Here is a 115,343-nt window from a genome sequence, read left to right on the forward strand (position 1 = left end):
GGCCAACGCGGGCCCGGGTTATTTCGCCGCGGCCAATGCGGGCGCACAGGCGAACGCTGTCCAGGTGACGGCGCAGCGAACCGTGCCGTATTTCTTTCTTGGCCCTGCGCGTCAGATGACGGCGCAAGCGACAGCCAAGGCGACGAACCTCGGTGCGTTTACGGTAGGCACGACGCTCGCGCAACTGCAAAGCGGCCTCGTGAATTCGCTGCTCAACGGGCTGCTTGGTGCCAATCTGACCCTGTCGGTCGCTTCGTACGAGTCATTGGCGAATGCGCGCGTGCGCATGCGCGACCTGATGGCGGCGGCCGGCGTCGGCACCATCGATCAACTGCTGGCGACGCAAATCAATGTGGCGAAGTTGGCGAACCTGATGGTGACGGCGCTATCGACGACGTCGATCGCCAATGCCGATCTGCAAACGGACCTGACCACGCTACAGGCAGTAGCAGGCGGCGTGACCGCCACTACGGCGCAGTTTCCCCTTGGCGATGGAGCCGACGGCCATGGCGTATTCGCCGTCGATGCGGCCACTGGCCAGAGTGTGCTCGATGCGACGGTGAGCCCGTTCGATGCGCTGTTGGTGGCGGCAGAGATTGCGCAAGCGGGGCAGCCGCCGATCCAGCTCGGGACCGGCTTGAACATTGCCGCCCTCGGCGCAACGTTGAAAGTGCAGATCATCGAGCCGCCCGTACTGGCTGTCGGCGAGGCTGGCATCGATCCAACGACTCAACATTGGCGAACGCAGGCGCACAGCGCGCAGGTGCGCCTGTATCTGAACGTCGCACTCGGCACGCCATCGTTGCCAATGATCGGCAGCGTCGGCCTGAACTTACCGCTCTCGCTCGAAGCGGCGCCCGGCACGGCCTGGTTGCAAGCGACCCGTTGCGCGGCGACGAAGGCCGTCAGCGCTTCGACGATCGGCGTCCAGCCGGGCCTCGCGAACGTCTGCGTGGGCGATGCGCCCGACGATCTATCGGCGTCGCAGCCGTTCAGCTGCACGAAACCCGCGACGCTCGTTAACGTGACGAACGTGCTGCGGGTGACAGCGAATGCCGCCGTGCCGGCAGTCGTGCCGGAGACGTCGGCCGCGACGCTGACGTTCGACGGCGTCACGCCGAGCGACGACGACTACGGCAGCGCGGACGCGAACGCCGTCGGCAGCGTGCTGGCGACCGCGCTGTCCGGGCTTGCCGCTTCGCTGTCGCAGCCGAACGGGCTCAACGTGGCGCTGTTCGGCGGCGTGTCGCTGCCGCTCGGTCTGCTCGACGAGACGCTGCTGGCGGCGCTGCTCCCCGACCTCGACGTGTTGCTCTCCGGGATCGACCTGGCCATCGATCCGCTGTTGCAACTGCTTGGCGTGCAAGTTGGCGTGGCGACGATCCATGACCTTTCGCTGACCTGCGGGGCCGCGCAGCTCGTTGATTGACGTACCGTGGTACCGATGCTTAGGACACCTGAAAAAAATGAGAACCGCCCACACAATCGAGGAACTGGACATTTTCGTCTGGGAGGGCAAGGCCGACATCGTCGAGCGCGTGGTGCGCTGCATGTCGAGCTTCGACGTCGATGTGATCCGCGCCGACGACATGACGAACTCGCCCGAGCGCAACGCTGCGCGCGCCGCGCTTGCCGTCATCAGCGTCAGTGTGATCGACAGCAGCGGCGGGGGCGCTCGGCTGCGCGATTGGCAGGCGCATACGGGCATGCCCGTGATCTGGGTCGGTGCGTTGCCGCGCGAGCGCGACCCCGCCATGTACCCGCCCGAATACTCGCACGTGCTCCCGCTGGATTTCACCTGCGCCGAACTGCGCGGCATGGTGACGAAGCTGTTGACCCAACTGCGCGCGCACACGGCGCAGACACTTGAAGCCACGGCGCTCGTCGCGCATTCGGAGTGCATGCAGGCGTTGTTGCACGAGGTCGATACGTTCGCCGATTGCGACACGAGCGTGCTCGTCCGGGGCGAAACGGGCGTGGGCAAGGAGCGTATCGCTGCGCTGCTGCACGACAAGCACAAGCGCTATGGCGCGGGACCATTCGTTCCTGTCAATTGCGGCGCCATCCCCGACGGCTTGTTCGAGTCGCTGTTCTTCGGTCATGCCAAGGGGTCGTTCACGGGAGCCGTCGGCGCACACAAGGGCTACTTCGAACAGGCTGACGGGGGCACGCTGTTTCTCGACGAAATCGGCGATCTGCCGCTCTACCAGCAAGTGAAGCTACTGCGAGTCCTGGAGGACGGGGCGGTGACGCGGATCGGTTCGGCCACGCCGGTCAAGGTCGACTTCCGGCTCGTGGCCGCGACGAATAAGGACCTGCCGCAACTCGTGAAGGATGGCGCGTTTCGCGCCGACCTGTATTACCGGCTCGCGGTGATCGAGCTGCGCATTCCGTCGCTCGAGGAGCGCGGGGCCGTCGACAAGATCGCGATCTTCAAGTCGTTCATCGCGTCGGTGGTCGGTGCGGAGCGGCTGGCCAGCCTGCCTGAAATCCCGTATTGGTTGGCCGATGCGATCGCCGATACCTACTTCCCCGGCAACGTGCGCGAGCTGCGCAACCTGGCGGAGCGCATCGGCGTCACGGTGCGGCAGATCGGAGCCTGGGATGCCGCGAGGCTGCGCCGGCTCATCGCCCATGCGCGCAACGCCCAACCGGCGCCGGCCGAAAGCGCGAACGAGCCCGTCGTCGACCGCAGCAAATGGGACATGGCCGAGCGTACGCGCGTGCTGGAGGCGCTCGCGTCGAATGCCTGGCGGCGGCAGGACACAGCGCAATACCTCGGTATCAGCCGCAAAGTCTTGTGGGAAAAAATGCGGAAGTACCAGATCTTCGACGAGGAGCCCGAAACGCGAGAAAGTGAGGGATAATGGCGCGCTTGAGTCAAAACTGTCTCAAAAAGTAGAACTATTCGCGCAGGAAACGACACATGAACCACTATTCGTGTTTACGGGGAACCGCGCTCGCCGCGCTAATCGCAATCGGGGGATTGGGGACAACAGCTTGTGCCACGGCGCAGTCCAACGCGGACGGCGCCGCAAACGTTGCAACGGTTGCTTCTGCAGCCACCGCGCCCGTCATGACCGCTTCGCCGGCCGCATCGACGCAGTTGTCGTCGCCGGCGGCCGCGCCGGATCAGACCACGACGGCGACGGCGGCGGAAGCGAAGGAGGGGCAGGGCAACGTTGCTGAATTACAACGCTTGATGCAGGGTACGGAGCTGTCCGAACTGCGGACCGCGTACAACGGCACCTACGGCGCGAGCCTTCTGCTGCATGGCAAAGACATGACGTACTACGTCGCCCTGTTTCAGCAGAAGAATTTCTGGCGCGTGATCAAGACATCGAACGAGGACTACGCGGAAGCCGTCTACGCGGATTTCACGCGTCGCAGCGCGCAATTGGCCGATGTCGAGATCAAGCGCACGAAGCTCGCGGCGCAGAAGGCGTACACGGAGGCGCTGATCGCGGCGGCGCAGGCGCGCGCCGATCGGCTGCAAGCCGACCTCGACGTGGCCCGCAAGCAACAGGAACTGGCTGCCAGCCGTCAGAAACAGGCGCGCGAAGAAGCCGCATCGTTGCAGACGCAAAAACTTGCCGCGCAGGAGCAGTTGAACGCAATGCAACAACAGGTCCACATGCTCCAGAGCGAAACCGAACAGGGCTTGCCGCACTCGCGTTCCACGCGTTTCACGCATCGTCGCAACAAGCATTGACCCGCGCACGCTCGAGCGCCGTGAAGCGCCGAGCGTATGCAGCGCCATTGCCGCGGCGCGGCCGCTTTGCCGGCCGTAGCGCGGCATTTTCCTATTTCCGACGGCGAACCGTCCCGGCTTGGATGTCGGTTTCGTTCTGCATCCGCGAGACGACGCCTTCGACAATCCGCTTTGCGCTCGCCAAGTGTGCAACGGTCGTGGCTCGCGCTCCACGCGCGTCGCGCAGCTTGCACGCTTTCAGAATCGCGCCATGCTCGTGCTGAAACGCAGGGGTGTCGGCTAGTAGCGTGTTCTGCAACCGCTCGTAGCGTTCGACCTGGCCGCGCAGCTCGCGAATCGCTTTCAACTGCCGTGCATTGCCGCACGGGGCATATAACAGTTCGTGGAACTCGCGATTGAGTTCGCCTTGTTTCTCAGCCGTCGTCGCTTTACCCAACAAGCGATGCACGAGCTCGGCGCGCACGAGCGTCTCCTCGTTCATGCGCTTCACGGCACGAAAAATCGCGTCGCCTTCCAGCAATACGCGCAGCCCGTAAATCTCGTCGACATCCGCGAGTGTCAACGCACGAACGACGGCGCCACGATTCGGATAGATCTCGACGAGTCCCTCGGCCTCGAGCTTTTGCAGCGCTTCGCGCAGCGGGATGCGGCTGACCGAAAAACGCTCGGCCAGCTCGCGCTCGACAAGCCTCGCGCCGTCGCCCAACTCGCCGGTCGCAATGGACGCCCGCAGCGACAGCGCGATGGCGTCGGCCGTGGAATCGATCTTGGTTTGCATGTTCATTTCCGCAATATTTGGCATAATGGTATACCAAACTACCACCAGCCTGGAGGCTCGGATGTCGTTCGCAAAAACGGGTGCAACGCCGTATTACGCGGTGATCTTCACGTCGGTCCGCACGGATGTCGATGACGGCTACGAGGAAACAGACCGGATCTTGTGCGATGCCGCCGAGAAGCTGCCGGGCTTTCTCGGGTCCGAATCGGCGCGCAATGGAATCGGTATTACGGTTTCCTATTGGCGCGATCTTGAATCGATTGCGGCATGGAAGGCGGACGCAACGCATCTGATCGCCCAGAAGCGCGGACGTGAGAACTGGTATGAGGAATACGTCACGCGCGTCTGCAAGGTCGAGCGCGATTATTCGTTCAAGAAGGCGTAAAGCGCGAGAGGCCGTAGTGTGGTGCGGCAGCGGGCCCCGTGGGTCGCTGCCGCATGTTTTTATTCTTCTTCGTGATTGCCCGAATCCGAATTGCCGTTGCTGCCGCCGCTGGTGCCCGGCAGCGTGCTGAAGGGGCGACGCCGGCGCGTCACGACCACCGGCGCGTCGGACGAACGATTATCGGGAGCGGACGGCGAGCCGTAGTGTTCGCGCGGCTCCCGCGGTTCGCGCGGTTCCCGGGGCTCGCGCCCCTCGCGCCCTTCACGCGGGCCCGAGCCTTCGCGCGAGCCGTGCCGCTCGCCATAGCCGCCCGTGCGTGGGCCGCGCGGGCCAGGCCGCGTGCCCGTATCGATCTGGATCGTCGAAATGGCGCGTTTGTAGATGCCCTGCAGCCCAACGGGCGTACGGAGCATGACGAGGTACTGATCGAACGACTCGATGCATCCCGTCAGGCGGATGCCGTTGACGAGATAGATCTCGACGCGCTTGCGCTCTTTGCGCGCGGCGTTCATGAAGTCGTTCTGCGGATGCGATTCGGAAGGATTCGGCATTGCTAGGACTGCAGCGTGGGCTGCTCCAGGGTTGGTTGGCGGCCGCGCGACGATACGCGCACGATTGGGCGGGATTTTACCGCGTGCGCGCAAAGCGTGTATCGATTTGGCGAAGATCGACGTGTCGTGCGCGTCGCCAAGGCGATTTCCGACGATGTTTTGCACCGTCCCGGGTCAGTGCATGCGCACGCGCCGTGGGCGAACGGCCCCGGGATTGGGCAAAATCCGCTCAATTCGGTAACGTTTTCTTGCGGCTGCGAGCGCGATGCCTATCATCAATGACAAAGCAGAAAATTCCACCGCGTTGCGTGCGGGCCACGGGCACAGGCAAGGCATACCACCGACGAGAAGACCGAAACGATGAACGCCAGTCCGCCGAACCTCTCCGCAGTGGTTTTTGCGCGTGTACTGCGCGAGCTGGCCTCGGTCGTGGGCGCATCGAACGTGCTGACGACGGCCGACCGCCTGCGCGAGTACGCCGATCCCTTCACGCCGCAGCCGAGCGCACGCTCGTTCGAGGCATCGGCGGTGGTGCTGCCGGCCACGGTGGTCGAGATTCGCGAAGTGCTGAAGCTGGCACGCGCCTATCGGTTGGCGCTTTGGCCTGTGTCGGGCGGCCGCAATTTCGCCTACGGCGGGGGCGCGCCGCGCTTGCGCGGTTCCGTCGTACTCGATTTGAAGCGGATGAACCGGATCATCGAAGTGGATGAAACGTTGGCCTACGCGCTGGTCGAGCCCGGCGTCACCTATTTCGACCTCTATGCGCATTTGCGGGAGCGCGGCGTGAAGCTGTGGGTGGATCCGGCCGCCGCGGGCTGGGGCAGCATCGTCGGCAATACGCTCGAGCGCGGGTTCGGCTACACACCCTATGGCGACCACGCCGCGCATCAATGCGGAATGGAAGTCATGCTCGCGAACGGCGAGCTGATTCGCACGGGCATGGGGGCGATCGAAATCGGGCGGACCTGGCAGCTCTATAAAGCCGGATTCGGGCCGTCCTACGACACGATATTCATGCAGTCGAACTTCGGCATCGTGACGAAGCTCGGGATGTGGCTGATGCCGCGGCCCGACGCTTATGTCATTGCGCACGTGAAATTGCCGCGCGAGGCGGATCTCGAAGCCGCCGTGGAAACGCTGCGGCCGCTGAAGCTCGACGAAACGATTCGCAATCATGCCGTGATCGAAGGCGCGATTCGCCATGCCGCCGGTCAATCCGCTCGCCGCGATTGGTACGGCGGAAAGGGTCCGCTGCCCGATTCGGTCGTCGACCAAATCACCGCGCGGCTCGACATCGGGCGTTGGAATGTGCATTTCGCCATCTACGGCGAACGCGGGATCGTGGAGGCGCAGCTCGCGAATGCGCAGCGGGCCTTTTCGCGCCTACCCGGCGCGCGAATCGAGCTGCACCGATATGCATCGGATGCCGAACCCGTGGGCGGCGCCGAGCGCAACATGGCCGGCATTCCAAGCCTGAGCGCGTTTCGCATGCTCGATTGGGTCGGAGGAACGGGGATGCATGTCGATTTCTCGCCGATCTGTCCTTTTACGGGCCGCGACGCAATGCGGCAGTACTCGGTCGCCAAGGCGCGGCTGGCCGAATACGGATTCGACTACTACGGCGGTTTCACGGCCGGCACGCGACACTTGCATCACATCGTCGCGACGATCTTCAACCGCGACGACGCCAAAGAGACGGAGGCGGCTGCCGATTTGCAGCGGGTCTTGATGAGCGATGCGAGGTCCGAAGGATACGGCGTCTATCGAACGCATCTTGCGACCATGGATTTTGCGGCTTCGCAGTACGACTTCAACGACGGGGCGCTGCTGAAGATGTCGGAGACGATCAAAGACGCGCTGGACCCCGATGGCATTCTGGCGCCGGGAAAATCGGGAATCTGGCCTCGCGCGTGGCGCGGTCGGCGCGGCTCGGTGTGAGGTGATAGGTGACGCATGAGGTGATGCATGAAGCAACGCACCGTGCTGCCCTTGATCGAAGGAGTTCGTCAATGGACCGACGCGCATTTATAACCGCCAGCGCCGGCGCGGCGGCGTTCTGTTGGGCGGCGCCGTGGCTCGATTGCTATGGAGTCCTGATTGATCGTATGCAGCCTGAGCATCCGTCGTTGCCTACGTTGATCGTCGTCGACAGTGCGCTCGCCGAGAGTCGTGCATTTGCAGCGAACGCATGCGGGAGTGGGGTGCATCGGATCGACATGGGCATCGACATCGACATCGACGCCGATGTCGGAACGCTATGGCACGCGAAGTTGCGCCATTGGACGGGGGCGATCTGCGGCATGCTGCGCCCGTCGGATTGCTTCGTTCTCCGAACTTTCTCGATGGCGGAGGGCCGTGTTTTTCGGGTTATGCCGGTCCTCGTGCGCCCCGGGCGGCAGATTTCCGAGGCGCGGGCGGCGGCGTTCGCGCTCGACGGTGCGTTTGCTGCGCCGTCGAGCGCGGTGTGCTTCGGCACGTGCGCGAAGCCGCTTGGCTGAGGATCAATGAACGCTGCCGCCAGCGTTGCCATTGCCATTGCGCGGGCGGCCTGTGGCGCTGGTGCGCATCGGGTCATGCTTTGCCATTTCTTCGTCACGCAATGCGCGCCGCAAGATCTTGCCGACATTCGTCTGCGGTAGTTCGCGACGAAACTCGATCAGCTTGGGCACCTTGTAACCGGTCAGGTTCTTGCGGCAGTGTTCGAGGATTTCCTCGCGCGTGAGGCCGGTCTCACGTGGCACGACGAACACTTTGACGCGCTCGCCCTGGGCCTCGTCGGGAACGCCGATGGCCGCGACTTCGCGTACGCCGGGATGCATCGCGATGACATCCTCGATCTCGCTCGGATAAACATTGAAGCCCGACACGAGAATCATGTCCTTCTTGCGATCGATCAGCCTGATGAAGCCGGCAGCGTCCATGACGCCGATATCGCCGGTGGCGAGCCACCCGTCGGCGTCGAGCACCTTTGCCGTTTCGTCGGGCCGCATCCAATATCCCTCCATGACCTGCGGTCCCTTGACGCAAAGCTCGCCGGCCTCGCCGATATTGGCCCAGGTGCCATCGTCCTTGCGAAAGCGCACGAAGGTGGAGGGAGCGGGCAGCCCGATCGAACCGTCGAATTCGCGCGGGTGGTTCAGATCGACCGGATTGAATGCGACGATCGGCGAACATTCGGTCAGCCCGTAACCCTCGATGATCGGCTTGCCCGTCACGGCTTTGAAGCGTTCGGCCACGGCCCGCTGAGTGGCCATACCGCCCGCCATGGCGAGCTTCAGATTGGAAAAATCGCGCTTGCAGAATTCCTCGTTCTCGAGAAGTGCCTTATAGAGCGTGTTGATCGCGAGAATGCCGGTGAACGTTTGCTTGCGCAACATCTGTACGACGCGCTTCGTATCGCGCGGATTGGCGATCAGGATGTTGCGTCCGCCCAGACCCAGGAAGATAAGCCCGTTTACGGTCAGCGAGAGGATGTGATAAAGCGGCAGCGGCGTCAGTACCGTCTCGATCTCGCTGGTCAACTCGCGCTCGGCCCAGGCTTTGGCCTGCAGCAGGTTGGCGACGATGTTTCGATGCGTGAGCATGGCGCCTTTTGCAACGCCCGTGGTGCCGCCCGTGTATTGCAGGAAGGCCAGCTCGTCGTGCGAGACGATCGTCGGCGCAAGCGGCGATCTGGCGCCGATCGCCAACGCGCGGCGCATGCGGACGGCGCCCGGCAGGCGATAGGCCGGCACCATCTTCTGAATGCGTTTGATGACGAAGTTCAGCAGGCGTCCCTTGGCGTTCAGTCCGGAACTCAGCAGATCGCCCAGCGCCGTGATGACGATATGCTGCACGGCCGTCTCGGGCAGCGCCTCTTCGAGCGTCTTGGCGAAGTTCTCGAAGACGACAATCGCCGTTGCGCCGCTGTCTTTCAACTGGTGCGCGAGCTCGCGCGGCGTGTAAAGAGGATTGACGTTGACGACGACTGCGCCGGCCTTCAGCACGCCGAACAATGAAACGGGGTACTGGAATGTATTCGGCAGCATGATCGCGACGCGGTCGCCGCGCTTGATCCCGATGCGTTGCAGATAGGCGGCGAATGCGTTGGCCCGGCGCGCGAGCGTGTCGTAGGTCATTTCGCAGCCCACGCTGACAAAGGCCGTGCGGCCGCGAAACTGCGTGGTGCATTCGTCGAAGAAATGCGCGACCGATTGGTATTGGGTCACGTCTATATCATGCGGTACGCGGGGCGGATAGGAGGCGTACCAGATGCCGTCGGTGTTCGGCGTTGGCGGATCTGCCGAGCTTTGCGCCGCGGGCGGTGCGCCGCCGTTCGATTCCATAGCGACCGATGCAACGTGCTGCGCGATGGGTTCGTTCATGTTTGCCGGCTCCCTGTGGTCATCATCTTTTCGCGACTGCAACGATCGATATGAACGCCCGCGATCGCCGCAGCGTCAATATCGATCGATTCGATCAATGTCGATCGATATTGACGGATAAATCGGCTGGCGTGTCCATGTCCGTCAGGCGTCGATCGTCTTGCCCCGCATCGGAGTGCGGCGGGTTCGCGCCGCCTGCCGCAGCTTCGGGACGGTCGAGATTCGCCGGAAAATCGTCGACTTTGACGAGCATCGCACCGTCCTGCGCGAAGCGCACGAGCGTCTCGCATTCTCGCTCGTCGAGGTACCCCGAATCTTTGAGCGCACGCGCCCAGCCCGGCACTTCCGCCAGGCTTTGCGGCATAGGCTGGACGCGGCCCGCGCGAACGGCTTCGTGCAGCTTGGCCTCGATTTCCGACACTTCCTGGCACAGCTCCAGCAGACGTTCGCCGCATGCAATCGGGTCGTTTGCATCCGCTTGCGTCGGCACGTGCGAGTCGGCGAGCAGGCGCTTGCGCGCGTCGCAAGGGGTTTGGATCAGCAATGCGATCGTGCTCGTGAGCGCGTCGGACGGCGGGCGTCGCCTCAGGCCGTAGGGGAAGGCGAGGGCGCGCATGATCGCCGCGGCGAAACGGTTCGGGAAGTTCGCGAAGAGGCCTTCGAGCGCGACGTCTGCCGCGTGTAGCGCATCTTTGACGCCCCAGCGCACGAACGGCAGATCTTCGGCGTGCGCCCCTTCGTCTTCGAAGCGTTTGAGCGTGGCGGACATCAGCACGAGTTGCGAAAGGACATCGCCGAGCCGCGCAGATAATCGCTCGGTCCGCTTCAGGCGGCCGCCGAGCAGCAGCATCGACATATCCGCAACGATTGCGAACGCGATGGAAAGCCGCGTGACGGCGCGGTAGTACTTCGCGAGCACCGGTGTCGCGCCTTTCGGCTTCGTGAGAAAAACGCCGCACGTCAGGCCATGAAAGACACTGCGCAACGCATTCGATCCGAGGAACGCGGCATGCCGGAAAAATGCATGGTCGAACGCGATCAGCGCGCGTTCGTTGTCATCGTCGCGCGCCGCGGTCATTTCCTTGAGCAGATACGGATGACATCGAATCGATCCCTGGCCGAAGATGATGAGCGAGCGAGTGAGAATATTGGCGCCTTCGACCGTAACCGAAATCGGCAATTGCTGATAGGCGCGCGCCAGAAAATTCGACGGCCCCATGCAGATTCCTTTGCCGCCGGCGATATCCATCGCATCGTTGACGATGCGGCGCGAGCGCTCGGTCACGTGATACTTCGCGATGGCCGACAGCACGGCGGGCCTTTCGCCCAGGTCGACGGCCTGCGCGCAGAACCGCCGCATGGCATCGATGACGTAGAGATTGCCACCCATGCGGCCGAGCGCTTCATGAATTCCTTCGAATTTGCCGATCGGCGTCCTGAATTGCCGACGCAGCGCCGCATAGGCACTCGTGCCGCGCACGGCCAACTTTGCCGTGCCGACACCCGCGGACGGCAACGAGATGGCGCGCCCTGCCGCAAGGGATTCCATCAACATGCGCCAGCCGTTGCCGACTTGGGCGGGGCCGCCTATCACCCAATCGATCGGAATGAAAACATCCTTGCCCGAGTTCGGGCCATTTTGAAAGACGGCGTTGAGCGGCCAGTGGCGGCGGCCGATGTTGACGCCCGGATGCGAAGTGGGAATCAGCGCGCAGGTGATGCCGGGCTCGTCTGCCGAACCGAGCAGATGATCGGGATCGCGTACGCGAAAGGCGAGGCCGAGCACCGTGGCGATGGGCCCGAGGGTGATATAGCGCTTGTCCCAGGTCACGCGAAAGCCGATCGTTTCGCGGCCTTCATACGTGCCTTTGCAGACGATGCCGACATCGGGGATGGCGGCGGCGTCCGAGCCGGCGTAAGGACTCGTCAATGCGAAACAGGGGATTTCTTCGCCGCTGGCAAGCCGCGGCAGGTAATAGGCCTTTTGCCTGTCGGTGCCGTAGTGCAGCAACAACTCGGCGGGCCCGAGCGAGTTCGGCACCATCACCGATACGGCCGCGGCGGAGCAACGCGAGGACAGCTTCATGACCACCTGCGAGTGCGCATAGGCGCTGAAGCCTTTACCGCCGTATTGCCTGCCGATGATCAGCCCGAGAAAGCCCCGCTGTTTGATGGTTTGCCACGATTGCGGCGAGAGATCCTGCCACTGTGCCGTCGTTTCCCAATCGTTCGACAGATCGGCCAACGTTGCGCATTCGTTATCGAGGAACGCGCGCTCTTCATCGGTCAGCGCGGGCGGGCCGTGAGCGAGCAACGTATCCCAATCGGGGCGGCCCTTGAAGAGTTCGGCGTCCCACCAGACCGTGCCCGCTTCGATCGCATCGCGCTCGGTTGCCGACATCGCGGGCAGTGCGCGACGAAAAAAAGCGAGCACGTGCGTGCTTAAGAGCGCGCGCCGCAGCGGCTTGATCGTAAGGATGAGTGCCGGTACGACGAGCACGACGCCGAGCGCGATGCATGCTGCGAGTCCGGCCGCACCAGTCGCCACCACGATCGCGAGCCAGACCGAGAGCGTGACGAGCCACCATAAGGCCGCAGCTTCGACGAAGACCAGGATAGCGCTCGCGACGGCGAGCGCCACGACGAGCCATGCCATGAGCATTCCTCCCGAAAGGGGCGCGTACGCGCGGGTCGCAGTCAGAGTGCGGGGCGCGAGCCGTCTTGCTGTTGGGCGGCGTGCGCCCCGGCTGCTTGCAGCGCTGAAGCGGCCGCAATCGACGGGGATTCCTGCTCCTCGCGTTTGGCTGCGGGCTGCTCGCCCTGATGTCCGTTGCGACGTTCGTCCTGTTCCCCGGCATGGGGGCCGTCTTGGTGCGTCGACGCGTCGAGCGGACCGCACGCGCTGATCTTCGTGGCGGCGTCGCAGCCGTCGCCGGCATCGCCCAGCACGGCCGCGAACGCGGCAAGCTGCGTGCCATCCGGTAACGGCGCCTTCAGGGCGGCCACCATCAGCGAGGCAAGCCTTGCGATCAGATGCAGATCGCTGATCGCTTGTCCCTTCGAAAACTCGGCGATGAGATTGTCGGTGTCGGCGCCGGCGAGCACGCCCGAGAGCGCACCGATGGCGAAATGCAGACGCCATCCGAGTTCTTCGCGGGGCAGGTGCGGCAACGCGCGTTGGAACGCGTCGAAGAAGCGCTCGGCCACATCGGCATAATGCCCATTCAAAAATTCGTGAATGAAGGCCGACGGATCCGTATAGGCGCGTCCAAGCAGGCGCAGAAAGGCCGGGCCGCCCGCCCGAGGGTCGCGCGACAAACGCAATGCCGGAATGAACATTGCCCCGAGCACGTGCTCGCAGGTCAGACGATCACCGAGCTGCGTATCGAAGCGGTCGAGTAATTTCAGGCGTTCGACGTTGAGCTTGTCGAGACGACGCGCCAGCATCGCGTGAATGAGCGCTTCTTTACTGCCGAAGTGATAGTTGACGGCGGCGAGATTCACATCGGCGCGCGATGTGATCTGACGTAACGACATGGCTTCGTAGCCGCATTCGATGAAGATGTCTTCGGCAGCATCGAGAATGCGCGCTTTGGTGTCGCCGGTGCTTCGACTGGATGTTCGAACGACCATGTGCCCTCCCTGTAGGCCAGAGTTCATGCTGTCCGCTGTTGGCTGGGGTGTCGATCCACCGACTCCGGCCCATGCAGAGCACTTACCCTGATCTCACGCACAGCAACGCCGGTTGCCCGGCTGCGAACAAGCGATTCAAGCCTCTGATTGAAATGCGTTATTTTTAGCACGATAAAAACGCTTCGAAACGGCGGCAAGCGATCTTTATGGACGGACTCCTCTAGTGGCGTGGGGAACCCGGGATATTCTCGTTTGTTGCTATGCAGCGCAGTGTAGTCGCAACTGAAAAGAAAGAAAGGCGCCGCAGCGCCTTTCTTCGATGTCGCAGATCGCAAATGCTAGACCGTCGAGGACGTCGCGACTTCCTGCGCCGAACGCGTCATATCGATGCCGCGTTTTTCGGGCCCGAACAGGATGAAGATGGCAATGACTACCGAAGCGATACCTGCGACGACCGCCAGCGCCAAGGCATAGTTATTGCCCGAGCTGACGGCGAACGACGCCTGCAACGTCGCATTGACCGATGCGATCAGGTTGCCGAGCTGATAGACGAGCCCGGGAAATGTCGCGCGTACTTCGTCAGGCGAGATCTCGTTCAGATGAACGGGGATGACGCCCCAGGCACCTTGCACCGAGATCTGCATCAGGAACGCGCCGATCGCGAGCATGACGGCGCCGCTCGAGAAAGCCCACAACGGCAACACCGGCAGCGCGATCAATGCGGCGATGCAAATCGCACGGCGGCGGCCGATTTTTTCGGAGAGCGTACCGAAGAACAGCCCGCCCACGATCGCGCCTATGTTCAGCACGATAGCGATGATCGACACCGTATGCGGATCGAAGTGATGCTGCTCGCGCAGGAACGTAGGATAGAGATCCTGCGTGCCGTGCGAGAAGAAGTTGAATGCCGTCATCAGAATGATCGAGTACAGCGCGAGCGTCCAATGCTTCTTGAACGTGGCAAGCAGGCCAGGGCGAACGCGTTTTGCGTCGAGCGCCTTCCAGGCAGGCGATTCCTGCACGTTGCCGCGGATATAGAGCACGAGCAGTGCCGGGACGACGCCGACGAAAAACATGCCGCGCCAGCCGATGTATTGATAGAGCACGCCGAACACGATCGAAGCGATCAGATAGCCGCTCGGGTAGCCGGCTTGCAAGAGGCCGGACACGGCCCCGCGGGAGCGGGCCGGAATGGTTTCCATCGTCAACGCAGAGCCCACGCCCCATTCGCCGCCCATGGCGATACCAAATAGCGCGCGCAGAACGAGCAGCGTGGCCAGGTTCGGCGAGAAGCCCGACACCAGTTCGAGCAGCGAGTAGCAGGCGACGTTGACCATCAGCGTCGGGCGCCGGCCGAACTTGTCGGCAAGACGGCCGAAGATCAGCGCGCCGATGGGACGCATGGCGAGCGTCAAGGTGATGGCGAAAGCGACCTCGGGGATTTTCGTATGGAATTCGGCGGCGATGTCTTTCAGCACGAACACCATGAGAAAGAAGTCGAATGCGTCGAGCGTCCAGCCCAGGTAGGCGGCGATCGTTACGTTTCGTTGTTCCTTGGTCCAAGTCATTTCGTTGGCTCTCCTTTTGGCTCCAGATTTTGCGTACTGGTTGATTCCATTCGGATGCTTGGTGTTTTCGTGATTCGGCGTTTTGGCGCTCTTGTGGAGCGGCAAGCATCACCCCTGGGTATGGGAAGTGTACGCGCTCTTTAAGTGGACGCAGGGTTGGGAATGGCGGAGTGAGGGGTAATACCTAGGTGCCGCGCGACGACGCTTACGCTTAGCGGTAACTGTCAGAAAGTTGAAAGAATATCGACGCAAATGGCAGGTGCCGAAGATGATCTAGCGCCCGTGAGGGGACCAGGCGCGATCCGCTTACAGTAACCCGCAAGCTGTGGCGCGATCGACGGCTTGATGGCGACTATTCGCGCCCAGTTTCCACAGAAGCTTGCGCACGTAATAGACGACGCCGTGCTCCGTCATGCCGAAGATCATCGCGATTTCCCAGTTCGATTTACCGATCGCGATCCAGCGTAGGCATTCGAGCTCTCTGTGTGTAAGCGGCGCCTGCAATACGTTTCGTTCTTTATCGACGATTCGGCGCATGGAGTCATGAACGAACGTTGCCGCGAGGCTACCTCCGGCAAGGGTTCCTAGCAGAATGTCATCCGTATTGCTTCTGCTCGCCGTGTTTGCAAAACTAAGAATGGCGTTGTCTCCATTTCTCGTTTGAATAGGAAAGCTAATGCCATTCCCGATCCCGTGCTGACGCGCATCATTCAAGTATCGCTGTTGCTCGGAAGGTTCATTTCTTATGCAAAAATTCGACCAAATCAAGGGCGTTACATGCGAAAAGGCGTGCTCTAATGCCGGATCTACTTTTTCGTATTCGCATGCAGCATATCTTTCGATCCACTCTTTGGGGAAATTGGTTAGCATCTTGCGGATGCGATTGTGACGATCGAGGTAAAAATCGCCCATGTAATGAAAATAGTCAAGTCCGGCGGTGTAGGCTGCATTGCAAATTGCATCCCTGACCTCGTCCTCGGTTCTGCAATCATTGATCTTAAAAATACTGTCGATGGACATCTTGGCGGACGTGAGATGTACAAACATTGTATCAGCGGTCACATTGGCTCTCGTGTCAATGAACATAGCTTTGCAGCTCCCCGTTGCTGAATTAGGCTGGAAACTTTGTCTAACGGTGTCCGCATCTTCTCATCTGGGCTGGCCGGGCAGGCACGCGCATGCACGGATCGCTCATACGAGCTAGACATGGACCGAGACCGTTAAGCGTATTGAGGGACTGTAAGGTCATGCTTGGCTCCGTAGGTGAGTGGTGCGCACATGCATTCGCGCGGTTGGTCTCTTGGCGTGACCGCCGCTCCTCCATAGCATACCGACGATCACACCGAACGCGTTCGACCAAGAATGCTTCGGTTGTTGCATTGAGCGACTTGCGCTCAGATAGTGGACTTTCAAAGTGAAATCGCGTCTGGGTCGCAATCGCTGCGTGGCAAACGCGCAGGCATTCGACAACCTTATCTTCGATTTCGGTTTCGGCGTGCGACAGAGCTATGTTTCAGTGAAATGAGGTGGTGCATACCAGTATGTGCGTCACTCCCCGCGATAAAAACGGGGGGCTACAAGGGTATGCAGTTTTGCGTGACGGCGATTCGCCCATAATGCGTTCAGGGAGAACATCCCCACACTGGCCCGGGGAAATTGGAGTGATGGCGTGCCCGTGCCATTCAAATCACGACTGATATTCGCCGTGACGCGTCTCCATGCTTCCGCAGGATGCGAAAGATGATGCGCACACGAAACAACCTTTGGAGAAAACTATGTCGACTGTTACGGGAAATCCAATTTCTGGTGTTCCGCCGACGGATCCGAAGTCTCCGTGGAAGGACGCCGCAGGATTCGTTCTTAAGATGCAAAATCTTAAGAAAGGCGAGGTCATCAAGTTCGACTTAAAAAATACTTCAAAAGGGACAAATGACGATAAAAACCCGGATTCTTGCGTAATTGCGCCGTATCCTCCGGATGATTCTGGTCCCTACACGTCAAACACTGCTGGAGAGGTCTATTTTCAAATATGGGGATCATCTACGGGGGATAATTCACTCACGGATTTGAGCGTCCCAATTTACGCGATGGAAGTCAATCCGCGCAATGTACAGATCACTCTAGCATCCAATTTTCCGGCATCAGGTTCTGCAACATATTACTTCGCATTCTACGTTTGGTATAAGGACAAGGTGACCGACCTGACCATGCAGCGCGACGGCGGAAAGACAAACTCGAACATTCAGGCTTGTTGGGTGACAAAAACCCAAGGCGATTATAACAAAACGATGACAGATTTTGATAATGGTGCCGGAACCGTTGAATTTCCGGTAAGCGCTAATCTCTAGTTGCATTCGCAAGGTTTTTAAATGGAAATCACAATCGGTGTTGCTAATTGCCGCCATTGTGCTCACTTTCGCTGTAGTTGAAAATTTGGAGTGACCATGAAATCGACCGATCTGCGTAGAAGCAAGTTCACGGAGTTGCCGTACGGTAATTCTGGGGCATGTACTATCTTTATTCACGCATCATCAATGAGCCCGGATGATCTAAGTACGATCAATTTACTTGCCGCGGATGGAAGCGAAAATCCGGGCACGTTCGTCTTTGGTCTTTATCCGTTGAACTTTGGGGCGCTTACGAAATTCAGTCTGACTTATGGTGATCCTTCGAAAGGACTAGTCGCGTCTCAAGTTCAAATTACCTCGGATGTAATCACTCTTGATTATCCTGATACTGTTACTAATCCGCAAGATATAGGATTGGGTTTGAATATTTGGTGGGCAAGCGATGCGACCTCATGTGGCCTTCAAGCCTCGTCGGATGTTTATGCGACCGTTAATTTCAATAAGAGTACTCAAGTATTGAGAGACGGAAATTTGATCTATTTCGAGTTTTGATGTGAGCCGATAAGTTGCCGCGCTCAAAAAGATGCGTATGTTGGCGAGCGTCATTTGGGAACGTGTGTGTTTCGCAGCGCCGAAGGAGAAAGCAATGGAACAATTGGCGGACATGGCTTCGGACGGAGTGGTCGGGGCCGAGGCGGCACACATGAAGGTCCACCCGGTCACGCTCTCCATATACGCACTTCGTGCGAATCAGCAGATTCAAATAACGTTGAGTCAAGATGCCACGGCGTGTTGGGGCGACGCTTTCGTCGGCAATCGCCGTGTGGGGGTTTCGTTGGCAGCATCTGTCCCGGGCGCATTGCTGCATGTCAACCGCTTCATAGTGAACAAGAAATCGGTATTGCTATCTAACAACGAAGAGTGTGCGGAAATCCGTATTCGATTGTACATTCATCACGTCGATTTGTGCGTCACGGGATCGATCGATTTGCCGCCGGGCGCACATATGGAAATCGAGTCTCTTGTTGATCGTGTGGTAAACGTTCAAGGATCATTTAGTTTGATTTTAGATCGATAATCGAATGGAGATTGCGATGAGTGATGAAGCGACACTGGTGCCGATCGTGTTGAAATTTAGTGGCGTTATTCACGAGCAAAGTCTCAGTCTGGAGCTGAATACGCCCGGTGTCGCATGGTCGATCGGAAATGCGGAGTTCGGTGAAGTTGGATTTTCGTTGAACCCGCTAGACCTAGGTGGCCTGCAATCTTCGTGCGTGCACGGTATTGAGGTGGCTGAGTCTGTAATTTCGATTCAGACAGGTTCGAAGCAAGTGGGTGGAAGAAATTCGAGCGATTCTTTTTCGTTGAGTGCTTTCTTGAAGTGCAAAAATGAAATTAGAAATATTGACGGATACTGCAATGTCAATGCTGATGCGAAAGTGATGGCGTGCTTGCCGTTCCAGCAGCCGCTGGAATGGCGTCGTGGTCCGTTTAGTGCGACGTTGACAGAGCAAACTGAGGGCTTCGAAACGATAAGGCTGAAGCTTCGCGGGCTCAAACCGGGTAAAGCGGTCGCGTTCGAGCTTCAGCCACGATCTTTCTATGGGCGGACCGCAAGATGGTCACTAGGAGCACCGGCCGTTTTCGGACGAGGCCTCGGAGTTCAAGTGGCGGACGGGGGCCCTTCATTGCAGTTGATAATGGAGGAGCACCGGATCGAGTTGATATGCGGCTCGTCCGCTGTGGCCTCTGGCGCCGGCGAAGCTACGCTTGAGCTTTCCATTGAACTCGGTGCCATTCCCGATCAGAGTGGACAAGCCTCGTCGACCGAGCGCGACTGTCTTGCATTGGCGGCTGATTTGGATCCTGATGTGGTCGCCGTTGCACAGGTAGGCATCCAACTGCCGAAATACGTCGTTAGCGGCTTTACACCGTTTCCACTATGAATCGCGTCATAAACTGGAGGCTGTTAGTTCACTCCGTCGGCGAGCTGTTGCACAGTCTGATCTGAGCAGGTGGGCCGCAGTTATCGGCAACGACTGCGACATTCGATTTGAGCGGTTTTCGGGGTCGACTTTGCGTCGAGAATTGTGTGCATAACGACGTGCGATGGGGTCAGTTCGATGTTTCGAATGTGTGAAATCGACATCGTTTCTCGCGCCGAAGGCATGTGTAAATGCGACGCGGGTTGCATTGCGCCACTCATGGGGCGGCTCTGTTAGTGCGGTTCTGTATTTGATTTGGTCGAACGAAAAGAACCTGCTGTATTTTTGTCGCCGAGACGGTTGAACAAATCGTTAGCCGCGCGCTTGCGTAAATCGCTCGCCGAACAGGATAGCAGACTGGTTCATGGCTGATTTCCAATCGAAGACCGAGCGCACCTTTTTGGCCAGCAGATTGCGCAGCGCCAGCCGGAGCAGCTGAATCGCCGCCTCGTCGTTCGGGAAGTGACCACGGGTTTTGATGATCTTGCGCAGTTGCATGTTCATACTCTCGATGGCGTTTGTAACCGGCATGATATAGCCGGTGCCTCACGGTCCCGTGCTGAGCGGTTTGGGCGTATGGTGTGACCATCCGGGACAAGGGGCACTGGGGAGCACTTCGGGGGGGCAGGCCGTTGTTATACGATGAGCCGCAAGCTCGTGTTAGTAGTTCGCCACCCTTCCGACCCGCCCGGTTGCGCTGCGAGCGCGAATCCATAGTTGTCGTGCTGTCCCACCAGTTCCCGACAGTGACCTGAAACGGGAGACGATTATGCGAATCGTAGGGTTAGACGTTTCGCGCTCCGTGGCCGAGGTCGCCTATCTGGAGCATGGCACGCTGCACGCCGGCGGCCGAACCGGGTTGCGACGCGACGAACTGGAACGCTTTGCTGCGAAGCTGCGCGCGACTGACCATGTGGTGCTTGAGGCGACGGGCAACGCCGCTGCCATCGTCAATGTGCTGCGTGCGCATGTCGCGTATGTGGCGACCGCCAATCCGCTGCAAGTGCGGCTGATCGCAGAGGCGCGCGTCAAGACGGACAAGATCGATGACGCCGTATTGGCCCAGCTATATGCGGGCGGCTTTTTGCCGAAGTCTGGATGCCTGACGAGCATACGCTTGCGTTGCGTCGGCGGATCTCGCGCCGCTCGCGACTCGTTCGGCAGTGTCTTAGTCTTACTGTGTCAATAAATCAGTATTGGAAGCTGAACAAAACGGACATCGCTGGAGCCGGCGCGCGATGTAAGCAGCGATACGCCATCGCAACGTGGTGATGGAATCAGCCACGTGGCGCTGCGCGCGCTGGGGACCCGCGTGGCACGTAATCCGAGGGTAAGGCAAATGGATTGCGGATCGCAGAGTTTTTTTACTGCCACCTTGTATCAGGCGTTGAGCAACAAGAAACCCATAGGCAGCAATGCACAATGATGCATGGTGGTGGAATCCACGCCAGCCACGTCCTTCGAAGTGTCCCAGGCCGAATTCCTGCTTGAGATCCTGATAGTCCCGCTCGATACGCCAGCGCATCCTGGCGACATGAACCAGACGTTCGAGTGTCGTGTCTAGGGGCAATGTCGAAAGCCAATATTTGAGCGGTTCGGCATCACCTTCGGGCCATTCGATCAGCAGCCATTCCTCCTCGCGCAGTGTGGGACGCCAGTAATCGCGGTGTGAAGCACGCACACGCACGGCGGCAAAGCGCGAACTGAGTGCGGTACACGTGCCTTCACGCCATATCACCGTGCGATAGTGCGAGGCATCGAGCGTCAAGGCCAGATCTTTGACGCCGATCGGCTCATGCCCCGGCGCCCGCCGTAATAAGCTGCGCGGCTGGCCCGACTTCCCCGCGGAGGGCTCGGGCGGCAGAGGAGCCGTACCCGGCGCCCATACGCGTGTGTTCGAGCGAATGCCCACCGCATACTGCAAGCCGAGTTCGCTGACGGCCTCGCGAAACGAGGTGTCGTCTCCATAGCCAGCATCGGCCAGAACGAAACCGTCGGGCGCGCCACTTTGCCTGGCTTCGCGCAACTGCCCGGCCGCAATCTCCGGTTTGGTTGCAAACTCGATTTGCTCGGACACGCCGGCTTTCTGTCGTCGCTCGGGAGCGTCGCACCATTCACGCGGCAGATACAACCGATACGGCACCGGCAAGCTTGCCTCTGCCGTCGCCACCGACAGACTCACCGCCACCTGGCAGTTGTCCTGCTTGCCCAGTTGGCCACAGTATTGCCGCGCCACACCGACCGAATGCTCGCCCTTCTTGGGAAAACCCGTGTCGTCAATGGTCCAGTACAACCCGCCAGTCGGGTCCATGTGCGGCAGCACCCAGCGCCGCACCTGCTCAAGCAGCGCCTCATCAGACCATTCCGACTTCGCCACGAAATGATGCAGCGACTGGTGCCGCGCGCCCGCATGCTCCGGCTCCAGATGTGCCGCCAGCGGCTCTACGCTCTTGCGCCGAATCGGCAGCATCAGCCCTTGGCAATAGCCCCTCAATCCTGATTCGCGGTCGTTATGCCCAAGCGCTTCACACAAATGTGCCAGATACGCCTTGAATGACGTCTCCAAGTCCATCATTCCTCACGCCATGGATGAACAAGTTTCTATAATGGCATGAATTTATTGACGCAGTAAGATTAGAGGTGCTGAATATCATCGGTGTCAATCGATTTTGTGCCAGCCGCATAATCAGATTGGCGTAGATGATCTCCCCCGCATGCACTTCTTTATAATGTGTGGGAAGATTGGGTTTGGTGTATTGAGCGGTGTTATGAATTCCAGAGTGGCTAGATTAATGATGGAAGTCAAATTCAATATAGGCGACAATTGTTTCTAAATCGGTTGCAGGCTCGGTTTCGGTGGCGCAGTGTGACAAATTAAGAATCAGTTTACGTGCCAAGGTCTGGCGTGAATGTGATACGGCTGGCGACGCACCACTCATAGCGAGCTCCTGTTTTTGATTGGTTTGATCGAAAACCGAGCCGGCGCAACTTCGGACCACATCTGCTGACGTGAGCTCATCATCACGGATGAATCGGATCTCGCCACATGCGCGCTAACGCTTCCTTCGCCCTATTTCCAAATTTTGGTGGGGCCCGGTCCGTATCGTCGAACTCGAAATCAGGTCCACTAAGACTGCAAGCGTTTGTACTGTCCGTGCTGCCAACGCTGATTCATACTACTTCAGCAATGCGCAAGTTCTGCGCTGACACCGAGATGACGGCCTAACATTTAGTGACCCGGCAATGTCCGACCCAATCCTTGACCGATCCACGATCATCCCGTCAGTGAGCGAATCACTGCGCCGGTTCATCGGCGCTTATGTTCCGCTCCTCACCGAAGCGACAATCTCGCTGGATTCTCCCGCAGATTGGGACGGCACTAAGCAAAACAGCGCGACGCTTTATCTCTACCAGATCGAAATCGATCCATATTTGCGCAACACGCCCGCAAGCATCCTATGGCGGGAGACTTCGACCGAACAGGTTCTTCCCCCCGTAATGAGGCTTGCACCGCTCGCGCTCGATTTGACCTACATGGTGGTGGCATACGGTACTTCCGGCGAGAACGAACAGATCATCGCCAACGGGCTCGCGAATCTGCTCGACACCTGCGGCCGGATACCCGATGAGTATCTAATGGCGACGCTCCAGCAAAGCGGCAACGCGTCGCTCGCTGTGATCCCCGAGGCGTCGTCTATTCATGAACTTCGCGATCTGTGGGCCGCGTTTTCTCCGAAAACGTATCACCTGACTCGGCTGTATAAGGTCCCGGCAGTGCGCATTCCTTCGCCGCGAGAACTCCCTGTCGACATCCTGAAGGAAATGCAGGTGAGCGCGGCGCCGATGAACCAGGGGAGCGCGCAATGATCGATAAGGGTTGCGATCTCTGCCGCGTGACCTACGCCGTAGTGTCGAGAGTGGCCCCTGCAGGACCATTGTTCAAACCGGTTGGCGTCACCGTTTTCACACGTTTAACACATAGGCAGCGCATGCATAAGGAGATCTGAGCATGTCCGACGTTAGCAATCTTTTGCATCCGGGCGTATACATCAAAGAGCTGCCGGGGCTGCCGTCGATGACGGGCGCATCCACGTCGATTCCCGTGTTTATCGGCGCTACCGAAAGACTTGCCGACGGCGACCGCAACGTTGCTCGGCCGGTAAGGGGATGGGCCGATTATCAAGCGCGGTATGGCTCGTTCGTGTTTGGTGCGCAGGTTGGCGCTGCGGTGTTCGAGTTCTTCGCCCTAGGCGGGGCGTTCTGCTACGTCATCGGCGTTGCCGATGATCCGCCACCGACGGTGGCAAATTTCGATCTATCCGACCCGTTTGCGAAACTGCACATCGCCGCGGCAAGCATGGGCGATTGGCCCAATGACCTTGTGCAGGTGGTGACGTTGGACGCGGGGCCCGCTCCGGCCGCAGGGAAGGCTGCAAACACCTTTACGCTCAACGTTGTTGTCGATGAGACGGACCTGGCGGCATCCTCATCGGTATGGGCGAAACTTTTAAAAGTTTACATTACGACGAACGCAATTAAGCCGACCCCTATTGGTCCTGCCAGCCAGGACAACTTCTACATTCTCGAATCTTATGGTGCGTTCAACGCTGCGAGCCTGAATCCGCCTGCTGGGGCTTCGACATGCCCCCTCCAAGATCAGGTCAATGCGAAGTCGATGTTTATCCGTGTGCAAACGGTTGATACATCCGAGGTGAACTCGGGCGGCGACCGCTCGTCGACGCTTGTCAAGTTCGCTAATGGCGATACGGTCACCTACAACGCAGCATTCTACGGCCCCGCATTGAAGGCGGTGTCAGCCGTCCCGGATGCAACCTTAATCGCAATCCCCGACGCCGCGATCATAGACATGTCGGACCTGGACCCTGCGACCGCTGCCACCGCTGCGAAGCCACTGAAGGACGTCATTAGTTCTGTATTCACCGCCTTCAAGCATCTGCCCAACATGTTCTACGTGATCGACTCGCCGTACGTCGATATTCCCTCGGACACGCAAAATATCGTGGATTTCGTCACGGGCGGGACGGACAACCTACCAGTGATCAACGACCACGCAGCCATCTACTACCCGTATATCGTTGTCCTGAATCCCATTTCGGGTTACAGCGTCCCGGTCCCCCCGAGCGGCGCTGTGCTTGGTCTATACGCCAACACGGACATGAATGCGGGAGTCTGGGTCTCTCCTGCGGGCGTCGTCAACGGACGCGTAACGACAGCGACGGCGTTGACGGGATGGCTATCCGAGAGCGACCAAGATACGTGTAATCCGCACGGCATCAACGTAATCCGCCCGATCTCAGGCTACGGCATCACGATCTATGGCGCCCGCACGCTCAATCCCGGCACGCAAACTAAGTACGTCTCCGTCCGTCGATTCCTGACGTATGTCGAGCAAACCATCAAGGCGGGCCTCCAATGGGTGGTGTTCCAGAACATCACCGAAATTTTATATACCACCGTGGTCCGCGAAACGACCGCCTTTTTGACTTCTTTGTGGAACATGGGCGCACTCTATGGCGCTACCGTGGATCAAGCATTTTTCGTCACCTGCGACGACACCAACAACCCGCCGGACCAACGGGCGAAGGGCATCCTTAATATCGCAGTCGGCTTAGCAGTATTGTCTCCCGCCGAGTTCGTGGTGGTCACTATTTCGCAGATCACTGGCTCGCCGAGCTCTGGTTCCTAATGGAGGTGTTGCATGGCTACTTTAGTTCAAGATCCCTTTCGCGGATTCCGCTTCCATGTAGACATCGTCCCGAAGATATCGGCTTCCTTCTCGGAGGTGACGATACCGGACATCACGATCGATACCGTCGACTACCGAGAAGGAACGGATAAGTCGCCGGGCCGCCGGCGGCTCTCGGGCATGGCCACGTATGGAAACGTTTCGTTGAAACGCGGTATTACGGCCTCCTTAGACCTATATGAATGGCACCAAATGATCATAGCCACCGGGACCTCGGGGCAGAACGCGCGGCGCCATGGAACGATCATCTTGTACGACACCGACATCAGCAAGATCGCCGCGAAGTGGTCGTTCTTTGGCGCGTTTCCGACGACTTATCAATCGAGCGGCCTAAACGCGAGCAGCGCCGAAGTGATGATCGAGACGCTCGATCTGGTGGTTGAACGGATGTCGCGAGATCAGTGACTGTTTCATCGATAACCCAAACTATCTGAGAGGCCGCGATGGGAGATCCGATTAGCACCGAATTCAAATTCACACTGCCCATAGGATACGCAGGGGCCGACGGCACATTGCATAAAGAAGGCATCATGCGTCTGGCAACCGCAGCCGACGAGATCGTAACCATGCGGGACGCTCGCGTACAAGCAAATCCCGCTTACCACCCAGTCGTCGTGCTCGCGCGTGTCGTTACGCAACTGGGGTCGCTCGACATCGTCAGCCCCGATGTCATCGGCAATCTATTTGTGGCGGATTTCGATTTTCTGATTCGCCTGTACGAAGAAAAGAACGGGGGCGATGACGAATCGAATGAACAGGCAGCCCGCGGCCGGCTGCAGGAGGCCGCCCAGGGAAACGTCGACTCGCTGCCCCTTCGGGCCAACTTTATGAGGAGATAGCGTTCATCGCTTATCACCTTCATTGGTCGCGCGAGGACATCTGTTCGATGGCGCATGCGGAGCGGCGGCGATGGTGTGAGGAGATCAGCAGGATCAACGAGAAGATCAATGCGGAGGCGGAGCAGTCGGACCGGCCGCGTGGGATCGATATTCGCGAGATGTGGTGAATGCGCGATCGACAATCGGCATATGTCTTTAACGGGTGATGCATGAGCTTTTCTCTCGGCGGCATAGCGAAAACTGCCCTCAACCAGGCGCAGGAGCCGGTTAAAACCTACAACTTTCGCGTCATTCTGCATCCTGATTTAGGTGGGTCGGGCGGCATTCTGGGTGCGATGAAAAAAATCGCAGGTGGGATTGGGGCGAGTTTCGCGCTTGGCAGCTTTAGCTCGGTGGAGGGCGTCGGTTGGAAGACGGAAGTTCACACGGTGCGAGAGGGCGGCGTGAACGAGTGCGAGCATAGGCTGCCTGGCCGAACGACCTGCAATGAGCTCGTGTTTTCGAAAGGGCTGACGCTGCTCGATCCGATGTGGGACTGGTATCACTCGACCATTTCCGGCAGTGTGAGTCGGATGAACGGCACGATCTTTCTGATGACGGATTACCATACGCCGACGGGTGGCATCAGCGCGGTCCCCTCCACGGGGATACCCACGGCCGCGTGGCATTTCTTTCACGCGTTTCCGACGGCGCTCGAGGGAGCGCGAATGGACGCTTCCCAAAGCGCGATCGCCATTCAACATTTGACGGTGTCGATTGATCGCATTGAGAAGGTCGGTTTGCCGGTTGGTGGGTTAGGGGCGCTCGCTGCGGATGCGGTGGCCGGCACTGCGCTCAGTATAGCGGGGAGCCTTTTGTGATGATGCGGACCTTCGGTCGCCTATCAATGACGCGGGCGCAAACGGCGCGTGCGTTTTGGCGTCGATCCGCTGCGCGGTTTCGCGTGCGTCTATACGGGCTGTCGGGCTACCCGTGGCCGACGCAGCGATCGCCAAAGTTCGTATTCGCCGTTTCGCTCGCGAGTTGGTTGACGAATAGAACAGCCAAGAAGAGAGCACTATCCGCAGAACGTCGGAGCCGGCAGCCTCGGCGTGAACCAATGTCGCGGCAGTCAGCTGCGTTGCACGTCGCCGGTGGCTCGACGCGTAACACTGTGCGGGGACAGGCTTCGTCCACAGCGAAAACACTGCGCGAGTCTGCTCGTGTCGCACCGCGAAAGCCTGCGCAACCGATTGCTGCAAAACGCATCGCGGTTCCTACGACATCCCGCCGAATAACCGTATACGGACGCGTTATTCGGCCCGATCGTTCAATCGCATTTCGGCGCGCCGCCATGGTGGCGCGCGAGGTGGTCAAGACGCGATGGCTCGGCGGCGAGCGCATCTGGAGAGAGGTTCAGACGCGTTTCGTAGAGCGGGGCGCGCGATCAATGTCCGCCGCTATCGCGGCGCGGCGTTCGGCCGGGACAAACGATGCACGCGCGTGGCGAACCCCGCGACGCGCTGCCCACATTGCGATGCGGTCGGCACGTCGCCGGCGCGAGGCTGCAGTTCATCGCCGTGTTGACGCGTCGCGCCGCCGCGTGGCGATGATTGTCCGCAGTGCATATCGCGCGCATACGTTGACGAACCGGCGATCGGCCAAGTCGTTCGTTTCGTCGTCGCGGAGCGCGCATCGCGATTGCGGCCGCCAGGGAGCCAACAGCCGAACGAGTCAAGTGAGAGAGCTTCCGATTCGCGACCGCATTTTCATACTGCGGCGTTTCCAGATACATCGGATGGCCTCGGCGGCTCGAATTGTGCGCGCGACGCAGGCGCCTCGCGCGGATCTCGCACGGCCGCAATATCGATGGAGGCGGACGGACGTGGGCGCTCTCCGCTTCTTCTCGCGTCGTAGCGATAGGCAGCCCGCGACTGCTGCGGCACGCCGGTATGTTCATCGAGCGGCGTCCTCGCCGCGGCGGTTCCTAGCGGAATCCCTATCGTCGCCGCGAGATTATGCGGTCGCGACGTTAGCCCGGTACGAATCCGCTGCGAGACCGGCGATGATCATGCGGCAACGTACCGATCCGCAACGCTCACGCGAGCAAGCGACGGTAGGCGTACGGAACGCGCAGCCGACGCAGGATTCCCGCACGCGGCTCGCATCACATGAGAGCGACGGGTCGCGCGATCGATCGCCGCGCCCGCCGGCGGCCGAAGAAATACGCCGGATATTGATCCCCCTCTTGCAGGAAACGCTGTTTTCCGAGCGCACGATGGGGCGACTGGCGAATGGCGTCGTGTCCGAGGTAGACCGGCGCGATAGCGTGGAACAATACCGCAAAACGGGGGGGCGCTAATGCTAGAACGAAACAGTGCGAGCGACGCAGGTTTCCATCTCTTTCCCGCCGCGCTGCAGCGCGCGACCATTCATATCGAGAACTCGAACACGAGCACGATGAAGGTCAAGCATAAGCACATTGAGGTGATGTACAACCCCGAGGAGTTGTCGCTGAGTCAACGTGCGTCGGTGGACGGCGAGGGTAACAACGTATGGTTCTCGCGAACCCAGCCGGAAGATTTGGTGGTCACGCTATTTTTCGATACGTATGAAAAGGGCTCTGACGTACGCAAGAAAACCAATGACATTCTTGCGTTGACGGAGCCTTGGCCTGCAAAGAAAGGGGCAAAGGTGCCGCCGACAGTGCGATTCATGTGGGCCGACCATCTGTTTACGGGGATCGTGACTCATGTCGCACAGAGGTTCACGATGTTTCTGCCCACGGGGGCGCCGGTCAGAGCGGAGCTGACCGTCACGTTCAAGGAAGTCTTGAACGACAAGCAAGAGATCGCGGCGAAAGGGCTAGACAACTGTCGCGCCCTGTACACCGTCATCGGTAGCGACCGGCTTGGGTCGATCGCATACAACACGGTCGGAGATTTGTCTCAATGGCGTCTTATCGCCGAGGCGAACGGCATCTACGATCCGATTGGTTTTCCCGGACATGCATGGACGGGGCGGACGATCGCGATACCTGATACGGACAACGTGACGTTCGAGCCAAAAGGAGCGTCGGACTATGTCTGACTTCGGCGGAGGCGAGAAACCGACTGCACACAACGCCGCGGAAGGCGGGGCGGCGCCGAAGTCAGGCGATGGCGGCAAGCAAACGTATGGCGTGGCGCGCAACGCAAACGAATTCCGCGATATCACAAGCAACGGCGAAAAAATCACGGCTGTCGCCAGCTCCACGTTCGTTTCGACCGTCGTCATTCAAGAGATCAACGCGCCGGCGATGTGCCAAATCGTTTTCGAATTGGACACGAATTGGACTGACGACGACTACAAGCAGTTTGCGGCTGGCTCCAGGCTGGAGATTCCTGACAAGCTGGTCCAGGACAAACAGCTTCCACCGATGTATGTGAGCGGCCTCACACTCGATGGGACCACGGGGTCGAGCATGCAATCGACGCTGACCGTCACCGCTTTCGACAAGATGCACTTTCTTCGGTTTGGCGAATACAGCAAGAGTTTTGTGAATCAGAGCGACCAGGACATTTTCGAGTGGATAGTGGAGTCGGTTGGCATGAATTTTTCCACGATCGGATATATGTCGAAGTTGGCGTATCCATTCTTCCTTTCGGATAACGAAACGCGTTACGATCTTTTATTAAAAGTATGTCGGCAGGAGTACTACGAATGCATAGTGAAGATGAAAGGCGAACACGAGACGCTAGTTGTGAACAGTCGGGAGTACAGAAACAGCGCGCTCGATCCACCGTTGTTTTACAACTACGACATCGAAGCGATCAACCTCGATATGCGTGTGCCGACACTGGGCGAGACGGTAACGATACGGGGATACGATTTTTTAAACGGCAAGCCTCTAAGCACAACGGACAGTGACAATACCGAGCTTAGCGAAATGAAAGGGGCGCAAAAGGCGTTCGAGGCATCCGAGCCGTTCGGGGATTCGCCGGTTACGCTGAAGCGACCGGATATCGGCAGTGAGAATTCGCTCGTCAACATCGCCGTGGGTCAGCGCGAGCGGTTCCAAGATACTTTTATCGAAGGGACAGTGACGCTGAGACAGATCAATCTCGAAGCATGCCCCGGTGTCAATGTCGATCTACGCGGGATAAACAGTCGTTTTGACGGCCTGTATCACGTCGTAAAGAGCACGCATCGGATTGATCGTAATCGGAACTTCACCATCCTGAACGTAACAAGGAGCGGAATGTGAGTGCGCGTTTGAAGCTCGAATTGGGCGTGGTGATCAACGCAACGGATCCGGATGAGCTTGGCCGCGTTCAGGTTCAGTATGAAGACGGGGTGGTATCGAATTGGCTTCAGGTCGCGAGCCCGTTTGCGGGACCCGGATACGGGATGTTCTCGCTGGAGACGACATTGGGGGAGCAGGGTCCTTTGCCCGCCGAGCCGAAGCCTCCGCCGGACCCCAATGCCGATGGTAAGAACCCTTCCACTACCGGGTCGTCTACTACATCAACGTCTTCCACTACGTCAACGTCCTCCGCTACGTCAACGTCTTCCACTTCGGCGACACCGCCAGCCGAGCCGGCGGCGAGTGCGCCTACGCTCGCGTTGGTCGCGTTCCCCATGGACGATCGTACCTACGGATACGTTATCGGTTTCCTTTTCCGTTGGGACAAAAATGCTTCACCCTATATCGTCGATGATGAAAAAAAGCGGCAAAGCGTATGGCTCGTAAAAACGAAGAACGGAAAGACGATCACACTCGACGATTCGGACGACACACCCTCGATCACGATTGCGGACGAAAACCAAAACATCATTACGTTCGACACGAAAAAAAACGAGATTTCGATCGTCAGCCAGGGCAACTTAACGGTCACGGCAACCGAAACGCTAACGCTCAAAGGGAAAAACGTGGAGGTGCAGGCCCAGGAAAAGGTCAAGCTCGACGCGAGCGAGATCGACCTCACCGCTGAGATGGAGGAGCCTCCGCCACCGCCGGCAACTCAACCACCGAAAACACCGCAACCACCGAAGGCGCGCCAATGAATCCGTTCATCGCCAAATCGGGCGACCTCATCCAAGGGACCGATGTTCACACTGTGGTGAACAGTACTACTAGCGAGACTCAACCTCAGTCGTTTCCGTTCTCCGGGGCTTTCATTCCGGCAACCCTCGAGGCTAAAGTGAAGGTCAATGACATGGCGGTGGCCACGGTCAACTCGCAGGCTGAAAACCAGCCTCCGCATGAGCCTCCGCCGTCGGACACGTTCTCCGATCCGCCGACGAACTTGGGTCAACTTTCGTCATGCAGGATCAAGGTAAAAGTGAACGGCAAAAACGTCGCACGAGATGGAGATTCATGCACGACCTGCACCGAGGGAGATCAGAACGCGCAGGTACGGGTGCAGCAGAAGGTGAAGGTTTGTATCGGAAGCTAGCCCTGGAGGGGCCTGATGCTCGTCAATGAAGATTTCCTAGGCAGGGGCTGGTCATTCCCGGTCGCGATTTCGACATCGGGCCAGGTGCAATGGAGCGCCGGCGAACAAAAGATACGCGAATCGATCTTGATCATCCTTCGCACGGTGCCTGGGGAACGTGTGCTGATGCCGACCTTCGGTTGCCGCATTAATGAGCTCGTGTTCGCTTCCAACAACGGCACGACGCGAGCGTTGGCCCAAACCTACGTGACCGAGGCGCTTCGCACGTGGGAGCCGCGTATCGAGGTGTCCGATGTCACGGTGAGCATGGACCCTACGATGCCGAACGCGCTGCCGATCCGTATCGACTACGTCGTAAGAGAGACGAACAACGCGGGCAACCTCGTTTATCCGTTCTTACTCAAATGAGCCGCGCATGAGCGTTCCGATCTTCGACCCCCGCACGGCTGCGACGTTCTTCACCGATGCGCTCGCGCTCGCGCGGCTGTATTGCCCGCAATGGGCGTTGCCTGACGATGACGACTTAACACCCGCCGCCATCGCGCAAGATCCGGGTTTGGTCTTGCTCGAATTGTTCTCGCTGTTGGGACAGGACTTAGCTAGCGTGCTGAACGCCATTCCGGCGCAGCGTCAGCTCGCCTTGTACCGATTTTTGGATATGACGCTGCGGCCCGCGGCGTGCGCATCCGCGCCGATTCAATTTTCGCTCGCGCCGAAGCGCGCGGCCGTCGTGCTGCCGAAAGGCACGACCGTCAGCGCGCCCTCCGCGCAGGGCGTGCGTTTCGAAACCAATGTGGATGTGCAGGTGTTGCCCGCGACGCTTAGCGCGGTACTCACGGTAGTGCCGAGGTTGGATCGCTATTGGGACCTTCAATCGTTGTGGCAAGCCGGCAATTCGGCGCCGGCCTTTCCTGCCAGTGACGCTGACGAGAGCGATGTCGAACGCTCCTTCGCACATTGTTTGATGATCGGCGACCCGACGCTCTTTGATCCGGCGCGCGGAGCGAGTCGAATGACGCTGATATTCAGCGGAGAGAGCCTCGCGAAAGAATTTTTCCAACGCTGGTATGACGGCGCGTTGAACCCGCTGCTCGTCTCGGTGGAGAGTTCGCTCGATCAGCGTACGTGCAGAATCGAATTCGCCGTCATGCCCTCCGCGCCTGCGGAATCGGTCACGGCATTGCATGCTTCGATCTCTGCGCTCGCGGGTCGTCCGTTGAATATGACGGACCCGTACATCAAGGCAGGCGCAACAACGCCCCTTAATTGGGTCGTCTGCGCGCCTCGTCCCGATTGGCGCATCGTGCCCGCTTTGAACGGCGGCCTGCCGAGAATCGATTCGATCTGGTGCGATTTCGGCACGTTGTCGACAGCGCCTCAGCAAGCGGCTGCCGGTGCGTATCTTATCGATCTCAATAACGGCGCATATGCGTTCGGAAAGGTTCCGGCGCAAGAAGGCTGCTTCAATATTCGATGCGATGCTGCATTTTCGGCACAGGGTGCGCCGGTCAGCATGGAAATCGACATTCGTCCCATTACCAAGAAATACCCGGTACAAATCGAATGGGAATATTGGAACGAAACGCTCTGGTACCCGTTCGCAGCTGATGGCGATCCGTACCGGTTTCTCGACGGAACGAACGGCTTGACCGAGAGCGGTACGGTTTCGTTCCTCTGCCCGCCCGTTACACCCTCAACGGTGGCGGGAACCTTAGGCTTTTGGATTCGCGCAAGGATCGCAGAAGGCAATTATGGCGACGCTGCGGACGGATTCGATCCGCCGTTCGTGTACTCGCTGACTATCACGTACAGAAGCGGCGGCGTGCCGGCTTCGGTGTGGACCCATAACGCTTTCGAGCTCGAACTGGCTTATTCGAAAAGCGATTTTTTCCCCGCGCCTAGCGTCGAGCCGTATAAGCCGCTGGCGGAGGAAGGCCCTTCGGTTTACGTGGCCTTCGACGCGGCGAGTTTGCTTCCCTATGGCCTTGGTCAACGGTTGACGCTGTACGTTGATATCGACCCGCGCGACGAGCATATCGGCTATAGCGACGCCGGCCAGTGGCAATGGTTCGATGCGACGACCACCGCATGGCTGCCGCTGAGCATCGATGTGGGCGAAGCCGGTTTGGCGCGAAGTGGGACCCTCAGCTTTGAAGTACCCGCGACTATGCAAGGCGCCGTACTCTTCTCGCAAACGGCTTGTTGGTTTCGCGTGCTCTGCCCGCGCGAGGACAACGCGCTTCGCTTGCGCGGCATCTACCCGAATACGATCAGCGGTTTCAATCGCGAGACTTATCTGAACGAAGTGCTCGGTTCGAGCAACGGGCAACCGGGCCAACGGTTCGTATTGGGTCAGGTCGCAACGACGCCAACGGGAACGGATCAAGTGCTGCTTGCCATAAGCGAGGACCCGCAATACACGGTGGCGATCTCGGTGGTCGAGCCAACGAGCGCTGTGTCTCCTGCGATCGGCGCGAATCAAACACAGCAGCAAACGATCAGGTATCCGTGGACGCGCGTAGATAGTTTCGTCGGGCGAGGCCCGAACGAACGCGTCTTCACGGTTGACGTGCTCGCCGGAGCGATTCTCTTCGGCGACGGGAAAAGCGGAAAGATTCCGCCGCCGGGGCCCCGCAACGTCGTCGCGACACGCTACGCGGTAACGCGTGGGTCAGGCGGGAACGTAGACGCCGGCACGCTCACCAACTTGTACAGTTCGACGCCGGGCATCACGCAAGTGACGAATCCGGTCGCGGCGCGCGGCGGCGCAGATGCTGAGATGGTCCCCGATTTGACGATTAGCGGCCCAGGACGCGTGCGAGCGAACGACCGTGTCGTGAGCGCCGCGGATGCAGAGGCCCTCGGCCCTTTTGCGAACGCCGGGGTGCGTCGCGTGCGTGCGATCGAGCGCATATGGGGGGGCGGGATGACCCTGCATGGCGTCTTTACATCGTCAGCGCCGCTGATGTCGCCGGACGATATCGGCTTGCCGCAGCTCGACCTTGTTGTGCTGGCGGCATCGAATGAGCCGGAGCCGCTCACACCGATGTCGATGCTCGACGACGTGTTGGCGTACGTACGCGATCGCAGTACGCCCGCGTTGGCCGCTCGAACAAGTGCCCGCCGCCCGGCATTCAAGCGCATTAACGTTGCGGTGTTGCTGGAAACCAATGAACCGAAAGCGCAATGGCCTGCGCTGCAGGCCACCATTACCGCGCAATTGACGCAGTTCCTCCATCCGTCTCAAGGGGGGGGCGATTCGCTCGGCTGGCCGATCGGCGAGCCGATGAGGTATATGGCGGTGCGTTTGTTTTTGCAGGGCTGCCAATCATCGGTGACCTCGGTATTGGCGTTGGCGTTATGCGGACAGACGGACGACGTCACGCTCCAGCCCTATGAAGCGCCTTCGGCTGGGACGATCGACCTGCGCTTTTCAGAGGCACAGCCGTCATGACGTTCGAACTCCCCAATCTCGATGTGATGCAGGCGCAGCAGGTCCTCGATCAGCTTAAGCGCCGCATTCCCGGTTATTCTCCCGGATGGACAGACTACAACCCGTCGGACCCGGGTATCACTCTGCTGCAAATGCTCGTGTGGATTTTCGAAGGTACGGCCTTTACGGCTAACGCTGTTCCGTTGGAAACCTATCGGAATATGTTGCGTTCGGTGGTGGGATTGTCGAGCGCAGTGTATTTGCCGGGATCGCAGGCCCAGGATTACGGCACTGCTTTTCCCTACGCGAACTACGCCGATAACAATTCGCAGGACCCCGCTTACGAGGCGCTCAAAGATACCCTCGTAGACATGGAAATGGGTGTGAAGCTCGGCTATCCCGCGCTGCAGGAAGCCGTCGTTAAGTATCGTCGCGCGCCGTATCTCGCGATCACGCCAAACGACTTGACGGCGCTCGCGGCGGAACTCAGCGCGTTCATCGATGCACTGGCGCAAGGGGCCGATACAGTGCTGCACGTGGCCCGTTTGTGTTTGCAGCAACGCGGCGATGCGTCGGAACTTTTTCTAGTAAATGACGAGCCTTACGCATACTCGGCGCCGGCCAGCGACGGAAATGGAACATTCGCCGTTTCATTGACGACGGCGCTTGAGGACGACACAGCTGCGGCCGAAGTGACGCTGCTCGACAACGTCCAGCAGTACTTAGGGGCTCGCACGCTACTGGGCGGCATGCTCTCGATACACCACGCAAACCTGGTTTATCTCGATGTGCGGTGTCAGGTTCGCTGTTTCGCGCGCGAGCGTGCGGGCGAGGTCGCGGGTGCGGTACTGGTGGCGCTCGAACAAGGCTTGCAGCCGCTTCGCTTGGACGGCGGGCGAGAGTGGACATACGGCGCGCGAATCGACGCGACGACATTGACGCCGCTGATCGCTGCCGTGCCGGGCGTCGATCGGCTCGAAGCGCTGACTGTTCAAACGGTGGGGCGCGCGATTTCGCTGTTTCGCCGCCCAGTTTTGCGAAGAGGCGTCGAGGAGACGAAGCCTGTCCGCCATCCATGGGTAGCGGGACAGATACCGTTACCTCGCTTCCCCCATCCTCCGAGTGTGATCGAGAGTGGTCTGCCGCGGCTTTATTCGGCGTGTGTAACGGCATTGGAGGCAGACAATGGCTAGCGAAAGCGACACCGCGAGCACGCTCAATACGGTGCCATCGAGCTATCTGAACTATCTGCCGGGGATCTATTCGGGTCCGGATGGTTCTGGCGATCCACCGTTCTTGGCGTTGTATTTGAAGGTGTTCGAGAAGATACTGTCGGGCATCGGAGACGGCGAGGACCTGGCGCTCGCCGATCCCAATCTCGACCTCTCCATCGCCAACCGCGCGGGCATACGGCAACTGCTCAATGCTTCCGTTATCGGCAATTTGTTTTATCCGCGTTGGAGCTTCCTGTTTCCGAGCGGTGACCAAAACAGCGATCCGTCGGTGTTCATGCCGCCGCTATCGGGAGATGACGACTCCGACGATCAAACGGCGCTCTTCAATACGCTGGCGAACTATTTCGGGTTACCGGAGTTCACGGGGGAAGTGGACGGGTTGTCGCCTGTGGAGATATGGGCGCGGTCGTTTTTATCGTGGCTAGGCGGGACAATCGGATTAGAGATCGACAAAAATTGGTCGATTGACTCTGTTCGGACGTTGATCGGTCAAGCGTTCCCCTTCGCGCGCGCTCGTGGCACGCCAATGGGGATGACGTGGCTGCTCAACGCTTACTTGCTTGCGCGCCCTGTAGCGATCGACGGTGTAACGCTCACCAACGCGACGGTTGACGAATGCTTCAGGCCCACGATCATCGTGTACGACGAGGATCCAGGAACGCCCCCGGCTTTTCGCGTTTGCGATTCGTACTCTGCCGACCCTGCGCAGGCCGTCATCATTTCCGATGTGGTGGGGCCGACGATCGATCGAGACGCCACTGGCACGCCCACCGGCGTGGACGATACGACCGTGGTGGCGTACGTGCCCTGGCGCTTTGAGGTCGATATCACGCTTTCCGCGACTGCGAGCGTTTCAACGAGCGATCAAGCGCGTGCGGTACAGGCTTACTTCCGTTTGGTCCGCTCCGCACTCGATTCGGCGAGGCCGGCGCTCACGACATATGCCGTGGACTTCACCGTGAACGTGCAGACGCCAAGTAGTTCTTCATCAAGTTCACCGAATTATCGGTTACGGAACCGCTCCGACGCGTGGGCCGATTTTGAGGATGCCAAATGAGTGACACTCCGATTGCTCGCGTCAATTATTTCAACGGCGAAGCGCTGCTAACCGAGGATTTCCAGGATGAGCAGGCCTATCACACGCAAGCGCGGGAGCTTTTGAACGAGGGCGTGTTCTCGCCCGGAATTGTAGAAGGGCTCGATGTTAGCTGGTCTCATAGCGGCAACCAACTGACGGTGGATGTAGGCAAGGCGCTTGACGTTCAAGGGCGTCTGATCTTTCTCGCTACTCCCACCGCGCCCTTCACACCACCGCTTCAGACTGGGGCGAATTTTCTGACGATCTTCTTCCATGAAGATCAAACCGATCAGCAAAACCAGCCCTACGGGCAGGGTTATAAGCGCTGGACGCAAAACCCGCAGATCGCGTGCAGGGCGGCCTTCGATTCCACTGGCGGGGACATTCTGCTGGCGATTGTTATGTCCTCCGACGGGATCAACATTGCGAGCGTTAAGTACAACTACACCGACCCCGGCAACAACCAGGATTACTACGCGCGACGTCATATTGGCGCGACCCTTCAGTCGATCAATTTTGTCGACGAGGGCAATGGGCCTGGGGGTGCGACGGGGAGCATCGTGTTGGATCAAGAAACGCTCGTGTTGACGGCTGCGGGGATCGACTTGAACGGCGCTGTGACGGCGCGAAACGTAACATCAGCGACGGGTAACTTTAATGGCAACTTCAGCGGCACCTTCACGGGCGACGGCCGCATGCTTACATTGCCCCCGTCCAGGAGCCTTTGGCAGCCGAATGGCGACGATATTTATTTCAAGGCTGGGCATGTTGCGATCGGTGATGAGGATGCCTCGGCCGCGGTTTTGACGATAAGAAAGGAAAGCGCCCCGCCCAAGGTCGCGACAGGGCTGATATCGCTAGACCCTGACGGGCAGACGTTGCACGGGTATCAAACTAAGTTTCTGAGCGAATTGAAGGCTGGAGACGTCATCACCTACGATTACGCGCCGGCGCAGACGGCGACCATCGTCCATCTGACGTCAAACACGCAAGTGGAGATTGATAAAAGGTTTCATATCGACCTGGGGCCAAGCACATACAGCACGCAGCGTGGCGCCGGCGCCAAGAACCCTGGCCCGGGCAAGGTCGTGGCCAACGACACAACCGTAACCTGCATCGGCGCTACGTTCCAGGGGATTGCGGAGGGGGACACACTTATTCTCGATGCTTCGGTAGAGGACTACCCAAAGTGCTTGCGCGTGCAAAGCATCGATAGCGATACGAAGATGACGGTCGTCACCATGCTGACCGGGGGCGCCAACGCCGCCGTTCTTGGGGGCCCGAAGTTGTCGGCGTTTTCGAGCGCGCAGTCGGTGCTGTTGGTGGCCGGTGGTGTGCCCAATCAGCCCGTTGGGGCGGCGCCGCCGGCGCTGGCGATCGCGGAGAACGGCAACGGTGGCCAAATGCCGAACACTGTGGGCATCAACGTCGATGGCGCCAGTTTGGACGGTTCGAAAGCGTTGGAGGTAAGGGGTACGTTTCTGCTCTCGCGGTGGCCACTCGATGCGACCCACTCGGCTGAACTCTTGAATGTGGGTGGCACGCAGAGTCCGGCATATCAGGGGCTCACGGTCACGGACAACGGGTCGAGCAGCATGCCCCGCCAAACGGTTTCGATTAATGTGCCAACGGTTGCTGATTCGTATGCGCTCGATGTGGGCGGGCCGACTCGGCTGGGAAGCTTGGAGGTCACTTCCGATTTGAATGTCAGCTCGACGGGGACGCTCAAGGTTGGGTCGGAAATCGATACGGACAAGATCGGTGCATACACCGCAGGCGGCCCCGTCGAGGTGACGAGTGACTTGGTGATAGAAAAGACAATCAGAGGAGTGAGCGCCGGCGGGTCAGGTGGGATCACTCCCACGCTGAAGGTGGGCGGCAACCTTGAGGTTTCCGAAAACGCAACGATTGATGGGAATTTACAGGTTAACGGGAAGATAGGCGGCAACATCCCGCTTCTTCAAGGGCCGCTTACGATTGACGGCCCGCTCTTCGTGACGAACGGCAATACGGTCGCGGACAATGATCTTCTTGTTCACGGTGATTTACATGTGAATGGGGCGTTGACTACCGATGCCATCACTGTTAATCATCACAATGCATTGGGCGAAATTGTTTGGTCGGCGAAGGACGATGGCAGTCTTTCAATGATTGGCGAGTTGACCGTTGGGCCGAATGGGAACGCAAACTTTACGGTAGAGCCGGATGGGGATGTAAATGTCAATGGGTCGGTTACGGTTGGAAAAGCGTTATCGGTGCAGAGCGGCGATTTTTCGGTCAATGCTGATGGATCGATTCGGTGCTTTTCTCCGAATGTCCTGACTCGAAAAAAGACCGTCAGCCCACCGACGGCGCTCGAGCCCCCGTTCATGACATGTACGGCCAATACGGATGGATTCGTCGTCGTCGATGTAGATCCCGATACTATCCTGTTTAACCGTAGCATCGAAGTGCTTATTGATGTGACGATATCCGGGGTGAAGTACACCCATCGCGCGAGTGCGTTCGTATTGAATCAGAATGGTCGCGGAGGTGTGAGCGCAACGGTTCCCGTTCCGAAAAATGCCCAATGCGCTTTCTCGTACCGAACGACCGGGGGCTCGGGGGGGCAGGCGGACATTCAGATCACCTGGGTGCCCTTCGGCTCGGGCGAGCTCACCAATCTCGCGGCCTGGGGCAATCCCCCCTGAGCCAGCCAACGCACATGGGACATTTTCACTGGAGTAGACATGTCAGCTAACTTCGAACTGACGATGTATAACGGATCTCGTCATTTGATGATCTTGCACAAGGTCAATGCCAATTCCTGTGATACTTGCATGACCACGTCTGGCCCGAATGTTTTTTCCATCACCCCGTTTGGGCGATGTGTCCTCCTGCTGGAGGATTCAAACGATTCATCCTGCAACTGTTGGGGCGCAAATAAATATTTGGATTGGACGGTGAAAGAAAATGGTGACTCGTCGCGTCGATTCGGCTTTAAATCGTATGTCTCTCCGGACAGGGTTCGCGTGTATGGAGATGTCATATACGCGGAAACAAGCGGTAGCCCCTGTCTTAACCCGTGCTGGGTCGATAGGAACAGCGATCAAGCGATTCCCGTAAATATTTATCTGTGACCCCCGGTACGCAGCTGATCTCCCGGTTTTCGGCGCTGCGATAGCGTCGGGTATGCGAGTGTGGTTGCGCAGTCGCGCATGCGGATGATATGAGATCAGTTTTTGCGGACTGTGTGCGAATCATCAATTCCTAGGATTTCTTGTCGAGTGACGGCTTCGGCGCCTTTGTTTGTTACCCATGTTTTACTACACTAAATGTGCTTGATCTTGCTCGTTGTGTGCTTGCAATAATCGGAAGCGCGAATCGGAGATGAGGGTGTGGGGCGAGCTGAAAAGAAGAGATTCAAACCGTCTCATTGAATGCTGAAGTATCTTTATTTCGAAAGGAGATCGCTATGACTGCATTTATTGTTAACTTTCATAATGCTTCGCAACAAACAATCACGCTAACGCAAGGCGATGCGGTACTTATGACGCAAAGCGGCCCGTTAACGCTTTCAATCCCGTCGAAAGATACGATGTTAGCCTATTTGATTGCTGCGGATGATCAAGGATCAGACTGTATTGTGCCTTGGGTGGTTAATAATAATAGTGGAACTGTTGTTAAATTTCATCTGGTTCCGGCTAAATCAGATGATATGCAGACGTTGGGGATCGAAGGCAAAGGTACGGCATATAGTAAGGCTGTTTGCGATTCTAATACATCCTCGACGGACTGCTCATCGACCGATCAAACCAAATGGCCGCAGGTTTTTTCCGATCCTGCCACGGTCGATATCTATTTTGGCCTTACCTGAGGCGATTGCGGGTCGGTTATTGGCTCGACGTCATCTCGCGGTTTTTCCGGAGTTGTCGTCGGGAGCTTTTTGTGGGTATGATTAACAAAAATGGGGTGGATCAATGGGGGCGCGCGCAAGCTTAATGATGCGTCTGAAAGGGTTGGTGCGGATTTCGATATTAATGGTTATTCCATTCGTTTTCATGCAAGGCAAATCGCAAGCGGAGGACGCCGCCTCTTCGGGTAAGCGAATTGACTACAACGTTACTTTCGATAATACCGCTGGATCCGCGGATCTGACAATTATTCATCCCAAAACCTACAATGCAGGCTCTGCTTGTATGTACCAGGCTGGTCCGGATTCGATCGTTATAAAGAAGGGCGAAACAAAATCTTTTTCTATCACAACTTCTAATAGTCCGCAGCATAACTGTTTCTATTCTGCAAAATATGTCACCTGGACGACCGGTGATGGAGGATCGAATTGGGTGTTTACGGTTAAACCTATTGATAGAGTTTGGAGTGAAGAGGTAGGCACCAAATTCAAAACGAGTCCACCATCGGGAGTGCCGTCCGCCGCCACCTGTGGTGGACAAGACTGCTTAAATAGCTGGGTTCGCGAAAATGTCGATTCGCCTAAATTGTTGGTTTCATTCAAATGATGTTACGTTGCCGCTGATTAGAGTGTGTCGGTCGGGCGGGTTACCCCGCCGACTATCTGGTTGGCCTCGCCACGCCTGAGCGGAGAATTGGGCCTGCCGGTCTGGCGGCGCAACTACGGCGCACAGACAGCAGTTGACGCAGTCTTACCAGGCAGTAGCACTGGTTCTGCTCTTGCTTGTGACGGACAACGAATTTCGCCCACCACTCCTTCCCTCAAGGCGCCCCATGACCACCACAGGCGCGTCACTCGCCGAGTCGGCCGCCCCTTACGCCGACAACCCTGCCTTCCTCGACGACCTACGCCGCTTCGTCGAATCGCTGCTGTCAGCAGCCGATCGTGCCGCGACGGATTCCCTCCATACAGCGTCCCACCAAGCCTCCCACACCTGGCGCGCCATCGCCGCCCGCATGGCGGCAACCGTCAAAGCGGAAATCTTCATCCCTCTGGCCCACGTCGCGCTCGTATTTCAGCTCGATGCGCGCGACGTGCAGTTGCTGTCGCTCGCATTGATGATCGAAGCCGATCGCTCGATAAGCGACGCATTCTCGACGCTGACGCGCACGTTGCACGAAGCCGAAGGCATTGACGATCGCCCACGCTCGACATCGGCGACGGGCAAGGCTACGTCGCTCAGAACCGCGACCTATCTCCTAGGCGACGTGCGAGGCTGCCTATTTGCCGATAGCCCGCTATGCGTGCATCAACTGATCGAGCTCGACGACGTCAACGTCTCGACGCTCGACGGCGCCTATCGTTTAGCGCCGGCGCTCACGGCGTACTTGCTTGGCCTTGCTGCCCCCCAGCCACGTATCGGCGATCAAATGGCCGTCGACGTGATCGTCGAGGAATCCCTCGCGGAATTGATCGTGGGCGAGAACATCAAGCGTCAACTCCAACGATTCGTCGAAGTGTGCTGCGCGCCGAGCGCGCGCTTCGGCGCCGTCGTGCTTCAAATCGAGGCCGATGATACGACGCTCGCCGGCGCGCTTGCCGCTGCGGCATTTTCGAATCTAGGCTACGGCGTGGCGCGCTTGAGCGCACGGCATATTCGATCGGCGTATCAAAACGCCGATCATCGTCTTTCGACACTGCAGCAACAATTGCGCACGGCATGCCGCGACGCTGCACTCTGCACGCAAGTGCTCATGCTGACCGATACCGACGCGCTGATCGGCAACGAAGAGCGCGAACAAATCGATCTTTTCGATAGCGCGATTCAGGCGCTGCTTCAGGCCGTCACGTACGTGGTGATCCTCAACGGCGCCTCCAGGCGGCTAGCCGATACGGTGGCGGGCTCGCGCCAGCAAGGCGTGAGATTGTTTCAAGTGTGCGTGCCGCCGCCTACGCCGGATTTGCGCAAGCTGGCCTGGGAAAAGCATGCCGATTACTACGATCTGCCGCTTGACGATCGTCTATTGACCGCGGTGGCAGACGCCTACACGTTTACGGAAGCGCGTATCGCCGCGGTGATCGACACCTTGGCGGGGCGGCATGCCTTGGCCGGCGACGATAAGATCGAGCCGATGCTGTGGGATATTTGTCGTACCGAGGCGCAGGATCAGCCGATCGGCGTGGCCAGACGCGTCGATGCGCCGTATCGGCTAAGCGATCTCGTCGCGCCGCCGCAGACCGTCGCCTTGCTCGAAGAAGTGTTGGGTCAGATGCGGCATCGCGCACACGTTATCGACGAACTTGGTTTCGCGGCCAAACATCCCGCCGTCAAGAACCTATGCGTGCTGTTCCATGGATCGCCGGGAACAGGCAAGACGATGGCCTCGTCGATTCTTGCTAATGAGCTCTCGCTACCGTTGTATCGCGTCGACCTCTCGACGGTGCTCAGCAAATATATCGGCGAGACGGAGCGCAACATCGCGCAGTTGTTCGAGCGCGCACAGTTGATGAACGTCGTGCTGCACTTCGACGAAGCGGAAGGACTCTTCAGCAAGCGAACGGATGCGAAGGATTCGCACGACCGCTTCGCGAACCTGCAAGTGGGCTTTCTATTGCAGCGAATCGAGTCCTATCAGGGCCTCGTGATCCTATCGACGAACTTGATGGGCAACATCGATAAGGCGTTCTTGCGGCGTTTTGGCTTCGTTATCGAGTTTCCGTCGCCGGCCAGGGATGAGCGGCTGCATTTGTGGCGGCAGATTTTTCCGGAGCGGGTGCGATTGCACGACGATGTCGATCTCGAGGTGCTGGCCGACAAGGCGGCCCTCTCGGGAGGGTACATCCGTAACGCTGCGCTCAGCGCAACTTTCCTGGCGGCGCGGGAGGGCTCGGCGGTCAAAATGACGCACCTAGTGAAATCGGTTGGACGCGAATATGAAAAGCTCGGGAAGTTGTTTTCCGAGGCGGACTACATATAGAGGTTCGATGTTCTGTCGCGCCTTCGCCTGCGGCATAATCGCATTTCCGCCGCGCGAGCCTCCTTCCCATGCTCCCAGCACTCGATACCGCCCGCCTGTTGATCCGCGAGCGCACGCTTGCCGATCTCGAATCGTGCCTCGAAATGGATCGCGATCCTGAGGTCACGCGTCACATCGCCGGGCCTTGGAGTGACCCCGTCGCTCACCGGCAGTTCGTTCAGCACCGCATCACCCGCCAATACCCGCCGGGCCTCGGCTATTGGAGCATCCGTGAGCGCGCCGATCCCGATCGATTCATCGGCTGGGTATTATTGATCCCCGACCACGGAAGCGGTCCCGACGTCGAAATCGGTTGGCGGCTCGTTCGTTCGGCGTGGGGGCGCGGGATCGCAAGCGAAGCGGCGAGGGCGCTGGTGAAGCACGCGTTCGAAACGGTGGGCCTGCCGCGCGTGATCGCCGATATCGCTGCAGAAAACCGGGCCTCGCTACACGTAGCGCGAAAGCTCGGGATGCAATGGCTGGGATATGACACAAGCGACGGCAAGAGGTATGAACGCTATCGCCTGGTGCGCGATGATCTCCGATAGGGTGGGGTGGGGCTTCCGATAGGACCTTCGATCGGGTTAATTTTTCTTGCCGATGACTGCATTCGCAACCATGGGGGCGAACGTTGCCAACCGACTTGCGACGACGCGAAGAACGCGCTCGACCTTGCCGATATCAAATCGTCCCTGCGTTCGAACACCGCTCTGCATATCGATCCAATAACGATGTGGCACCGTTCTGCTGCCGCTCACCGCTTGCGCGACGGCATCGAGCACCGGCCCGATGTTTTCGGGGGAGACACCGCCCGCATAGCCCGTATCGATCGCGATATTGCCCACGCTGTATGGCTTCTCCCATGCATGAGGCGACTTGCCCTTACCGCACGATGCGTCGAACAGCACCGATACGCGCTGCGGCGGGGAAATCGACGTTGTTGCCAATGCGGCAAGCAAGCTATCGATCGCGTAGGCCGAGCCTTCGTGATACTGAAGAATCAGGGGCACGTCATGGGCCAACAACGATTGATATATATCGATGAGCTCGCTGTGGCTGAAGGCCCTTTCTCGTCCATTGAGGTTCGCCTGCACTCGGCCGTACTGCCGTAACTCATAGAAGAACGAGATTTCTTCCTGACGCGCGAGCAGCATGCGAAACGTCTGGCTGATGCATAAATGCAGGGCGGACCGGACGCGATGCTGCCGACATCGGGCCGCGCATTCGCTGCGCCATTCGAATGTCGGATTATGCGGCGTCCCTTCTTTTTCCGGAAAATGAAGGATGCCCCATTCGACGAACGGATAAATTCGGCCGAGCGCGATCAAATCCTCGATGCGCACGTTATCGTCGGCGCCGGTAATCGAAACGCAAAACGGCTGGATAGTTGGGAGCATGATCGGGCTTCGTTTCGATACCGTACAACGAGAGCGCGAGCGCAATCAAGCTCGCGGCGCAAGCTAACGGCCAAGCGCGTCGTCATAGTCCACAAGATGAGAATCCGGCGCAGTGTCTCGCACGTCTGTATCAAGGCCCGACGTAGCCGATCGGTACATGGCCGATAACACGGGCATCGCGCGGTACTTGCGGCACGGCGCGGCGAACCTGCGACGCCATTCGGCCCTGGGATTGTATTGCGTGCCTTCTTTTCCGACCCATACGCCGCGACGGTAATCACACCCGGGCCTCCCGCATCATGAACCCGACCGTGTCCATTTGCCCATAGGCCGCCCGAGTACGCATCGCTACATTGAATCCGAGCGCTCTCCACCCATTTCCAAGAGAGGATTCAACGATGCCTATCAGCCAAAATGACATCGATGCCGAGATCAAGTTGCGCATGCCAGGTTACGCGATGTCGCCGCATCGCAAAGCGCTTTCGTCAATCGAACGCCGGGCGTTAAGCTGCCCGATCATTTGCAAAACCTGCTGACGACTGTGCTGGCACGAGCGGAATCGCAGCACGGCTTCTGCCTGGGGGGCGCGCAAAATAGCACGGGGGTACAACGGCCTGCAGCTTTGCTGCTGACAGGCGTTATCAACGAAAACAAGTTTCGCTCGCTGCTTCGGCAGCAAATGCCGTTCAAGGATCCGACGGTGCCGTACGGACACGGCGAATTCAGCCATCGGATTCAGTGGTATTGCGTGATCAAGCGCGCTCAGGCGTTTGATACGCAGGGCATCGCTTGGGCCGATCTCTACGAGTGGGTCGGCACACAGGCGCATACTCAAGCGCAAAACTGGGATGAAGAGGGCTGGGCCAACGAAGGTCTTTGGGACGCGCTATTCGATCGCAATAAGTACGGTCGAGACGGATTCAACGGGCCATATAACACCGCCGCGCTGACGGACTTTAGGAGTCCTGAGAATCTGCACGAGCATCTGACGACGCATGCCAATATGAAAACGGACTGCCCGTTGCTGTCGACTTTCCTGGCGGTGCGCGAAGCGAAGCGGACGAACACCGCCATTCGCGTGAGCACGGCTTATATCAACGATTATGCGACGAAGAAGGTGTTCGGGTCGGGTGTCACCTACGCGCAGTTGAGCGACAGCGATAAGACGCAAATCGATACGGTGGTGGCCGGAAAAACGCTGCTGCCGCAGCCCACGCAGCAGCAGACGCCCGATACGGTGATGCAGAAATTGTCGGCGCTTTTTGGCGGGTTGTGGTGGTGACACGCCTCGGCGCCCCGGCGTCGGCGCCTAAGTCGGTATCAGCCTTGATTCGGGGCGTTGTCGAGGAGGGCGCCGGGGCCGGGCAGTAGACGACGCGGTCGATGGCGAAGGCGGTCGCCATCAACGCGAGGTAAAAACGTTCAGTATGTGGTCCACCGCACCAGTTACGGCGAGTCGCCGTGACCGGCAATACGCGCGCATCGGCTACCCTTCAATGGCGCCCCGCGCAGCTCACGGGTGCGATCTTCTCGCCCAACTCGCGTACGGCTCCATGGATAGCCACAATGTCCGCCCGAAAACCAAGAAGTCGCGGCAGAAGCTGGCGAAGCGAGCACGTCACGCCCGGGGAGAGAAACGCGCCAGCACGAAAGAATACGAGAAGCCCACCAGCCAGCAGCTCTGGCTTCAGGAACTCTACTTACCCACACTGTTCGACGTTATTCGCGCGTTGCAAGCGGGGCAGCCGATGGAGTCGGTGGACGTCCCAAAGTTGGACGGCTGGGGAGTGGCGTTCTTCATCATGCTGATTCTGCAGTTCTTCGGCGGCGCCTATGCAAGCACGAGGGAAAAGCCGTATCAATTACCCCGTGTGTCTCCGGGGCAAAAGCCCGGTCCCGACAGCCAGGATCAAGGCAATGCGTTCAGCGTGTACCACGATTACCCAGTGGACGATCTTTACAACGTTTTCGCAACTATCACGGAGGGGAATGGGCTTCCGTTCGACAGTGGCGATGCGATCCAATCGGAAAACGGACCGACGAAAAAACAAGCTCGCTTCAAACGAAACAGCGGCCTTCATCGCTCTGGTCACTCGACCGGACATCACCCGCACCATCGCCACGACCAACTTGATCCTCAGCACGATAGTGATCATAAGCGTCACACTCATCGTCGGAACGGCGCTGAAGAAGCCTCTCATCACTTACAAGACTCCGTCGTCTACCCCGAGGATAAATTAAGTCCTTGGATGAAAAATGTATTCAATTCCGTCGAATCGATTGTTTCCTTGTTTGGGCCGGCATTGCGTGCAATCGGGTTTGAACCAGACGAGCCGATAGAGGTTCATAGGAGTGTATCAGGCATGGAGCATATACCCATGCCGTCCAAAAACGTCACAGCGGCCGAATTTTCCATGCATCTCACGACGGAAGGCAACGAAAAATTCAGGCTCAAACCTTTGACGGACAGGGGGCGTGAGCTGCAGAGGATCGTCACCGAGAAAGGAAGATACGGGGAGAATAATTTTCTGGCAAAAGAGGTGCTCAATCCGATAAAGCGAAAAAATATAGAAGAAGGCATGATGGCCATCGGCAATAAATTTATGGATATAGATCGAATTTTTCTCGATGATACCGCAACGCTTTATCATCTCAAGGGCCAAATGCCGGTCAAGGTCCAGCTCTCATCGTCGTATGTCGCCGCTATCAAGAGCGAGCTCGGGACCATTGTCAAAATACCAGGGCCAGGCGGGACCCTGACCCGGTATTTCGCGATCGTTCCTCACCACCCGGATATGGTGATCCAAGTCCCCGATCCGAACTCGAAAGAAAGGTGGCGTACTTGGATGGCGACAACTGGAAAACATTTGTTCTTCAGCGATCCGAGCATCTTTCCGGGAGGATCGACATTTTTGGCGGAAGAACAAGACATCAGTGGCCTTGAGCGCTCCGCCGGAGTGCTCCGCGGCGCTGTCCACCATACAATCGAACCGATTGTCGACGGCACGATGAAGCACATGACAGAATTGGTAAGCCACGAGACGCTAGCGGAGGGGGCGCTTAACAAGATTCTCGGCTTCATTCCATTCTATGATTTTGCGAGATCTGTTAGGAATGGACAATATAAAAAGGCAGTTGTGTTTTTGAGCTTCGATTTAATCCCTTATGTGGGTAAGGGGGCGAAAATTTTGTTTAAGACGATCTTTAAATCGACTCCCGCGCGCCTTGCGGCCGATCAGGTCGCAAAATGGGCAGACGAAGGTTTCGAAGTGCTCAGTAAATCCAGTAGTGGGAATGTTGCAGACGCCGTAGCGGACGATCTAGTGCGGAGAGAGCAGCGCGCCCGCCAGCGACCGGTTGCAAGGGGACGTTAAGCTCCATTGCCACTGCCAGGTCGTGCCGCAGTCCACGCACCTTATATCAATAATTGCGTCGCAAGAAAGTGTTCGGCACAGGCGGGAGCGTCGGAATTCCCGTGTTCAATATGTGATTCAAGCCCCCCTCAGCGCGAGGCGTCGCTAACGAGAAGAGGCCGGCATCAGCTACGCTGTCGCGGTGCGCCTCTACTGTTCGACCATCGCTGCCGCTTTGTCGGGCAGGACCAACGGCAGGACCAACCCCGGGACCTTCTCATGCAGCGCCCGTATCTTTTTATGCATAAGCACAACGTCGGCCGTTCCATTCTGGTCAAGCGGAGCGGGTGGAATTGCGATTGGGCTTGTTCGCATGACAATAACGCACAGTAAGAAGTCGCGGCAAAAGCGAGTGAAGCGAGCGCGTCGCGCTCGGGGGGAGAAACGCTTTAGCCTGAAAGAGCACGAGCAGCCAGTCGGCGAGCAGCTCTGGTTACAGGAAATCTTGCAACCCACATTATTCGACGTTGTCCGCGCGTTGCAAGACGAGCAGCCGATGGGGCTGGAGGCGCCCCCAAAGCTGGACAGTTGGGGAGTGACGTTCCTCATCATGATGATTCTGCAGTTCTTCTCCGGCAGCTACGCGAGAACCTTGGACAAACCCTATCGCCTACCTGGAGCGCCGCTCGGCCAGAACGTTGAACCCGATATCAAAAATCAGGGCGATGAGCCGAGCGGTTATCCCGCGTACTCCACGAACGATCTATATAACCTCTTCACGGCTATGAGGGCTGGTGAAGGCGAGCCTTTCCAAGGCAACGAGGCTAAGCAGTCGAAAAATCGAATTGAGCCAAGGCAAAAACGCGTTAAGCGAAGCGGGCACGTCGGTCGGCATCATCATCGGCGTGATCATCCGCGGCGAGGCTATCACCGTCGCCGTGGCCGTCGCCATCAGCGTCGCGACATCGAGGAAACGTTCGACCCATCGCAAAATGCAGCCGCGTACCCGGAGGAAAAGTTAAGTTCTTGGATGCGAGATTTAATAAACTCCGTTGCATCGCCTTCTGCATTGCTCGGGCCATCACTGCGCAAGATCGGGTTCGATCCGGACGAGATGATAGATGTCCGGATCGCTCGGCCGGGTACGCATATACGCCCGACGCAGCAAAAAGTGACGGCGGCTGAATTTACCCTGTACCTTACTACGTCGCGGACGCCGGGCTATTCGATGAGGCCGGTGACGGACAGGGGCAAGGAGCTGAAAAGCGCCATCGAAGAGCGGGGAAGATACGGAGAGAAGAACTTCCTGGTCAAAGAGGCGCTCGATCCGAACCGGGATAAATTCAGACACGAAGGTTTGGATGCCATCGCAGATAAGTTTAAGAAAGAGGGGATCTTTCTCGAGTGGGGTGCAACGCTTTTTCACGTGACGGCCATCGAGACACCAACGCCGATGTCTGACATGTTCTCTGGAACGCTCGGAACCATCGTCAAAATGGCGGGGCCAGAGCGAAAGTATTTCGCGATTGTCCCTCACCACCCGGACTTGGTGATTCGCTTGCCCGACCCCGCATCGAAAACCGAGTGGAATGATTGGATGATAAGCAAGGGAAAATATTTATTCTTCTCAGATCCGAGCGCCTTGCCCGAAGGCGTTAAATTCTACCTGAAACGAGAGGATCCCAGTAATATCGCGCACCCTAGCGATACTCTTCGGGGCGCCGTGGTACACACGCTGAAACCGATCATCAGTGGGACGATGCAGCATATGACAGATCTCGTGGCAAATGAGACGCCGGCGGAGCAAGCGCTTAACAGGTTACTCGGCTTTATTCCGTTTTATGATGTTATGAAATCCATTAAGGACCGTGAGTATAAGAAGGCATTGATGTTTTTAAGTCTCGAACTGATTCCGTACGTGGGTAAAGGGGCGAAGGTCTTCGTTAAGACGGTCTTTGTAGGGGGAGCCGCTCGCGCCGCCGCCAATCAACTCGCGAAGCGGACGGACCGCATCTACTCATGGTCGAAGAACTTGTTTGGCTCGAACGTCGTAGACCGGACCATCGATGGCGAGAGTGAGAGCGAGTAGCGGGTCGATAAGGGTGCGCAGGCACCTTGCTTCCTGGGCGGAATAATGAAAAAAGGCCAGCTAGAAGCTGACCTTTTTTAAATACCTGGTGCCCAGGAGAGGACTCGAACCTCCACGATGTTGCCACCGCTAGGACCTGAACCTAGTGCGTCTACCAATTCCGCCACCTGGGCTCGCTCTGAAAGCGAAGGCGCTATTTTAGCCACTCCGGGACAACTGTCAACAATCCAATCGATAAAATGCGCGCCCCTCAGCTCCCGATCACCACAAACACCTGCGCAAGCGGCGCCTTCGAGCCCCCCTGTACCGCCCGCAACGGCTGCCCAAACGTCACACGCGCATTGACAAACCGCGACCACTGAAACCGTACACCCACCCCCACGCTCGATAACATCCCCGCCTGAACCTCGCCCGGCTGGTCGATCTTCGTCCATACATGCCCGGCATCGAAGAAGAAGTACGGCTGAAACGCCGGGCCGCTTTCGCCGAAAAACGCAAACGCAGGTGTGCGCAATTCCGTTTGAAGATTCCAGCCGCGGTCGCCCTGCACGCTATACGGCTCATATCCCCGCAACGTGTCGTCGCCGCCAAGCCCCATTTCCTCGCTCGGCAGCAGCGTATCGGGCGTCCATTGGAATCTCCCACGCGCAAAGACGCCGAACCCCGATCCGATCGTCAGGTTGCGCTCGGCAAGGAACTGCAAATACCCATACCGCGCCGTCGCACCGTTGCGTGTAGTCTGGAACGCCTCGTCGTTGTTGTCGCCGTCCAAATGCCCCGGGCTTCCAACGAAGGCTACATTCGCATGCGTTTGCCCCAATGCGTCGCTCCTGGTTGCGTCGTACGAGATCAAAAACTGATGCACGTGCGTATTGGCATTGAAGACCTGCACGCCGCCAAACTCCAAATCGTTGTTCGATCGCTTGAAGTCATAGCCGAACTGCAGTTGCTGCTGCCAACCGCCGACGAATGGCAAATGCCTGTCATAACGCGCACTGAATTGCGCCGACACACCCGTTTGATTGAAGCTGTTGTCCAGGCGCGGCGTGCTCTGCGCATAGACGCCGAAAAATTCGACGCGATCGAACCAAGGCAGAGGCGCCGAATAGCTGAACGAATGCGCTTGAAAGCGCGGCCGGTTCGGCCGCCCCTCGATCTGCGGGTTGCCGCCCAATAAATCGCTGCTCGCCGTGTATTGATAGGCGATCTGCTGATCGAGGCCGAACAGGTTGCCGTAATCGAACCCCGCGAAGAATCGATCCCGGCCGAGTTGCCGCACGCCCGCGTCGTCATAGCCCGCGCTCACACGAAACGGAAGCCGATCCTGCGTCTGCAAGATCACGTCCGTCGCGTTCGTGCCTTCCCCCGGCGCGTAGACGACATCGACACGCCGATAGGGATTGGCGTTGAGCAGCGCCAATCCGGTCGAGACGTCCGACTCGCGAATCGGTCCGCCGCTTCGCAACGGCATCTCCCGCTCGAGTTGGGCATCGGAGAAATAACGATTGCCGCGCGCCTTCACTTTGCCGACATGAAATTCGGCGACGGCGATGCGCACGACGCCGCCGCTGACATCCTGCTCCGGCACATAGACATCGACGAGTGGCTCGCCCGCCGCGCGGAATCGCTCGATGACGGCCCGACGAATTTCGGCGAGCCGGGCAAACGTCAAAGGTTTGCCGATGTCTCTCTCGAACCCGGCAAGGAACCCACGGTCGAGTTCGCTCAGACCCACTGCGGCGACGTGCTGGCCCGCGGGCAATGGCTGCGAGCGCACGTTCGAGCGGCCGTTATCTTTGACGAAGACGATACCGCGCAAGTCGGCAATGGCGACCCGTTGCGAACCGGCCGCGGGCGCGGGCGGTGGAGGCGGCGCACTCGGACGGGTTGGCGCAGGAGGGGAGGCGGGCGCCACGTCGCGATACGATTGAGCGCCCGCCGTGGCACTCAGGAGCGCGAGCGCGGCGCCGGTCCATTTCAGCTTGTCGCCGAATCGTCTCCTCATACGCGCTCGTTGTGCGTCATGTCGGTGGTTTCCGTGGCTGATTATCGCGGCTTCCGACGGGCGCTAGGGCCGGGCGCGCTCGATATCCTTGATTTTGCGAGCAGGCACCCCGCCCACGAGCGTGTACGCCGGCACATCTTTCGTGACGACCGCACCCGCGGCGACTACGGCCGCTTCGTGAATCGTCACGCCGGGCAAGATCGTTGCGCCCGCACCGATCCACACCTTGTCTTCCACTCTTATCTCGTGATGATCGAGGCCACGGCCGGTTTCAGGCGCGAAGACGAGGCCGTGCGTTGCTGTCTCAAACGAGACGCGGGGGCCGATCTGCACGTCGGCCCCGAGCGAGATACGGCTGTTGCGGCAGGCGAGCCGGGTGTCGAAGTTCAGGTACGCGCGGTCCCCGATCGAAATGCCGCGAATCGTTTCTTCATTGAGACTGAGTTCGACATGCAACGGACCGATGATCGTCACATCCTTGCCGATCGCCATCCCGGCCATGCGATAGAAAGCAGGGCGGATGCGGTTAAACGGGCCGTACGTGGGCATCGCATTGCCCAGACTCATGAAAAAGTGTCGTTTGAATGCCGTCAGGAGCTTCATCGGTTCGCCCGCGGGTAGGCGCGTCGCGCCTCAATAGTCAACGATAACGCCGCGCTTCCGTTCAGTCCCTAATGTGGCGCATAGAGCGGGGGTTTTGGCGCAAATCCCGGCCCGCACAACGGTTGCTCGCGGCGACAGCTTGAAAAGGTACGGCCCCCGCGGATCGTTCGTGCGCGGGGAGCCCTCAACGCCTCCAGCCTGTATCCGCGCCTGCGTCCATTGCTGCCTTTTACGCCAGCACGCAGGTCCGATCCCTTTCCCGATCCGTCATCCGATATTCGCAAAGCGGCTGAAATGATCATTCAGGCCGGATGCTATCCGCATATTTAAAAGGGTCGTAATCCTATTAACAAGGTAAATGTGCTCTTTGCTCTGGAATAATTTCCGAAATTCCTACAAACATTCCGGAAAAATAAGTGTTTCCCCTAGTGTGGTATCGGTAACAAAGGGCCGACTAGCCGACACAAAATAATACAAAAATACACACTTCGGAAAATTCGACCATGCGGCGATTTACATGCCCGTTATGTCGGATGAATCCTACAGGTTTTACTGATGCCTTACGCGATCTTCCGCCTACGCTGATTTCGCCAACTGGCGCGTTCTCCGATACTTCGCATCAACGAGTGGCACCCGCGATCCACCGCGACACAACGACGTGTCGGGCAGTGGGTCAGGAAGCGGATCTTCCCCGGAAGCAAAGCCCCAAGGTTGCGGCTCGAAGCTGTTGGATTAGTTAGGAATCCTAACTAGTTGATTGCAGGTGAATTTGTTTGGGAAAGCCTTTTCGCATTCGAGATGCCGCTGCCCCGCTCACACACGCTTCGCTCGGGCTTGTCTCGATGCAGATGAGGTTCTGAATCATGAAACGACGTCAATTTCTCGGCTGCCTGTCGGCGGCGGCAAGCAGCTACGTCCTGGTCGCCTGCGGCGGCGGCGGATCGGGCCCCGATCTGAGCGCGAGCGCCGGAACCGGCCCGATCGCGAACGCCAGCTCCGCAACGACGTCGACCGCCTCGCCGGACGGCACGACCGTGCCCTCGGCCACCTCTATCGTGGACAACAGCGCAAACGTTTGGACACTCTCTGGCGGCTACGTTTATGTGAACGGCGCGAAGATGTCGGGCCCTTACAACGTCGCCATGCTGCTGTGGTACGGCGGCTACATCTATCAGGAAAACACGAGCAAGGTGTTCTACAAGTACACCGGCACGACCTGGATCCAATGTCTCGATCCTCGTCTGGGCGGCACCTCGGCAGACGGCACGGCCATTCCCCCGGCTTCGTACATCATCGACAAGGCCAACAACCAGTGGACGCTGTCGAACGGCTACATCTACAAGAATGGCGTGAAAGACCCGTATTCGTACAACGTGAGCCTGCTGCTCTGGTACGGCGGCATGATTTACCAGGCAGGGACGGGCGGTCAGTTCTACGTGAAGACCTGGATGAACACGTGGGTGCCTTGCCGTGATCCGCGCGTCGACCTGGCGGCGACGGCCGGTTCGTTCTACGGCATCAACGGCCACTACGACTACCCGTTCACCGCGACGCAGGTCGTGACCGCGCTGCAAACGCTCGGCTGCACGACCTATCGAGTTGGTTGCATCAACACGTCCAGGCAGTTAAACCCCGTCATCGCCTTGGCCAAGCAGTTCCAGTCAGCAAATATGACGTTGTTCACGCTCGTCAACTACGGCCTGCGCGATTCGACGGGCGCGCTTTACACGAGCGAATCGGCCGCTTACAGCGCCACGTACGCGGGCGCCGCCGCGGTCGCCACGGCGCTCGCTCCCTACGGCGTGACGATGTACGAATGCGGTAACGAACTGACGCGCGATCCGGCCATTATTCTGAACTCGGCAACGGCGGGCACGAACAAGGCCGACTTCAACAACGCGAATTGGCCGATCATGCGTGGTGCGATTCGGGGCATGATCGACGGCATCAAGTCGGTGCAGCCGGGCGCGAAGGTGGGCGTGAACTTCTGCGTGGCCGACGTTGCTGCGTCGGACATGCTCTGGGACGGGCAGCAGCCCGACGGGACCGGCGGTCACCCGACGGTTCGCTGGGACATCACGACGTGGCACAACTACTCCCCGTACGGCGACATCTTCAATGTCGGAACGGATGGCGCGGGCCCGGGCTTCAACCTGCCGTCGTACTGCAAGGCGCGCTACGGTGTGCCGTTCATGATCACCGAGTGGAACGCGGCGCCCGAGCAAACCGAAACGCAGCGCTCGACCTATGTCACGCAGCAGCTCGGCGAGTTCTACGCGGCGCGCAAGACGCAAGGGCTGCAGTCCGTGATGTACTACGAACTGACGAGCGGCGATTACACGTACGGCATCGTGCTCGACGACCTTTCGCCGATCCAGCCGACCTACGGCTCGTTCCAAACGTTCGTGCAGAACAATCCCGACAACTGAGCGCTGAGTGCAAGTTCGCCCGCTCCATAGCGCGGGCGATTGAAAACGAAAGCTCGAAGCACAGGCGCAATGCGCCGAGGCTTCGAGCTTTTGCGTTGATGCGGCGTCAGCGCCCGGTATTGGGCGACGGGGAGGGCGACGGGGAGACACCCGCCACGCGCGGCCCGCGCATACGGGTTGGCCTGCGCGCGGGCATGGTCGGCGCGGCCGGCACGGGTGGTCGCATGAAAGCGGGAAGCGTTTCGCGAACGCGCGAGGCGAGCAGCAGAGAAATGACGAGCGCGATCGGCAGCATGTTCGACGGCGTGGTCAAGCGATGCTCGGTGGCCGACATCGCGAGCAGGCAGACAGAGCCCAGTTCGACGAAACGATAGGCGACGAAATTGCGGCCGCTCTCGCGCACGGACATCCATGCGCCTTTCTGACACCACCCGACGAGGCGCCAGTAAAACGTGATCATCAACACGAGACCGACGACGCCCAACTCCGCGAGGATGTTCAGATACGAGTTGTGCGCATGGGAATCGGTGTGGTTCGCCGTAATGCCGACGGCCTGGCCGAACAGCCCGAAATAATGGACGACGTAGGCGATCGTATCGTCGAACGAGCCGAAGCCCATGCCGAAGATCGGGCTTTGCCGGAAGTAGGACAGGGCGCGCGGCCACAGCCACTCGTAGCGGATGTCGAGGTTCGCCACCTTTTCGTCGGGGTTGTCGATGCTGAACTGATAGCCCATGTAATCGACGGAGCCGCGCGTGTGATAGGCCGCCATCGCCAGCGACGCGACAACGAGGCCGGCCATGAGCGTAGCGAGCATCCAGCGCTTGCGACCGAAAATGACGTAGGGCAGCACGACGAGAATGCCGAGCATCGACCCGCGGCTGTACGTCGAAAACAACATCAGCGCGTTGGCGCCCATCAGCGCCAGCAGGCCGCGGCTCTTCTTCATCGAATAGCAGGCGATGCCCAGGCATAGCAAGATGGCCAGGAACCCGCCCGCTGCGTTACGCGCGATGAAGTAACTGCCGAACGTAGCCGAAGGGTGGCGAAAAATCGTCAGCAAGCCGTTCTGTGCGACGTACCAAAGGTAGTACGGAATGTTGATCAATACGGCGAATAGATAAAAGCGCCGCAGGACTTTGTTCAGATCCCACCGATGCATGTAAACGCATCCGGCGAGAATCGGCGCGTAGGAAACGAAGAAGTTGCCATCGTGCCGATAGAAATCGAACTCGAGGAATGACTCGGGGTTGTAGTAGAGCGTCGAAAGCAGGGCGAACGCGGCGAACGTCACCAACGGGGCGATGAACGCGGGATAGCGGCGTCCGAAGAACCGCCACCCGTACAGCACCATCGGCGCGAAGCCGATCGCGCTGACCGGAACGAAGTTCGTGACGCTGAAGATCAGCGCGATCAAGGAGACGTAGGCCACGCTCGCTTACCCTCGACTTATTTGGTCACGATCGCCGCCGTCAGGCCGGCGTTGAGCGCAGGCAACAGCAGGCTCAGCACGCGGTTGAAGCGTACCAGCGGGCCGTTGTCGACGTAGACGACATCCTTAGGCTGCAGATCGAATTGATTGGCGAGCAGCATCGACACGGGCGAGCGCGAATCCAGGTGGTACACCTGCGGCGTGCCGTTTTCTTCGCGGATCACATAGAGCTGCCGCGGGTCGGCCGTGCCTTGATTCAGGAAGCCCGCCTGGCTCAGTGCGTCGGCCAGCGTGAGTTTCCCGTCGGCCGTCGGCGTAGCCGCGATCGGCTTGGCCACTTCGCCCATCACGTAGGCCGTGCTGTTGTCACGCGTATTGACACGCAGCATGTCGCCCGGCTGCAGCATGATGTCCTGCGGATTCTTGCCGCTCGCGATCATCTGCGTCAGGTTGATCGGATATGACTTGCCATTGCGTGTGAGCGTCAAATGCGCGCGATCGGCGTTCGCCGTGAATCCGCCCGCACGATTGACGGCCTCCGTCAATGTCATCGGAATGTCGTTGATCGCCTCGCCGCCCGGTGCGCGCACTTCGCCGTCGACATAGACTTGCGCGGACCGGTACGACGCCACGCGCACGGTCACCTGCGGCTCGCGGAATTGCTTCGAGAGATCGGCGCGCACGTCACGCCGGACCTGCTCGACCGTCTTGCCGGCTGCATGGATCGGATGCGACAGGTAAGGGAAGTCGAGGTTGCCCTGATCGTCGACGACGAAACCCTGGCTCGGATCGCCCGGCTTCGACGTTTGCGCTTGCTGGCCGAGCGCCGCCGCGAGCTCCGGGTGGTCCCATACCGTGATCTGCAGCACGTCACCCGGGCCCAGTTTGTACGGGCCGGGCTTGGCGAACAGGTCCAACTGATCGGCGACCTCCGTCTGGCTCGCACCGCTCTGCAATTGCTTGATCAGGTTCAGATCGATCGGCTGGATCGGAATCTGCTCCGCCGATTGCACGGCGCCGTCAGGCGTCGACGAAACAGGCAGGGAAGGGGGCGTCTCCATGTGCTGACCGGGAACGATCGAGCATGCGGCGAGCAGCGTCGACAGCGCAGTGAAGGCCGTTGCGCAGGTCCTGGCGGCAATGCCGCGCGTCGCACCACCATGACTTCCGTTCGGGTCGAGCAATCCTGATGTGTTTTTCATTGTCGCACTCCATGCTTCAGTAGGCTTCTCTTCAATACGCATTGGTATGGCGTAGGCCCTTGAAGATCGTCGCGAGGATGATCCGCATATCGAGCCGGAACGACCAGTTGCGCAGGTAATAAAGATCGTGGGCGACGCGCTGCTCCATTTTTTCCACCCGCTCCGTTTCGCCGCGGAAGCCGTTGACTTGCGCCCAGCCCGTGATGCCCGGTTTGATACGGTAGCGGTGGATATAGCCCTGAACGATCGGTTGATAAAGATTGTCGTGCTCGATGGCGTGGGGACGCGGCCCGACGACCGACATCTCGCCGCGCAGCACGTTGATGAACTGCGGCAACTCATCGAGGCTCGTGCGCCGCAGGAACGCACCGACGCGCGTCACGCGCGGATCGCCCCGCTTGGCCTGCTCGAGCACGCCGGCCTTCTGCTGATGCACGCGCATCGAGCGGAATTTGTAGATTTCGAAGACGCGGCCGTCCACGCCCTTACGGCGCTGTTTGAAGAACACGGGCCCCTGCGAGGTCAGCTTCACCGCGATCGCGATGACGAGCATCACGGGCGCGAGTGCGATCAGCGCGGCGGCCGCGAACAGGCGGTCGAACAGTTCCTTCTTGATCAATGCGCTCGGCGGAACCGGCGATGCGATCAGATTGATCGTCGGCAGTCCTAACAGATTCGTCACGCTTCCCTCGAACAGCGACAGCGTGCGTACGTCGGGCAAGAAGCGGATGTTGATGAGGTCGTTGCGGAATTCGTTGACGACCTCGAGGATCGCCGATTCCTCGGCCAACGGAAGGGCGAGCCACAGTTCGTCGAGCTCATGCTCGCGCACGAACGAGGCAAACGCCGCATGATCCTCGAAGACGGGTATTTCGGGGTGTGCGATGGGAGTGCCGCCAGACTTCACGTTATAGATGGCGGCCGCGCGGAAACCCGATGTCGTCGCGATTTCGATTTTGCGGATCAGGTCGTCGCAGTGCGCACCGCAGCCCACGATGGCCACCTGATGCAGGTTCATGCCGGCCGTGCGCATGCGCGCGAGCACGGCATGCATCCAGAGCCGGCCGGCGATCATCGCGGCGCCCGTGATCAGCGTCCAATAGCCGAACCAGAGCCGCGACACGAGGTTGACCATGTGCAGCGAAAACATCAACGCCATTGCGCCGACCTGAACGAGCGCCCAAGCCAGTGCGACCTGCCGCACGAGTGCGCGCTTCGAACGGCCGCGCCACGATTCGTAGACGCCGAAAGAGGGGAACACGAGTAGCGACAACGTCGCCGAAAAGGCGACGAACGCCCAGTACAGTCGGCCGACGTCCTCGAATCGCAATTGCGATGCGATCAGGGCGCCCAGGGCGATCATGCCGACATCGAATACACGCGCCCAAAGATCCTGCAGTCCTCGCATTTCTTCACTCCCAATCGTTGCCCTTTCGTCGGCGCGTCGCTTGGCGCGATGCGTATGCGACGAGTTCATCCACGACGCGATAGGTATGAAAGCTCCATACGTGTCCTCCCGAGCCTTGACGTATCCGCGGGATACGCCGGTGCGCCGGCTGCTACGCCGGCGCTACTGGCTCAACGCGTGTTTGCGATAGATGGTGGGCGACACGCCGTACCGTTTGCGGAATAGCCGCCCCAAGCGATCGCCGTTGCCCATGCCGCAGCGGCGGGCGATCTTGTCGACAGGGAGTTTCGTGCCGACGAGCATCGCGCAGATCGCTTCGAAGCGCAGTTGCATGAGGTATTCGAGCGGCGTGACACCGAACTCGCTCTTGAAGCGCCGCAGATAGTTGCGCACGCTCATGGCCGCGACGGCCGCTGCATCGGATACGGAGATATCGCCGCCGAAGTTTTCGCGCATCCAACGCGTCGACTCATGAATCTTGTCGACGGTCGTATTCAGGCTGGGCGTGTCGTTGCGCGCTTTGACGACTTCACCGACCGAGGGCGGCAGGCTGCTCGCAATGCGCAGCGACATATCCTCGCCGTGATCGGAGGCGATCTGCGTCAACGCCATTTGGGCGGCTTTTTGATTGAGCGCCCAGGCCGGCATCGAACCCGAGCCGATCCAAAAGACGGGCACGCTCGGCCGCGTGTGCTGACCGATGCCGACCCCGAACGCGGACGGATGGCGGCTCGCCGAGGCATGTCCGGCCGTCGCCGAACCCGAGAGCCAGCGCGCGAGCTGAACGTCGAAGCCCGATGTCACACGCACGTCGTTACTGGCGACGTATAACGCATGGAAATCGCCGACCGAGTAGGCGTCGAGTCGCTGCGTCATCACGGCGATCGACGACGAGCTCGTGACCGGCCCCCCGAGCTTGGAGAGCAGCGACACCCTGTAAGGGGGCTGACCGCTCGAAAAGCGCATGAGTCCATTGGCTAATTGAAAGACTTCGCTGATCACGCCTGTCGTGAACAGGCAGTGACCGTCGAAGATGAGGATCCCGATATGGCGCGCATCGGCCAGGGAGGTCATCTCCCTGGGTACGAGGTGCGGTGAAGTAAAGACAGTGGCGCGATCCACGAAGCATTCCTCCGCATGGTGAACACATTGAGTGTTGCGGTGCATCATCGTAATCATCATGATGCCATGTCGATTTTCGTAGAAAAAGGTGGCAAAAATCGACGTGTATTTGGCGCGAGAGGTCGTGTCTGCGAAAGATATCGCCCGTAGTATTTTTTATATTTTTGTTATAAAAAATTACAAATGCGGATTTTTTTTATGCGCCCCTCGGATGCCCCTTGAGTACATTGGGGACAGGGCTGTATCCGTTCTGGCAGGGCGCTCGGTAAAAAATATTATCTTTAATCATAAATATTGCCGTTCCGCGTAATTGCGCCGGTCTGCCATTTACCGATCTTAAGCGCTCGGTCATTCGCAATGTTTCTCGTGCCTCAGCCAAATGCGCCAACACATCGGGCTTTTGCGACCTTCGGGATTTCGCATGGAGTTGTCTCGCTATGCTTCACAGCAACATGAGCCGAAGCGGTCGGTGGCACATTCGTTGGCGTGTCCGTTTTCCGTTTCTTCATGCTTTCGGACCCATTAGGAGAACAAGCAGATGAGTACTCCTGTTGAATTGAGGGAGCGACCCCGCAGGGCCGGTTCGGCGACGCAACTGCGCACGCCACAGACGCTGGCCACGCCGTCGACGCTGCGCACGCGAGCCGTGGTGCTTGCAGGCGGTTCAGGTACCCGGCTATGGCCACTCTCGCGCAAGCATTTCCCGAAACAACTGGTCGATGTCCTCGGGGCGGGATCGTTGTTGCAGATGACGGTGAGGCGGCTCCAACGCCTTGCAGACGTCGAGCTGCAGATCGACGAATCGCCGATCATCGTCTGCGGCTCCGAGCACCGCGCGATCAGCGCGCAGCAGATGGAGCAACTCGGTATCGGGGCGCGCTTCATCATCGAGCCGAGCGGACGCAATACGGCGCCTGCACTTTCTCTCGCAGCCATGCATGCGTTGGAGGACGGCGGTGACGCCGTGCTCGTCGTCATGCCGGCCGATCATATGATCGGCGATGTGGCCGCGTTTCAGCGCGCCGTAGCAGTGGCCACGCGTCATGCAGAGCGCGGTGCGATCGTGACGCTCGGAATCCGGCCGACGCGCGCTGAAACCGGCTACGGCTACATCGAGCCGGGCGACGAAATCGGCGAAGGCGCAGATAAAGCGCGCAAGATCACACGCTTCGTCGAAAAGCCGCCGCTGGAGGTCGCACGCTCCTACCTTGCCTCCGGCAAATACTTCTGGAACAGCGGCATCTTCGTCCTGCGCGCGAGCGTCTGGCTCTCGACCTTGCAGCAGATGCAACCCGAAACCTTTTCGGCTTGCACGGCGGCCTACGAATCCGGTCAGGACAGCGCGACCGGCTTCACGCCGAATGAGCAGTTGTTCGCCAACGTGCCTTCCGATTCGATCGACTACGCCGTGATGGAGAATCTGGCGCGCGGCGGCGACGTCGAAGGCGTCGTCGTGCCGCTCGATGCGACATGGTCGGATCTGGGGTCGTGGGACTCGGTGTGGGACGCGCTCGGCAAAGATGCTGCCGGTAATGTCGCTTCGGGCCGTGTGCTGATGGAGGACGCGAACTCGTGCTACGTGCGCGCCGAAAGCCGTCTCGTCACATGCGTCGGCGTATCGGACCTCGTTGTAGTCGAGACGGCCGATGCCGTGCTCGTCGTCGATCGTTCGCGCGTGCAGGACGTCAAGCGCATCGTCGGGCGCATCGCCGATCAGCAGGGCCCTGAAGTGGACGCGCATCGCAAGGTGCAGCGGCCTTGGGGCTGCTATGACTCCATCGACAAGGGCGAGCGGTTCCAGGTGAAGCATATCGTCGTCGACGCTGGTGCGCAGCTCTCCCTGCAGCTTCATCATCATCGCGCCGAGCATTGGATCGTCGTACGCGGCACAGCGCTCGTCACGCGCGGCGAGGAGCAGTTCCTGCTCGGAGAAAACCAATCGACGTACATTCCGCTCGGCGTGAAGCACCGGCTCGAAAACCCGGGAAAGGTGCCGCTCGAATTGATCGAAGTTCAATCGGGCGCCTATCTGGGGGAGGACGATATCGTCCGTTTCGAGGATGTGTACGGACGCGCGAATTGAGCCATGCGGCCGCGAGCGGAAGCTCGCTGGCGGCCGCTGCGCATTTGCCCGCCGAGCAGCATGGCAACCGGATTTGAACTCGATCCATGAACGTTTATGACGCTGCGCTGGAGCATGTCCGCAATTCGATCGGGACCGCGGAGGTGCTGGGATTGAAGTCCTGCGCGATCCTGGTGTCCGATCTGAAGCTCCTGCTCGAGATGCTGGAGGACGCGCTGCGCGAGCAGCAAACAGGCCCGCAACCGAAAGCGCGATAAGAGCGGACGTGATTCACACAACGCTATATTTTCGAGGACGACGCCAGTGAACGACTTGGCTCTCAACTCTTTATATGTGCAGACGGGTGGCGAACGCAGCCAACTGACTGCGCGCGATATGTCGAAGCTGCTACGCGACCATATCTTCGAGGTGCTGGGCATCGCGCTCGCCGTGACGGCGCTCGCCCTGGCGTACATGTTCGTTGCGACGCCGGTCTACGAGTCCGACGTGCTCGTGCGCGTGGACCCGCCCGAGCCGAACGCGCTCGGCATTTCGTCGCAAGGCCAACAGTACGCGCCGCCTGCACCGTCGCCATCGGCCGAGATGGCGATCATGCAAAGCCGGTCGGTGCTCGAACCGATCATCAATCGCTATCGCTTCGATGTGACGATCAAGCCCAAGACGGTGCCGCTGATCGGCAATCTCGCCCAGAAGTTTGCGAAGCCGGGGCAGCCGGCGGGGGCGTGGTTTGGCCTCAGCTCGTATGCATGGGGCGGCGAAAAGATGACCGTGAGCCAACTCGACGTGCCGCCCTCGCTCGAAGAACGCAAGCTGACGCTGACCGCGCTCGACGGCGGGCGCTATGAGTTGCGCGGCCCCGGCGGCGAAGCGATCCTGACGGGGCAGGTCGGCACGTTGGCGCGTTCGAGCGACGGTGTTTCGATGCTGGTGACGCAACTGACCGCGCGCCCCGGAACGCAGTTCGAAGTGAAGCATTGGGCCATGGTTGATGCGATCAAGCGCTTCAGCAAAGATCTGAAAGTGAGCGACAAGGTCAAGGATACGGGCCTCGTCGAAATCACCTATTCGGATACGAAGCCGGAAAAGGCCGCCGAAGTGGCCAATGCCATTTCGCAGCAGTACATGATGACGGCCGTTGCCGCCAAGCAGCGCAACGACAATTCGACCCTGGCGTTCATCAACAAGGAATTGCCGCGCCTGCACGGCGAGCTCGATAAAGCCGAGCAGGCTTTGTCGAGCTATCAGACGTCGGCGCAATCGATGCAGCCGACGAGCGAAGCGCAAGCCTACCTGCAGGGCGGCATCGACTTCGATCGACGCATCGCCGACCTGCAGATTCAAAAGACGCAGTTGCTCGATCGTTACACGCCCGATAGCCGCTGGGTGCGCAATATCGACGATCAATTGCGCCAATTGCAAGCGCAGAAGGGCCAGTTCGATTCGCGCTTCGCCGCGATGCCTGCGTCGGAACGCAAGAACGTGGACCTGACGCGCGACGCAAAGGTCGCCGAGCAGGTGTACCTCGGCATGATGCAAAAGGCCGAAGAGTTGTCCGTGCGCCGCGCGAGTACGACGGGGGGCGCGCATATCGTCGACGCCGCGGCCGTGCCGTTCAAGCCCGTGAAACCCGACCCGCTGATCGTGCTGCCGGGCGGCGTGGTGCTCGGTCTGCTGCTGGGCGTGACCTCGGTGTTCGTGCGCCGTCACATGATGGTGGGCGTGACCGATCCGTTGTTCGTCGAGGCGCGGCTTGGCGTGCCGCTGATGGGCGAAGTGCTGTACAGCCAACAGCAGGCGCGTCTGGACCAGGAAATCGGTGCGTTGCAGCGGCGCTCGCTGTCCTCGCGCGGCGCGACGCCGGGGTTGCCGGGGCGCGTGCCGGGGCAGAGCCCGGGCCAGGCGCCGACGGACGGCCGTCTCATAGCGACGGGCGCGGGCGTGTCGAAGGTGCTGGCCGATCGCTATCCCGACGATCCGTCGATCGAAGCGCTGCGCAGCGTGCGCACGGCGCTTTCCCTCGATCTCGCGCACGCGCCGAACAACATCGTGATGATGGCGGGCCCGACGCCCTCTGCCGGCAAGAGCTTCGTCGCGGCCAACATGGCGGTGCTGCATGCCGAAGTCGGATCGCGCGTATTGCTGATCGACGCGGACATGCGCGCGGGACACCTCGCCTATTACTTCGGTCAGCCCAATCGCGGCGGGTTGTCGGAAGTGCTCAAGGGCGCGATGCAGCCGCACGAGGCGTTGCGTCGCACGAGCGTCGAAGGTCTGACGTTGCTCTCGTGCGGCAGCCGCATCACGAATCCGGCTGCGCTGTTGATGCGTCATAACTTCCGCGAGATGCTGCAGCGCTTCTCGCAGGAATACGACCTCGTCATCGTCGATACGCCGCCGTTCCTCGTCGTGACCGACGCTGCGATCATCGCGGGCGATGCGGGCGCCACGGTGCTCGTGCTGCGTTCGGGCATGCAGAGCGAAGAGGAAATCGCCGAGACGGTCCGTAAGCTCGAGCGCTCGGAAGCGCGCGTGACGGGGGCGGTGTTCAATGCGATTCCGCTTTCGCGCAGCCATCGCTATTACGGCTATTACGGTTCGGGCGACGACACGGAGCCGATCTTCGACGCGACAGCGTGACCGCGTCGATTCGTTTTTTCGGGAGAACTATGCGTCTCGTGGTCAATGGTAAGTTCACCGCGCAGCGCCTGACGGGCGTACAGCGCGTGGCTTACGAACTGATGCGCGCCGTCCGATCGAACAGTTCAGCGGACGAAATCGAAGTAGTCGTACCGAGCAATGCCGTCGCGTCCGCTTCGCCGATCGATCGACAACGGCAGGTGCCCTGGCTCAAGGGCGATCTCTGGGAGCAGATCGCCTTGCCGCTCGCGACGCGCGGCGAACTGTTGTTGAGCCTGTGCAATAGCGGACCGATATTCAAACGCCGTCACGTCGTGATGGTCCATGACATGGCTGTCTATGACACGCCGCATACGTTTTCCTGGGCGTTCCGTACCTGGTATCGCGTCAAGTTCGCCATGCTGCTGCGCCACGCACCGATTTTGCTGACGGTGTCCGCCTTTTCGAAGTCGCGCATTTGCGCGTTGCTGGGCGCCGACGAGTCGCGCGTGCGGGTGGTGCGTCCGGGCGCCGATCATTTCGGCCGCATCGTCTCCGACCTTTCGATCGTCGCGCGCCTCGGGCTCGCCGACGTCAACTACTGCGTCATCGTCGGCAGTCTGGACCCGCGCAAGAACCTGCAGCGCGTGCTGGCCGCGGTGGAACGGCTTGGACACCTGCACGACGTGAAATTCGTGGTTGTCGGAGGCGCGAATTCACGCGTCTTCGCGCAGGCGGCAACGGCGTTGGACGATGGCGCGGCTACGGGCGCACGCATCGTGCGCGCGGGCTACGTCTCGGACGGCGAACTGAAAGCGCTCTACGAACATGCCGCCTGTCTCGCGTTTCCTTCGTTGTACGAAGGATTCGGGTTGCCGCCGCTCGAGGCGATGTATTGCGGATGCCCCGCCATCGTGTCGACGCATCCCGCGGTGACCGAAGCGTGCGGCGATGCCGCGATGTACTGCAACGCAGAATCGATCGAAGACATCGCGCAAAAGATGGCGTTGATGCTGACCGACGGTGCGCTACGCGCGGCCTATCGGGAAAAAGGACTCGTGCATGCCCATGCGAAAAGCTGGGATCGGTCGGCGCGGGAGCTGATGAAAATATTGAAGGGAGAGACATATGAAGCGGAGCCTGCGATCGCCGTTCGATCGGTCGCGTAGCGCGTGCGCGGCAAAGGAGGTCATCGCATGACCGAGCGCTTCGAATTTTCGCGGCGGCGGCGCGCGATGCTGGCCGCGATGGCAGCCGCTGGCGCGACATCGAGCGTCTGTGCATCGGCGGCGCAGGCCGTCCGCGCAGTCAGTGCGTCGGGCCGGGGCGAGCGGCGCATGACGCAGCTCATCGGCGCGAACGGTTGGCCCGTCACCGCGGCCAATATTGCCATGTGGAAGGAGATGGGCATCAGTTGGGGCCGCGATTCGGTCGGACCGGGCCAGCCCCACTCGCCCGACGAGCCGGTCGAAGTCGACAAGACGGGCGCGGCATTCGATCACAATTTGCCGCAGGCCATCGTGCAAAACAATCGCAACGGCATTCGTTCGCTGTTGCTGCTCGGCTACACGCCGAAATGGAATGCGAGCGTCGACGGCGACAGCCGATCGGCGCCGAAGGACGACAGCGTTTGGCAACGCTACGTCGAAACGGTTGTGCGCACCTACATCGCGCCGCCTTACAACATCCGCCACTTTCAGATCTGGAACGAGGCGGCCGGGAAATTGTCGGGCGGCTCGCCGCAAGCCACGTTCTGGCACGGCAAGAATTTTCGTGCGCAGCATGAGAAGTCGCGACCGTATGACCGTGCGATGCAGGATTACGTCGAGCTCGTCCATATTCCGGCCGCGCGGATCGTCCGTAAGTACGGCGGCTATGTCGTGTACGGCGGATGGCCTGATCAGGGCGGGCTCGACAACTACATCAAATGGCTCGAGTATCGCAGCCCGGTGGCCGGTGCGCGCATGATCGATTGGGTCGACTATCTCGACACGCACTACCTTGGGGTGGACGGATTGACGCCGCTCTATGAACGTTACGTGGCGAACGGGCCGGCGCGCGGTGTGTGGCAGACCGAGATCGGCGACCGCTACATGACCGATCCGCACTACCTGCCGATGTATTTTTTCAGGTTCGCCGTGTGGGCGCTCGATCACGCGTGGGACGATCCGGACAAATACGTTTCGATGGTTTATCACTGGGATGGGTTTGAGCCCTATCGCCTGACGCATCGCGGCAACCCGCGCACCTATAACGTCTCGGGAAAATCGCTCATCGTCCTGAACAAGACGGTTGGTGGCGCGCTCGAGCGTTTCAACGGACATCTCGCATTCGGGCCCAACGCATCGGGCTTGGCGTTGCGCTCGGGCAGTGATCTTGTCGTCCAGGTGCGGGCGAGCCCCGGGCCGAGGACGGTCACCGTCACGGGCTTGAGCGGCGCCCAGCCCGGGCGCCTTGGCGTGGCGATGATTGACGCGTTGACGGGCGAGCCCGCCGACATGAGCGCAATCGCGGCTCGGTTGAGCCCGGATGGTTTATCGATCGATTTCCGCGTCCCCGAAGCGGTCAATGGAGCGGGGCATGGCGCCCCCGCGCATCTGGCCTACCTTGTCGTCGCGCAGCATGCATGACAGGGAACGATCTGGGGGCAGGAGGTTGGGCGTGAACGAAGCGAATGCAGGAAAACACCCGAGCAACATGGCAGCGAGCCAGGCTGCCAGGGCGTGCAGCGGGCGGGCCGGGCAGCGTGCGGTGGCGTCGTCTGCGCAAAGCGATTCCGATGTGAGCGTGCCGCATGTGGTGTCCGCGGGCGAAGGCACGCTGCTGCACGGTGCGATCAAAACGATGTGGCATGGCGCGAAGCGGTTCTTGTCCGATTACGCTTTCATGCAGATCCAACATCGAAGACTGCTCGGGCGCTGGCCCAACATGCGGCATCCGGCGGCGTACAACGAATCGATTTTGCTTCGATGCTTGCACCCGGACATGCGATGGGTGACGCTCACCGATAAGCTCGCCGTGCGCGAGTATGTGCGCCGCAAGGTGGGCGACGATCATTTGATTCCGCTGCTTGCTGCCCCGGAACGATTCACGCGCGATGTGTTCGATGCGTTGCCGTCCGCGTTCGTCATGAAGGCGAATCACGGCTGCGCGTTCGTGAAGGTCGTGCGCGACAAATCGAAAACATCGTTCGACGCGCTGCGGGTACTCGCGGATAAGTGGCTCGCGATCGACTACTCGCGTGCTTCGCGCGAGCGGCATTACCGTTTCATCAAGCCGCGGCTCTACTTCGAACAGCTGCTGATCGACGAGGAGACCGGTAAGATCCCGTCGGATCTGAAACTGCATGTTTTCCGGGGTCTTTCCGAAGGCCCACGCATCTATACGATGGTCGTCAGCGATCGTTTCGGCGATGTGCATGGCGATCTCTACGACGAGCAGTGGAAGCGCATGAACGTCACGTTCGGCCCCTACGTGCCAAGCGATGCGCCCATGCCGCGGCCGCGCAACTGGGCGCAGATCGAGCGCGTTGCTTTACGCCTTGCCGAAGATTTTGGCTACGTGCGCGTCGATCTCTATTCGTTGGGCGACAAAGTGTACTTCGGCGAATTGACGTTCACGCCGGGAGCGGGTGTTTTGCGCTTTACACCGGACAGCATTGATTACGAGTGGGGACGGCTGCTCAGGGAGTCGACCGAGGGGTTCGAACGCATGCGGTGAGCCGGTCGCGCATAACCGCGCGGTTGCGATCCCGATGAATTCGGTCAATCGTTCGTCGTTTTCGGCGGCGCCGACAATATGCTGAAAAATTGCCGGGTTATTCTCGGCAGCGCATATCGACAGGTTATGCCGGATATGTAAGCGGCTCGCTCGCCGGGGTTCAATAATCGGGCGGGTCATTTTTTTTGAAGTTGCGTTGCGAAGCAAACAATTAATTAATCAACGTGATGGAGGCGAACGATGCCACTGTTGGTGTATTTCGTTGCGGCGGTGTTTGGGATTGGTGCTTTGACCGCTACGCTGTCGAACGGAGCGATCAGCCCGGCGCATTTCATGTGCGTCGCGCACTGAGCACCCCGTAGTATCGCGCGCCACGCCGTGCGCCGATCGTCGCTGTTGCACCGATCTGCATGGGTAGCGGCATCGTGGCGCGCCTTCCTTGAGGTTGTCAAAGCGGGGCCATCTGCTAGTATCCGCAGCACGGGCATGCGTTGTGAACGGGGCATGCCGGCGAAGGAGACCAGCCATGGCGGACGATCGAGTCGGCGAAATCGTCGAAATTCTGCTTGTCGAAGATAGCCCGGCCGATGTGATGTTGACGCGCGACGCGTTCGATTATCACAAGGTGCTCAATCCGCTGCGAGTCGTTGAAGACGGCGTCGATGCGCTTGCCTATTTGAGGCGGGAAGGACGCTATGCCCATTGCAAATTGCCCAGTCTCATCATTCTCGATTTGAATCTGCCGCGGATGTCAGGCCGCGAGGTGCTGATGGAGATCAAACGCGATCCCGTCCTTCAATGCATTCCCGTCGTTATTTTGACGACCTCGACGTCCGAAGAAGATATCTTGGGCACTTACGCGCATTATGCGAATTGCTACATCACGAAGCCTGTCGATTTCGACAAATTCGTTCATGTGATCCGCTCGATCCGCGAGTTTTGGTGCGGCGTCGTGACGCTGCCGCATTGCGAGCCGCCGGCGGGCACCGTCATGTGAAGACGGACGGGCGGCGCACGCAATGTGCACCGCCGTCGAACGCTATTGCGCCTGCTGCCAGGCCAACACGGGATGCGTGGCCCCGACGGGCATCGACCATGCACCGCCTGCGCCGAATTTCCAGGTGGCGAAGCTTGCAGGAGCGCTCATTTGAGCCGTGCTGAGGCCCTGCGAAACGGGCACGCCGTTCCCGCCGCTGATTTGCCCTGTCGTTTGCCGATCCCAGTAGACGGAGGTGATCGTTCCGGTATTGAGGTAGGCCACGCCAGCCGGCGAGTACGCATTGACGAGTCCGACATCGAACGACTCGTTGATGGTGCCTTCATTGGAGTAGACGAGGCCGCCGCCGCCCATCCCGCCCTGCGCTTTCCCGGTTGAATAGGACTGCGAGATAAAGCCCGTATTGTCACCGACAAGTCCGCCAGGCTCGACATGCAGGGGACCCGTGACGTCGCCCGTTGCGTACGACTGAACGATGCTGCCGTTGTTGCGCCCCACGAGCCCGCCGGCCAACCCTTGAGTATCGGAACTGACGCCGCTCCACGAACGCGTGATGGTGCCGTCGTTTTGACCCACGAGCCCGCCCGTCGTCGTCTGGTTTTCGTTGGTGGCGTACAGGAAGCCCGTTGTGTAGCTGTGCGTGACGAGCCCTTGGTTGTCGCCGGCGAGAATTCCGCTCGGGCCGTCGTCGTAGTTCGCGTTGCTGTTCGTCACGCCCACGTTGCGCACGATGCCCGTTTTACCGACGACGCCAAAAAGCCCGGTTGGTTGCCAGAACGCTTGTTGCTGAAAGGACAGGCGATCGATCGTGTGACCCATGCCGTCGAACTGGCCCGTGAATGCAGTGCTCGTGTTGCCGAGCGGCACAAACGCTGTGCCCGCTGCGGCAATATCTTTGCCGAGCGCATAGGCGCCGGTCAGATCGAGCGAGATGTTCTGCAAATCATTGACCGTGTTGACGAGCTTGTAGGCCGTGAACTGCGAGAGCAATCCGCTATAAGGCGTGGCCACCCAGCCCTGGTTCGCCAGTTGGGCACCGGGCGAGTAGGTACCGTTCATGTCGTAGAGCACGCTGGCCGTTCCCAGGCTGCCCGACCAGTCGAGCGTGCCTTGATTGATTACGCTGCCGCCGTTGTCGAGTGCCGCGGTGTCGGCGCGTAACGTCAGGTTGCCGTTGCCTTGATTTTTGACGGTTTCGCCGGCATCGATCGTGACGTTGTGTCGAGCCGCGAGCGTCAATGAGGCCGTACCGTGCCAGGCCAGGTTCGAGCCGACTTCGAGATCGCCTGCGTCGCCTGGCGCGCCCGTTGTCGTCAGGTTGACGGACGTGCCCGCGTTCAAGCTGCGTGCAATGACGTTCGCCGCCTGGCTTTCGATCGTGAACGAAGGCGTGGTGAGGTTCCATTGCGCCGCTGTGATCGTCGGATTTCCGCAGGAATCGCAGAGCGACAGCGCATTCGCCGTCGTATCGACGGTGCCGCCCTTGCCGCCGACGTCGCTGGCGACGAGCGGCCCTCCGACGACGACGTTGCCGCGATCGGCGACGAGCCAGACGTGGCCGTCGCGTGTGGCGGTGCCTGTGGCGCGGACCGGGCTGTGGGCGCCCGCGAGGGCAAACACGTTGCCGTCGGCTGCCTGCAGGTTGATCTGCGCTGCCGAGATTGCCCCGGTATCGAACACGGTTCCGCGGCTACCCGCCAGCACGAACACCTGCTTGCCGCTGGCCGAATCCTGCAGCAATATCTGCTGACCGGCAGCGAGCTCGGCCGTGCCTTTTGGCGCACTGATCGAGCCCATATTCGCCACTTCGTTGCGTGCGATGAGAACGACGTCGCCGCCGCTCGAACCGATCTTGCCGAAGTTGACGATGCGGGCATTCGAGTTGCCTGCGAAGGTGAGTGCAGCGCCTTGCATGAAGGCCGCATTCGACGTGTCGAGGGTCGAACCGACGAAGCGCCCGCCTGTCGAAATCACGCCGCTCGAGCCTATGACGACGCCTTGTGGGTTGATGAGGTAGACGCTACCCGTGGCCGATAGCGTGCCGAGCAATGTCGATGCGCTGGTGCCCGTGACGCGATTGAGCGTTGCGCCGGCGCCGTTGTCGAACACGACGTGGTTGCCGCTGGCGATCGAGAAGCTCGTCCAATCGACCACGCCGCGGCTCGAGCTTTGATTGACTGTGAGCGTGGGGCCGCTCGTCGCGATGGAGCCCGAGCCCGCGATGAAATGGCCCCCCGCTGGTAACGATCCTGCTTGTGCATGGGAAATCGAAAGGGAAAGTGCGCAGAAGACGACGCGCTGGAGCGTCAGGCATGTGCCGCGCAGCGCCAGCGGCACATGCGGGCGCACGATCATCATCGTGTCATTCATCGGTGTGTTACCAGTGGGTGGTTTGGGCCGCGCTATTTTCGCCGCTACGCTGTGGTGCGATCGATCGCCAACTGTCAACCTAATCGGTCAAGACCACGGGATTTTCAGACCGCTTTGTACTGCACCTTTTTTTGTAGATTATTCTGCAGTGCAACACAAGAGGAGCTGCGATTTATCCGCTTGGCGAGGATAGCGAGCGCGGCGACGCGGAGACTGCCGACGAATAATGATCCTTCAGTCAGTGATTGCCAAGAGGAGTACCGAGCAGATGAAGTCAGTCACGATCGCGATCTGTAACTATAACTACGAGCGGTATCTGGCCGACGCCATCGATTCGGCGCTGGCGCAGGACTATCCTGCGACGCAGGTGCTCGTGGTCGACGATGGTTCGACAGATGGATCGCGCGAGATCATCCGCAGTTACGGCTCACGCATACGGGCCGTGCTCAAGGCCAACGGCGGACAGGTATCGGCGTACAACTGCGCGCTCGATGAAATCGACAGCGAGTACGTCATCCTGCTCGATGCCGACGATCTGCTGTATCCGAATGCCGTCACGGAAGTCATGCGACGCTTCGCTGTCGGCGACTACGCCAAGGTCCAGTTCCGCCTTGACGTCATCTCTCAGGACGGTGCGCAGACGGGCGTGACCGTTCCCCATTCGGACGCGCCGGCCGACTGCGGCAGCCTGCTGCGCAAAGGGTGGCTCTATCCTTCGCCGCCAGCATCGGGCAATGCCTATAAAAAAAGTGCGCTGTGCAAAATATTCCCGATTCCCGAAACGTCCGAAGGGCGTTACGGTGCGGATTTTTTTGCGATTTATGGCATCGCGCTGGTCGGCCAGGTTGGCTCTATTTCCGACGCGCTCGGCGCCTATCGTGTACATAATTCCGCTCCGCAAGACGTATCGTTCGCCAATTCGGAAAAAAATAGTAAAGCCCCAAAGGCTTATGCGGCACGGTGGGGCGCGTTGAGATATGTGGCGCGCAATCGGCTCAATATCGAGTTGCCCGCGTCGTTTCACGACTTCTCGCATGAGAAGGCAATTTTTTGTAGCGAGATCTATGGCGCACCGTTGATTGACCGGTGGCGTTGGTTCGCGTTTGACTCGCGCAGCTACCTGCATTCGATCGTCGCGAACCCGTTTTGGGGTCCGGTAAAAAAAGTCGGCACGATCGGGCTATCCTGCCTGTGCCTCGTGCCCTACGCACCGTTATCGAACTACGTGGTGCGTTTCATCTCCAACCCGCTGGCACGCCGGAGCAGCGCCGCGCACTGAGCCGGCGCCTGGGCCTTCGACTTGCTCGTCGCTTGAAGGGCGGCGGCCTATGAAATATTGCTATGGACAAGAAAGAGAACACCCGCGTACTCGTTTTCGTGTACGGCGGCTACATCATGAGGTACTTGTACCTCCTGGTGGTCATCCCGTTCTATGGGCGTGTGCTAGGCGTGACCGAGTACGGCCGCGTGCTCGCGGCCATGTCGTTGATGAACGTCATATGGATGCTCGTAAGCTACGGCTTCACTTTCGTCGGCATGCGCGACGTGTCGAGGGTGCATGAAAAGCACGAATACAACGCGATCTTCTCGCTGCATCTGAGTGCGCGGATTCTGCTGGGCGCCGTCGGCGGCGCCATAGGGCTGACGGCGACGTTCTGCTCGCCGGTGTTGTCTCAACACCCGCTGATCGGCGTGCTGGCGACGGTGCTCGGGATCGTGAACGGATGGAACCTGGGCTGGCTGTTTCAGGGGCGGCAACACTTCCGCACGCCGATCATGCTCGAAGTGGTCGGCTTCGCCTTGAGCCTCGTGCTCGTGCTTTCGCTCGTCAGAGGGCCGGCCGATTCCACGTGGGTGCTGGCGAGTCTGCTGATTGCCGGCATCTGCTCGACCGCGATCGCGTACGGATTGACGTTGAAGGACATCGGCTTACCCCGTCCGAACTGGCGTGGCGTGCCGCATCTGATGCGCGATTCGACGATGCTGTTCCTTTATTCGACGGGCTCGGTCGTGCTCACGTCGGCGTCGACTTATCTGTTGACGCTGCTGTCGACACCCACGCAGGTGGGCTATTACGGCGCGGCCGAGCGATTCGCCTCGATCGGCCTTAGTCTCATGGGGCCGGCCGCGCAGGTTTTCATCCCGACGATCTCGCGCCAGATCGCGCAGAACGACCATCACGGCGCACGTTCGACGACACGGCGCGGCGCAGCATTGCTGCTCGGGTATGGATTTCTCGCGCTGGGCGGGGCGCTCGTGCTTTCGCCGTATGTGCTGCCACTGATCCTGGGCAAGGCGTTCGTGCCGAGCGCGCACGTGTTGCAGCGTTTCGCGTGGATGTTTCCGTTTTCCGCCTTCAACCAGTTCGTGGGCTTTTACGTCTTTCTGCCGCGCCGGAGGGACCGGATGATGGCCGTTGCGGGCCTGATGTCGGCTGCGGCGAACCTTGCCTCGGCGCTGTTGCTCGCACCGCACTTCGGCGCGGTCGGCATGGCGTCGGCGCGCGTGATCGGCGAAGCGACGCTCTCGCTCACGCTGCTCATCTTCGCTTGGCGGACCGGGTTGCTGAGCGCGATCTTCGGCCGCGCGGCGCCGGGTGAGGACGTCAGCAAGCGCCAGCAGCAGGCGCCCACCCGAGCCGCCACGACAATTGACGTGGCGTCTGCATCCGCCGTTGCGCAGGCGGGTCCGAACCCGCCCGCTCAAAGCTACCGGTCGGCCCGATAAGCGCGGTCACGAGGCGCATGGCGCCCGTGTGGTCGAAGAAGACGGGCGCCGCGAGCGCGTCGATGCCGGGAATCGGAGCACCCAGCGCAGCATCGACGCCGTCCCGGCGAAAGCGCGCCAATTGCGATTCGTAACCAGTCCTGACGGTTTCCGTTTCCGCTTGCGCTTTTGCCAGACGAAGCGTCTTCCCTTTCCTTCGGGCGTCCGCGATGGTCAGCATCCCGGCCAGCGGCTCAGCGCCCAGATGCGCCGCCAATAGGCGGCCAATCGCCGTATGCACGAGCGAGACCAGCGTGCCCGCGCACAGGCTGACGTGCATCGGCTGCGTCGATTCCTCCAACCGCACGACGGTGGGCCCGAATGGGCCGAACACCGCAGCGGCAACGGTCAATCCCGTGTCAGCCGTGAGGTGGGCGATCTCCCGATCGGCGTCGCGCTCGGGCGCTTGTCGTTGCAGCGCCATCAACCCCAGTTGCAGACCGAGCGGCCCCGTATTGAATGCGCCGCTCTCATCGCGTGCCAGCAAACCGATGCCGACGAGGCTCACGAGATGCGCAAACGCCTTGGCGGCCGGCATGCCCGCCGCAGTCGCGAGACACGCCACGGCGCGAATGGGGATTTGGATATAGCAAATGTATTTGCTGTTGACAAAGCATTGGAGCCGGGCCTAACATGGCTTCGAGTCGTTGGCGAGGTGGCGGCAGTCGTGCGTCATGCCGGTCAGGCTTGATCGGTTTCGATCGGGCTGGATGAGCAACCAAGCCGAACAAGTCAGCAACGTTATAAAACGATGGAGCGAGACGCCGTCCTGCCGCACGATGTTCCAATCGTGCGCGCATCATGCCGCTCTCGCGCGTGCGTCGCTCGACGCTTCTCAACATCAGCGAGACAAACATGGCGAAAGCATTTGCATCCCAGGCCGATCTGGAACAGAAGAAGGTCACATGGACCCGGCTTTCAGAAAACGCCTTCGCGTATACGGCCGAAGGCGATCCGAACTCGGGCGTCGTAATTGGCGATGACAGTGTGTTGATCGTCGATACGACGGCGACGCCCGCGATGGCGCGCGATTTGATCGCCAGGATCCGCTCGATTACCGATAAGCCCATCAAGCACGTGGTGCTCTCGCACTACCATGCGGTGCGCGTGTTGGGTGCTTCCGCTTATTTCGCCGAAGGCGCGCAGAACATCATCGCGAGCCGGGGCACGTACGAAATGATCGTCGAGCGCGGCGAGGCCGACATGAAGTCGGAAATCGAACGGTTCCCGCGCTTGTTCGCCGGCGTGGAGACGGTGCCGGGCCTCACGTGGCCGACGCTCGTCTTCGAGCGCGAGATCACGCTTTATCTCGGCAAGCTCGAGGTGAAGATCATGCATCTGGGCGCGGGCCATACGAAGGGCGATACCGTCGTTTGGTTGCCTTCGCAGAAGGTGCTGTTCTCCGGCGATCTCGTCGAATATGAAGCGGCTTGTTATTGCGGCGATGCACAACTGGCTGCCTGGCCTGCGACGCTCGATGCGCTCGAAGCGCTGGGTGCCGACCAGCTCGTGCCCGGGCGCGGCCCTGCGTTGACCGATGCGGCGCAGGTGAAGGCGGGCCTCGCCTACACGCGCGATTTCGTCACGACGCTGCTCGAACAGGGTCGCAAAGCGGTGGCGCGCGGGCTCGATCTGAAAGGCGCGATGGCGCTGACGCGCGAAGCGATGGACCCGAAGTTCGGCGAGGTCTTCATCTACGAACACTGTTTGCCGTTCGATGTCACGCGTGCCTATGACGAAGCGGGCGGCATCGTGCATCCGCGCATCTGGACGGCCGAGCGCGACAAAGAGATGTGGGCGGCGTTGCAGAACTGAACCGGGGCCGGGCGGCAGAGATGACTATCGACTATCAAACGTTGCGATTCGAGTATCGGCGCAACGCGCAACAGGACAGCCGCGCCGCGGCGGTGGTCCACCCCGTGGTGGTGGTCGGCGCGGGGCCGGTGGGTCTGGCTACGGCGATTGATCTCGCGCAGCGCGGCGTGTCCGTCGTGCTCGTCGACGACGACGATTGCCTCTCGACCGGCTCGCGCGCGATCTGCTTTTCGAAGCGGACGCTCGACATCTTCGATCGGCTGGGCTGCGGCGATGCGATGGTGGAGAAGGGCGTGCGTTGGCACGTCGGCAAGGTGTTTCTCCAGGAAGAGCTCGTTTATTCGTTCGACCTGTTGCCCGAAAGCGGTCACCGCCGCCCCGCGTTCATCAATCTGCAGCAGTACTACGTCGAAGGGTTCCTGATCGAACGGGCGAGGCAACTGCCGAATCTCGAACTGCGATGGAAGAACAAGGTCGTCGGCGCCGAGCGGCACGACGAGGCCCGCGAGGGCGAGGCGGCGGTCACGCTGACGATCGATACGCCGGACGGCGCGTATGCCTTGCAAGCACGCTACGTCGTCGCGGCAGACGGCTCGCGCAGCCCGATGCGTCATCTGCTCGGGCTCGAGAGCAAAGGCCGTACGTTCAAGGATCGTTTTCTGATCGCGGACATCAGGATGGAGGCCGATTTTCCGGCGGAGCGGTGGTTCTGGTTCGACCCGCCGTTTCATCCGAATCAGTCAGTGTTGCTGCATCGGCAGCCCGACAATGTCTGGCGTATCGATTTCCAACTTGGCTGGGACGCGGACCCTGTGCTCGAGAAGGCGCCCGAGCGCGTCATACCGCGCGTGCGGGCGTTGCTGGGCTCCGACGTGAAGTTCGAGATCGAATGGGTCAGCGTCTACACGTTTTCCTGCCTGCGGATGGACAGTTTTCGGCACGGCAATGTGTTGTTCGCCGGCGATGCGGCGCACGGCGTATCGCCGTTCGGCGCGCGCGGCGCGAACAGCGGCTTTCAGGATGCCGAAAACCTTGCCTGGAAGCTCGCTGCGGTGCTGGCGGGCAGGGCGCCCGACCGATTGCTCGAAACCTACGCGCGCGAGCGCGAGTTTGCGGCTGACGAGAACATCCTCAATTCGACGCGCTCGACCGATTTCATCACCCCGAAGAGCCCGATCAGCCGCGTGTTCAGAGATGCCGTCCTGACGCTCGCGCGCCACCACGCATTTGCTCGACGGCTCGTCAATAGCGGGCGGCTTTCAGTGCCTGCGGTATTGTGCGAATCGACGCTGAATACGCCCGATCGTGATCGATTCGAAGGCGGCATGACGCCGGGCGCAGCCTGCGTCGATGCGCCGGTGACGAACGCGGGCAAGCAAGACTGGCTGCTCGCGCACGTCGGCGGACCCTTCACGGTGTTGGTATTTGCCGGTCGGCACGGCCTGCGCGAATGCGAACGAGCGGCGATCGATCGCGTGCGCTCGCTTGCCGTGCCCGTCGAAGTGGTGATCGTCGAACTGCGAGAGGGATTGCAGGCGGGCAGCGAGTCGGGCACTGACGCATGGGTGGCGGGCGCGCACGTGCTTTCCGATGCAGAAGGGTTAGCCGCCGCGCGATATGACGCGACCGCCGGCACGATCTACCTCATTCGTCCCGACCAGCATGTCTGCGCGCGCTGGCGGCGGGCCGACCCTGACGATCTCGTCGATGCGTACGAGCGGGCGATCGGCTTGCCTCGCACAGGCAGTGCAGCATGAAGAACGAAGCGGCTTCGCGCCACTTATGACGTTAGGACTCCTGATCAATGAAGGTTGTACGTAGGCGAGGCGCCCGATGACGCTCAATACCCAGCTCAATCTGACACGTCCCGATGATTTCTACGAGGCGCTGATCGATATGCATCGCGACCTGAGCGAGGCGCAAAGCCAAAGCGCGAACGCACAGTTGATCCTGTTGCTCGCCAATCACATCGGCGATCAAGCCACGCTCGAGGAGGCGATTCGTCTCGCTCGGCAAGGCGTGCAAGACGCCGCCGCATAGGTGCGGCGGGGGCGGCGTGGCTTCGCCTGGCGTGGCGAAACCGATCGTCGCTTGCGTCAAGCCGCTTTCAGCTTGAACACCTCGACGGCCGTACGCAATGCTTCTCGCCGCAGGCCGACGAGATGTCGGACACGATGTTCGTCACCTGATCGACCGACAGCACGATATCGCCGATGATTTGGCCGGCGCCACGCACGATGTCCGCGCCCGCTTTCACGCTTCCCGTCGACGCTTCGATCAAGACCTTGATTTCGCGCGGCGTTGGCGCTGCGTTGCGCGAGCGTTCCGACTTCGCCCGCGACGATAGCCCTCAAACCAGCACATGACGTTGGTTCCGGTGCGCTTGCTCTATGGCGCATCCGCCCCCGCGTATCGACAATGCGTTCGATCCGTCCGCACGGGGCAGACGGGCGCCAATCACCATGAGGGCCGCGCCGCTGCGTGCGTCCCATCGTTGCGATCACCCCTATGCCGCGCATCCTGCCGAGAATGAAGATTCCGCACGCTTTGGTGACCGTGGCGTTGCTCGGTCTGCTTCTGTATGCGGTGTGGCGTGTGCAGCCGTCCCGGCACATTCGTATCGCCGCCGGTCCCGTCGGCGGCACCTTCTATGAAGCCGCCGAGCGCTATAAGCAATTGATCGAGCCGATGGGCTATCGCGTGACAGTCGTGGCGCTCGACGATACCGACGAGATCGGCGCGAAATTGAGCGACGAGCGCCAACGCTTCGACATCGGGTTCGTGGCCGACGATCGGCAGGGGCAGCGCGATGCCGATTGGACCTCGCTCGGAGACATCCAACTGCAGTCGATCTTCATCTTCGAGAACCGGCGGGCGGCAACCACGAAGCCGATTCGTTCGTTCGTCGACCTGCAAGGGATGACAGTCGTCATGCCGCCGTTGCACAGCCTGACGAGCCGCACGTTGTTGCACATCCTGGCCGCGAGCGGCGTCGGCCCGACCGATGCGCGAATCTCCTTTCTGCCGATGAACGAGGCACTCGCACGGCTCAAGCGCGGCGAGTTCGACGTAGGCCTGTTCATCCTTGGCGCCGATAGCGCGCTGATGGCCGGGCTGGCGAAAGATCCCGATTTCGTGATGGTCGAGATCGGACAGCGCGATGCCATCGTGAGAAGGATGCCGTATTTGACGAAGGCGACGCTACCCGCCGGGATCTACGACCTTAAAGACAATGTGCCGCCGCGAGACATGGGCGTGCTCGCCTTGACGATCTCCGTCGCCGCGCGGCCGGGCTTGCCGCCCGCAACGACTTATGCCGTGCTCGCGGCGATGCGCGAAGTCCACCGCGCGAGCGGCTACCTGAATGCGCCGGGGACGTTCCCGCGTCCGTCGGGGGCGTCAGGCGACGCCGACGAGCGCGTCGACCGCTTCTATCGGAGCGGCGAGCCTTGGATCTTTGCGCACCTGCCGCTCGCGTTGGCCTGCGTGGTCGACGCTTATCTCGCGCCGATTCTCGCGCTGTTGTTCGTGACGAACGCTTTCAAGGTGGTATCGGAGTTTCAGCAGATACGCCTGTTCGCCAAGGTGTCGGCGGCGCGCACCGCACTTTGGTGGGCGAGGCGCCGCGCGAAACGCGGCCACGCGTTGACTGCGCACCTGCGCAAGGTCATGGCGGGATTGGCGGGGAGCATCGCAAGGGAAGACCGGACCGTACGCGACCTGCTCGATGAGCTGAGGCGGTTGTCGCATGCGCAGCACGGGTCCGGCGCACGGGCGGCGCTCGATCACATCGAGACATTGGATGGGCAACCCGGGGGACCGCATGAAAACCGATGAATTCGCGAAGGCGATGCGCCGCACCTACGATCTTTATTTTCTGGGCGGCGACTATGGGAGGCGGTATCCAAGGCCCAATGCGGCGACGCTCGGATTCGTGCTGGCCAATGGCGGGCGTGACGCGCAGCGGATACTCGATTTCGGTTGTGGAGACGGCCGCTATTGCCTCGCGTTGCTCGAATGCACGCGCGCCCATGTGACGGCTTATGACATCTCCGCTTCATCGTTGATCGCGCTCAACGCGCGGCTTTCGGGTACGCCGTTCCGCGGACGCGTCAGTCTGGCCGGTACCGGGATGTCGCAGCTTTTGCATACCTACGCGGCGCCGTATGACGTTGTTTTGATGTTGTTCGGCGTGCTGTCGTTGATCGGCGATCGCGCGGCGCGTATCGACACGTTGTCGCAATTGCGGTGCTTGATCGCCGAGGACGGGCGCCTCGTGATTACGGTGCCGTCGATTGCGCGCCGGCGGCCCGTCGAGTTGCTGCGCCATGCATTGGCGCGGCGCCTTGGCCGCGCGCGGCCGCCGCTCGACGAAGGCGGCAATATCCGCTTCACGCGCGAGGTGAGCGGAAAACCGTTGACGTTTTTCTATCACTTGTACGGTGTGCGCGATCTGACCGATGAACTGTCGCAGGCCGGTTACGCCGTGCAGTGCTGCGAGGCGGAGAGCCTGCTGCCCGAATGGTGTGTGACGCAGTCGCGCGTGCTCGGATGGCTCGACCGAAAGCTGTCGCGCCGGCTGCCGGCGGTGTTGGGCTACGGCATACGTATCGTCGCAGTGCCGGTGTGAACGAGCGAGGACAACATGAACTACTACGTCGACGAGCGCATTACCTTGACGCCGAGAGAAGCTCATCACGTTCGGGGCGTGCTTTCAAACGTGGCATACGATCCCGCGGGTGGTCAGGCTTATCTTCATGCCGTTCGGCGCGCGGCTTACGAGGCGTTTCCCGATCATGTGCTCTGCGCGATCGAACGCGCGAGGCTGCCTGATGCGCGCGCGACCGGGTCGATCGAGATCGACAATCTGCCGATCGACCGCGGCGTATGCGGTAGCCCGCGCTTCAACGAAACGGGGGCGCGCTTCAAGCGCGGCGTGTTGACCGAGAACATCCTCGTGGCGCTGGCGTCGTTCGTCGGTGAGCCCTACTCGATCGCGCACGAAGGGCGCGAACTCGTGAACAATCTCACGCCGCATAAGGAGTTCGCGCATGCGTACACGGGCCTCGGTTCCGAGGTCGAATTGGATTTTCATATCGAGAATGCGGCGCAGGCGCACATGGCCGAAGGCGATACGTCGCCGTTTGCTCTGATGCTGCTCGGCGTGCGTGCCGAGCCCGGCGGCGGACCGGCCACGCGGCTCGCGGATGCGCGGCGTGCGCTGCGGCTGTTGTCGGAGCGGGACATCGAATATTTATACGGGCGTCACTTCATCATCCGCGTGCCGTATCGATGGCGTGGCGCGACGCCGATGCCGCGCGACAACACCGATCTTGCCGCCGTGTTGTCGGGGCCTCGGGAATCGCCGCGGGTGACGGTCGCGTTCTATCCGGGGATGGTGCTGGCCGTGAATGAAGCCGCGGAGCTGGCGCTCGGCAACTTCTATCAGGCGATTCGCGAGGTGTCGTTCGGCATCAACGTCACACCGGGCAAGCTCGTCTTCATCAACAACAGCTTTACGTTGCACTCGCGCGATCGCTTCACGCCCCGGTTCGATAACGAGGGCTGCGCTTATCGCTGGTTGCAGCGCGTGTTCGTGGCGCGCAGCCTTTGGAATTTCCGTGCGTTTGCGCGCGTTCAAGAGCGTGTATTCGATCCGACCGCCGTTTGATGCACGCGCACCGACGCGAGCACGGTTCCTTCGCACACCCTTCGCACACCGTTACTTCGCATTGAGCGAAACGAAGCTGCGCGCATTGTCGCGTTGGACCAACAGCGCGATCTGTTGTCCGCCACGTTCGATCGCGGTCTCGAGCGCTTCGCGCGTTTCGACGAGTTCGCTGTTCACCGACAAGATGACATCGCCGGCTTGAATGCCCGCGTTCGCCGCCGCGCCCGTCGCAGAGTCGACCACCAAGCCGAGCGGCAGGCCTGTCGAACGCCGCTCGGCGTCACTCAAAGCGTGCACTGCCAGCCCCAGACGTTCGATCGCATGACGCTCGCCGGGCCCCGCTGTCGTCTCCCGTGCTGTCGCAGCCGTGGTGCCGTTGTCCCTTCGCTCGACGACGACCGTGGTCAACGTCATCGGCTTTTTGTTTCGCACCAGGGTGAGCGCGACCTTTGTGCCGGGTTGTAGCGCCGCGACGTATTCGGTGAGGTCCGCTTCATGTTCGATCGCTTTCCCATTGATACGCGTGATGACATCGCCCGCTGCCAAACCGTTTGCAGCGCCACGGTGCGTGGCAGGCGCGACCGCGGTCACGAGCGCCCCCGTTGCACGCGGCAGACCGAATGCGGCGGCAAGACCCGGGTCGACATCCTGGGTCTGGATGCCCAGGCTGCCGCCGGCCAGTTTGCCTTGCCCTCGCAATTGGGCGCGCAGTTTGAGCGCGGCGTCGATCGGGATGGCCAACGTCAGGCTTCTATAAGGTCCCGCATCGGCATAGACCTGGAGGTTCACACCGATGACGGCGCCGTTGCTGTCGAGCAGCGGGCCGCCGGAGTTGTCGGGGCCGGCCGCGATGTCCGTTTCGAGGAAGGAAAACGTATTGCCGTCGGCCGTCGCGTGCGGTGTCACGCTGACGAGGCCGGAGGTTGCCGCGTTTTGCGGGCCGTCGGGCGCGCCGATCGCAAGGACGCGCTCGCCGACGCGCACATGCGATGAATCGCCAAGCCGCATGACCGGCAGCTTCGTCGCGCCTTCGATTTGCAATAACGCAATGTCGGTTTGCGGATCGACGGCGAGCACGTCGGCCTTGAATTGACGCCGATCGATCAGCGTCACTGTCACTTGTTCTGCCCGGTTGACGACATGCGCGGTCGTCACCACGATGCCGTCCGCGCTGACAATGAACCCCGAGCCTGTGCCCCAGACGGCGCGCGGCGCGTCGGGCACCGTCGACGGCGCCGGTGGCGGGGCTGACGATGCACGAAACACGGAGTAGACCGGATCGTCGGGATCGAGGCTGTCGAGCCCGGGCGCGCTTACCGTTTGGCCGCCCTGATCCGCTGGCATGGCGGTGCTGATGTTGACGACGGCCGGGCCGTATCGCTCGACCATCGCGGCGAAATCCGTCTGCGTCTGCGCCGGTGCGACGGGTGGCGCGCGCATGACTTTGGTGAGCGGCGCGCGGGCTTGCGCGTTCGACGCCGCTGGTGGAAGAAACACCGCGCCGGCGAGCAACATGATGGTCCCCGCGGTGCGGAGCACAGTCCTGGCTTCGGCCCTCTGAATTCGGCTACGCATAACTCACCCCCAGATCAAATCATAGTTCTCGCGCGGGCGGCCAGCCGAATGGTTTTTGAATGGACTTGTTTGCCGTCGGTCACCAGCGCAATCATTGTCGATCGGCAGGACAGCGCCCGCTGTGAGGCAGCGCACGGTCGAGGTGTAACAGGCGGACGGGCGCATCGTTGGCGCGCGGCGAGGCGTAATCGATATCGCCTTGGAGCGGGCGATTTCCGAGCCGGTCGTGAGTTTGACGTGGATCAATCGAAGCGTAACGACGCCGCGCGGGCCGGTGCCTTTCATACGATGTTTGGAGTAGCATCATCGAACCTTCCGTCGAGCCGCCTTCGCGGCACTTAGCCGATGACGTCCTTGCCCGAACCCGACCCGCATCCACTGCTCGATGCCGCGCAGATTCCTGTCGGCGAGCCGCTAGCCTGGCCGCTGTTGGATCAAGACGGCAGAGTGCTGTTGCGCGCAGGCTCCATGGTCGCGACGGATGAAGAGCGGCGCTTTCTGGTCAGGCATTTTTCGTTTTATGCGGGCGCTGCGCCGGAACACGGGGGCGCGAGCGAGGTGCCGAACGATCGTTTGACATTGGCCGGCATGCGACTTTTGATCGGCTCGCCGGTGGGCGTCAGAGGCCTGCTGGCGACGAGCGGGCCAGTGCGGCGCTGCAGGTTGATCGGCATCAGCCCCGATCGCGCGCTGTTTGTCACGGCGCCGGGCGCGGGTCGTTTGCCCCTCGTATTGACGGCGGGCGAAAACGTCCAGGGCGTGGCGATCGGTGCGCATGCCGTCTACTCGTTCTCAAGCACGGTATTGGCGGTGTGCGCCCGGCCGCTCGACTATGTGGTGCTTTCCGAGCCGCGTGGCATCCACATGCTGCGCGAGCGCAAGGCTGTGCGCGTGCATACGCATCTTGCCGTGAGGTATGGCAAAGCGCTGCCGGATGCGAAAGGCGAGGCCCAGGGCGCGAGCGAGGGCGGGCCGCTCGGGCTCGGCCTGGGCCGCGATCTCAGCGCGCGAGGCATGTCGCTCGTCAGCGCGCAGCCGGTCGGCGAAGTCGGTACGCGGATACGCGTGTCGTTCCCGATCAGCACGGTGCAGATCGATGCCGAATTCGAGGCGTTCGCCGTCGTGCGTTATGTGAAGGCGAGCGATGAGGGCGATGGCTCCGTCGAGCACGGCCTTGAATTCGAAGCGATCAGCGCGCAAGAGCAATTCGCATTGCGCTCCTATCTGTTCGATTGCTTGAGCGCGAGGATGCAGATGCAGCTCTGATCGGGTGATCGTTTGATTCCGTGAATGCTCAATCCGCGCCCATCGATTCCTCTTCGTATACCTCGATGCGGTTGCGCCCGCGTTCCTTTGCGACATAGAGCGCCTTATCGCAACGGGAAAGCGCCTGGTAGGCGCCCACATCCGTTGCGCGCAAGCTGTCGATGCCGATGCTGACCGTCATCGCCACCTGCCGGGCGCCTTCGACGAGCGGCGCTTCATCGATGCGGCGCTGCACTCGCCGTGCGAACGCAACGGCATCGTCGATCGTCGCGTCGGGTAGCACGGCCGCGAATTCTTCGCCGCCGATCCGCCCGACGATATCGCCCGCCCGGCTTTCGGCACGCAGCAACGCAGCGAAGTGACTGAGCGCGCGATCGCCCAACGCGTGCCCCCATCGATCGTTGAGTACTTTGAAGTGATCGAGATCGAGCATGAGCACCGCGGCCTGTTTGATGTCGGCGGTGCGTATCCGCATCAATTCCGCCTCGCTGCGCAACGTGAAATGGCGGCGGTTCGGCAGTTGCGTGAGGTGGTCGATCGTCGCCAATTCGTTGAGATCGGCTTCGATGCGCTTGCGATCGGTCGCATCGGTGATAAAGCCGTGCCATAGCGTGCTGCCGTCGGGCAACCGTTGCGGGCGCGCGTCGCCTTGCCGCCAGCAAGTGCCTTGGTGCGGCAGCGTCACGCGGTATTCGAGGTGCCAGGGCGTCAGGTTCGCGGCGGATTGTTGCAACGAATACCGATAGGCCGCCACATCGCGCGGATCGATGCGCGCTTCGATCGCGTCTGCGCTCCGGGTCACGTCCTCGGGTGTCAGCTCGTAGATGTCCTTGATGCCCTCGCTGGCATAGGTAACGGTGGCGCGCCCGTCGAGCGTGAGCCGATATTCGAAGACGAGGCCAGGTACTTCGTTGGTCAGGTTCGTGATCAGGTCGATCGTGTGTTGCAGCTCTTGTGACGTTTCGCGCAATGCCGTGATGTCGGTCGTCGTACCGACCATCCGCAGAGCGCGGCCGTCGCGATCGCGGCTGACCACTTTGCCGCGGCTGCAAATCCACTTATATGAGCCGTCTTTGCAACGAATCCGATGTTCGACCGCATAGCTATCGGTGCGATTGTCGAAATGCGCCTTCATCGTCGCCTGCACGTGAGCGAGATCGTCCGGGTGCAGACGAAGGTAAGCGTCTTCGATTCGATTGCTGAGGTCGTTCGGCCCATAGCCAAGCATGGCCGCCCACGCCGGGGAGTAGTGGACTTCGCCGGTGGTGACATTGCGATCCCAGAGGCCCGTTCCGCTGCCGGTCAGCGCCAGGCTCACGAGGTTGCTGTCCACTTCGAATGAATCCGCGCTTTGCGCTTGTGCTTGTGCTTGTGCTCGGGCGAGCGCGTAAGCCGCCAGCGACGCGAAGTCGCGCAAGGTGCTGCGCTGCGTCTCGTCGAGCCGGCGCGGGGAGGCATCGAGCAGATAGAGCGTGCCGATCTGTTGCCCGCCGCTGTCGGTCAGCGCGCATGCCGCAAAAAAATGGGGCCGGCTTTCGGGCGATGTGCCAGCGCCGTCTTCGTTGACGAAACGCGGATCGCCACGGATGTCGTCGACGACGATCAAGGTCTCATGCCGCTTTCCGGCGGCGGCACACGCCGCGAGCAGCGCAGGAGGGAGCGTGGCGGGCGCCATGCCGGCGACGGCGAGCAGTTCCTGCCCGCTTGAGCTCGAAACCGTGATCAACACGGTCGAGACGCCGAAGTGCGTGCGCGCGAGCCGGGCCACGGTCTCGCACTCAGGGCGGGCATCGCGGGCCGAACGACCGGCCGTGCCGATCGCGCCGTTATCGAAGTCCGTAGTCAGCATTCCAGGCGGCAGTTGTGAGCGGGTGAACTATATAGAGCTATCGACTATAACGGCGTAGAGCCATCTCGGCTTTAGTCTGATCATTGAAGATTGTTGTATGCGCAACGTTCGAAGGTCCGGACGGATCCGGCCCCGCCACACCGAACCCCGCGGCTGTCATTCCTTCCAGGCCCGAATAGTCTCCTTAACGGAATCGCACTAGGCGTAAACACGGGTTCCCGCGGCCCGAACCTCAGCGTTGAAGCCGATATATGCGCTGCGACATGGGCTTCATGTTTTTCGCCTGATGGGACGCGATGATGTGTTCGCCTACGCTTCGTGCAGCAAAGTGAAATCGATGGGGCCGGCACAAATGCGAACCGAAGCGCGGGACGCCACCAGCCGACGGTCCCCTGGCGACGAGACGCACAACGGCTCGCCCGCCCCAAACGTTGCTGACCAACCTAAGCCTATAGATTCGAGACAAACCTGACGACGGCCCGCAGCGGCCGTTTCAGCATGCTGATAAAGGAGCAAGCTCATGAGTGATACGCAGGCGCGGCCGGTCGTCGGCTCCGGCGCGACGGACGACTTCGGCGGTAACGGAGTCATCGATCGATATTTCGACATTTCTTCGCGCGGCAGCACGCAGCGCCGCGAAGTCGTCGCGGGCGTCACCACCTTCCTGGCGATGGTCTATTCCGTGTTCGTCGTGCCCGGTATGCTCGGCCGGGCGGGATTCGATACGAGCGCCGTATTCGTTGCCGTCTGTCTGACGACGGCGTTCGGTTCGCTGCTGATGGGCCTCTGGGCGAAGCTGCCGATCGCGATCGGCTGCGCGATTTCGCTGACGGCGTTTACCGCGTTCGGCCTCGTGCTCGGCAAGGGGATTGCCCCGGCCGTCGCGCTCGGCGCGGTGTTCCTGATGGGGCTCGTCTTCACGGCGATCTCGGTCACGGGCGTGCGCTCGTGGATCTTGCGCAATCTGCCGGCCGGCGTCGCACATGGCACGGGAATCGGGATCGGTTTGTTCCTGCTGTTGATCGCGTCGAACGACGTGGGTCTCGTCGTCAAGAATGCGGGCGGCGGCTTGCCGCTCGCGCTCGGTCACGTCACGGCGTTTCCGGTGATCATGTCGGTGATCGGCCTGGCAGCCATTTTCGGGCTGGAGCGACGTCGCGTGCCGGGCGGGATTCTGCTCGTCGTCGTCGCGATCTCGACGATCGGTCTTGCCTTGGACCCTGGCGTGAAGTTCCACGGCGTGTTCGCGCTGCCTTCGTTGAGCACGCCGGGCCACGCATCGCTGATCGGTGCGATGGACATCAAAGGGGCGCTTTCGGTTGCGGTGTTGCCCAGCGTCTTTGCGCTCGTCATGACGGCCGTCTTCGATGCGACGGGAACGATCCGCGCCGTGGCCGGGCAGTCGGGCCAACTCGACGAAAAAGGCTGCATCATCAACGGCGGGCGCGCATTGACGGCCGATTCGCTCAGCTCGATCTTCTCCGGCTTTTTCGGGGGGGCGCCGGCAGCGGCCTATATCGAATCGAGCGTCGGCGTGGCCGCTGGCGCGAAGACGGGTCTTGCCGCCGCGGTGGTCGGGCTGCTGTTTCTCGTCGTGATGTTCTTCTCGCCGCTCGCCGGTCTCGTCCCGTCCTATGCGACCGCGCCTGCGCTGATGTATGTCGGGTTGCTGATGCTGTCGAGCGTGAGCAAGCTGCATATGGACGACATGGTCGATTCGATGGCGGGGCTCGTGACTGCCGTGTTCATCGTGCTGACGGCCAATATCGTGACGGGCATCATGCTCGGCTTCGCGACGCTCGTGATCGGCCGCATCGTTAGCGGCGAATGGCGCAAGCTCAATGTGGGCACCGTGTCTATCGCGGTCGTGTTGGTCGCGTTCTACGCCGGGGGATGGGCTATCTGATCGATGGCTTGATGAAACGGCATCCTTCCAGCGGGAATTGAAACGAAATTCCCTGTTTTGTCCCAGAACGGTTTTCCCCGGCCAAATTCGCTTGAAGCACCGATTTCGGAACAGTAAATAGAAACGAGTGCCGTGTCCCTGCAGATGCGAGGAGCGCGGCACGACAATATATATGCCCCGGAGGAGACGCCAGGGGCTCCCGAAATCCCGTATCGCAAGCGCGTACGGTATTCACTGGAGGAGAGCCGTTTCATGTCATCCCATCCAAACATCGATTCCCGCATGCTTCGCCGCGTCGCATTGGCCAGTGTCATCGGCGCGACGGTCGAATGGTACGACTTCTTCCTGTATGGCGTAGTGGCCGGCATTGTCTTCAACAAGCTCTACTTTCCGACGAACGACCCGCTCGTTTCGATCATGCTCGCCTATTCGACATTTGCCGTCGGGTTCGTGACGCGTCCCGTCGGGGGCGTTCTGTTCGGGCACTTCGGCGATCGCATCGGCCGTAAATCGGCGCTGATTCTGTCGCTGTTCATCATGGGCATTTCGACCGTGGGCGTCGCTTTCGTGCCGACGTATGCGCAGATCGGCATTTGGGCGCCGATCCTGTTGTTGTCCTTACGGGTGCTGCAGGGTATCGGCCTGGGCGGAGAGTGGGGCGGTGCGGTGCTGATGGCGTACGAGTACGCGCCTGTGCACCGGCGCGGACTTTATGCCAGTCTGCCGCAGGTCGGCTTGTCGATCGGCCTGTGTCTTGCCTCGGGGATGGTCGCGGCCGTGTCGCACCTGCTCTCCGAGCAGGCGTTCTTCGCGTGGGGGTGGCGCATCGCGTTCGGCGCGTCGCTCGCGCTCGTCTTGATCGGGCTGTACATTCGCCTGAACGTGATGGAAACGCCCGAATTCGCCGCGCTCAAACGTGGCCGTTGCGAAGTACGGCTGCCGGTCGTCGAAATGTTCGCCAATTACCGACGTGAATTGTTGCTCGGCATGGGGGCGCGCTATATCGACGGCGTGTTCTTCAATGTCTTTGCCGTTTTTTCGATCGGCTATCTGACGCAGCACATCAAAATGGATCGCACGGACGCCTTGCTCGGCGTGATGATGGCCGCGTTCGTCATGTGCTTCTTCATTCCGTTGTTCGGCAGTCTCGCCGATCGTGCCGGCCGTGCGCGCGTGTACAAATGGGGCTCGTTGCTGTGCGGCGCGTCGGTTTATCCGGCGTTCTGGCTGATCGAGAGCCAGCCGGGCAATACGCTGCTGATCTGGCTCGCGATCGTGATCCCGTTCGGGATTTTCTACGCGATGGTGTATGGCCCGGAGGCGGCGCTCTTTGCAGACCTGTTCGATGCGAGCGTCCGCTACACCGGCATTTCTTTCGTCTATCAATTCTCGGGAATTTTCGCGAGCGGCCTCACGCCGATCATCGCCACCGCCCTGTGGAAGATGAGTGGCGGCAAGTGGTGGACCGTCTGCGCCTACGTGCTGTTCTCCGCGCTGGTGTCGGCCTGGTCGGCGCGGGCGATGGAACGCGCGCGTGGGCAGCAACGCGTGGCATCGCGCGAACAGCCTGCCGTGAGCGCGCCGTGAGGCGCATCGCCTGGTGACGCCGCGGCTCGCCGTGACAGGCAACGCCGCGGTCGCGACACCGGGAGGCTTCACGCACGAAACGTCTTTGCGGTCTCTTCGGCCGCGCGCCGCAGGTCCGGTTCGAATCGCAGCAAATCCTCGAGCGTCAATCGTCCGACGGGCGCCTGCACCGCAATCGCCGCGCAGGCGCGATTGCGGTCCAGCATGACCGGCACCGCGATTGCGATCAGTCCTTGCAGGTGTTCCTGGTTGTTGATGGCCAAGCGACGGCGACGCGTGATCGCGAGTTCCTTGCGCAGCGCGTCGCGGTTCGTGATGGTTCGCTCCGAATAGGAACGCAGCGGCAGCGTTTCGATCACGCGCTCGCGTCGATCCTTCGGCAGAAAGCTGATCAGGAGCTTGCCGCTGGCCGAGCAGTGCAGCGGGACATGCGAGCCCGGTTGCAAATGCATGCGCAGCGGCCATTCCGTTTCGACGCGATCGACGTAGACGACATCGTTGCCCGACAGCATGGTCAGGTTGCAGGTTTCGCCGATTTTTTCGACGAGCTGCTCGAGCAAGACATGACGCGCCGCAGCGGGACCTGCATGCATGAGCACGTTCACCGCGAGCATGCGCACGCGCGGCGAACATTCGTAGAGCTTGTCGCGGGCGCCGCGCGTGATGAGCCACGCGTCGCTCAGCTGCACGAGGATGCGGTGCATGGTCTGCTTCGGTAAATCGAGCGTGCTCGCGAGCTCCATCATGGAGAGCGGCCGGCCGGCCGCCGCCAGCGTTTCCAGCACGCGAAACGCTCGGACTGCCGCCGCATTCGACTGATTCGACGCCGACATCGCCTCTCCCGATTTGCAACACACGCTGCAGTAGCCCTCATTGTGTATCGATTCGTGCGGATTTCGGGACTCGGGTAAGTCCCGAAATCCGCACTTTTCGTTGAGCGTGCCAACGCTGTCGGGAAATGTGCGGGAAACGGGACTCGCCTCCCGACGCGCTCGCATAGATTGGCTGTACCGCCAATCATCTTTTCGCAACGGAGTGCATCTATGAACGTCAGGGCGACAGTCGCCGAAATCGTAGCCGCGCCGACGGACGAAGCCGTGAAGGAGCGCGTCGCCGCGCTCGTTGCTCGCGCACGCGAGGCACAGCGCGCATTCGAGGTCGCGGGGCAAGCGACGCTCGATACCGCGGCGGCCGCGGCGGCGTGGGCAATCATGGAGCCGGATCGCAATCGCCGGCTCGCGGAACGTTCGGTAGCCGACACCGGGCTTGGCAATGTCGAAGACAAGTTTCGTAAAAACTATCGCAAGACGCTGGGCCTGCTGCGCGATTTGCACGGCAAGCGCACCTGCGGTGTCATTTCGCGCGACCCGGGGCGCGGCATCGTCGAAATCGCTCGGGCCGTAGGCGTCGTCGCCGCGATCACGCCTTCGACGAACCCTGCCGCCACGCCCGTGAACAAGATCATCAATGCGCTCAAGTGCGGCAATGCCGTGATCGTGGCACCGTCGCCGAAGGGACACTCATCGTGCGCGTTGCTGATCGAATTCATTCATCAGCAGTTTGAACGGGCCGGTATCGATCCGGCACTCGTGCAGATATTGCCCGAGCCGGTCAGCAAGCTGGCGAGCGCCGAGTTGATGCGGGCGGCGGATCTTGTCGTCGCGACCGGCTCCCAAGCGAACGTGCGCATGGCGTATGCGAGCGGCACGCCTGCTTTTGGCGTCGGCGCGGGCAATGTGGCTTCGATCGTCGAACGGTCTGCGGATCTGGCCGAGGCGGCTCGCAAGATCGCGCTGTCGAAAACCTTCGACAACGCGACGAGCTGCTCCTCCGAAAACAGCATCGTGATCGAGGACGCGGTGTATGACGCGATGATGGAGCAATTGCTGCGATGCAAAGGCGTGCTGCTCGATGCAACGCAGAAGGCGCGCCTGCAGGCGGCGATGTGGCACGACGGAAAACTCTCCGAGCGCTGCACGGCAAAATCGGCGGAACAGATTGCGCAGGCGGCCGGACTTGACGAATTGGCTGGGCAAGAGGCGAAATTCCTGATGGTGGAAGAGAGCGGCTTCGGGCCCGAGCACCCGTTCTCGGGCGAAAAGCTTGCGCCGGTGCTCGCCGTCTATCGCGCGAGCGATTTCGCGGATGCCGCGCGCATCGTGCGCAGCATCTACGCCTATATGGGCGCCGGTCACTCGGTCGGATTGCATACGGCAAACACCGATTACGCCATCGAGTTGGGCGAACGGTTGCCCGTGGCGCGCGTCATCGTCAATCAGGCGCACTGCCTCGCGACGGGCGGCAACTTCGACAACGGCCTGCCGTTTTCATTGTCGATGGGCTGCGGCACCTGGGGGCGCAACAACTTTTCGGGCAACCTCGATTTCCATTACTACCTCAACGTAACCCGCGTCGCCTATCCGATCGAAGAGCGCATGCCCGAGCTCGATACGCTGCTCGGCGACTACTTCGGGAGAGTCGGCCGATGAGCACGCCTACGACGCTGCGCGCATTGATCGATACGCGCGCCACGCAGTATCCCGACAAACCATTCGTATTGGCCGGAGCCGCGCACGACGAGGAACGCACCGAAGCCGGCGCGGCCGTCACGTTTGCGATGCTGCAGGCGCAGTGCCGCGAACTCGAAGCGCGTTTCAGGCAGGCCGGGCTGCGGCCGGGCGATATTGTTTCCGTGTACATGGGAAACGGCGTGCAGACCGCCACGCTCCTGCTTGGCGCCATGTACAGCGGCCTCGTCGTTCATCCGCTGAACCTGCTGTGCCAACCCTCGCAACTGCGCTACATCGTCGAGCATTCGGACACGCGCATGATCTTCGTGTGCGATGAGACGCATGATGCGATCGCGGCTGCATGTGCCGCGCTGAGCGAGCAGGGGCACGCGCGAAGCATTGCGCTCGTGCGCACGGCGCCCGAGGCGATCGATCTGCCCGCGCTGCCGCAACTCGAACCCGCACTCGCGCAAACAGCAGGGACGGATCCCGCCGTGGCCAATGGCGACTGGGCGCCGGGGCACGTCGTTCTGCCGAACGATATCGCGTTGCTGATGTACACCTCGGGCACGACCGGCGCACCTAAAGGGGTCCTGCTGAGCCATCGCAATCTGCTGGCGAACGCACGCAATATCAGCACCGAGCATCGGCTAGGCGCCGACGATCGCGTGCTTGCCTCGCTGCCGCTTTATCACATCAACGGCCTTGTCGTGACGCTGCTCGCGCCGCTCTATCACGGCGGGTCGGTCGTGATGACGCCGCGTTTCTCGGCGCGGACCTTCTGGCGCGACGTGGCGCGTTTCGGTTGCACCTGGATCAACGTCGTGCCGACGATCGTCGCCTACCTGCTGGGCGGCGATGAGCCCACCGGCTTCGATCTCTCCGCGCTTCGTTTTTGCCGCACGGCATCGGCCGCGTTGCCGAGCGACCATCATCGCGCATTCGAGGCGCGTTTCGGCATCGGCATCATCGAGACGATGGGGATGACGGAGACGGCCGCGCCGATCTTCAGCAATCCTTACGATCCGGCGCTGCGGCGCATCGGCAGCATCGGGCTGCCCTCAGGTGCGCAGGCGAAGGTGATCGATCGCGAGGGACGCGAGTGTGCCCCGAACGCGCCCGGCGAGATCGTGTTGCGCGGTGAGCAGGTGATGCAGGGGTACTACAAGCGCCCCGAAGAAACCGCGAAAGCCTTCACGGCCGACGGCTGGTTGCACACAGGTGATCTCGGCTATCGCGATGAGGAGGGCTACTTCTACATCAACGGCCGCGCGAAGGAGCTGATCATCAAAGGCGGCGAGAACATCGCGCCCCGTGAGATCGACGAGGCATTGTTGCGCCATCCCGGCGTGCTCGATGCCGCGGCTGTCGGCGTGCCCGATTCGATGTACGGGCAGGAAATCGTCGCGTTCGTCGTGCCGCGCGAGACGCATTGGCACGGCGCGCCCGATGCGCATGAACTGCGCGCGCATTGCCTGCGCGAGCTGGGCCGCTACAAGACCCCCAAGGAAATCCGGTTCGTCAGCGATTTACCGCGTGGCCCGTCGGGCAAGGTCCAGCGCTTGAAGCTGCTCGCGCCGGCGCCCGACTAGAAACGGGGGGCACCGGCCCTGCCGTGCGATTCGCCGTAGACATCGAAATCTCTAACAAGAGACAGTGGGAGACAACCGTATGAAACAGCGTGCGCAGCGCGTGAAGACGCGCCATATCATCTTGGCGGTCATGTGCCTCATGTATTTCATCTCATACATCGACCGCGTCAATATTGCAGTAGCAGGGCCGCTGATTCGGCACGAGATGGGGCTGACGACCGTGCAGCTCGGTCTCGTGTTCTCTGCGTTCGCCTATCCCTATGCGGCGATGCAGATCATCGGCGGCTGCTTGTCCGACAAATTCGGGCCGAAAGTGGTGCTGACCGTGCTCTCGTTGATCTGGGGTGCTGCGACGCTTGCCACCGGTTTCGCCGGTAGCGTGGCGATGCTCGTCGCGCTGCGCTTCGTGCTCGGGATCGGCGAAGGCGGCGCATTCCCGACGGCGACGCGTGCATTCACCTACTGGATGCCCGTGGGCGAACGCGGCTTCGCGCAGGGCATTACGCACAGCTTCGCGCGCCTGGGCGGCGCGGTCACGCCACCGCTCGTGCTCGCCGTCGTGGTCGCCGGTGGGTGGCGCGACGCGTTCATCCTGCTCGGCGTCGCGAGCCTCGCGTGGACCGTGCTGTATCTGTTCGTGTTCACGAACAGCCCGGAGCAGAATCGCCGCATCACGCCTGAGGAAACGGCCGAGATCGGCTATCGAACCGGCGATTGCGAGCGCGCCAAGCGTGCGCGGACGCCCTGGCGCAAATTGATTCATCGCATGTGGCTCGTCACCTTCGTCGACTTTTGTTACGGCTGGTTGTTGTGGGTGTACCTGACGTGGCTGCCGTCGTATCTGAAGGAGTCTCGCGGCTTCGACCTCAAGCACCTCGCACTCTTCACCGCCTTGCCGTTGCTTGCCGGCGTGGTGGGCGATACGTTGGGCGGCGTGGTTTCGGATCGCATCTACAAGGTGACGGGGCGCCTGCGCTTCGCTCGCTGTTCGGTGCTCGTCGTCGGGTTGGGCGGTTCTCTCGCGTTCCTGGTGCCGATGATTTCGGTGGCCGATCCTCTGACGGCCGTCTGGCTGCTGAGCGGATCGTTCTTCTTCCTCGAACTCACCAACCCGGTTCTGTGGACGCTGCCGCTCGATATCGCAGGCAAGTACGCAGGCACGGCGGGCGGGATGATGAACACGGGCTTCGGCGTCGCGGGCATGATCTCTCCCGTCGCCTTCGGCTACCTGATCGAACACACGGGCAGCTACAACGCGCCTTTCATGGTGTCGGCCGGCTTGTTGGCCTTGGGCATGGTGGCGGCACTGTTCATCGACACCTCGCGTACGGTCGACGCCGACGAAGAACGCGAGCGCAACGAAGGCGCGGCGAGCGGGGCGTTCACGTTTCTCGATGCCGTGCCGGCTGTGCGGCTCGAGCGTCATACCTTGCGGCGGCCGTTGCGTTGGCGCCGTTGAAGCGCGGGGCCGGGGCTCAAACCCCGGCTGCGACGGGCTCGGCCGCCGAAACCGGGCGCGAACGCCCGTCTTCGATGATCATGTCCGCGGCTTTCTCGGCAATCATGATGACCGGAGCGTTCGTGTTGCCCGAAACGAGCTCCGGCATGATCGACGCATCGACGACGCGCAGCCTTGCGATGCCGCGCACGCGCAAGCGCTCGTCGACGACGGCGAGCGGGTCGTTGCCCATTTTGCAGGTACACGCCGGGTGATAAATCGATTGACTGTACTGCCGCGCTGCTTCGAGCAGCTCGGCGTCGCTTTGATACTGCGCGCCGGGCGTGAACTCCGAGACGATGCGCGACGCGAGCGACGGTGCGGCGGCGATGCGGCGTGCCACCCGAATGCCGCCGATCACGACCGGATGATCGCGCTCGTCGGACAGGTAATTGGCATGAATGGCCGGATACTGCAACGGATCGGCCGAACGAATCTCGACGTGGCCGCGGCTGAACGGCCGCAATTGGCAGACCGAAGAGGTAAACGCGGAGAATCGATGTGCGCCTTCACCGGGCTTGTCGGCGCTGAGCGGCTGCATATGGAACTGAATGTCGGGACGATCGACGTCGGGGCGCGAGCGCGTGAAGATGGCGACCTGGCTTGCGGCCAGCGTGAGCGGCCCGGTGCGCCACAGCGCGTACTGCATGCCGATCCATGCTTTGCGCAACGGGTTGTTGACTTCGTCGTTGAGCGTGCGCTCGCGTGTGCGGAAGACGAGGCGGACCTGCAGATGGTCTTGCAGGTTGCGCCCGACGCCGGGCAGGTCCAGGCGCACGGGCACGCCGACGCGTTTGAGCAGAGGCGCGGGGCCGATGCCCGAATGCTGCAGGATCTGGGGCGAACCGATTGCGCCCGATGCCAGAATGACCTCGGCGCGCGCTCGCACGATCTTGCGCTCGCCGCCCTGGATGTATTCGACGCCGACGGCCGTTCTGCCTTCGAACACGATTCGGCACACCTGTGCGCGCGTGACGACTTGCAGATTGGCGCGCATGCGGGCCGGTTTCAGAAAACCCTTTGCCGTGCTCCATCGCAAGCCCTTGTAGGCGGTCTGCTGGTAGTAGCCGACACCTTCCTGGCTGGCGCCGTTGTAATCGGCGTTGGCGGGGATGCCGATTTCCTGCGCGGCCGCGATGAAGTGATCGGCGATGGGGCGGCGCAGCCGCAGGTCGGACACTTTCAATGGTCCACCCACGCCGTGATACGCATCGGCCCCGCGTTCCTGGTCTTCGGATTTCTTGAAGTAGGGCAGCACATGGGCATAGCTCCAGCCGCGATTGCCGAGTTCGGCCCAGCGGTCGTAGTCCTGGCGCTGCCCGCGCACATAGAGCAAGCCGTTCAACGAGCTCGAGCCGCCGAGCACCTTGCCACGCGGCCAATCGATGCGGCGGCCGGCGACGTTGGGATCGGGCTCGGTGCGGTAGCACCAATCGAGCTCAGGGTTGTGCATGGTCTTGAAATAGCCGACGGGCACGTGAATCCACGGGTTCGTGTCGGGGCCGCCGGCTTCGAGCAGTACGACCGAGTTGCGCGGATCGAAGCTCAGGCGATTGGCCAATACACATCCCGCCGACCCCGCGCCGACGATGACATAGTCGACTTCCTGTTCCATGAAAAGCGTCTCCTGGCGATCCGATAGACATATAGGAAAACCGCGCTGTATCGCGCTGAATGGATTCAATGTCGTGGATGACGAGGGGCTTCGCAAGCTCACCGGGCGTGTTGAGCGCCAAACTGAAACGGAATGTGTCGATTCCGGCTCAAAACGGCCCTGGCCTATCCGGTGGCCCACGCAAGCAGACTACGATGGCATGGCGATCGACCCATTGCCGATTCGCGCTCAGGGCGACCGATCGCGCCGCTGGTCCAACCGAAATATCGCGACTGGTTCTTGGGCGCCCCCGCGCACGGCGCTACGATCGAGATCAATATCCGGAGCCGCCGCTATGGCGGCGGGCCGGTTGCAAAGGAGAAAGCTGTGACGATTGATGGGATGCAACGGACGCCGGATCGCATGGTGTCGGTGCGCGAATGCTTCGGTATCGATTCGAGCCTGATGGTGCCCATGTTCGATGAGCGCGACGATCATGTTCCCGAGATCGATACGGCGTATCGCTTCAATGCACAGGTCACGCTCGCCATCCTGGCCGGCTTCACGTACAACCGCCGCGTGATGGTGCAAGGCCTGCACGGCACCGGCAAGTCGACGCATATCGAGCAGGTCGCCGCGCGCTTGAACTGGCCCTGCGTGCGCGTCAATCTCGACGGGCATATCAGTCGTCTCGATCTCGTGGGAAAGGACGCCATCGTCGTGCGCGACGAGCGCCAGATCACGGAGTTTCAGGAGGGCATCGTGCCATGGGCGTTGCAGCGTCCCGTCGCCTTGATCTTCGACGAATATGATGCGGGCCGTCCCGACGTGATGTTCGTGATTCAGCGGATTCTTGAGCGCGACGGCAGTCTGACGTTACTCGATCAGAACCGGGTGATTCGTCCGCATCCGTCCTTCCGGCTTTTCGCCACGTCGAATACGGTCGGCCTCGGCAATCTGAATGGTCTTTACCATGGCACGCAGATGTTGAATCACGCGCAAATGGACCGCTGGAATGTCGTGGCGACGCTGAGCTATCTGCCGCGCGAGGACGAAACGGGCATCGTGCTCGCGCGCGTGCCCGAGTTGGCCGACGATGCGGGCCGCGCGCTCGTCGAATCCATGGTGGCGATGGCGGCGCTGACGCGCAAGGGGTTCGCCACCGGCGATCTTTCGACGCTGATGTCGCCACGCACTGTGATCAACTGGGCGGAGAATTGCCAGATCTTCCGCGACCCCGAGCTCGCCTTTCGTTTGACGTTCTTGAACAAGTGCGACGAAGCGGAATGGCCGATCGTGAGCGAGTACTACCAGCGCTGCTTCGGCGTCGAGCTTGGCGAGGCGGCGACGGTCGGCGCGGCCGATGGGCGCGCCGACCGTGCCGTGCCGCAGGCTTCGCGATGAAGCCGTTGCATGACACATCGGCTACGGGCCCGGGCCGCGAGCGGCTATGCGCGGCTGTCGTGCGGGCGTACACGGGCGATGCTGCCTTGCATTATCGTGCCGGTCGTTTGTGCCGGAAGGTGCGCCCGTTGCCGCTGTTTGCGCCGCATCTGCGCACCGACGCGGAACAAGACGACTTCGCCTCGTTGCGCGGCGCGGCCGATTGCGCCGCCATGCGGCTCCTGCATTCGGACGCCGCATTGCATCGGCAGCTATCACCGGATTCATACGTCGAGCGCCTGTTGTTCGAGATGTTCGAGCAGATTCGTTGCGAATCGTTGGCGCCGTCGGGCATGTCCGGTCTTGCTGAGAATCTGCGCTATCGCTTCGAATCGTGGTCGCGCGCGTACCATCGTGCGGGGTGGGTCGACGATCATCTGGGCATCCTCATCTATACGGTGCTGCAGATCGTATGGTCGCGCGTGACCGGCTCGCGCGTGCTGGAAGAGACCGAAGGCCTCATCGAGGCCACGCGTGCCGGCATCGTGCCGGCGATCGGCGTCTGCCTTGCGGGGTTGCGCCGCAATCGCTTCGACCAGCGCGGCTATGCCCAGCATGCGCTTGAACTGGCGCAGCGCGTCACGTCGATGCTCGAAGAAGCCGGCGCGATGTCGATGGCTGACGCGGCTGCCGAAGGCCGCGACGCCGACGACGCGTTGACGTCGTTTTCCCTTTGGGTTGATTTCGACGGGTCGGATGAAGCGTTTGATGCCGGGAACGCGGCGCAGGCCGCGCGTGTTTCGAATTCGTCCGTGCGGCATTACCGCGCTTATACGACGCAGTTCGACCGCGAGGTGTCCGCGGGCGCGCTCGTGCGTCAACCGCTGCTGCGCGAATATCGTGAACGGCTGGACGAGCGCATCGCCCGGTGCGGCTTCAATCTCGCGCGAGTCGCGCGTGCCTTGCAGGCCGCGCTGACCGCGCCGCAGCGCGACGGTTGGTCGTTCGGCGAGGAAGAGGGCCGTATCGACGGACGGCGTCTGGCGCAGATCGTCAGCTCGCCGACCGAGCGTCGCGTATTCGTGCAGGAGCGCATGAGACCGCGTGGCGATTGCGCGATCGGTTTTCTGATCGATTGTTCGGCATCGATGAAGGCGCACGTCGACACTGTCGCGGTGCTGGTCGACAGCCTCGTTCGCGCGAGCGAGCAGGCGGGCCTGACGACCGAGATACAAGGCTTTACGACGCTCGCATGGAACGGCGGGCGTGCGCGAACGCAATGGCTGGCACGGGGGCGGCCGCCGCATCCGGGGCGTCTGAACGAAACCTGCCACATGGTGTTCAAGGGCGCGGACGTCAGTTGGCGACGCGCACGCACCGATATCGCCGCATTGTTCAAAGCCGACCTGTTTCGAGAAGGCGTGGACGGGGAAGCGATCGACTGGGGCTGCCAACGGCTGGCCGCACACGACGTGAGCCGGCGCATTCTTGTCGTCATTTCGGATGGCAGTCCGATGGACGCGGCAACGTCTCAAGCCAATGGGCCTTCGTATCTCGACGAACATCTGAAGGATGTGCTCCTTCGACACGAAACGGTGCGCGACGTCGAGGTCTTGGGACTCGGGATGGGCTGCGACCTGAGCACGTTCTGTCGGCACTGCGCGACGGTCGATCCCGCCGCCCCGCTCGACACGAAGCGTTTGCTCGACCTCGCGCAGTGGATCGGGCAGCGGCGCGGTCAGCCTTAACGGCTGACGCGCGCTTACCTCCTACCTTTGCACCCTTTGTACCTTTGGCGTTATGCCGCGTGAGGCGCGGTCGAATGATGGGCGTCCCGCGCATGGGCGGCTTGTGCCTGCACGGCAGTCACCGCGATCACATAGTAGACGTCTTCGCTGCTGCAGCCGCGCGACAGATCGTTGGCGGGGAAGTGCAGCCCCTGCAGTAGCGGGCCGATCGCCTTCGCACCGCCGATGCGTTCGGCAAGTTTATAGCCGATATTGCCGGCGTCGAGGTTCGGAAAAACGAGCACGTTCGCATGCCCGCCCACCTGGGAATGCTCGATCTTGCGTTCGGCGATTTCGGCCACGATCGCCGCGTCCAACTGGACGTCGCCGTCGATGGCCAAACCGGGGCGCAACGATTTCACGCGCTGGGTCGCTTCGATCACCTTGTCGACATGTGCGTGATGCGCGCTGCCGCTCGTCGAAAACGACAGCATCGCGACGCGCGGTTCCTCCATCAACAAACTGCGTGCGCTGTCGGCGGCGGCCATGGCGATCTCGGCCAGTTGCCCGGCGTCGGGATCGACGACGAGCGCGCAGTCGGAAAAAATGAGCCCGCCTTTATAACGGTGGAACGGCTCGCATAACATCATCAGAAAGAAGCTCGATACGAGCTTGAACGACGGCTCGATGCCGATCAATTGGATCGCCGTGCGAACGACATCGGCGGTCGTATGGACGGCGCCAGCAACGGACCCGTCCGCATAGCCGCAGCGCACCATCAGATCGGCGAACACGAGCGGTTTGAGCACTTCGGTTTGTGCGAGCGCTTGCGTCATGCCTTTGGCAGAGCGCAGCGCAACGAGCTCGCTCGCGAAGCGGGCGCGCCAATCGGAGGTGGCCGGATCGACGAGGGTGATGTCATCCAGCGACAGCGACTCGCGTTCGGCCACGGCGCGGATCGCATCGGGCGCGCCGACCAGCGTGATGCGGGCGATACCCTCGCGGCTGGCTCGCGAGGCGGCCGCCAGCACGCGCGGATCTTCGGCTTCGCAGAGCACGATACGCATCGGTGCCATGCGCGCGGCTTCGATGATGCGGTTGAGGGCTTTCATGGCGTGTCAACTCGAAAGAAGGCGAAAGAAGGGAAGCGTGTCCATTCAAAAGATGAAAGCGGCCGAGCCGGCGGGTTGATTCGCCGTTCCGGCCGCAAGCTGCAGCGCGCGGGGCCCGCAGCGACGCTACGATCAGACGTAATCCTTGTACTTATCGAGCAGGCGCACAGGTTTGGCCAACGCATCGCGACGGAACGGATCGCCCAGCTCACGCGTGCACATGATTTCGATGATCGTCGTCTTGCCTTCGTTCATCTGCATATCGATGGCACGCTTGAGCGCCGGGCCGACATCTTCGAGCTGATCGACCACGATGCCTTCGGCACCCATCGCACGCCCGATCGCCGCGAAGCTTTGATTGTCGAGCTCGCCCGCCACGAAGCGGCGGTTGTAGAAGTCGACCTGGTTTTTCTTTTCCGCGCCCCACTGCCGGTTGTGGAACACGACGGCCGTCACGGGAATGCCGTGCCGCACGCAGGTCATCGTTTCCATCAGGCTCATGCCCCATGCGCCGTCGCCGGCATACGAGACCGCCGGGCGATGCGGAGCCGCCACCTTCGCGCCGATGATGGTCGGGAACGCGTAGCCGCAATTGCCCCAGCTCATCGCCGCGAAGAAGCTGCGCGGCTTGTTGAAGCGCAGGTAGCTGTTCGCGACCGAATTGATGTTGCCGATGTCGGTGGACACCATCACGTCCTCGGGCATCGCTTTCTCGAGTTCGCGCAACACTTGCCGCGGATGCAGGTACTGGCCGCCGTTGAACGTGCGCTCGTGCTTCTGTTCCTCGATCATGTCGAGGCTGTACGGGTCGAGCTCGTGCGTCCAGCCGTCAAGTTCCTTTTCCCACGTCGCTTTCTCGGTCGAGATCTGGTCGGCCCGCTCGCTGCGCGTGGCGTCGCAAGCGAGCTTGCGATCGGCCAATCGTTGCGTGAGCGCGATGGCCGAGGCTTTGGCGTCGCCGCAGATGCCGACCGAGATCTTCTTCACGAGGCCGAGCATTTTATGGTCGGCATCGATCTGGATGATCTTCGCTTCCTTCGGCCAATAATCCATGCCGTGCTGCGGCAGCGTGCCGAACGGCCCGAGACGCGAACCGAGCGCAATCACGACATCGGCGCGCGAGAGCAGCTTCATCGCGGCTTTGGAGCCCTGATAGCCGAGCGGGCCGCACCACAACGGGTGGTTCGCCGGGAACGAATCGTTGTGCAGGTAGCTGTTGACGACCGGCGCGCCGAGACGTTCGGCCAGCGCCTTGCACTCTTCGACCGCATCGGCCATGACCACGCCGCCGCCCGAAATGATCACGGGAAACCTGGCTTGCGCGATGAGGTCGGCCGCTTCATCGAGGCTTTGAGCGCCGCCGGGGCCGCGGTCAAGTCTGCGCGGTTGCGGAATCTCGACTTTGACCTTGCCGTAGAAGTAGTCGCGCGGGATGTTCAGCTGCGTCGGTCCCATCTCGGCTTGCGCGCGGTCGAAGCAGCGCGCCGTGAATTCGGCCATGCGTGCCGGATGCGTGACGTGGCCTTGATACTTCGTGAATTCCTGGAACATCGGCAATTGATTTGCTTCCTGGAAGCCGCCGAGTCCGATGCCCATCGTCCCTGCTTCGGGGGTGACGATCACGACGGGGCTGTGCGCCCAATAGGCGGCCGCGATGGCCGTGACGCAATTGCTGATGCCTGGGCCGTTCTGACCGATCACGACGCCGTGACGGCCCGATACGCGGGCATAGCCGTCCGCCATATGGCCCGCGCCCTGTTCGTGGACCACAGGGATCAGGCGAATGCCGGCCGGCGCGAAGATGTCCATCGCGTCCATGAAGGCGGAGCCCATGATGCCGAACATGTCGGTTACGCCGTTGGCTGCAAGCGTTTCGACGAACGCCTCGGAAGGCGTCATCTCTTGCGGGCCGTCGGCAGTTGTAGGTTGGGGGCGGTTTTGTTCGCTCATTGGGTGTCTCCGGTCATCGTTTAGCGAAAGGCATGATTTCCGATCCTATGCGACGCCTATGTCGGGTCAAGCCATTCCGATGCGCGATGACGAAATTGAAATGAAATGAAATGATTCGTTTCAAAAGAGGCGCTCGCGCGGTGCCATGCAGTGCGCGCTTGCGCGCATTCGTCAGTTGGCGCTCGCCTGCTTCGGCCGTTCCTTGCGGAACGCGCGCTTGACGGCGATCAGTCCGTCGCGAAACTCGAACAGGTCGCAGCCTTCTGCTTCGATGCGCCAGCCCTCGGTGTGCGTGCCGGAAAACACCCATTCGGAGACGCCGCGATCGCCGACGACATAGTGGCGTCCGTTACCCCAATGCGCGTCGGGAAAGGCGGCAAAGACGGCTTCGAACGCCATCCGTACTGCGTCCCGGCCGACGAAGCGGGTGCCATAGACATCGGGGCCCGCGGCGGCGTCGAATACGCAGTCTTCGGTCATGAAGCCCATCAGCGCGGTTGCGTCATGGCGGTTGAACGCGTCGGAAAACGCGGCGAGCGTGTCGGCCGTGACGGCGCACGGGGCGATGGACGTTTCTGTCATTGAAGTCTCCTGAAGGGGGGTGGCGAGCCGCAAACCGCATCCATGCACGGCGGGCCCATTGGATAGGGAATACGTTAATGGGGGTTCGCATAGGCCGGTAGCGCCAGTTTTGCGCTTTCGCCTGGTCCAGGCTCACGCCGCGGCAAGCCGGCGGTGCGCCCCGCCAGCGCCGGGCGCACTGGACCCATCGGATCTGTTCGCCTGGCACTACCCGGTCTTTTAATGTTTGACAATGCTTGACTAAACGGGCGAGCCGGCGATTGCGAACCATGGCTGGAGACAAGACCCGTTCGCAGGTGACGGCGCTGACTATACTTTTATCAGCGCTTTTATCAGCGGTATTAAGAACGCTGTTATCAGCGGTTATATCAGCGCTCGTATCAGCGCGCTTATCAGCAGTTTCGACAGCAGCGACTCCATTACGGCTGCGTAGTGGCGACCTGAAGTCAGGATCTGCAACTCCAGGAGACAGCAGTGAGAGCGAGAGCACTAACTGAGCACGGCAAGACGATGAAGCCACCTGCGCGCCCCCCCGGCGAATCATGGATCAAACTGCGCCTGATGAGTTCGACCGCGAGATCATACGGATTGACCGCCGCCGTTCTGGTAGTAGCCGTTCTGTTGTGGGAGGCGGTTTCGATGGCAGGGATCTTCCCTGCGTTCGCGTTGCCTTCGCCGGTTGCCGTCTGGCAGTCGTTCGTCGACATCGTGCGTGACGGCTATGGCGGACAGTCGCTGATGAGCGACATTCTGATCAGTTGCTTTCGCATTCTCATCGGCTTTGTCGGCGCTGTCGCGATCGGCGTGCCGGTCGGGCTGTTGATGTCGCGCAACAAGCTCATCTTCGACCTCATCGACCCGCTGTTGCAGTTCGTGCGACCGGTGCCGCCGCTTGCCTATATTCCGCTGCTCGTCGTCTGGTTCGGCATCGGGGAGTTGCCGAAGGCGATCCTGATTCTGGTCGGCACGATCCCGGTCATCATCATCGGCACGATGTCGGGGGTCAAGAGCACGCCGGCCCTGCGGATTTCGGTTGCCCGCACGCTGGGCGCAACCAACGCGCAAATCTTCCGACGAATCGTGCTGCCTTCCGCGATGCCCGAGATTTTTACGGCGATGCGCGTCGGGATCGGCGTGGCCTGGACGTGTCTGGTCGCCGCCGAACTGATCGCCGCGAGCAGCGGGCTCGGCTGGCTCGTTCAGTTCGCCGGGCAAGCGTTGCAGGTCGGCGTCGTGATTGTGGGCATCGTCATCATCGGGGTGATCGGCTATGCCATGGAGCTGGCGATACGCAAGCTCGAGAATTGGGTCGTGCCCTGGCGCGGGCATGACTGAAACCACCCGTCGAGGAGACGAAAAGATGAAAACGAAAAGTGTGATTCAAGGCGCAGCCGCGGTGCTGCTGGTGATGAGCTCGCTGGTTGCCGGTGTGTCCCACGCCCAGAGCAAGCCGAAAGTGATCATCGGCTACGAGGACAACGGCGCAGACCCCTACATGGTGTCGATGGCGGAGCATATGTTCGAACGTCATATGAACGCCGACGTCGAGTACAAAATGTTCAGCTCGGGCCCGGCGGCAATGAGCGCGCTCGCATCGAACAGCCTGACGTTCATGTGCGGCATCGGCGTACCGCCGCTTGTCACGGCCATCGCTCAAGGCCTGCCGATGACGATCGTCTACAACCAGGAGCGCTATACGAACGCTGCCGGCATCGTGGTCACGCCGAAGAGCGGAATTCACGACGTAGCGGGCCTGCAAGGCAAGAAGATCGCGATCGTCGCCGGCTCGCAGGCTTCGTTCGAATTGGCGACGTTTCTGGCCGAGGCGCATGTGCCGTACTCGTCGGTGACGCAGATCAACATGGCGCCGCCGCAGATGCGCACGTCGTGGGTCACGGGTGCGATCGATGCCGCGATCGTCTGGGACCCCGTCTTCAGCGCACTGCGCGCAGCTGGCGGTAAGACGATCAAAACCGACGGCGATCTGCCGCGCAGCGCGTCGAGCTACAACGTCTGCATCGCCAACGCCGAATGGGCCAAAGCGCATCCTGATCTCGTGCGTGGCTTCGTCGCGGCGCTCGACGAAGGCTATCAGGTCACGCAATCGAATCGCGACCGTGCCATCGCCGAAATGGCGCGCCAAACCGGCGTCACAGTGGCGGTCGCGCAAAGTGAGCTGGCCGGGTACGAGTTGTTTTCAGGTGCGGACCAGACGACACCGAAGGTCATGGGGTCGGGGGCGGGCGTGACGAAATCGGCGACGTACGAGACGTTGGTCAATACGGCCAAGGTGCTTAAAACGATCGGTCGCATTCAATCCGTGCCGAGCAGTTTCGAGGTGAACGTTGCGCCGCAGTATTCGCAATCGCTAGCCCATTGAACTTGATTGAGCCAGTCGCGTAGGAGACGAACTTGAACATCGTCATCGATTCCCTGTACAAGACGTTCGGCGCCACATCGGCGCTCGAAAATATCAACCTTCAGTTCCAAGGCGGTGAATTCGTCACGGTGCTCGGCTCATCGGGATGCGGCAAGACCACCTTGCTGCATCTGCTGGCGGGTCTCACGTCGCCTTCCGGCGGCAATATCTATATCGACGGGGAAGTGAAGAACGAACCCGGCGCGGACCGCGTCGTCGTCTTTCAGCAGGCGGGGCTCTTTCCATGGCTCAGCGTCGAAGAGAACATCGAGTTCGGCCTTTCGCTGCATGGCGTGCCCAAAGCCGAGCGCCACCGTGCGTCGGCGGAGATTCTGCATACGATCGGACTGGAGGCATTCGCGCAGCACAAGCCCTATGAGCTTTCGGGTGGGATGCAGCAGCGCGTCGCGATAGCGCGTGCGCTCGTCATGCGGCCGAAGGTGTTGCTGATGGACGAACCGTTCGGCGCGTTGGATGCGCAAACACGCGCCGCAATGCAGACGTTCCTGACCGCACTCTGGGATCAGTTGCAATGCACGATCGTGTTCATCACGCACGACATCGATGAGGCGGTCTTCCTGGGTACGCGCCTCGTCGTGCTTTCGGCGCGACCCGGGCGCGTGGCGCTCGATGTGCCGATCGAACTGGCCCGCCCGCGTACGCCCGAGGTTGCGTTCGACCCTCACTTCCTCGAACTGAAGAAGCGGGCGATGGAAATCCTCGCGCATTAGGCGAGCGTCAGTGCAGCATTGAACGTTCGTCAGACGTCAGACGCGCATTGCACCCACTGTGATGCGCGTCCTTTTTGCGCGTCGATCTTGTTTCGTCAGGCACGCTCGTTCAAATGCAACAGCGGTGCAAGGCGGCTCGCGGCAAGCTTCATTTGCGGCACTGCCTTGAGCAGATCTTCGAGCGTTGCGCGTGCCGTCGGCGCGTGAACGGCCAGCGCGGCAAACGTATGGCTGGCAGCCGTGTCCTTGATCGGCACGGCCACCGCCACCATGCCGCGCACGAATTCCTCATTGTCGATTCCGACGCCCCGCGTTGCGAGCCGATCGAGCTCGGCTGCTAGCGCATGCGCATCGGTCAAGGTCCGATACGTCATTTTCTTGAGCGTCATGCGCGCGAGCATCGCGTTGCGTTCTAGCGGCGTCATCTGCGAAAGAAACAGCTTGCCGCTGGCGGTGCAATGCAGCGGCACGCGCATGCCGGGCCGCATTTCCAGGCGCAGGGGCTCGTCCGTTTCGACCCGCTCGATATAGAGCACGGTATCGTTGTCGAGCGCCGTCAGATTGCACGTTTCGCCCAGCACCTCCACGAGCGCGCGCAACACCGAGCGGCATCCGCGCGTAAACGTATTGTTCGACAACGTCGCCAACGCGAACTGCGCCGCGCGAGGGCCGAGCGCGATGGCGCGATCGTGGCCGCGCGAGTCGGGCATATGCAGCACATAGCCGCGTTGCTCGAGCGACTCGATCATGCGCAACAGCGTGGCTTTCGGAATATGCAGACGCGCCGACAGCTGAGACAGCGTGTAGGGCTGCCCCGCCGAAGCGAGGGTTTCGAGCACGGCGAGCGCGCGCAGCACGCGTGCGTCGTCGGTGGGCGAGGCGTCGGGCGTTCGATCGATATGGGCGGCCATGCGTCATCCGTCCGTGGCTGGCGACCACGAAAATGAACCATTTTGTACCAGATTCATAGCGTGATCCAGGAAGCGCCGTCTGCCTATGCTCGTTTATGCCGATGCCGATGCCGATGCCGATGCCGATGCCGATGCCGATGCCGATGCCAGCGCCGCGGCGACGCCTGCCGCGCTGGTCCAAGCGAATTGCTCTCACTGGTCCTACCGAGCCGAAATTGGCCTGACTAGACTTTCTTCAACAGATCGCGCAGGGCAGCCTGGCTTGCGCGAAAAGACAAAAGAGACCGATCAGGAGGCAGGCATGGCCGACGGATACGCCGCAGCGCCCGCCGATGCAGCGAGGCCTCACCGTCTCGCCGCGCGCGCAAAGCATTCGCGCGATGCCGCCGCGCCGCGCGTCAAGACGCGCGCAGCCTCCGTCAATTATTAGGAGTCCTTAGCATGGAATACAGCTCAGTCGAACGGACGGCGGGCGGCTTCGCCGGGCAGACGACGACGGATCGACGCTACGATCCGACTTACGATCCGCTCGTCTCCCCGGGCCCCGGTCAAGGCAAGGACTATGCGCCGACGTACTGGGTAGCGACAGCCGGCCCCGCACCTGCGGACGACGGCCCGATTACGAAGGATATCGACGTCGACGTTGCGATCATCGGCGGCGGCTACACGGGGCTTGCCACGGCGCTGTGCCTCGCACGCGAACACGGCATCAAAGCGGTCGTGCTCGAAGCGAACAAAACGAGCTGGGGCTGCAGCAGCCGCAACGGCGGGCAGGCGCAGAACGCGTCGGGACGCCTGTCGCGCTCGCAGTGGATCGAGCGCTGGGGCAAGGATGTCGCGTTGAAGATGCACGAGGAAATCCTCGAAGGGTTCAACCACTTCAAGTCGTTCCTCGGCGAGATCGATTGCGATCCGCAACCCGGCGGCCACTTCCTCATCGCGCACCGGCCTCGGATCATGGCGAAGCTCGCGGCCGAAGCGAAAGTATGGAAGGACGTATTCGGCTATCCCTCCGAGCTGATCAGCGCCCAGACGTTTCGACGCGAGTTCCTCGACGATCACGAGGCGGCCGGCGCGCTGCACGAGCCCGAAGGCATCGGCATTCATGCGCTCAAGCTCGCGTTCGGCTACCTGCGGCTTGCACGCGCGGCGGGTGCCAAGGTCCATACGAGCAGCCCCGTGACCGGGTGGGAGACGATCGGCGGCGTGCATCATCTGCACACGCCGGGCGGCATCGTTCGCGCCCGCGCGGTGGGCATCGCGACCGGCGCCTATACGGCGCAGACCTTGCACCCGTCGCTGCGCAGCAAGGTGATGCCGATCCTGTCGAATTCGATGGTCACACGTGTGCTGACGGACGCGGAAATCGCCGCATGCAACTTCCGCACGACGCAGGTACTGACCGATACGCGTACGCTGCGCTTTTACTATCGATTTCTGCCCGACCGTCGCCTGCAGATCGGCAGCCGCAGTGCGATCACGGGTCAGGACGCGCCCAATCCGCGTCATCTGGATTTGCTCAAGGAAGGAATGGCGCGCAAGTTTCCGGCGCTGCGCGGGGTCGATATCGATTACTCGTGGTGGGGCTGGGTGGACGTGAGCCACGACATGATGCCGCGCATCTGTCAGCCCGATCCGAAGCAGTCGGTGTATTACGCGCTCGGATACGGCGGCAACGGCGTGTCGTACTCGCAGCAAGCGGGACGCCGGCTGGCCGAACGCATCGCCGGCAAAGGCGCGCATCTGACGCTGCCGATTTTTACCAGCCCGCTGCCTGGGCATCTGTTTGCGCCATTTCGCCGGATCGGGCAACGCGTGCTGTATGCCCAATACTTCAGGAACGACGAACGACCCTGAACCCGGTGGGCGGTTGAGCGCCCATTCTCTTACGCACGTCCGGCGCATGAAAGAGGCCGGGCGTGCCGACACGAATCACAACACCAATAAGCTCGTAGACCAATCCATGCGGCGGTGTGCGCAGGGTGCGTAGGCGCGTGCCTGCGCGCCTGTCATCGATCGCGCTGCCGTGGCGATTTGGCGCCCGCCTTCGCATGGACCATGTTCAAATCAATACGATATGGAGAAGACATGCAACCCTCGATGGACCGAAGTAACCTGAAGTGTGGGCTTAAGCAACGCCATATGACGATGATCGCGCTCGGCGGCGTGATCGGCGCAGGGCTTTTCGTCGGCAGCGGCGTCGTGATTCAGCAGACCGGCCCCGCTGCGATCTTGTCGTTCCTGATTACGGGCGCGCTGGTGGTGCTCGTGATGCGAATGCTCGGCGAAATGGCTTGCGCGATGCCCGCGGTGGGCTCGTTTTACGAGTACGCACGCCTTGCGTTTTCGAATGGGCGCGGGCCCGGCCGGCTCGCAGGGTTTGTGACGGGCTGGATGTATTGGTACTTCTGGGTCATCGTCGTCGCGCTCGAAGCGGTCGCCGGGGCCAAGCTCGTGCAGTTTTGGCTACCGGATACGCCGGCGTGGCTCATCAGCCTCGTGCTGCTCGTCGTGCTCACGGCCACCAATCTGATATCGGTCGCGAGCTACGGAGAATTCGAGTTCTGGTTCTCGTCGATCAAAGTCGGCGCCATTATCGTTTTTCTGTTCCTCGGCGGCCTCTATGTGCTGGGCCTCTGGCCTGCTGCAATGCACACGAGCGCCGTGCTGCCGACGTTGCTGGGGCATGGCGGCTTCATGCCGCTCGGCATCGGTCCTGTATTGAGCGGCGCGGTGGCCGCGACCGGCTTTTACTTCGGGGCGGAGATCGTGACGATCGCGGCCGCCGAAGCGCACGAGCCCGCACGCGCCGTGGCGAAGGCGACCAACTCGGTCATCACGCGCGTACTGGTCTTTTACGTAGGATCGGTTGCGCTCGTCGTTGCGCTCGTGCCGTGGAATTCGGCGCGGATGGCGACGCCGTATGTCAGCGCACTGCAAGCAATGGGGTTGCCCGCAGCCGCGCACATCATGAATGCGATCGTGTTGACGGCCGTATTGTCTGCGCTCAACTCGGGCCTTTATGCAGCATCGCGCATGCTGTTCGCGTTGACGCGCAACGGTGACGCGCCAGCCGCGCTCGCCAAGGTCAGCAAACGCGGCGTGCCCGTGCGCGCCATTCTGCTCGGCACGCTATTCGGGTATGTATCGGTGGTCATGTCGTACATATCGCCCGATACGGTGTTCGCCTTTCTCGTCAATTCGTACGGCACCGTGGCGCTCTTCGTCTACGTGCTGATTGCTTTCTCGCAGCTGCGGCTGCGCAGCCGTATGGACCGCGCGGCGGCCAACAATCTGCGCGTGAAGATGTGGGGCTTCCCGTATCTGACGTGGCTTTCGATTGCCGGCATGATCGGGATTCTGGTTGCAATGGCATTCATCCCGGATCAGCGTAAACCGCTGTGGCTTGGCGTGGCGAGCCTGGGACTGCTGCTGATTGCCTATGCGCTGTTCATTGGCCGTCGCCGGACGCGGCTCGTCGACGAACATGAGCTGGCCTCTTATCCGCCGCGTTGAACTATCACTGCCGCCGATAGTTTCGATCATCGAATACGATTTTTAGCGAACGGCGCCGCCTCATACCATAGAAGCTTCAACGGGCGGCGCTTGCGTGTCGAGGTCGGGGCGCCGCCAGCCGCGAACGAGGAAGCACGATGGAACATCACGCCCGCACGCAGAACGAGAAGCTCGAGATCAAGACGACCACCTGCTACATGTGTGCGTGCCGCTGCGGCATTCGTGTGCATATGCGCGATGGCGAAGTACGTTACATCGACGGCAACCCCGAGCATCCGCTGAACCAAGGTGTGATTTGCGCGAAAGGTTCGTCGGGAATCATGAAGCAGTATTCGCCTGCGCGACTCACGCGGCCGCTGTTGCGCAAAGCGGGCACCGAGCGGGGCGAGGGTCAATTCGAACCCGTATCGTGGGAGGTCGCGTTCGATTTGCTCGAAAAACGGCTTTCGCATCTGCGGGCGACCGATCCGAAGCAGTTCGCGCTGTTCACGGGCCGCGATCAGATGCAGGCTTTGACGGGTCTGTTCGCAAAGCAGTTCGGCACACCCAACTATGCGGCGCATGGGGGCTTTTGCTCAGCCAATATGGCGGCCGGCATGATTTATACGATCGGCGGCTCGTTTTGGGAGTTCGGGGGCCCCGATCTCGATCATGCGAAGTTGTTCTTCATGATCGGAACGGCCGAGGATCATCACTCGAATCCGCTCAAGATTGCCTTGTCGAAGTTCAAGCGGGCAGGCGGGCGCTTCATCGCCATCAATCCCGTGCGCACCGGCTATGCCGCCATCGCCGACGAGTGGATCGCCATTCGCCCCGGCACTGACGGCGCGTTGTTCATGGCGTTGATTCGCGAACTGATCGAGCAAAATGCGTACGACCAGGCCTTCGTCGAGCGATTCACGAATGCGGCTGAACTCATCGACCTACGCGAGGACCGCGATACATTCGGGCTGTTCGTGCGCGATGGGGCTGCACCCGAAGTCAACGCGCTGTATCCGCAAAATCATCTCTGGTGGGACACGCGCTCGAACCGGGCGGTGCTGCATCACACGGACGGTGCGCAGCCCGCGCTCGACGGGCGCTACACGCTCGATGACGGCACGCCCGTCGCGCCCTCGTTCACGCTTCTGCGCGAGCAAGTGGCGCACTGCACGCCACAATGGGCCGCATCGATTACGGGCATCGCCGCGGAGACGATCTCGCGCATCGCCCGCGAGATGGCGGCAGTCGCCCGCGAGCAGCGCATCGTGTTGCCCGTGCAATGGACCGACTCCTGGGGCATGACGCACGACACGGTCGAAGGCGCGCCGATCGCATTTCATGCGATGCGCGGGCTGGCCGCGCATTCGAACGGCTTTCAGACGATACGCGCGATGGCCGTTTTGATGTCGCTACTCGGCACGATCGATCGGCCCGGGGGCTTTCGCCACAAAGCGCCATACCCGCGCGCGGCACCGCCGTCGGCGAAGCCGCCGAGCGATCCGGCCTCGATCAAGCCCAACACGCCGCTTGCCACCGGCCCCCTGGGATGGCCTGCTGCGCCGGCCGACCTGTTCATCCATGAGGACGGCTCGCCCGCGCGCATCGACAAAGCCTTCTCCTGGGAGTATCCGCTCGCCGTGCATGGCCTGATGCATTCGGTCATCACGAACGCATGGCGTGGCGATCCCTATCCGATCGACACGCTGCTGATCTTCATGGCGAACATGGCGTGGAATTCGTCGATGAACCCGGGGCAGGCGCGCAAGATGCTCGTCGATAAACGCGAGGACGGCGAATACAAGATTCCGTTCCTCGTCGTCTGCGACGCGTTCGAATCGGAGATGACGGCCTTCGCCGATTTGATCTTGCCCGACACCACGTATCTCGAGCGTCACGATGTGATGTCGGTGCTCGATCGCCCGATCTCGGAGTTCGACGGCCCCGTGGATTCCGTGCGGGTGCCCGTCGTGCCGCCGACCGGAGAATGCAAGCCGTTTCAGGAGGTGCTGATCGAACTGGCGAGCCGCCTGAAGTTTCCCGCGTTCACGACGGCGGACGGCAAGCGCAAGTTCCGCGACTATCCCGATTTCGTCGTCAACTTTCAAACGTCGCCCGATTCGGGCACGGGCTTTTTGATCGGCTGGCGCGGCAAGGACGGGACGAAGGCCGTCATCGGCGAGCCGAATCCGAAGCAGTGGGAGCAGTATGCGAACAACAACTGCTTCTATCACCATCGGTTGCCCGAATCGCTGCAATATATGCGCAACTGCAACGGGCCCTACATGCAGTGGGCCGTCGATAACGGCATGCGCAAATTCGGCGTGCCGATCGTCATTCAGCTCTATTCCGAGGCAATGCAGACGTTCCGGCTCGCGGCGCAAGGCAAGACGAAAGGGCGGCAACCGCCCGAGCATCTGCGCGAGCGCATTGCACGCTACTTCGATCCGCTGCCGTTCTGGTATCCGCCGCTCGAAAACGGGGCGACCGATCTCGACCGTTATCCGCTCGCGGCCATCACGCAGCGGCCGATGGCGATGTATCACTCGTGGGATTCTCAGAATGCGTGGCTGCGG

At 60.9% G+C, this 115,343-nt stretch carries 87 protein-coding genes, 1 tRNA gene and 3 pseudogenes (2 of these 91 cut by a window edge); 64 read left to right on the forward strand and 27 right to left on the reverse strand.

The window, feature by feature from the left end; all coding sequences use genetic code 11:
- The 3 genes in view from C0Z19_RS14430 to C0Z19_RS14440 are tightly spaced (at most 59 nt apart) and all read left to right on the forward strand, a layout consistent with a single transcriptional unit that may run on beyond the window.
- A protein-coding gene (locus tag C0Z19_RS14430) for a TadG family pilus assembly protein (RefSeq protein ID WP_269844853.1) crosses the window boundary here: on the forward strand, positions 1–1,429 show its 3' portion. 269 nt of this gene lie to the left of the window's left edge; only the last 1,429 of its 1,698 coding nucleotides appear in the window; the start codon falls outside the window, past its left edge; it ends in the stop codon at positions 1,427–1,429.
- Positions 1,430–1,466: 37 nt separating this feature from the next.
- Positions 1,467–2,867: a sigma 54-interacting transcriptional regulator gene (locus C0Z19_RS14435; RefSeq protein ID WP_102610522.1), complete on the forward strand. Its 1,401-nt coding sequence runs from the start codon at positions 1,467–1,469 to the stop codon at positions 2,865–2,867.
- 59 nt (positions 2,868–2,926) lie between these two features.
- Positions 2,927–3,712 (forward strand): DUF2968 domain-containing protein, encoded by a 786-nt coding sequence (locus tag C0Z19_RS14440; RefSeq protein ID WP_102610523.1) that lies wholly within the window; start codon positions 2,927–2,929, stop codon positions 3,710–3,712.
- A gap of 91 nt (positions 3,713–3,803) precedes the next feature.
- On the opposite strand, the gene C0Z19_RS14445 is transcribed toward C0Z19_RS14440, so the two are convergent.
- Entirely contained in the window at positions 3,804–4,490 is a 687-nt protein-coding gene (locus C0Z19_RS14445) for a GntR family transcriptional regulator (RefSeq protein ID WP_102610630.1), read from the reverse strand.
- A gap of 61 nt (positions 4,491–4,551) precedes the next feature.
- Between C0Z19_RS14445 and C0Z19_RS14450 the strand changes: the two genes are divergently transcribed.
- Complete coding sequence (locus tag C0Z19_RS14450) at positions 4,552–4,875, forward strand: antibiotic biosynthesis monooxygenase family protein (RefSeq protein WP_102610524.1); 324 nt, start codon at positions 4,552–4,554, stop codon at positions 4,873–4,875.
- A gap of 59 nt (positions 4,876–4,934) precedes the next feature.
- On the opposite strand, the gene hfq is transcribed toward C0Z19_RS14450, so the two are convergent.
- Entirely contained in the window at positions 4,935–5,426 is a 492-nt protein-coding gene (gene hfq / locus C0Z19_RS14455; protein WP_102610525.1) for an RNA chaperone Hfq, read from the reverse strand.
- A gap of 360 nt (positions 5,427–5,786) precedes the next feature.
- Between hfq and C0Z19_RS14465 the strand changes: the two genes are divergently transcribed.
- Together C0Z19_RS14465 and C0Z19_RS14470 are read left to right on the forward strand one after the other, a co-directional pair.
- Entirely contained in the window at positions 5,787–7,364 is a 1,578-nt protein-coding gene (locus tag C0Z19_RS14465; protein WP_102610527.1) for an FAD-binding oxidoreductase, read from the forward strand.
- 71 nt (positions 7,365–7,435) lie between these two features.
- Positions 7,436–7,924 carry a hypothetical protein gene (locus C0Z19_RS14470; protein ID WP_102610528.1) on the forward strand — a complete coding sequence of 163 codons (489 nt, stop codon included), beginning with the start codon at positions 7,436–7,438 and terminating at the stop codon, positions 7,922–7,924.
- A gap of 3 nt (positions 7,925–7,927) precedes the next feature.
- On the opposite strand, the gene C0Z19_RS14475 is transcribed toward C0Z19_RS14470, so the two are convergent.
- The 5 genes from C0Z19_RS14475 to C0Z19_RS14495 form a co-directional block, all read right to left on the reverse strand.
- Positions 7,928–9,751, reverse strand: a complete 1,824-nt coding sequence (locus tag C0Z19_RS14475; RefSeq protein ID WP_102610529.1) for an AMP-binding protein — start codon at positions 9,749–9,751, stop codon at positions 7,928–7,930.
- 133 nt (positions 9,752–9,884) lie between these two features.
- Positions 9,885–12,446 carry an acyl-CoA dehydrogenase gene (locus tag C0Z19_RS14480; protein WP_102610631.1) on the reverse strand — a complete coding sequence of 854 codons (2,562 nt, stop codon included), beginning with the start codon at positions 12,444–12,446 and terminating at the stop codon, positions 9,885–9,887.
- Between the two features lie 41 nt (positions 12,447–12,487).
- Positions 12,488–13,423 (reverse strand): TetR/AcrR family transcriptional regulator, encoded by a 936-nt coding sequence (locus C0Z19_RS14485; protein WP_233196142.1) that lies wholly within the window; start codon positions 13,421–13,423, stop codon positions 12,488–12,490.
- A 338-nt stretch (positions 13,424–13,761) separates the two neighbouring features.
- Positions 13,762–14,991 carry an MFS transporter gene (locus C0Z19_RS14490; protein ID WP_102610530.1) on the reverse strand — a complete coding sequence of 410 codons (1,230 nt, stop codon included), beginning with the start codon at positions 14,989–14,991 and terminating at the stop codon, positions 13,762–13,764.
- Between the two features lie 306 nt (positions 14,992–15,297).
- Positions 15,298–16,053 carry a helix-turn-helix transcriptional regulator gene (locus tag C0Z19_RS14495; protein WP_158242985.1) on the reverse strand — a complete coding sequence of 252 codons (756 nt, stop codon included), beginning with the start codon at positions 16,051–16,053 and terminating at the stop codon, positions 15,298–15,300.
- A 656-nt stretch (positions 16,054–16,709) separates the two neighbouring features.
- Between C0Z19_RS14495 and C0Z19_RS27975 the strand changes: the two genes are divergently transcribed.
- From C0Z19_RS27975 to C0Z19_RS14510, 4 genes are all read left to right on the forward strand, one after another.
- Positions 16,710–17,339 carry a hypothetical protein gene (locus C0Z19_RS27975; protein ID WP_146012064.1) on the forward strand — a complete coding sequence of 210 codons (630 nt, stop codon included), beginning with the start codon at positions 16,710–16,712 and terminating at the stop codon, positions 17,337–17,339.
- 96 nt (positions 17,340–17,435) lie between these two features.
- Positions 17,436–17,891, forward strand: coding sequence for a hypothetical protein (locus C0Z19_RS27980; RefSeq protein WP_146012065.1), 456 nt, complete (start codon positions 17,436–17,438; stop codon positions 17,889–17,891).
- 94 nt (positions 17,892–17,985) lie between these two features.
- Positions 17,986–18,417, forward strand: a complete 432-nt coding sequence (locus C0Z19_RS14505; protein WP_146012066.1) for a hypothetical protein — start codon at positions 17,986–17,988, stop codon at positions 18,415–18,417.
- Between the two features lie 4 nt (positions 18,418–18,421).
- Positions 18,422–19,285, forward strand: a complete 864-nt coding sequence (locus C0Z19_RS14510; protein WP_102610534.1) for a hypothetical protein — start codon at positions 18,422–18,424, stop codon at positions 19,283–19,285.
- Positions 19,286–19,636: 351 nt separating this feature from the next.
- Here C0Z19_RS14510 and C0Z19_RS14515 read toward each other — a convergent pair.
- Positions 19,637–19,858 (reverse strand): annotated as a pseudogene (locus C0Z19_RS14515) (transposase); the annotation flags it as partial.
- Between the two features lie 235 nt (positions 19,859–20,093).
- Between C0Z19_RS14515 and C0Z19_RS14525 the strand changes: the two are divergent.
- Positions 20,094–20,488, forward strand: a pseudogene (locus C0Z19_RS14525) (IS110 family transposase); the annotation flags it as partial.
- A 26-nt stretch (positions 20,489–20,514) separates the two neighbouring features.
- On the opposite strand, the pseudogene C0Z19_RS14530 reads toward C0Z19_RS14525, so the two are convergent.
- Positions 20,515–21,896 (reverse strand): annotated as a pseudogene (locus tag C0Z19_RS14530) (IS701 family transposase).
- 713 nt (positions 21,897–22,609) lie between these two features.
- Between C0Z19_RS14530 and C0Z19_RS14535 the strand changes: the two are divergent.
- The 19 genes from C0Z19_RS14535 (at position 22,610) to C0Z19_RS14620 (ending at position 44,550) form a co-directional block, all read left to right on the forward strand.
- The gene (locus tag C0Z19_RS14535; protein ID WP_158242986.1) at positions 22,610–23,191 is read left to right on the forward strand and encodes a Pvc16 family protein; all 582 of its coding nucleotides are present in this window, start codon (positions 22,610–22,612) and stop codon (positions 23,189–23,191) included.
- 142 nt (positions 23,192–23,333) lie between these two features.
- On the forward strand, positions 23,334–25,031 hold the full coding sequence (locus C0Z19_RS14540; protein WP_102610537.1) for a phage tail sheath family protein: 1,698 nt from the start codon (positions 23,334–23,336) through the stop codon (positions 25,029–25,031).
- A 12-nt stretch (positions 25,032–25,043) separates the two neighbouring features.
- Positions 25,044–25,496 (forward strand): phage tail protein, encoded by a 453-nt coding sequence (locus C0Z19_RS14545; protein ID WP_102610538.1) that lies wholly within the window; start codon positions 25,044–25,046, stop codon positions 25,494–25,496.
- Positions 25,497–25,534: 38 nt separating this feature from the next.
- Positions 25,535–25,930: a hypothetical protein gene (locus C0Z19_RS14550; protein ID WP_199180778.1), complete on the forward strand. Its 396-nt coding sequence runs from the start codon at positions 25,535–25,537 to the stop codon at positions 25,928–25,930.
- 38 nt (positions 25,931–25,968) lie between these two features.
- Complete coding sequence (locus tag C0Z19_RS29020) at positions 25,969–26,097, forward strand: DUF6760 family protein (protein WP_332882216.1); 129 nt, start codon at positions 25,969–25,971, stop codon at positions 26,095–26,097.
- Positions 26,098–26,139: 42 nt separating this feature from the next.
- On the forward strand, positions 26,140–26,790 hold the full coding sequence (locus tag C0Z19_RS14555) for a phage tail protein (protein ID WP_102610539.1): 651 nt from the start codon (positions 26,140–26,142) through the stop codon (positions 26,788–26,790).
- Positions 26,791–28,270: 1,480 nt separating this feature from the next.
- Complete coding sequence (locus C0Z19_RS14565; RefSeq protein ID WP_233196143.1) at positions 28,271–28,999, forward strand: CIS tube protein; 729 nt, start codon at positions 28,271–28,273, stop codon at positions 28,997–28,999.
- The gene (locus C0Z19_RS14570) at positions 28,992–30,155 is read left to right on the forward strand and encodes a phage late control D family protein (protein ID WP_102610541.1); all 1,164 of its coding nucleotides are present in this window, start codon (positions 28,992–28,994) and stop codon (positions 30,153–30,155) included. Before C0Z19_RS14565 ends, C0Z19_RS14570 begins: the two co-directional genes overlap by 8 nt.
- Positions 30,152–30,955, forward strand: a complete 804-nt coding sequence (locus C0Z19_RS27985; protein ID WP_146012067.1) for a phage baseplate assembly protein V — start codon at positions 30,152–30,154, stop codon at positions 30,953–30,955. Before C0Z19_RS14570 ends, C0Z19_RS27985 begins: the two co-directional genes overlap by 4 nt.
- Positions 30,952–31,347, forward strand: a complete 396-nt coding sequence (locus C0Z19_RS14585) for a PAAR domain-containing protein (RefSeq protein ID WP_102610544.1) — start codon at positions 30,952–30,954, stop codon at positions 31,345–31,347. Before C0Z19_RS27985 ends, C0Z19_RS14585 begins: the two co-directional genes overlap by 4 nt.
- A 15-nt stretch (positions 31,348–31,362) precedes the next feature.
- Positions 31,363–31,755, forward strand: coding sequence for a GPW/gp25 family protein (locus C0Z19_RS14590; RefSeq protein ID WP_102610545.1), 393 nt, complete (start codon positions 31,363–31,365; stop codon positions 31,753–31,755).
- A 7-nt stretch (positions 31,756–31,762) separates the two neighbouring features.
- Positions 31,763–34,801, forward strand: a complete 3,039-nt coding sequence (locus C0Z19_RS14595) for a baseplate J/gp47 family protein (RefSeq protein ID WP_102610546.1) — start codon at positions 31,763–31,765, stop codon at positions 34,799–34,801.
- Positions 34,798–35,973 carry a hypothetical protein gene (locus C0Z19_RS14600; RefSeq protein WP_102610547.1) on the forward strand — a complete coding sequence of 392 codons (1,176 nt, stop codon included), beginning with the start codon at positions 34,798–34,800 and terminating at the stop codon, positions 35,971–35,973. Before C0Z19_RS14595 ends, C0Z19_RS14600 begins: the two co-directional genes overlap by 4 nt.
- On the forward strand, positions 35,966–37,072 hold the full coding sequence (locus C0Z19_RS14605; RefSeq protein WP_102610548.1) for a phage tail protein: 1,107 nt from the start codon (positions 35,966–35,968) through the stop codon (positions 37,070–37,072). Before C0Z19_RS14600 ends, C0Z19_RS14605 begins: the two co-directional genes overlap by 8 nt.
- Positions 37,069–39,783, forward strand: coding sequence for an autotransporter outer membrane beta-barrel domain-containing protein (locus tag C0Z19_RS14610; protein ID WP_102610549.1), 2,715 nt, complete (start codon positions 37,069–37,071; stop codon positions 39,781–39,783). The genes C0Z19_RS14605 and C0Z19_RS14610 overlap by 4 nt, the downstream gene beginning before the upstream one ends.
- A 764-nt stretch (positions 39,784–40,547) precedes the next feature.
- Positions 40,548–40,949 (forward strand): hypothetical protein, encoded by a 402-nt coding sequence (locus C0Z19_RS27990; RefSeq protein ID WP_146012068.1) that lies wholly within the window; start codon positions 40,548–40,550, stop codon positions 40,947–40,949.
- Positions 40,950–41,073: 124 nt separating this feature from the next.
- The gene (locus C0Z19_RS27995) at positions 41,074–41,592 is read left to right on the forward strand and encodes a hypothetical protein (protein ID WP_158242987.1); all 519 of its coding nucleotides are present in this window, start codon (positions 41,074–41,076) and stop codon (positions 41,590–41,592) included.
- Positions 41,593–41,818: 226 nt separating this feature from the next.
- A complete protein-coding gene (locus C0Z19_RS14615) occupies positions 41,819–43,963 on the forward strand; it encodes an ATP-binding protein (RefSeq protein ID WP_102610550.1) in 2,145 nt (714 codons plus the stop codon).
- 68 nt (positions 43,964–44,031) lie between these two features.
- On the forward strand, positions 44,032–44,550 hold the full coding sequence (locus C0Z19_RS14620; protein ID WP_102610551.1) for a GNAT family N-acetyltransferase: 519 nt from the start codon (positions 44,032–44,034) through the stop codon (positions 44,548–44,550).
- Between the two features lie 36 nt (positions 44,551–44,586).
- On the opposite strand, the gene C0Z19_RS14625 is transcribed toward C0Z19_RS14620, so the two are convergent.
- A complete protein-coding gene (locus C0Z19_RS14625) occupies positions 44,587–45,399 on the reverse strand; it encodes a beta/alpha barrel domain-containing protein (protein WP_102610552.1) in 813 nt (270 codons plus the stop codon).
- Between the two features lie 520 nt (positions 45,400–45,919).
- On the opposite strand from C0Z19_RS14625, the gene C0Z19_RS14630 reads away from it, so the two are divergent.
- The 3 genes from C0Z19_RS14630 (at position 45,920) to C0Z19_RS14640 (ending at position 50,841) form a co-directional block, all read left to right on the forward strand.
- Entirely contained in the window at positions 45,920–46,681 is a 762-nt protein-coding gene (locus C0Z19_RS14630; RefSeq protein WP_102610553.1) for a LirA/MavJ family T4SS effector, read from the forward strand.
- Positions 46,682–46,952: 271 nt separating this feature from the next.
- Positions 46,953–48,773 carry a hypothetical protein gene (locus tag C0Z19_RS14635; RefSeq protein ID WP_146012070.1) on the forward strand — a complete coding sequence of 607 codons (1,821 nt, stop codon included), beginning with the start codon at positions 46,953–46,955 and terminating at the stop codon, positions 48,771–48,773.
- Positions 48,774–49,125: 352 nt separating this feature from the next.
- Entirely contained in the window at positions 49,126–50,841 is a 1,716-nt protein-coding gene (locus C0Z19_RS14640) for a hypothetical protein (protein WP_102610555.1), read from the forward strand.
- A gap of 86 nt (positions 50,842–50,927) precedes the next feature.
- Here C0Z19_RS14640 and C0Z19_RS14645 read toward each other — a convergent pair.
- The 3 genes from C0Z19_RS14645 to C0Z19_RS28925 all read right to left on the reverse strand — a co-directional run bounded on the left by C0Z19_RS14645 (position 50,928) and on the right by C0Z19_RS28925 (position 53,449).
- A tRNA-Leu gene (locus C0Z19_RS14645) sits at positions 50,928–51,014 on the reverse strand.
- 77 nt (positions 51,015–51,091) lie between these two features.
- Positions 51,092–52,846, reverse strand: coding sequence for a ShlB/FhaC/HecB family hemolysin secretion/activation protein (locus tag C0Z19_RS14650; protein WP_102610556.1), 1,755 nt, complete (start codon positions 52,844–52,846; stop codon positions 51,092–51,094).
- Between the two features lie 63 nt (positions 52,847–52,909).
- Complete coding sequence (locus tag C0Z19_RS28925; protein ID WP_102610557.1) at positions 52,910–53,449, reverse strand: acyltransferase; 540 nt, start codon at positions 53,447–53,449, stop codon at positions 52,910–52,912.
- 860 nt (positions 53,450–54,309) lie between these two features.
- Between C0Z19_RS28925 and C0Z19_RS14660 the strand changes: the two genes are divergently transcribed.
- A complete protein-coding gene (locus tag C0Z19_RS14660) occupies positions 54,310–55,878 on the forward strand; it encodes a hypothetical protein (protein ID WP_102610558.1) in 1,569 nt (522 codons plus the stop codon).
- A gap of 106 nt (positions 55,879–55,984) precedes the next feature.
- Here C0Z19_RS14660 and C0Z19_RS14665 read toward each other — a convergent pair whose 3' ends face one another.
- The 4 genes from C0Z19_RS14665 to C0Z19_RS14680 all read right to left on the reverse strand — a co-directional run bounded on the left by C0Z19_RS14665 (position 55,985) and on the right by C0Z19_RS14680 (position 61,042).
- Positions 55,985–57,310, reverse strand: a complete 1,326-nt coding sequence (locus tag C0Z19_RS14665; protein WP_102610559.1) for an O-antigen ligase family protein — start codon at positions 57,308–57,310, stop codon at positions 55,985–55,987.
- A gap of 17 nt (positions 57,311–57,327) precedes the next feature.
- On the reverse strand, positions 57,328–58,512 hold the full coding sequence (locus C0Z19_RS14670) for a polysaccharide biosynthesis/export family protein (RefSeq protein WP_102610560.1): 1,185 nt from the start codon (positions 58,510–58,512) through the stop codon (positions 57,328–57,330).
- Positions 58,513–58,543: 31 nt separating this feature from the next.
- Positions 58,544–59,920: an undecaprenyl-phosphate glucose phosphotransferase gene (locus tag C0Z19_RS14675; protein WP_102610633.1), complete on the reverse strand. Its 1,377-nt coding sequence runs from the start codon at positions 59,918–59,920 to the stop codon at positions 58,544–58,546.
- 162 nt (positions 59,921–60,082) lie between these two features.
- Positions 60,083–61,042, reverse strand: a complete 960-nt coding sequence (locus C0Z19_RS14680; RefSeq protein WP_158242988.1) for a helix-turn-helix domain-containing protein — start codon at positions 61,040–61,042, stop codon at positions 60,083–60,085.
- Positions 61,043–61,580: 538 nt separating this feature from the next.
- Here C0Z19_RS14680 and C0Z19_RS14685 point away from each other — a divergent pair.
- From C0Z19_RS14685 to C0Z19_RS14710, 7 genes are all read left to right on the forward strand, one after another.
- Positions 61,581–63,125: a mannose-1-phosphate guanylyltransferase/mannose-6-phosphate isomerase gene (locus C0Z19_RS14685; protein ID WP_102610562.1), complete on the forward strand. Its 1,545-nt coding sequence runs from the start codon at positions 61,581–61,583 to the stop codon at positions 63,123–63,125.
- Positions 63,126–63,211: 86 nt separating this feature from the next.
- Positions 63,212–63,382 carry a hypothetical protein gene (locus C0Z19_RS28240; protein ID WP_158242989.1) on the forward strand — a complete coding sequence of 57 codons (171 nt, stop codon included), beginning with the start codon at positions 63,212–63,214 and terminating at the stop codon, positions 63,380–63,382.
- A gap of 46 nt (positions 63,383–63,428) precedes the next feature.
- Positions 63,429–65,762, forward strand: coding sequence for a polysaccharide biosynthesis tyrosine autokinase (locus C0Z19_RS14690; protein WP_332882215.1), 2,334 nt, complete (start codon positions 63,429–63,431; stop codon positions 65,760–65,762).
- 29 nt (positions 65,763–65,791) lie between these two features.
- Positions 65,792–66,910 (forward strand): glycosyltransferase family 4 protein, encoded by a 1,119-nt coding sequence (locus C0Z19_RS14695; protein WP_102610563.1) that lies wholly within the window; start codon positions 65,792–65,794, stop codon positions 66,908–66,910.
- Between the two features lie 27 nt (positions 66,911–66,937).
- On the forward strand, positions 66,938–68,371 hold the full coding sequence (locus C0Z19_RS14700) for a hypothetical protein (protein ID WP_102610635.1): 1,434 nt from the start codon (positions 66,938–66,940) through the stop codon (positions 68,369–68,371).
- Positions 68,372–68,402: 31 nt separating this feature from the next.
- The gene (locus C0Z19_RS14705) at positions 68,403–69,461 is read left to right on the forward strand and encodes an ATP-grasp fold amidoligase family protein (protein ID WP_233196144.1); all 1,059 of its coding nucleotides are present in this window, start codon (positions 68,403–68,405) and stop codon (positions 69,459–69,461) included.
- A 526-nt stretch (positions 69,462–69,987) separates the two neighbouring features.
- The gene (locus tag C0Z19_RS14710; RefSeq protein WP_102610564.1) at positions 69,988–70,458 is read left to right on the forward strand and encodes a response regulator; all 471 of its coding nucleotides are present in this window, start codon (positions 69,988–69,990) and stop codon (positions 70,456–70,458) included.
- Between the two features lie 42 nt (positions 70,459–70,500).
- Here C0Z19_RS14710 and C0Z19_RS14715 read toward each other — a convergent pair whose 3' ends face one another.
- Positions 70,501–72,828 (reverse strand): two-partner secretion domain-containing protein, encoded by a 2,328-nt coding sequence (locus C0Z19_RS14715; protein ID WP_233196145.1) that lies wholly within the window; start codon positions 72,826–72,828, stop codon positions 70,501–70,503.
- A gap of 268 nt (positions 72,829–73,096) precedes the next feature.
- Between C0Z19_RS14715 and C0Z19_RS14720 the strand changes: the two genes are divergently transcribed.
- From C0Z19_RS14720 to C0Z19_RS14750, 5 genes are all read left to right on the forward strand, one after another.
- Positions 73,097–74,107 (forward strand): glycosyltransferase family 2 protein, encoded by a 1,011-nt coding sequence (locus C0Z19_RS14720; RefSeq protein WP_102610565.1) that lies wholly within the window; start codon positions 73,097–73,099, stop codon positions 74,105–74,107.
- A gap of 62 nt (positions 74,108–74,169) precedes the next feature.
- Positions 74,170–75,555, forward strand: a complete 1,386-nt coding sequence (locus tag C0Z19_RS14725) for a lipopolysaccharide biosynthesis protein (RefSeq protein WP_102610566.1) — start codon at positions 74,170–74,172, stop codon at positions 75,553–75,555.
- 894 nt (positions 75,556–76,449) lie between these two features.
- Positions 76,450–77,409, forward strand: a complete 960-nt coding sequence (locus C0Z19_RS14740; protein ID WP_102610638.1) for an MBL fold metallo-hydrolase — start codon at positions 76,450–76,452, stop codon at positions 77,407–77,409.
- A 20-nt stretch (positions 77,410–77,429) separates the two neighbouring features.
- Positions 77,430–79,166, forward strand: a complete 1,737-nt coding sequence (locus tag C0Z19_RS14745; protein WP_102610569.1) for an FAD-dependent oxidoreductase — start codon at positions 77,430–77,432, stop codon at positions 79,164–79,166.
- 76 nt (positions 79,167–79,242) lie between these two features.
- Positions 79,243–79,449: a DUF2783 domain-containing protein gene (locus C0Z19_RS14750; protein WP_102610570.1), complete on the forward strand. Its 207-nt coding sequence runs from the start codon at positions 79,243–79,245 to the stop codon at positions 79,447–79,449.
- Positions 79,450–79,516: 67 nt separating this feature from the next.
- Here the strand turns inward: C0Z19_RS14750 and C0Z19_RS28245 are convergent, their stop codons facing one another.
- Positions 79,517–79,690 (reverse strand): hypothetical protein, encoded by a 174-nt coding sequence (locus C0Z19_RS28245; RefSeq protein ID WP_158242990.1) that lies wholly within the window; start codon positions 79,688–79,690, stop codon positions 79,517–79,519.
- A 248-nt stretch (positions 79,691–79,938) separates the two neighbouring features.
- On the opposite strand from C0Z19_RS28245, the gene C0Z19_RS14755 reads away from it, so the two are divergent.
- The 3 genes from C0Z19_RS14755 to C0Z19_RS14765 are packed head-to-tail and all read left to right on the forward strand — an operon-like array spanning position 79,939 to position 83,080.
- Positions 79,939–81,246, forward strand: coding sequence for a TAXI family TRAP transporter solute-binding subunit (locus C0Z19_RS14755; RefSeq protein ID WP_158242991.1), 1,308 nt, complete (start codon positions 79,939–79,941; stop codon positions 81,244–81,246).
- Entirely contained in the window at positions 81,233–82,039 is an 807-nt protein-coding gene (locus C0Z19_RS14760; RefSeq protein ID WP_158242992.1) for a class I SAM-dependent methyltransferase, read from the forward strand. Before C0Z19_RS14755 ends, C0Z19_RS14760 begins: the two co-directional genes overlap by 14 nt.
- Positions 82,040–82,054: 15 nt before the next feature.
- Complete coding sequence (locus tag C0Z19_RS14765; RefSeq protein WP_102610573.1) at positions 82,055–83,080, forward strand: TauD/TfdA family dioxygenase; 1,026 nt, start codon at positions 82,055–82,057, stop codon at positions 83,078–83,080.
- 51 nt (positions 83,081–83,131) lie between these two features.
- On the opposite strand, the gene C0Z19_RS14770 is transcribed toward C0Z19_RS14765, so the two are convergent.
- On the reverse strand, positions 83,132–84,595 hold the full coding sequence (locus C0Z19_RS14770) for a trypsin-like peptidase domain-containing protein (protein ID WP_233196146.1): 1,464 nt from the start codon (positions 84,593–84,595) through the stop codon (positions 83,132–83,134).
- Between the two features lie 405 nt (positions 84,596–85,000).
- Here C0Z19_RS14770 and C0Z19_RS14780 point away from each other — a divergent pair, with 405 nt between their 5' ends.
- Positions 85,001–85,921: a flagellar brake protein gene (locus C0Z19_RS14780; protein WP_102610576.1), complete on the forward strand. Its 921-nt coding sequence runs from the start codon at positions 85,001–85,003 to the stop codon at positions 85,919–85,921.
- A gap of 28 nt (positions 85,922–85,949) precedes the next feature.
- Here the strand turns inward: C0Z19_RS14780 and C0Z19_RS14785 are convergent, their stop codons facing one another.
- Positions 85,950–87,770, reverse strand: coding sequence for a sensor domain-containing diguanylate cyclase (locus C0Z19_RS14785; protein WP_102610577.1), 1,821 nt, complete (start codon positions 87,768–87,770; stop codon positions 85,950–85,952).
- 520 nt (positions 87,771–88,290) lie between these two features.
- Between C0Z19_RS14785 and C0Z19_RS14790 the strand changes: the two genes are divergently transcribed.
- Together C0Z19_RS14790 and C0Z19_RS14795 are read left to right on the forward strand one after the other, a co-directional pair.
- On the forward strand, positions 88,291–89,676 hold the full coding sequence (locus C0Z19_RS14790) for an NCS2 family permease (RefSeq protein WP_102610578.1): 1,386 nt from the start codon (positions 88,291–88,293) through the stop codon (positions 89,674–89,676).
- A gap of 252 nt (positions 89,677–89,928) precedes the next feature.
- A complete protein-coding gene (locus C0Z19_RS14795; protein WP_102610579.1) occupies positions 89,929–91,263 on the forward strand; it encodes an MFS transporter in 1,335 nt (444 codons plus the stop codon).
- 68 nt (positions 91,264–91,331) lie between these two features.
- Here the strand turns inward: C0Z19_RS14795 and C0Z19_RS14800 are convergent, their stop codons facing one another.
- Positions 91,332–92,096 carry an IclR family transcriptional regulator gene (locus C0Z19_RS14800; RefSeq protein ID WP_102610580.1) on the reverse strand — a complete coding sequence of 255 codons (765 nt, stop codon included), beginning with the start codon at positions 92,094–92,096 and terminating at the stop codon, positions 91,332–91,334.
- A 210-nt stretch (positions 92,097–92,306) separates the two neighbouring features.
- Here C0Z19_RS14800 and sauS point away from each other — a divergent pair, with 210 nt between their 5' ends.
- From sauS to C0Z19_RS14815, 3 genes are all read left to right on the forward strand, one after another.
- Positions 92,307–93,752 carry an acylating sulfoacetaldehyde dehydrogenase gene (gene sauS / locus C0Z19_RS14805; RefSeq protein ID WP_102610581.1) on the forward strand — a complete coding sequence of 482 codons (1,446 nt, stop codon included), beginning with the start codon at positions 92,307–92,309 and terminating at the stop codon, positions 93,750–93,752.
- Entirely contained in the window at positions 93,749–95,365 is a 1,617-nt protein-coding gene (locus C0Z19_RS14810) for an AMP-binding protein (protein WP_102610582.1), read from the forward strand. Before sauS ends, C0Z19_RS14810 begins: the two co-directional genes overlap by 4 nt.
- A gap of 79 nt (positions 95,366–95,444) precedes the next feature.
- The gene (locus C0Z19_RS14815) at positions 95,445–96,824 is read left to right on the forward strand and encodes an MFS transporter (RefSeq protein ID WP_102610583.1); all 1,380 of its coding nucleotides are present in this window, start codon (positions 95,445–95,447) and stop codon (positions 96,822–96,824) included.
- Positions 96,825–96,840: 16 nt separating this feature from the next.
- Here the strand turns inward: C0Z19_RS14815 and C0Z19_RS14820 are convergent, their stop codons facing one another.
- A complete protein-coding gene (locus C0Z19_RS14820; protein WP_102610584.1) occupies positions 96,841–98,478 on the reverse strand; it encodes a GMC family oxidoreductase in 1,638 nt (545 codons plus the stop codon).
- A 381-nt stretch (positions 98,479–98,859) separates the two neighbouring features.
- On the opposite strand from C0Z19_RS14820, the gene C0Z19_RS14825 reads away from it, so the two are divergent.
- Positions 98,860–99,861 carry an AAA family ATPase gene (locus C0Z19_RS14825; RefSeq protein WP_102610639.1) on the forward strand — a complete coding sequence of 334 codons (1,002 nt, stop codon included), beginning with the start codon at positions 98,860–98,862 and terminating at the stop codon, positions 99,859–99,861.
- Positions 99,858–101,588 carry a cobaltochelatase CobT-related protein gene (locus tag C0Z19_RS14830; protein ID WP_102610585.1) on the forward strand — a complete coding sequence of 577 codons (1,731 nt, stop codon included), beginning with the start codon at positions 99,858–99,860 and terminating at the stop codon, positions 101,586–101,588. The genes C0Z19_RS14825 and C0Z19_RS14830 overlap by 4 nt, the downstream gene beginning before the upstream one ends.
- A gap of 50 nt (positions 101,589–101,638) precedes the next feature.
- Here C0Z19_RS14830 and pta read toward each other — a convergent pair whose 3' ends face one another.
- The 3 genes from pta to C0Z19_RS14845 all read right to left on the reverse strand — a co-directional run bounded on the left by pta (position 101,639) and on the right by C0Z19_RS14845 (position 105,211).
- Positions 101,639–102,679, reverse strand: coding sequence for a phosphate acetyltransferase (pta, locus tag C0Z19_RS14835; RefSeq protein ID WP_102610586.1), 1,041 nt, complete (start codon positions 102,677–102,679; stop codon positions 101,639–101,641).
- Between the two features lie 132 nt (positions 102,680–102,811).
- Positions 102,812–104,629 (reverse strand): sulfoacetaldehyde acetyltransferase, encoded by a 1,818-nt coding sequence (xsc, locus tag C0Z19_RS14840; RefSeq protein WP_175084048.1) that lies wholly within the window; start codon positions 104,627–104,629, stop codon positions 102,812–102,814.
- Between the two features lie 171 nt (positions 104,630–104,800).
- Positions 104,801–105,211, reverse strand: coding sequence for a nuclear transport factor 2 family protein (locus tag C0Z19_RS14845; protein WP_102610587.1), 411 nt, complete (start codon positions 105,209–105,211; stop codon positions 104,801–104,803).
- A 639-nt stretch (positions 105,212–105,850) separates the two neighbouring features.
- Between C0Z19_RS14845 and C0Z19_RS14850 the strand changes: the two genes are divergently transcribed.
- Genes C0Z19_RS14850 through C0Z19_RS14860 form a run of 3 tightly spaced genes read left to right on the forward strand, consistent with a single transcriptional unit; the run spans position 105,851 to position 108,361 of the window.
- Positions 105,851–106,546 (forward strand): ABC transporter permease, encoded by a 696-nt coding sequence (locus C0Z19_RS14850; protein ID WP_233196147.1) that lies wholly within the window; start codon positions 105,851–105,853, stop codon positions 106,544–106,546.
- Between the two features lie 25 nt (positions 106,547–106,571).
- Positions 106,572–107,591: a taurine ABC transporter substrate-binding protein gene (locus C0Z19_RS14855; protein ID WP_102610589.1), complete on the forward strand. Its 1,020-nt coding sequence runs from the start codon at positions 106,572–106,574 to the stop codon at positions 107,589–107,591.
- A gap of 32 nt (positions 107,592–107,623) precedes the next feature.
- Positions 107,624–108,361 carry an ABC transporter ATP-binding protein gene (locus C0Z19_RS14860; protein ID WP_102610590.1) on the forward strand — a complete coding sequence of 246 codons (738 nt, stop codon included), beginning with the start codon at positions 107,624–107,626 and terminating at the stop codon, positions 108,359–108,361.
- 95 nt (positions 108,362–108,456) lie between these two features.
- On the opposite strand, the gene C0Z19_RS14865 is transcribed toward C0Z19_RS14860, so the two are convergent.
- Entirely contained in the window at positions 108,457–109,272 is an 816-nt protein-coding gene (locus C0Z19_RS14865; protein WP_102610591.1) for an IclR family transcriptional regulator, read from the reverse strand.
- 85 nt (positions 109,273–109,357) lie between these two features.
- Here C0Z19_RS14865 and C0Z19_RS28000 point away from each other — a divergent pair, with 85 nt between their 5' ends.
- The 4 genes from C0Z19_RS28000 to C0Z19_RS14880 all read left to right on the forward strand — a co-directional run.
- Positions 109,358–109,702: a hypothetical protein gene (locus C0Z19_RS28000; protein WP_146012072.1), complete on the forward strand. Its 345-nt coding sequence runs from the start codon at positions 109,358–109,360 to the stop codon at positions 109,700–109,702.
- 11 nt (positions 109,703–109,713) lie between these two features.
- Entirely contained in the window at positions 109,714–111,129 is a 1,416-nt protein-coding gene (locus C0Z19_RS14870) for an NAD(P)/FAD-dependent oxidoreductase (RefSeq protein ID WP_102610592.1), read from the forward strand.
- 231 nt (positions 111,130–111,360) lie between these two features.
- Positions 111,361–112,788, forward strand: a complete 1,428-nt coding sequence (locus C0Z19_RS14875; protein WP_102610593.1) for an amino acid permease — start codon at positions 111,361–111,363, stop codon at positions 112,786–112,788.
- A gap of 137 nt (positions 112,789–112,925) precedes the next feature.
- On the forward strand, positions 112,926–115,343 hold the 5' portion of the coding sequence (locus C0Z19_RS14880) for a molybdopterin oxidoreductase family protein (protein WP_233196148.1). 558 nt of this gene lie beyond the right edge of the window; 2,418 of the gene's 2,976 nt are visible here — the first part of the coding sequence; it begins with the start codon at positions 112,926–112,928; its stop codon lies beyond the right edge, outside the window.

It is taken from the genome of Trinickia soli, assembly GCF_002879855.1.
GTDB classification, from domain to species: Bacteria; Pseudomonadota; Gammaproteobacteria; order Burkholderiales; family Burkholderiaceae; genus Trinickia; species Trinickia soli.

Bases quoted from the DNA above. Each gene is read 5' to 3' on its own strand.
- C0Z19_RS14435 (WP_102610522.1), top strand. From the start codon at position 1,467: ATGAGAACCGCCCACACAATCGAGGAACTGGACATTTTCGTCTGGGAG.
- C0Z19_RS14440 (WP_102610523.1), top strand. From the start codon at position 2,927: ATGAACCACTATTCGTGTTTACGGGGAACCGCGCTCGCCGCGCTAATC.
- C0Z19_RS14445 (WP_102610630.1), bottom strand. From the start codon at position 4,490: ATGCAAACCAAGATCGATTCCACGGCCGACGCCATCGCGCTGTCGCTG.
- C0Z19_RS14450 (WP_102610524.1), top strand. From the start codon at position 4,552: ATGTCGTTCGCAAAAACGGGTGCAACGCCGTATTACGCGGTGATCTTC.
- hfq (WP_102610525.1), bottom strand. From the start codon at position 5,426: ATGCCGAATCCTTCCGAATCGCATCCGCAGAACGACTTCATGAACGCC.
- C0Z19_RS14465 (WP_102610527.1), top strand. From the start codon at position 5,787: ATGAACGCCAGTCCGCCGAACCTCTCCGCAGTGGTTTTTGCGCGTGTA.
- C0Z19_RS14470 (WP_102610528.1), top strand. From the start codon at position 7,436: ATGGACCGACGCGCATTTATAACCGCCAGCGCCGGCGCGGCGGCGTTC.
- C0Z19_RS14475 (WP_102610529.1), bottom strand. From the start codon at position 9,751: ATGGAATCGAACGGCGGCGCACCGCCCGCGGCGCAAAGCTCGGCAGAT.
- C0Z19_RS14480 (WP_102610631.1), bottom strand. From the start codon at position 12,446: ATGGCATGGCTCGTCGTGGCGCTCGCCGTCGCGAGCGCTATCCTGGTC.
- C0Z19_RS14485 (WP_233196142.1), bottom strand. From the start codon at position 13,423: ATGGTCGTTCGAACATCCAGTCGAAGCACCGGCGACACCAAAGCGCGC.
- C0Z19_RS14490 (WP_102610530.1), bottom strand. From the start codon at position 14,991: ATGACTTGGACCAAGGAACAACGAAACGTAACGATCGCCGCCTACCTG.
- C0Z19_RS27975 (WP_146012064.1), top strand. From the start codon at position 16,710: ATGCTTCCGCAGGATGCGAAAGATGATGCGCACACGAAACAACCTTTG.
- C0Z19_RS27980 (WP_146012065.1), top strand. From the start codon at position 17,436: ATGAAATCGACCGATCTGCGTAGAAGCAAGTTCACGGAGTTGCCGTAC.
- C0Z19_RS14505 (WP_146012066.1), top strand. From the start codon at position 17,986: ATGGAACAATTGGCGGACATGGCTTCGGACGGAGTGGTCGGGGCCGAG.
- C0Z19_RS14510 (WP_102610534.1), top strand. From the start codon at position 18,422: ATGGAGATTGCGATGAGTGATGAAGCGACACTGGTGCCGATCGTGTTG.
- C0Z19_RS14540 (WP_102610537.1), top strand. From the start codon at position 23,334: ATGTCCGACGTTAGCAATCTTTTGCATCCGGGCGTATACATCAAAGAG.
- C0Z19_RS14545 (WP_102610538.1), top strand. From the start codon at position 25,044: ATGGCTACTTTAGTTCAAGATCCCTTTCGCGGATTCCGCTTCCATGTA.
- C0Z19_RS14550 (WP_199180778.1), top strand. From the start codon at position 25,535: ATGGGAGATCCGATTAGCACCGAATTCAAATTCACACTGCCCATAGGA.
- C0Z19_RS14555 (WP_102610539.1), top strand. From the start codon at position 26,140: ATGAGCTTTTCTCTCGGCGGCATAGCGAAAACTGCCCTCAACCAGGCG.
- C0Z19_RS14565 (WP_233196143.1), top strand. From the start codon at position 28,271: ATGCTAGAACGAAACAGTGCGAGCGACGCAGGTTTCCATCTCTTTCCC.
- C0Z19_RS14570 (WP_102610541.1), top strand. From the start codon at position 28,992: ATGTCTGACTTCGGCGGAGGCGAGAAACCGACTGCACACAACGCCGCG.
- C0Z19_RS14585 (WP_102610544.1), top strand. From the start codon at position 30,952: ATGAATCCGTTCATCGCCAAATCGGGCGACCTCATCCAAGGGACCGAT.
- C0Z19_RS14590 (WP_102610545.1), top strand. From the start codon at position 31,363: ATGCTCGTCAATGAAGATTTCCTAGGCAGGGGCTGGTCATTCCCGGTC.
- C0Z19_RS14595 (WP_102610546.1), top strand. From the start codon at position 31,763: ATGAGCGTTCCGATCTTCGACCCCCGCACGGCTGCGACGTTCTTCACC.
- C0Z19_RS14600 (WP_102610547.1), top strand. From the start codon at position 34,798: ATGACGTTCGAACTCCCCAATCTCGATGTGATGCAGGCGCAGCAGGTC.
- C0Z19_RS14605 (WP_102610548.1), top strand. From the start codon at position 35,966: ATGGCTAGCGAAAGCGACACCGCGAGCACGCTCAATACGGTGCCATCG.
- C0Z19_RS14610 (WP_102610549.1), top strand. From the start codon at position 37,069: ATGAGTGACACTCCGATTGCTCGCGTCAATTATTTCAACGGCGAAGCG.
- C0Z19_RS27990 (WP_146012068.1), top strand. From the start codon at position 40,548: ATGACTGCATTTATTGTTAACTTTCATAATGCTTCGCAACAAACAATC.
- C0Z19_RS27995 (WP_158242987.1), top strand. From the start codon at position 41,074: ATGATGCGTCTGAAAGGGTTGGTGCGGATTTCGATATTAATGGTTATT.
- C0Z19_RS14615 (WP_102610550.1), top strand. From the start codon at position 41,819: ATGACCACCACAGGCGCGTCACTCGCCGAGTCGGCCGCCCCTTACGCC.
- C0Z19_RS14620 (WP_102610551.1), top strand. From the start codon at position 44,032: ATGCTCCCAGCACTCGATACCGCCCGCCTGTTGATCCGCGAGCGCACG.
- C0Z19_RS14625 (WP_102610552.1), bottom strand. From the start codon at position 45,399: ATGCTCCCAACTATCCAGCCGTTTTGCGTTTCGATTACCGGCGCCGAC.
- C0Z19_RS14635 (WP_146012070.1), top strand. From the start codon at position 46,953: ATGGATAGCCACAATGTCCGCCCGAAAACCAAGAAGTCGCGGCAGAAG.
- C0Z19_RS14640 (WP_102610555.1), top strand. From the start codon at position 49,126: ATGACAATAACGCACAGTAAGAAGTCGCGGCAAAAGCGAGTGAAGCGA.
- C0Z19_RS14650 (WP_102610556.1), bottom strand. From the start codon at position 52,846: ATGAGGAGACGATTCGGCGACAAGCTGAAATGGACCGGCGCCGCGCTC.
- C0Z19_RS28925 (WP_102610557.1), bottom strand. From the start codon at position 53,449: ATGAAGCTCCTGACGGCATTCAAACGACACTTTTTCATGAGTCTGGGC.
- C0Z19_RS14670 (WP_102610560.1), bottom strand. From the start codon at position 58,512: ATGAAAAACACATCAGGATTGCTCGACCCGAACGGAAGTCATGGTGGT.
- C0Z19_RS14675 (WP_102610633.1), bottom strand. From the start codon at position 59,920: ATGCGAGGACTGCAGGATCTTTGGGCGCGTGTATTCGATGTCGGCATG.
- C0Z19_RS14685 (WP_102610562.1), top strand. From the start codon at position 61,581: ATGAGTACTCCTGTTGAATTGAGGGAGCGACCCCGCAGGGCCGGTTCG.
- C0Z19_RS28240 (WP_158242989.1), top strand. From the start codon at position 63,212: ATGAACGTTTATGACGCTGCGCTGGAGCATGTCCGCAATTCGATCGGG.
- C0Z19_RS14695 (WP_102610563.1), top strand. From the start codon at position 65,792: ATGCGTCTCGTGGTCAATGGTAAGTTCACCGCGCAGCGCCTGACGGGC.
- C0Z19_RS14700 (WP_102610635.1), top strand. From the start codon at position 66,938: ATGACCGAGCGCTTCGAATTTTCGCGGCGGCGGCGCGCGATGCTGGCC.
- C0Z19_RS14710 (WP_102610564.1), top strand. From the start codon at position 69,988: ATGGCGGACGATCGAGTCGGCGAAATCGTCGAAATTCTGCTTGTCGAA.
- C0Z19_RS14715 (WP_233196145.1), bottom strand. From the start codon at position 72,828: ATGAATGACACGATGATGATCGTGCGCCCGCATGTGCCGCTGGCGCTG.
- C0Z19_RS14720 (WP_102610565.1), top strand. From the start codon at position 73,097: ATGAAGTCAGTCACGATCGCGATCTGTAACTATAACTACGAGCGGTAT.
- C0Z19_RS14725 (WP_102610566.1), top strand. From the start codon at position 74,170: ATGGACAAGAAAGAGAACACCCGCGTACTCGTTTTCGTGTACGGCGGC.
- C0Z19_RS14740 (WP_102610638.1), top strand. From the start codon at position 76,450: ATGGCGAAAGCATTTGCATCCCAGGCCGATCTGGAACAGAAGAAGGTC.
- C0Z19_RS14745 (WP_102610569.1), top strand. From the start codon at position 77,430: ATGACTATCGACTATCAAACGTTGCGATTCGAGTATCGGCGCAACGCG.
- C0Z19_RS14750 (WP_102610570.1), top strand. From the start codon at position 79,243: ATGACGCTCAATACCCAGCTCAATCTGACACGTCCCGATGATTTCTAC.
- C0Z19_RS14755 (WP_158242991.1), top strand. From the start codon at position 79,939: ATGAAGATTCCGCACGCTTTGGTGACCGTGGCGTTGCTCGGTCTGCTT.
- C0Z19_RS14760 (WP_158242992.1), top strand. From the start codon at position 81,233: ATGAAAACCGATGAATTCGCGAAGGCGATGCGCCGCACCTACGATCTT.
- C0Z19_RS14765 (WP_102610573.1), top strand. From the start codon at position 82,055: ATGAACTACTACGTCGACGAGCGCATTACCTTGACGCCGAGAGAAGCT.
- C0Z19_RS14770 (WP_233196146.1), bottom strand. From the start codon at position 84,595: ATGTTGCTCGCCGGCGCGGTGTTTCTTCCACCAGCGGCGTCGAACGCG.
- C0Z19_RS14780 (WP_102610576.1), top strand. From the start codon at position 85,001: ATGACGTCCTTGCCCGAACCCGACCCGCATCCACTGCTCGATGCCGCG.
- C0Z19_RS14785 (WP_102610577.1), bottom strand. From the start codon at position 87,770: ATGCTGACTACGGACTTCGATAACGGCGCGATCGGCACGGCCGGTCGT.
- C0Z19_RS14790 (WP_102610578.1), top strand. From the start codon at position 88,291: ATGAGTGATACGCAGGCGCGGCCGGTCGTCGGCTCCGGCGCGACGGAC.
- C0Z19_RS14795 (WP_102610579.1), top strand. From the start codon at position 89,929: ATGTCATCCCATCCAAACATCGATTCCCGCATGCTTCGCCGCGTCGCA.
- C0Z19_RS14800 (WP_102610580.1), bottom strand. From the start codon at position 92,096: ATGTCGGCGTCGAATCAGTCGAATGCGGCGGCAGTCCGAGCGTTTCGC.
- sauS (WP_102610581.1), top strand. From the start codon at position 92,307: ATGAACGTCAGGGCGACAGTCGCCGAAATCGTAGCCGCGCCGACGGAC.
- C0Z19_RS14810 (WP_102610582.1), top strand. From the start codon at position 93,749: ATGAGCACGCCTACGACGCTGCGCGCATTGATCGATACGCGCGCCACG.
- C0Z19_RS14815 (WP_102610583.1), top strand. From the start codon at position 95,445: ATGAAACAGCGTGCGCAGCGCGTGAAGACGCGCCATATCATCTTGGCG.
- C0Z19_RS14820 (WP_102610584.1), bottom strand. From the start codon at position 98,478: ATGGAACAGGAAGTCGACTATGTCATCGTCGGCGCGGGGTCGGCGGGA.
- C0Z19_RS14825 (WP_102610639.1), top strand. From the start codon at position 98,860: ATGCAACGGACGCCGGATCGCATGGTGTCGGTGCGCGAATGCTTCGGT.
- C0Z19_RS14830 (WP_102610585.1), top strand. From the start codon at position 99,858: ATGAAGCCGTTGCATGACACATCGGCTACGGGCCCGGGCCGCGAGCGG.
- pta (WP_102610586.1), bottom strand. From the start codon at position 102,679: ATGAAAGCCCTCAACCGCATCATCGAAGCCGCGCGCATGGCACCGATG.
- xsc (WP_175084048.1), bottom strand. From the start codon at position 104,629: ATGAGCGAACAAAACCGCCCCCAACCTACAACTGCCGACGGCCCGCAA.
- C0Z19_RS14845 (WP_102610587.1), bottom strand. From the start codon at position 105,211: ATGACAGAAACGTCCATCGCCCCGTGCGCCGTCACGGCCGACACGCTC.
- C0Z19_RS14850 (WP_233196147.1), top strand. From the start codon at position 105,851: ATGGCAGGGATCTTCCCTGCGTTCGCGTTGCCTTCGCCGGTTGCCGTC.
- C0Z19_RS14855 (WP_102610589.1), top strand. From the start codon at position 106,572: ATGAAAACGAAAAGTGTGATTCAAGGCGCAGCCGCGGTGCTGCTGGTG.
- C0Z19_RS14865 (WP_102610591.1), bottom strand. From the start codon at position 109,272: ATGGCCGCCCATATCGATCGAACGCCCGACGCCTCGCCCACCGACGAC.
- C0Z19_RS28000 (WP_146012072.1), top strand. From the start codon at position 109,358: ATGCTCGTTTATGCCGATGCCGATGCCGATGCCGATGCCGATGCCGAT.
- C0Z19_RS14870 (WP_102610592.1), top strand. From the start codon at position 109,714: ATGGAATACAGCTCAGTCGAACGGACGGCGGGCGGCTTCGCCGGGCAG.
- C0Z19_RS14875 (WP_102610593.1), top strand. From the start codon at position 111,361: ATGCAACCCTCGATGGACCGAAGTAACCTGAAGTGTGGGCTTAAGCAA.